The organism is Bacillus sp. I-2, assembly GCF_001974945.1.
Lineage (GTDB): Bacteria > Bacillota > Bacilli > Bacillales > Bacillaceae > Bacillus > Bacillus safensis.
Window position 1 is genome coordinate 403,700 of record NZ_LZRW01000022.1, and the last position, 115,343, is coordinate 519,042.

General features: G+C 41.5%; 109 protein-coding genes (2 of these 109 running past the window's edge). 38 read left to right on the forward strand and 71 right to left on the reverse strand.

Going from position 1 to position 115,343, the window contains the following annotated elements:
• From BAE31_RS08390 to degS, 16 genes are all read right to left on the reverse strand, one after another.
• Nucleotides 1–1,444, reverse strand: partial view of a flagellar hook-associated protein 2 gene (locus tag BAE31_RS08390; protein WP_076840154.1) — the 5' portion only. Its footprint begins 86 nt before the window's first position; the window shows 1,444 of its 1,530 coding nt (coding positions 1–1,444); the start codon lies at nucleotides 1,442–1,444; its stop codon lies beyond the left edge, outside the window.
• A gap of 20 nt (nucleotides 1,445–1,464) precedes the next feature.
• On the reverse strand, nucleotides 1,465–1,806 hold the full coding sequence (flaG, locus tag BAE31_RS08395) for a flagellar protein FlaG (RefSeq protein WP_034281093.1): 342 nt from the start codon (nucleotides 1,804–1,806) through the stop codon (nucleotides 1,465–1,467).
• Between the two features lie 161 nt (nucleotides 1,807–1,967).
• Nucleotides 1,968–2,192 (reverse strand): carbon storage regulator CsrA, encoded by a 225-nt coding sequence (gene csrA / locus BAE31_RS08400; protein WP_008360181.1) that lies wholly within the window; start codon nucleotides 2,190–2,192, stop codon nucleotides 1,968–1,970.
• Nucleotides 2,186–2,620 (reverse strand): flagellar assembly protein FliW, encoded by a 435-nt coding sequence (fliW, locus tag BAE31_RS08405; protein WP_076840156.1) that lies wholly within the window; start codon nucleotides 2,618–2,620, stop codon nucleotides 2,186–2,188. Before fliW ends, csrA begins: the two co-directional genes overlap by 7 nt.
• 28 nt (nucleotides 2,621–2,648) lie before the next feature.
• Nucleotides 2,649–3,227, reverse strand: coding sequence for a DUF6470 family protein (locus BAE31_RS08410; protein ID WP_024423616.1), 579 nt, complete (start codon nucleotides 3,225–3,227; stop codon nucleotides 2,649–2,651).
• 46 nt (nucleotides 3,228–3,273) lie between these two features.
• Nucleotides 3,274–4,182, reverse strand: a complete 909-nt coding sequence (gene flgL, locus BAE31_RS08415) for a flagellar hook-associated protein FlgL (RefSeq protein ID WP_076840158.1) — start codon at nucleotides 4,180–4,182, stop codon at nucleotides 3,274–3,276.
• Between the two features lie 9 nt (nucleotides 4,183–4,191).
• Nucleotides 4,192–5,712, reverse strand: coding sequence for a flagellar hook-associated protein FlgK (gene flgK, locus BAE31_RS08420; RefSeq protein ID WP_076840159.1), 1,521 nt, complete (start codon nucleotides 5,710–5,712; stop codon nucleotides 4,192–4,194).
• Nucleotides 5,713–5,727: 15 nt separating this feature from the next.
• On the reverse strand, nucleotides 5,728–6,210 hold the full coding sequence (locus tag BAE31_RS08425; protein ID WP_024423619.1) for a flagellar protein FlgN: 483 nt from the start codon (nucleotides 6,208–6,210) through the stop codon (nucleotides 5,728–5,730).
• 18 nt (nucleotides 6,211–6,228) lie between these two features.
• Nucleotides 6,229–6,492 (reverse strand): flagellar biosynthesis anti-sigma factor FlgM, encoded by a 264-nt coding sequence (flgM, locus tag BAE31_RS08430; RefSeq protein ID WP_024423620.1) that lies wholly within the window; start codon nucleotides 6,490–6,492, stop codon nucleotides 6,229–6,231.
• Nucleotides 6,493–6,571: 79 nt separating this feature from the next.
• Nucleotides 6,572–6,991: a TIGR03826 family flagellar region protein gene (locus tag BAE31_RS08435; RefSeq protein WP_076840161.1), complete on the reverse strand. Its 420-nt coding sequence runs from the start codon at nucleotides 6,989–6,991 to the stop codon at nucleotides 6,572–6,574.
• Between the two features lie 56 nt (nucleotides 6,992–7,047).
• A complete protein-coding gene (locus BAE31_RS19625) occupies nucleotides 7,048–7,704 on the reverse strand; it encodes a ComF family protein (RefSeq protein WP_249895851.1) in 657 nt (218 codons plus the stop codon).
• 26 nt (nucleotides 7,705–7,730) lie between these two features.
• Nucleotides 7,731–8,024 (reverse strand): late competence protein ComFB, encoded by a 294-nt coding sequence (gene comFB, locus BAE31_RS08445; protein ID WP_076840164.1) that lies wholly within the window; start codon nucleotides 8,022–8,024, stop codon nucleotides 7,731–7,733.
• 48 nt (nucleotides 8,025–8,072) lie between these two features.
• Nucleotides 8,073–9,473 (reverse strand): ATP-dependent helicase ComFA, encoded by a 1,401-nt coding sequence (locus tag BAE31_RS08450; protein WP_076840166.1) that lies wholly within the window; start codon nucleotides 9,471–9,473, stop codon nucleotides 8,073–8,075.
• Between the two features lie 117 nt (nucleotides 9,474–9,590).
• Nucleotides 9,591–10,433, reverse strand: coding sequence for a DegV family protein (locus BAE31_RS08455; RefSeq protein ID WP_041108019.1), 843 nt, complete (start codon nucleotides 10,431–10,433; stop codon nucleotides 9,591–9,593).
• 214 nt (nucleotides 10,434–10,647) lie between these two features.
• A complete protein-coding gene (gene degU, locus BAE31_RS08460) occupies nucleotides 10,648–11,337 on the reverse strand; it encodes a two-component system response regulator DegU (protein WP_008348273.1) in 690 nt (229 codons plus the stop codon).
• Between the two features lie 64 nt (nucleotides 11,338–11,401).
• Nucleotides 11,402–12,577 (reverse strand): two-component sensor histidine kinase DegS, encoded by a 1,176-nt coding sequence (gene degS, locus BAE31_RS08465; protein ID WP_003213166.1) that lies wholly within the window; start codon nucleotides 12,575–12,577, stop codon nucleotides 11,402–11,404.
• A 221-nt stretch (nucleotides 12,578–12,798) separates the two neighbouring features.
• Here degS and BAE31_RS08470 point away from each other — a divergent pair, with 221 nt between their 5' ends.
• A complete protein-coding gene (locus BAE31_RS08470; RefSeq protein ID WP_012011434.1) occupies nucleotides 12,799–13,467 on the forward strand; it encodes a YigZ family protein in 669 nt (222 codons plus the stop codon).
• Entirely contained in the window at nucleotides 13,452–14,543 is a 1,092-nt protein-coding gene (locus BAE31_RS08475) for an LCP family protein (RefSeq protein ID WP_076840168.1), read from the forward strand. Before BAE31_RS08470 ends, BAE31_RS08475 begins: the two co-directional genes overlap by 16 nt.
• 35 nt (nucleotides 14,544–14,578) lie before the next feature.
• Here BAE31_RS08475 and BAE31_RS08480 read toward each other — a convergent pair whose 3' ends face one another.
• The 15 genes from BAE31_RS08480 to BAE31_RS08550 all read right to left on the reverse strand — a co-directional run bounded on the left by BAE31_RS08480 (nucleotide 14,579) and on the right by BAE31_RS08550 (nucleotide 32,203).
• Nucleotides 14,579–15,646 carry a glycosyltransferase family 4 protein gene (locus BAE31_RS08480; protein ID WP_024423627.1) on the reverse strand — a complete coding sequence of 356 codons (1,068 nt, stop codon included), beginning with the start codon at nucleotides 15,644–15,646 and terminating at the stop codon, nucleotides 14,579–14,581.
• Between the two features lie 134 nt (nucleotides 15,647–15,780).
• Nucleotides 15,781–16,977, reverse strand: a complete 1,197-nt coding sequence (gene tuaH, locus BAE31_RS08485) for a teichuronic acid biosynthesis protein TuaH (protein WP_056766837.1) — start codon at nucleotides 16,975–16,977, stop codon at nucleotides 15,781–15,783.
• A 19-nt stretch (nucleotides 16,978–16,996) separates the two neighbouring features.
• Nucleotides 16,997–17,752 (reverse strand): teichuronic acid biosynthesis protein TuaG, encoded by a 756-nt coding sequence (tuaG, locus tag BAE31_RS08490; RefSeq protein WP_056765661.1) that lies wholly within the window; start codon nucleotides 17,750–17,752, stop codon nucleotides 16,997–16,999.
• 24 nt (nucleotides 17,753–17,776) lie between these two features.
• Nucleotides 17,777–18,451, reverse strand: a complete 675-nt coding sequence (gene tuaF, locus BAE31_RS08495; RefSeq protein ID WP_056765659.1) for a teichuronic acid biosynthesis protein TuaF — start codon at nucleotides 18,449–18,451, stop codon at nucleotides 17,777–17,779.
• Between the two features lie 61 nt (nucleotides 18,452–18,512).
• Nucleotides 18,513–19,973, reverse strand: a complete 1,461-nt coding sequence (gene tuaE, locus BAE31_RS08500) for a teichuronic acid biosynthesis protein TuaE (RefSeq protein WP_056765657.1) — start codon at nucleotides 19,971–19,973, stop codon at nucleotides 18,513–18,515.
• A gap of 39 nt (nucleotides 19,974–20,012) precedes the next feature.
• Entirely contained in the window at nucleotides 20,013–20,942 is a 930-nt protein-coding gene (locus BAE31_RS08505) for an NAD-dependent epimerase/dehydratase family protein (RefSeq protein ID WP_041108029.1), read from the reverse strand.
• 14 nt (nucleotides 20,943–20,956) lie between these two features.
• Complete coding sequence (gene tuaD / locus BAE31_RS08510; RefSeq protein ID WP_056765655.1) at nucleotides 20,957–22,294, reverse strand: UDP-glucose 6-dehydrogenase TuaD; 1,338 nt, start codon at nucleotides 22,292–22,294, stop codon at nucleotides 20,957–20,959.
• 79 nt (nucleotides 22,295–22,373) lie between these two features.
• Nucleotides 22,374–23,558 (reverse strand): teichuronic acid biosynthesis protein TuaC, encoded by a 1,185-nt coding sequence (tuaC, locus tag BAE31_RS08515; protein ID WP_076840170.1) that lies wholly within the window; start codon nucleotides 23,556–23,558, stop codon nucleotides 22,374–22,376.
• Complete coding sequence (tuaB, locus tag BAE31_RS08520; RefSeq protein WP_076840172.1) at nucleotides 23,555–25,006, reverse strand: teichuronic acid biosynthesis protein TuaB; 1,452 nt, start codon at nucleotides 25,004–25,006, stop codon at nucleotides 23,555–23,557. Before tuaB ends, tuaC begins: the two co-directional genes overlap by 4 nt.
• An 18-nt stretch (nucleotides 25,007–25,024) precedes the next feature.
• On the reverse strand, nucleotides 25,025–25,684 hold the full coding sequence (locus tag BAE31_RS08525; RefSeq protein WP_024423636.1) for a sugar transferase: 660 nt from the start codon (nucleotides 25,682–25,684) through the stop codon (nucleotides 25,025–25,027).
• Nucleotides 25,685–25,883: 199 nt separating this feature from the next.
• A complete protein-coding gene (locus tag BAE31_RS08530; protein WP_076840173.1) occupies nucleotides 25,884–26,471 on the reverse strand; it encodes a prolipoprotein diacylglyceryl transferase in 588 nt (195 codons plus the stop codon).
• A gap of 137 nt (nucleotides 26,472–26,608) precedes the next feature.
• Entirely contained in the window at nucleotides 26,609–28,105 is a 1,497-nt protein-coding gene (locus BAE31_RS08535; RefSeq protein WP_076840175.1) for an N-acetylmuramoyl-L-alanine amidase, read from the reverse strand.
• Between the two features lie 127 nt (nucleotides 28,106–28,232).
• Nucleotides 28,233–29,723, reverse strand: coding sequence for an N-acetylmuramoyl-L-alanine amidase (locus BAE31_RS08540; protein ID WP_076840177.1), 1,491 nt, complete (start codon nucleotides 29,721–29,723; stop codon nucleotides 28,233–28,235).
• Between the two features lie 23 nt (nucleotides 29,724–29,746).
• On the reverse strand, nucleotides 29,747–31,855 hold the full coding sequence (locus BAE31_RS08545) for a SpoIID/LytB domain-containing protein (RefSeq protein ID WP_076840178.1): 2,109 nt from the start codon (nucleotides 31,853–31,855) through the stop codon (nucleotides 29,747–29,749).
• 24 nt (nucleotides 31,856–31,879) lie between these two features.
• Nucleotides 31,880–32,203, reverse strand: a complete 324-nt coding sequence (locus BAE31_RS08550; RefSeq protein ID WP_024423640.1) for a hypothetical protein — start codon at nucleotides 32,201–32,203, stop codon at nucleotides 31,880–31,882.
• Nucleotides 32,204–32,385: 182 nt separating this feature from the next.
• On the opposite strand from BAE31_RS08550, the gene tagU reads away from it, so the two are divergent.
• Nucleotides 32,386–33,306 (forward strand): polyisoprenyl-teichoic acid--peptidoglycan teichoic acid transferase TagU, encoded by a 921-nt coding sequence (gene tagU, locus BAE31_RS08555; protein WP_041108045.1) that lies wholly within the window; start codon nucleotides 32,386–32,388, stop codon nucleotides 33,304–33,306.
• Nucleotides 33,307–33,339: 33 nt separating this feature from the next.
• On the opposite strand, the gene wecB is transcribed toward tagU, so the two are convergent.
• Nucleotides 33,340–34,479 carry a non-hydrolyzing UDP-N-acetylglucosamine 2-epimerase gene (wecB, locus tag BAE31_RS08560; RefSeq protein ID WP_041108047.1) on the reverse strand — a complete coding sequence of 380 codons (1,140 nt, stop codon included), beginning with the start codon at nucleotides 34,477–34,479 and terminating at the stop codon, nucleotides 33,340–33,342.
• A 269-nt stretch (nucleotides 34,480–34,748) separates the two neighbouring features.
• Here wecB and galU point away from each other — a divergent pair, with 269 nt between their 5' ends.
• Complete coding sequence (gene galU / locus BAE31_RS08565) at nucleotides 34,749–35,630, forward strand: UTP--glucose-1-phosphate uridylyltransferase GalU (RefSeq protein ID WP_008343198.1); 882 nt, start codon at nucleotides 34,749–34,751, stop codon at nucleotides 35,628–35,630.
• A gap of 225 nt (nucleotides 35,631–35,855) precedes the next feature.
• Here galU and tagH read toward each other — a convergent pair whose 3' ends face one another.
• From tagH to tagD, 6 genes are all read right to left on the reverse strand, one after another.
• Nucleotides 35,856–37,457, reverse strand: a complete 1,602-nt coding sequence (tagH, locus tag BAE31_RS08570; protein WP_041108049.1) for a teichoic acids export ABC transporter ATP-binding subunit TagH — start codon at nucleotides 37,455–37,457, stop codon at nucleotides 35,856–35,858.
• Nucleotides 37,458–37,476: 19 nt separating this feature from the next.
• Entirely contained in the window at nucleotides 37,477–38,304 is an 828-nt protein-coding gene (locus tag BAE31_RS08575) for an ABC transporter permease (protein ID WP_041108051.1), read from the reverse strand.
• Between the two features lie 171 nt (nucleotides 38,305–38,475).
• Entirely contained in the window at nucleotides 38,476–40,842 is a 2,367-nt protein-coding gene (locus BAE31_RS08580; protein ID WP_076840180.1) for a CDP-glycerol glycerophosphotransferase family protein, read from the reverse strand.
• Nucleotides 40,843–41,025: 183 nt separating this feature from the next.
• The gene (locus BAE31_RS08585) at nucleotides 41,026–43,296 is read right to left on the reverse strand and encodes a CDP-glycerol glycerophosphotransferase family protein (RefSeq protein ID WP_076840181.1); all 2,271 of its coding nucleotides are present in this window, start codon (nucleotides 43,294–43,296) and stop codon (nucleotides 41,026–41,028) included.
• A 48-nt stretch (nucleotides 43,297–43,344) separates the two neighbouring features.
• Nucleotides 43,345–44,811 (reverse strand): alpha-glucosyltransferase N-terminal domain-containing protein, encoded by a 1,467-nt coding sequence (locus BAE31_RS08590; protein ID WP_076840183.1) that lies wholly within the window; start codon nucleotides 44,809–44,811, stop codon nucleotides 43,345–43,347.
• 97 nt (nucleotides 44,812–44,908) lie between these two features.
• On the reverse strand, nucleotides 44,909–45,298 hold the full coding sequence (gene tagD / locus BAE31_RS08595; protein ID WP_008343212.1) for a glycerol-3-phosphate cytidylyltransferase: 390 nt from the start codon (nucleotides 45,296–45,298) through the stop codon (nucleotides 44,909–44,911).
• 359 nt (nucleotides 45,299–45,657) lie between these two features.
• On the opposite strand from tagD, the gene BAE31_RS08600 reads away from it, so the two are divergent.
• A complete protein-coding gene (locus BAE31_RS08600; RefSeq protein WP_024426277.1) occupies nucleotides 45,658–46,428 on the forward strand; it encodes a WecB/TagA/CpsF family glycosyltransferase in 771 nt (256 codons plus the stop codon).
• Between the two features lie 11 nt (nucleotides 46,429–46,439).
• Complete coding sequence (locus BAE31_RS08605) at nucleotides 46,440–47,630, forward strand: CDP-glycerol glycerophosphotransferase family protein (RefSeq protein WP_083703986.1); 1,191 nt, start codon at nucleotides 46,440–46,442, stop codon at nucleotides 47,628–47,630.
• Between the two features lie 17 nt (nucleotides 47,631–47,647).
• Here the strand turns inward: BAE31_RS08605 and BAE31_RS08610 are convergent, their stop codons facing one another.
• The 12 genes from BAE31_RS08610 to BAE31_RS08665 all read right to left on the reverse strand — a co-directional run bounded on the left by BAE31_RS08610 (nucleotide 47,648) and on the right by BAE31_RS08665 (nucleotide 61,898).
• Nucleotides 47,648–50,278 carry an N-acetylglucosaminidase gene (locus BAE31_RS08610; RefSeq protein ID WP_076840185.1) on the reverse strand — a complete coding sequence of 877 codons (2,631 nt, stop codon included), beginning with the start codon at nucleotides 50,276–50,278 and terminating at the stop codon, nucleotides 47,648–47,650.
• A gap of 124 nt (nucleotides 50,279–50,402) precedes the next feature.
• Nucleotides 50,403–51,353: a mannose-6-phosphate isomerase, class I gene (manA, locus tag BAE31_RS08615; RefSeq protein ID WP_041108061.1), complete on the reverse strand. Its 951-nt coding sequence runs from the start codon at nucleotides 51,351–51,353 to the stop codon at nucleotides 50,403–50,405.
• A gap of 147 nt (nucleotides 51,354–51,500) precedes the next feature.
• On the reverse strand, nucleotides 51,501–52,322 hold the full coding sequence (locus BAE31_RS08620) for a carbohydrate ABC transporter permease (RefSeq protein ID WP_024426281.1): 822 nt from the start codon (nucleotides 52,320–52,322) through the stop codon (nucleotides 51,501–51,503).
• Entirely contained in the window at nucleotides 52,319–53,290 is a 972-nt protein-coding gene (locus tag BAE31_RS08625; RefSeq protein WP_034624582.1) for a carbohydrate ABC transporter permease, read from the reverse strand. Before BAE31_RS08625 ends, BAE31_RS08620 begins: the two co-directional genes overlap by 4 nt.
• Before the next feature lie 56 nt (nucleotides 53,291–53,346).
• Complete coding sequence (locus BAE31_RS08630) at nucleotides 53,347–54,612, reverse strand: ABC transporter substrate-binding protein (RefSeq protein WP_041108066.1); 1,266 nt, start codon at nucleotides 54,610–54,612, stop codon at nucleotides 53,347–53,349.
• Nucleotides 54,613–54,715: 103 nt separating this feature from the next.
• A complete protein-coding gene (locus tag BAE31_RS08635; protein ID WP_041108068.1) occupies nucleotides 54,716–56,134 on the reverse strand; it encodes a response regulator in 1,419 nt (472 codons plus the stop codon).
• Nucleotides 56,128–57,570, reverse strand: a complete 1,443-nt coding sequence (locus tag BAE31_RS08640; RefSeq protein WP_076840187.1) for a sensor histidine kinase — start codon at nucleotides 57,568–57,570, stop codon at nucleotides 56,128–56,130. The genes BAE31_RS08635 and BAE31_RS08640 overlap by 7 nt, the downstream gene beginning before the upstream one ends.
• Nucleotides 57,567–58,568 carry a sugar-binding protein gene (locus BAE31_RS08645; RefSeq protein WP_076840189.1) on the reverse strand — a complete coding sequence of 334 codons (1,002 nt, stop codon included), beginning with the start codon at nucleotides 58,566–58,568 and terminating at the stop codon, nucleotides 57,567–57,569. Before BAE31_RS08645 ends, BAE31_RS08640 begins: the two co-directional genes overlap by 4 nt.
• Before the next feature lie 69 nt (nucleotides 58,569–58,637).
• Nucleotides 58,638–59,093: a GNAT family N-acetyltransferase gene (locus BAE31_RS08650; protein WP_024423655.1), complete on the reverse strand. Its 456-nt coding sequence runs from the start codon at nucleotides 59,091–59,093 to the stop codon at nucleotides 58,638–58,640.
• 120 nt (nucleotides 59,094–59,213) lie between these two features.
• On the reverse strand, nucleotides 59,214–59,813 hold the full coding sequence (locus BAE31_RS08655; RefSeq protein WP_076840191.1) for a bifunctional 4-hydroxy-2-oxoglutarate aldolase/2-dehydro-3-deoxy-phosphogluconate aldolase: 600 nt from the start codon (nucleotides 59,811–59,813) through the stop codon (nucleotides 59,214–59,216).
• On the reverse strand, nucleotides 59,785–60,801 hold the full coding sequence (locus tag BAE31_RS08660; protein ID WP_076840193.1) for a sugar kinase: 1,017 nt from the start codon (nucleotides 60,799–60,801) through the stop codon (nucleotides 59,785–59,787). Before BAE31_RS08660 ends, BAE31_RS08655 begins: the two co-directional genes overlap by 29 nt.
• A gap of 86 nt (nucleotides 60,802–60,887) precedes the next feature.
• A complete protein-coding gene (locus BAE31_RS08665; RefSeq protein ID WP_076840194.1) occupies nucleotides 60,888–61,898 on the reverse strand; it encodes a LacI family DNA-binding transcriptional regulator in 1,011 nt (336 codons plus the stop codon).
• 255 nt (nucleotides 61,899–62,153) lie between these two features.
• On the opposite strand from BAE31_RS08665, the gene kduI reads away from it, so the two are divergent.
• The 5 genes from kduI to BAE31_RS08690 all read left to right on the forward strand — a co-directional run bounded on the left by kduI (nucleotide 62,154) and on the right by BAE31_RS08690 (nucleotide 67,576).
• Nucleotides 62,154–62,981, forward strand: a complete 828-nt coding sequence (gene kduI, locus BAE31_RS08670; protein WP_041087959.1) for a 5-dehydro-4-deoxy-D-glucuronate isomerase — start codon at nucleotides 62,154–62,156, stop codon at nucleotides 62,979–62,981.
• Nucleotides 62,982–62,989: 8 nt separating this feature from the next.
• Nucleotides 62,990–63,760, forward strand: coding sequence for a 2-dehydro-3-deoxy-D-gluconate 5-dehydrogenase KduD (gene kduD / locus BAE31_RS08675; protein ID WP_041087957.1), 771 nt, complete (start codon nucleotides 62,990–62,992; stop codon nucleotides 63,758–63,760).
• A 103-nt stretch (nucleotides 63,761–63,863) separates the two neighbouring features.
• Entirely contained in the window at nucleotides 63,864–65,330 is a 1,467-nt protein-coding gene (locus BAE31_RS08680) for a spore germination protein (protein WP_041087955.1), read from the forward strand.
• Nucleotides 65,331–65,333: 3 nt separating this feature from the next.
• The gene (locus BAE31_RS08685; RefSeq protein WP_076840196.1) at nucleotides 65,334–66,434 is read left to right on the forward strand and encodes a GerAB/ArcD/ProY family transporter; all 1,101 of its coding nucleotides are present in this window, start codon (nucleotides 65,334–65,336) and stop codon (nucleotides 66,432–66,434) included.
• Nucleotides 66,431–67,576, forward strand: a complete 1,146-nt coding sequence (locus BAE31_RS08690; RefSeq protein ID WP_076840198.1) for a Ger(x)C family spore germination protein — start codon at nucleotides 66,431–66,433, stop codon at nucleotides 67,574–67,576. The genes BAE31_RS08685 and BAE31_RS08690 overlap by 4 nt, the downstream gene beginning before the upstream one ends.
• 13 nt (nucleotides 67,577–67,589) lie before the next feature.
• Here the strand turns inward: BAE31_RS08690 and BAE31_RS08695 are convergent, their stop codons facing one another.
• Together BAE31_RS08695 and BAE31_RS08700 are read right to left on the reverse strand one after the other, a co-directional pair.
• Nucleotides 67,590–68,987 (reverse strand): bifunctional glycosyltransferase family 2 protein/class I SAM-dependent methyltransferase, encoded by a 1,398-nt coding sequence (locus BAE31_RS08695; protein ID WP_076840200.1) that lies wholly within the window; start codon nucleotides 68,985–68,987, stop codon nucleotides 67,590–67,592.
• 136 nt (nucleotides 68,988–69,123) lie between these two features.
• Nucleotides 69,124–70,488 carry a sugar porter family MFS transporter gene (locus tag BAE31_RS08700; RefSeq protein WP_076840201.1) on the reverse strand — a complete coding sequence of 455 codons (1,365 nt, stop codon included), beginning with the start codon at nucleotides 70,486–70,488 and terminating at the stop codon, nucleotides 69,124–69,126.
• Between the two features lie 258 nt (nucleotides 70,489–70,746).
• Here BAE31_RS08700 and BAE31_RS08705 point away from each other — a divergent pair, with 258 nt between their 5' ends.
• Complete coding sequence (locus BAE31_RS08705; protein WP_076840203.1) at nucleotides 70,747–71,712, forward strand: LCP family protein; 966 nt, start codon at nucleotides 70,747–70,749, stop codon at nucleotides 71,710–71,712.
• 361 nt (nucleotides 71,713–72,073) lie between these two features.
• Nucleotides 72,074–72,955 (forward strand): Cof-type HAD-IIB family hydrolase, encoded by an 882-nt coding sequence (locus tag BAE31_RS08715; RefSeq protein WP_170871282.1) that lies wholly within the window; start codon nucleotides 72,074–72,076, stop codon nucleotides 72,953–72,955.
• A gap of 56 nt (nucleotides 72,956–73,011) precedes the next feature.
• On the opposite strand, the gene BAE31_RS08720 is transcribed toward BAE31_RS08715, so the two are convergent.
• The 5 genes from BAE31_RS08720 to pgsB form a co-directional block, all read right to left on the reverse strand.
• On the reverse strand, nucleotides 73,012–74,235 hold the full coding sequence (locus tag BAE31_RS08720; protein ID WP_076840208.1) for a C40 family peptidase: 1,224 nt from the start codon (nucleotides 74,233–74,235) through the stop codon (nucleotides 73,012–73,014).
• 108 nt (nucleotides 74,236–74,343) lie between these two features.
• Nucleotides 74,344–74,514, reverse strand: a complete 171-nt coding sequence (gene edmS / locus BAE31_RS19630; protein ID WP_087976066.1) for an extrachromosomal elements maintenance protein EdmS — start codon at nucleotides 74,512–74,514, stop codon at nucleotides 74,344–74,346.
• Complete coding sequence (locus BAE31_RS08725; protein ID WP_024423669.1) at nucleotides 74,511–75,677, reverse strand: CapA family protein; 1,167 nt, start codon at nucleotides 75,675–75,677, stop codon at nucleotides 74,511–74,513. The genes edmS and BAE31_RS08725 overlap by 4 nt, the downstream gene beginning before the upstream one ends.
• 18 nt (nucleotides 75,678–75,695) lie before the next feature.
• Entirely contained in the window at nucleotides 75,696–76,145 is a 450-nt protein-coding gene (pgsC, locus tag BAE31_RS08730; protein ID WP_007497520.1) for a poly-gamma-glutamate biosynthesis protein PgsC, read from the reverse strand.
• A gap of 15 nt (nucleotides 76,146–76,160) precedes the next feature.
• Complete coding sequence (gene pgsB / locus BAE31_RS08735) at nucleotides 76,161–77,342, reverse strand: poly-gamma-glutamate synthase PgsB (RefSeq protein ID WP_024423670.1); 1,182 nt, start codon at nucleotides 77,340–77,342, stop codon at nucleotides 76,161–76,163.
• A 746-nt stretch (nucleotides 77,343–78,088) separates the two neighbouring features.
• On the opposite strand from pgsB, the gene BAE31_RS08740 reads away from it, so the two are divergent.
• The 9 genes from BAE31_RS08740 to rbsB all read left to right on the forward strand — a co-directional run bounded on the left by BAE31_RS08740 (nucleotide 78,089) and on the right by rbsB (nucleotide 87,540).
• A complete protein-coding gene (locus BAE31_RS08740; RefSeq protein WP_076840210.1) occupies nucleotides 78,089–79,570 on the forward strand; it encodes a spore germination protein in 1,482 nt (493 codons plus the stop codon).
• A complete protein-coding gene (locus BAE31_RS08745) occupies nucleotides 79,560–80,657 on the forward strand; it encodes a GerAB/ArcD/ProY family transporter (RefSeq protein ID WP_076840212.1) in 1,098 nt (365 codons plus the stop codon). Before BAE31_RS08740 ends, BAE31_RS08745 begins: the two co-directional genes overlap by 11 nt.
• A complete protein-coding gene (locus BAE31_RS08750; RefSeq protein ID WP_076840213.1) occupies nucleotides 80,647–81,789 on the forward strand; it encodes a Ger(x)C family spore germination protein in 1,143 nt (380 codons plus the stop codon). The genes BAE31_RS08745 and BAE31_RS08750 overlap by 11 nt, the downstream gene beginning before the upstream one ends.
• Nucleotides 81,790–81,906: 117 nt before the next feature.
• The gene (locus BAE31_RS08755; RefSeq protein WP_076840214.1) at nucleotides 81,907–82,893 is read left to right on the forward strand and encodes a LacI family DNA-binding transcriptional regulator; all 987 of its coding nucleotides are present in this window, start codon (nucleotides 81,907–81,909) and stop codon (nucleotides 82,891–82,893) included.
• Nucleotides 82,890–83,768, forward strand: coding sequence for a ribokinase (gene rbsK, locus BAE31_RS08760; protein ID WP_076840215.1), 879 nt, complete (start codon nucleotides 82,890–82,892; stop codon nucleotides 83,766–83,768). Before BAE31_RS08755 ends, rbsK begins: the two co-directional genes overlap by 4 nt.
• Nucleotides 83,765–84,157 carry a D-ribose pyranase gene (rbsD, locus tag BAE31_RS08765; protein ID WP_076840217.1) on the forward strand — a complete coding sequence of 131 codons (393 nt, stop codon included), beginning with the start codon at nucleotides 83,765–83,767 and terminating at the stop codon, nucleotides 84,155–84,157. Before rbsK ends, rbsD begins: the two co-directional genes overlap by 4 nt.
• A 15-nt stretch (nucleotides 84,158–84,172) precedes the next feature.
• The gene (locus BAE31_RS08770) at nucleotides 84,173–85,654 is read left to right on the forward strand and encodes a sugar ABC transporter ATP-binding protein (protein WP_076840219.1); all 1,482 of its coding nucleotides are present in this window, start codon (nucleotides 84,173–84,175) and stop codon (nucleotides 85,652–85,654) included.
• 1 nt (nucleotide 85,655) lies between these two features.
• Nucleotides 85,656–86,609, forward strand: coding sequence for a ribose ABC transporter permease RbsC (rbsC, locus tag BAE31_RS08775; protein WP_024423678.1), 954 nt, complete (start codon nucleotides 85,656–85,658; stop codon nucleotides 86,607–86,609).
• A 13-nt stretch (nucleotides 86,610–86,622) separates the two neighbouring features.
• The gene (gene rbsB, locus BAE31_RS08780) at nucleotides 86,623–87,540 is read left to right on the forward strand and encodes a ribose ABC transporter substrate-binding protein RbsB (RefSeq protein WP_076840220.1); all 918 of its coding nucleotides are present in this window, start codon (nucleotides 86,623–86,625) and stop codon (nucleotides 87,538–87,540) included.
• A 36-nt stretch (nucleotides 87,541–87,576) separates the two neighbouring features.
• Here the strand turns inward: rbsB and BAE31_RS08785 are convergent, their stop codons facing one another.
• Nucleotides 87,577–88,194 (reverse strand): flavin reductase family protein, encoded by a 618-nt coding sequence (locus BAE31_RS08785; RefSeq protein WP_041108105.1) that lies wholly within the window; start codon nucleotides 88,192–88,194, stop codon nucleotides 87,577–87,579.
• A 59-nt stretch (nucleotides 88,195–88,253) separates the two neighbouring features.
• Entirely contained in the window at nucleotides 88,254–89,141 is an 888-nt protein-coding gene (gene alsR / locus BAE31_RS08790; RefSeq protein WP_041108107.1) for an acetoin biosynthesis transcriptional regulator AlsR, read from the reverse strand.
• 150 nt (nucleotides 89,142–89,291) lie between these two features.
• Between alsR and alsS the strand changes: the two genes are divergently transcribed.
• From alsS to chrA, 5 genes are all read left to right on the forward strand, one after another.
• Nucleotides 89,292–90,992: an acetolactate synthase AlsS gene (gene alsS, locus BAE31_RS08795; RefSeq protein ID WP_041108109.1), complete on the forward strand. Its 1,701-nt coding sequence runs from the start codon at nucleotides 89,292–89,294 to the stop codon at nucleotides 90,990–90,992.
• Between the two features lie 35 nt (nucleotides 90,993–91,027).
• Nucleotides 91,028–91,798, forward strand: coding sequence for an acetolactate decarboxylase (gene budA / locus BAE31_RS08800; RefSeq protein WP_024423683.1), 771 nt, complete (start codon nucleotides 91,028–91,030; stop codon nucleotides 91,796–91,798).
• Between the two features lie 152 nt (nucleotides 91,799–91,950).
• The gene (gene chrS, locus BAE31_RS08805) at nucleotides 91,951–92,427 is read left to right on the forward strand and encodes a chromate efflux transcriptional regulator ChrS (protein WP_024426311.1); all 477 of its coding nucleotides are present in this window, start codon (nucleotides 91,951–91,953) and stop codon (nucleotides 92,425–92,427) included.
• A 16-nt stretch (nucleotides 92,428–92,443) separates the two neighbouring features.
• The gene (chrB, locus tag BAE31_RS08810; RefSeq protein ID WP_081385828.1) at nucleotides 92,444–93,025 is read left to right on the forward strand and encodes a chromate efflux transporter ChrB; all 582 of its coding nucleotides are present in this window, start codon (nucleotides 92,444–92,446) and stop codon (nucleotides 93,023–93,025) included.
• Complete coding sequence (gene chrA, locus BAE31_RS08815) at nucleotides 93,022–93,561, forward strand: chromate efflux transporter ChrA (RefSeq protein ID WP_237727557.1); 540 nt, start codon at nucleotides 93,022–93,024, stop codon at nucleotides 93,559–93,561. The genes chrB and chrA overlap by 4 nt, the downstream gene beginning before the upstream one ends.
• Before the next feature lie 33 nt (nucleotides 93,562–93,594).
• Here the strand turns inward: chrA and BAE31_RS08820 are convergent, their stop codons facing one another.
• Together BAE31_RS08820 and BAE31_RS19635 are read right to left on the reverse strand one after the other, a co-directional pair.
• Nucleotides 93,595–94,914 (reverse strand): UDP-glucose dehydrogenase family protein, encoded by a 1,320-nt coding sequence (locus BAE31_RS08820; RefSeq protein ID WP_076840222.1) that lies wholly within the window; start codon nucleotides 94,912–94,914, stop codon nucleotides 93,595–93,597.
• A 116-nt stretch (nucleotides 94,915–95,030) separates the two neighbouring features.
• Nucleotides 95,031–95,174, reverse strand: a complete 144-nt coding sequence (locus BAE31_RS19635) for a YwzD family small protein (protein WP_003214884.1) — start codon at nucleotides 95,172–95,174, stop codon at nucleotides 95,031–95,033.
• Between the two features lie 186 nt (nucleotides 95,175–95,360).
• Here BAE31_RS19635 and BAE31_RS08825 point away from each other — a divergent pair, with 186 nt between their 5' ends.
• Together BAE31_RS08825 and BAE31_RS08830 are read left to right on the forward strand one after the other, a co-directional pair.
• Nucleotides 95,361–96,968, forward strand: coding sequence for an SWIM zinc finger family protein (locus BAE31_RS08825; protein ID WP_041108115.1), 1,608 nt, complete (start codon nucleotides 95,361–95,363; stop codon nucleotides 96,966–96,968).
• Nucleotides 96,955–99,732 (forward strand): DEAD/DEAH box helicase, encoded by a 2,778-nt coding sequence (locus BAE31_RS08830; RefSeq protein WP_056765594.1) that lies wholly within the window; start codon nucleotides 96,955–96,957, stop codon nucleotides 99,730–99,732. The genes BAE31_RS08825 and BAE31_RS08830 overlap by 14 nt, the downstream gene beginning before the upstream one ends.
• A 68-nt stretch (nucleotides 99,733–99,800) precedes the next feature.
• On the opposite strand, the gene ytvA is transcribed toward BAE31_RS08830, so the two are convergent.
• The 3 genes from ytvA to BAE31_RS08845 form a co-directional block, all read right to left on the reverse strand.
• Nucleotides 99,801–100,589, reverse strand: a complete 789-nt coding sequence (ytvA, locus tag BAE31_RS08835; RefSeq protein ID WP_029706346.1) for a YtvA family blue-light photoreceptor — start codon at nucleotides 100,587–100,589, stop codon at nucleotides 99,801–99,803.
• Nucleotides 100,590–100,742: 153 nt separating this feature from the next.
• On the reverse strand, nucleotides 100,743–101,603 hold the full coding sequence (locus BAE31_RS08840) for a Cof-type HAD-IIB family hydrolase (RefSeq protein ID WP_212667500.1): 861 nt from the start codon (nucleotides 101,601–101,603) through the stop codon (nucleotides 100,743–100,745).
• A gap of 403 nt (nucleotides 101,604–102,006) precedes the next feature.
• Complete coding sequence (locus BAE31_RS08845) at nucleotides 102,007–102,366, reverse strand: hypothetical protein (RefSeq protein ID WP_056765590.1); 360 nt, start codon at nucleotides 102,364–102,366, stop codon at nucleotides 102,007–102,009.
• Nucleotides 102,367–102,483: 117 nt separating this feature from the next.
• Here BAE31_RS08845 and BAE31_RS08850 point away from each other — a divergent pair, with 117 nt between their 5' ends.
• Entirely contained in the window at nucleotides 102,484–102,894 is a 411-nt protein-coding gene (locus BAE31_RS08850; protein ID WP_024423692.1) for a YwpF-like family protein, read from the forward strand.
• A gap of 27 nt (nucleotides 102,895–102,921) precedes the next feature.
• Here BAE31_RS08850 and mscL read toward each other — a convergent pair whose 3' ends face one another.
• The gene (gene mscL, locus BAE31_RS08855) at nucleotides 102,922–103,317 is read right to left on the reverse strand and encodes a large conductance mechanosensitive channel protein MscL (RefSeq protein ID WP_024423693.1); all 396 of its coding nucleotides are present in this window, start codon (nucleotides 103,315–103,317) and stop codon (nucleotides 102,922–102,924) included.
• 127 nt (nucleotides 103,318–103,444) lie between these two features.
• Nucleotides 103,445–103,879, reverse strand: a complete 435-nt coding sequence (gene fabZ, locus BAE31_RS08860; RefSeq protein ID WP_075621595.1) for a 3-hydroxyacyl-ACP dehydratase FabZ — start codon at nucleotides 103,877–103,879, stop codon at nucleotides 103,445–103,447.
• Between the two features lie 219 nt (nucleotides 103,880–104,098).
• Between fabZ and BAE31_RS08865 the strand changes: the two genes are divergently transcribed.
• Nucleotides 104,099–105,154 (forward strand): tetratricopeptide repeat protein, encoded by a 1,056-nt coding sequence (locus tag BAE31_RS08865; RefSeq protein WP_076840226.1) that lies wholly within the window; start codon nucleotides 104,099–104,101, stop codon nucleotides 105,152–105,154.
• A 14-nt stretch (nucleotides 105,155–105,168) separates the two neighbouring features.
• On the opposite strand, the gene BAE31_RS08870 is transcribed toward BAE31_RS08865, so the two are convergent.
• From BAE31_RS08870 to spoIIID, 4 genes are all read right to left on the reverse strand, one after another.
• A complete protein-coding gene (locus tag BAE31_RS08870) occupies nucleotides 105,169–105,987 on the reverse strand; it encodes a flagellar hook-basal body protein (RefSeq protein WP_034281197.1) in 819 nt (272 codons plus the stop codon).
• A 30-nt stretch (nucleotides 105,988–106,017) separates the two neighbouring features.
• Complete coding sequence (locus tag BAE31_RS08875) at nucleotides 106,018–106,857, reverse strand: flagellar hook-basal body protein (RefSeq protein WP_061110178.1); 840 nt, start codon at nucleotides 106,855–106,857, stop codon at nucleotides 106,018–106,020.
• A 124-nt stretch (nucleotides 106,858–106,981) separates the two neighbouring features.
• On the reverse strand, nucleotides 106,982–107,983 hold the full coding sequence (gene mbl / locus BAE31_RS08880) for a cell shape-determining protein Mbl (RefSeq protein WP_007497573.1): 1,002 nt from the start codon (nucleotides 107,981–107,983) through the stop codon (nucleotides 106,982–106,984).
• Between the two features lie 184 nt (nucleotides 107,984–108,167).
• Complete coding sequence (gene spoIIID / locus BAE31_RS08885; protein ID WP_008343327.1) at nucleotides 108,168–108,446, reverse strand: sporulation transcriptional regulator SpoIIID; 279 nt, start codon at nucleotides 108,444–108,446, stop codon at nucleotides 108,168–108,170.
• Nucleotides 108,447–108,793: 347 nt separating this feature from the next.
• Between spoIIID and BAE31_RS08890 the strand changes: the two genes are divergently transcribed.
• The 3 genes from BAE31_RS08890 (at nucleotide 108,794) to BAE31_RS08900 (ending at nucleotide 111,124) form a co-directional block, all read left to right on the forward strand.
• Nucleotides 108,794–109,207 carry a MarR family winged helix-turn-helix transcriptional regulator gene (locus BAE31_RS08890; RefSeq protein WP_024423697.1) on the forward strand — a complete coding sequence of 138 codons (414 nt, stop codon included), beginning with the start codon at nucleotides 108,794–108,796 and terminating at the stop codon, nucleotides 109,205–109,207.
• A 15-nt stretch (nucleotides 109,208–109,222) separates the two neighbouring features.
• Nucleotides 109,223–110,410: an MFS transporter gene (locus tag BAE31_RS08895; RefSeq protein WP_076840227.1), complete on the forward strand. Its 1,188-nt coding sequence runs from the start codon at nucleotides 109,223–109,225 to the stop codon at nucleotides 110,408–110,410.
• 114 nt (nucleotides 110,411–110,524) lie between these two features.
• A complete protein-coding gene (locus BAE31_RS08900) occupies nucleotides 110,525–111,124 on the forward strand; it encodes an undecaprenyl-diphosphatase (protein WP_024423699.1) in 600 nt (199 codons plus the stop codon).
• 38 nt (nucleotides 111,125–111,162) lie between these two features.
• Here BAE31_RS08900 and BAE31_RS08905 read toward each other — a convergent pair whose 3' ends face one another.
• Complete coding sequence (locus BAE31_RS08905) at nucleotides 111,163–112,551, reverse strand: MFS transporter (RefSeq protein WP_076840229.1); 1,389 nt, start codon at nucleotides 112,549–112,551, stop codon at nucleotides 111,163–111,165.
• Nucleotides 112,552–112,750: 199 nt separating this feature from the next.
• Here BAE31_RS08905 and BAE31_RS08910 point away from each other — a divergent pair, with 199 nt between their 5' ends.
• The 4 genes from BAE31_RS08910 to BAE31_RS08925 all read left to right on the forward strand — a co-directional run.
• A complete protein-coding gene (locus BAE31_RS08910) occupies nucleotides 112,751–113,596 on the forward strand; it encodes a transporter substrate-binding domain-containing protein (protein WP_225315515.1) in 846 nt (281 codons plus the stop codon).
• Between the two features lie 42 nt (nucleotides 113,597–113,638).
• The gene (locus BAE31_RS08915) at nucleotides 113,639–114,316 is read left to right on the forward strand and encodes an amino acid ABC transporter permease (protein ID WP_080652918.1); all 678 of its coding nucleotides are present in this window, start codon (nucleotides 113,639–113,641) and stop codon (nucleotides 114,314–114,316) included.
• 10 nt (nucleotides 114,317–114,326) lie between these two features.
• Nucleotides 114,327–115,067 (forward strand): amino acid ABC transporter ATP-binding protein, encoded by a 741-nt coding sequence (locus BAE31_RS08920; protein ID WP_076840231.1) that lies wholly within the window; start codon nucleotides 114,327–114,329, stop codon nucleotides 115,065–115,067.
• Nucleotides 115,068–115,259: 192 nt separating this feature from the next.
• Nucleotides 115,260–115,343 carry the start of an ammonium transporter gene (locus tag BAE31_RS08925; RefSeq protein WP_024426325.1) on the forward strand. Its footprint extends 1,125 nt past the window's final position, so 84 of the gene's 1,209 nt are visible here — the first part of the coding sequence; the start codon lies at nucleotides 115,260–115,262; its stop codon lies off the right edge, out of view.

Here is a 115,343-nt window from a genome sequence, read left to right on the forward strand (position 1 = left end):
AACGGGCTTCAACCATTTTTAAACGATCTTGGAATGTACTCATTCGTTTTGTCAAAGAATCAAGGTCCTTACCAAGTCCGTATTCCTTTGATTCCATTGTTATGCTGCCAGCCTTTTTTTGAATGCTCTTCGAAAAGTCTGATAAGGAATTTTTGATACGATAGATGATTCCTTGTTCTTGATATTGCTGCTGCGCTTTGTCTTTATCCTTTGAATCCACATTTAAACTACCCGAGATGAACATTTGTCTGACCTTCTCCGGGTCTTCTTCAATGGCTTTTTTTAATTTCTCTACTCCATCACTATCCTTAATAAATTCAAGCTTCCCACCATCTTTATAGCTGGATGATGTCGAAATACCGATTTGTGTGAGTTGGATTTTATTCGCGTCACTTGTCGTAATATTAGCATACAAATCACTTCTTATTTTAGAGGCACCAGATCGTAAAATGGAATCACTTCTCAGCAAGCCAGACTTCGCGGTCGTTTCCCATAGCTCTATTTCTTTTTCAGACATCGCTTTTTTCTCTTCAGCCGTTAATGGATGATAGTCTCTGTTTTTCTTTTCATTGACTTTTCCATTAATCTGCTCAACGAGTTCATTATATTTATCAACAAATTGTTTAATTTTATCATATATTGCATCCACATCTGTTGAAACGTTTAAGCTGACGGGCTTATCTGTGGTTGCTTTAAGCTCGTACGTAATATCAGCCTGTGTGAATGTATTGTTGTTATTCTCCATTTTCAGACCATTAATCTCGTATTGCGCCTTCTGTCCTTGAGTGGTTGCAACTAATTTGTTATTTCCATCTACTTGGAAGCCTAGTTGCGTTAAAAATGAAGCTGAATTGCCATCAGCTGCTTTAATACTGACGCCTTCACCCGTTGTCCGAGAAGTAAGAGCGATGGTATCCACGTAGTTCGTTCCATCAGAGATTTGGCCTTTGTAAGCCGTCACACCTAATTGCGCGCTGTTCAGCTTTTTCACGATGTCATCAATTGTATCGGTATCAGAAGTATTGATTGTCACCGTTTTTGGTTCTGTCGAATCTGGTGTCGTCACTTCAAACGTAAACGTTCCGTTTGTTGGTGTAAATCCAGATGTACCAGAGGATTTGAAGACGGAAGCTGTCGCTAGCTGAGTGACATGAATAGAGCCAGAGGTCGCATTTGTTGATCCAGTTGCTGTGACAGCAGATTCATTAGAGCTTGTCACCTTTTTGGCGCCATATGTACTTGGACGCGTTAAGTTTAAACTGTTGATCAAATCATCTAATTCTTTAATTTTCGAGTTAACCTCGCGATAGCTGTCTCTTTGCCATTCAAGTGTTTGTTTCTGGCGCGTCATTGTATCAAGTGGTGCTTGCTCCGTTTTCATCAGCTTTGAAACGATTTCATCAATATCGAACACATTTGAAAATCCAGTAATACGATTGACCATTGTTTATGTTCTCCCTTCATTTACATTCTTTTATCTACAAATAGACCGACAATTTCTGTCATTGCCGCATAGAAATCAAGCCATTCCTTGGACGGAATTTCTCTAATGACTTCATCTGTTTGGTTATCTACGACTTTGACATAATATTCGTTGAGTTTTTCATGTAATTCAAATTGAAGATGAAATTGAGTAGGTTCAATCAGCTTGTTTGCGCCTTGAAGCGTTTTTTCAATTTCTTCTTTTGAAACAGCCCTGCCATTTGCTTGTGAGTCAGAGTTTACATTGTCATTCTGGTTATTAGAAACACGGGTTTGAAATGCATCGATAATTGGCTCTAATGATGTCAACTTACCAACAGACATAGTTATTCAGCTCCTGTGCTTTAATCTATCTTTTATATCGGCTTTGAATTTGCAAATTAAATATAGATGGACCGATTTGTTAAAGTTTCCTATAGATCATGAACATCTGTATCGAAACGCTTTCACACGGAGAAGGACAGCTGAATGCGATAAAAAAATCCTCACTTTTTTTGTGAGGATAATTGAGAGAGGAGATCTAAGGATAAACTCGCTGCACGATTGTTTTCTTCTTGAATAGACAGGTACACTTCTTTCCTGTGAATATCGATGTGCTTAGGAGCCTCAATCCCGACTTTCACTTGATCGCCTTCGATTGAAATAATCTTGACTTCAATATCATCGCCTATTTGAATCGACTGGTTTAATTTACGAGACAGCACTAACATGAGGATGCCACCTCTAACAAATGTTTTGTATGATAGGCTGAATCATGCAAAATCACCTGCTTGGCTTTCATGTTTTTCCGGTTCACAATAATAGGCGCTCTTAAATTGGCTGTTGTTTTTTCAATAGATGATTCCATTGTTAAAATAACCATTACTTCCACATCATTGGCATCTTCTACTTCCAGAATGTCTACAACCGTTTCGTCTAAATCAAATTCGTATTGATTGAAGAATAAAAACGGGCTGCTGACGATAAAGCCTAATGCCGAGTTTTTCAATGATTGAAGAACTAAAAATGGAGACTCTTCTGATAAAGGCAAAATGACAAACTGTTTTTGATCCAGAAATCCTGGTATCCCGTTAGAGAAGTGAATGATTTGCTCCTCTTTGATTGTCACTTCACCATGATATTTTGTTTGAATGATCATAATTCACGACCTTTTTCGTTATTCTTAACTATACCTTATCACCATTTTGGCCCGTTTCGTCAACTTCTATTTTTAATTCTGGGTATTGTAACATATCAATATTGACCTTACCTGGCTGGTAGTTAACGATTGGTTTATGAGGTGTGGCCTCTATGATAGCTTTTTGCGGCTCCACATCAATTTGAAGCTCAGAAGGCTGATAGTGAATTTTCACACTAAAGAATGAAGGTATCACACCAATGGTGAATTGTTTTGCTGGGGGACTGCCATTGATTTTGGCAAACTCAGCAATCGCATTCCCACCATTCTCGATCTTGATAAGTTCACTTCCTTCTTCCGCTCTTCGACCCATTCCTTCTCCAACAGCACGCTTCCCCTCAGCTGCCCATTCCTCAGAACGCCTAAAAATCGACTTGATGTCCATATCGGCAAATGCCTCGGTTTGATCAATGGTTAATTTCGACGGTGTCCTTTTGATATTCATGACAGCTCGTGGCTGCTGAATCTCAAGGTCCGCTCGTGGCTGCTCTACTTCTTGCCGGGAAGGAGTTGTCGACATTTGAAGCTTTGCATAGGTTTGCTGCATTAACAATCTAGGGATTTGCATATGTTCACCTCCATGATGCAAAAAAGCACCCATCGGATGCTTTTTATTATCTTAAGAAATCTACAAGGGATGGCTGAATGACTTTAGCTGTTGTCGCTAAAGCAGCTCTATTCACCGTCTCTTGTTGAAGAAGATCAAGAATTGCCTTTTCACTTTCAACATCTTCATTATCTGATTTAGCATTTTTCAGTACTTGAAATTGTGAAGTCAAACGACTTCCTACTAAGTCAACACGATTCGAACGCGCTCCTAGGTCAGATCGCTCAGCACTCATCACTTCTTTAAACTGATCGATACTTCCTAATGCATCATCAGAATTCGCAAACGTTCCATTTTTCAGTGAGTTTTCTAAATCAGTCAGCATTTCAATGACATTTTGACCGTTAGCCTGTCCGCCAAACGCTGAGATTGGATTTGAGTTTACATTTAAAGTGATACCATCAGAAATGTTCGCTTGAACAGCATTTGCATCTGTATAATTTTCGAAGTTAAATGTATACGTTCCGTCTGCATTCTCGACAACTGGTTTAACATTTGTATTTGTCCCATTAAATACGAACTTACCTAGCATTTGAGTGTTCATTGCATCAATGATTTGTTTCTTCATCTGGCCAATTTCCACTCCGATAGCTGCTAAATCTTCGGGCTGCTTTGTTCCGTTCGCCGCATCAAGCACTTTATCTCGTATATTAGACATAATATCAATGATTTCTGTGACACTTGTTTCAGATGTATCAATCCAGTTTTGCGCTTCATTTAAGTTATTTTTATATTGTTCATTTCGAAACAAGGCAGTACTATATTGAAGGCTTTTCACTGCTGCAACAGGATCATCAGACGTTTTCGTGAAACGTTTGCCTGTTTGTGCCTGCTCATTAATTTTAGAAAGTTTTTCATAACTTTTACTAATATTTCGAAGTGAGTTTTGAGAAATCATACCTTGTGTGACTCGCATCCGTTATCCCTACCTTCCTACGACACCCATGCCGTTTATGACCTTATCCAATACTTCATCTTGTAATGTCATAATTCTCGCAGCCGCATTATATGCATGCTGAAATTGGATCATATTCGTCATTTCTTCATCAATGGAGACAGCGCTAGTCGACATTCTACGTTCATTGGCTGAATTGACAAGAGCAGCTGAACTGCTTTCAAGCGTCATGTTCTTTTTCCCTTGTACCCCCATCTCAGCAATAACATTTTGGTAATAATCCTGAATTGTCGTTGTATTTCCGCCGATTGGTAACTTTAAGTCTTGTATATTAGCTAATTTCGTAGCATTCGAACCGTCACCTTGTGTTTGATTGAGAGATGCAGCAATATTATCTGTTGATGCTAAAATGACATCGCTCACTTTAATACGAGCTGCCAAACCTTTATTCAACTCATTGTTATTTTCGATATCAAAAAAGTCTTGTCCACTTGCACCATTTAACGTGTACCCCTGCTTATGTACATCGTTAAATGTATCCATGAATACTTTTGCTACTTCATCCAGCTCTGCAAGCATATCTGGGTACATGCCTTTTTCTAAACCATTTGACATGTAGCCGTAAGCTTCAACAAGTGCTTTTACTTTACCGTTCACTTGTAATTGATCCGCTGCAATGGTTGTTGTTCCGAATTGAAGTGAATTAACAAGTCCCGTTGTATTATCGTAAGAGATTTGCAGTTCAGACTTTTCGTTCGTAATACCATTCAAAATGTTTCCTGCGGATTGTCCATTTGCACCGATAATGTCGATGTTGACAGTTCCTTCAGCAATTTTGAGCGCATTACCGCCAGGTGGATTGTAGCTGACCTTAATATCAACAAGTGAGGATAATTGGTCGACCAAAGTATCACGTGTATCATAAAGATCATTTGGAAGATACCCATTTGGTTCAACTGCTGCAATCTGTTTGTTCACTTCATCTATTTGAGATAAAAGAGTGTTTACATCTTTGGCTGTTGAATCGAGTTCCGTTTTTAAATTCTTTTGTATCGTTGTTAAAGAAGAATTGAGCAGACGAAATTGGTCAACTAAAGCCTGTGCACTTGTTTTAACAACTGTACGTGCAGAAGCCGTATCAGCATTTTTTGATTCCGATAAGACCTGTAATGATTTCCATAGATTATCAAAAGCTCTGTTCAAGCCTTCATCCGTCAAGTCATTCATAACCCCTTCCATCTGTGAAAGGGCATCTGACTTCGTTGAGTAGTAAGATAAGTTATTATTATGATCTCTGTATTGTAGATCTAAAAAGCTGTCTCGAATTCTTTCAACCGTTCCAACTTGTACGCCTGTCCCCATTTGGCCATACGTCTTGCCGTCATAAACAGAAATGACTGGATAAGGATTTTCTGCTTTAAAGGTCACTCTTTGTCTTGAGTAGCCCTCCGTATTTGCATTGGAGACGTTGTTTGATGTGACATAAAGCCCTGCACGCTGGGCTGTGATTCCTCTTTTTGCCGTTTCTAGTCCCATGAATGTAGAACCCATTGGTATCCTCCTTGTTTACGCCTTTGAATCAAACAAAGCCCTTTGCTGTTTAGGCTTTGAACTCTCAAGACCATTTTGTCCGTAATTCATATTTTCTTTATTAGGGTTAACGAGATCGAATGTCAGTGAAATAAATTGAAGTGACTGCTGAATAAGCTGCTTGTTCAGTTCATTTACATCTTTTAGTTCCACCATGATGTCATTTAGTTTCTCATATAATGAAATGAGCTCTTCTTGATCTGTACCTTCAGCCTTTTCGATACATGCAGTGATGGTTGGTGATTGATCACTTTGTAAAAATTGAACGGTCGCTTCAATTCGTTTTTCTTCTAATTGAGAAATGGCCTGAATATACTTTTGCTCTAAATTCAGGACCTCTGAAAGAGCATCGATCTCATTGCTTTTCAGCATTTCTGTTTTATCCTTAGACAACTTTAAAAGCTGTTCATGCAATCCATAGAGACGATGCAGTTCTTCAATAATTATTTTAACTGACATTCACGCTGCTCCCTTTTGTTATTGTTGTTTATAAAAATTCAGCATTTTATCTGCAATGCCTTTTGTATCTACTTGATATGTTCCGGCTTCAATGCTTTTTTTAATTTGGTCAATTTTATCTTGGCGTTCTCTCATAATATTCGGCACCTTTTGCATTTCGATTGCCTTTTTAGAAATTTCGACTTTATCAGTTGATTTAGCTTGATTCGATTGCAACGTTTGTTTCTCATATGTTTTCTTGTAAGGATTTACTGGTTGTGTTCCATATCGATTAATTTTCACGGGATTCCTCTCGCTTTCCGTTACAGTCTGTCTTGATTCTATCCATTTTATCGACCAAACTGCAACTTAGTTTAGGGAATCAGTCGTTTTTAGGATTAATGGCATAATAGGTGTCTTTTTTCCTAGATTCAATCTCCCTTTTACGCTCCTCTTCTTGGTTCATTTGGCTGATTTGCGAATGAATATCCTGTTCACATTGGCTGCATAGCTTGTTTTTCCTGATCGCTTTGCCACATCTTTCACAAGGATAATTAATATTTGGAAATTGACTAATTTGCAGTCTTTTCAAACGAATAAATTTCAAGATTAATTCTTCATCAACTTCTGTTGCTTCTACTATTTCAGCGATGGTTGATTGTCTATTACTTTGTTTTCTCAAGAATTTATATACCATATCAAAAGAACGTTCTTCTTCTTCAAAGCATTTGTTACAAACCGTTTGGATGGTGGTTTTTAAAAATAGCTGATTACATTGTGGACAGTTTGCCAATTGATTCATAACCAAAACCCCTTACGTTATTTTCTTTTCTTATTATCGGTTAATTATCATGATTTTTAACTACGTATCAACGTAAAAGAAGAAACACTTTTAGCACCTGCGTCTTTCAAAATTCTTGCCGCATCATAGATGGTTGCTCCCGTTGTATAGATATCATCAACTAATATAATATCCCTTTGAACAATCGCATCTGTTTGCTTGATTTGAAACAATCCTTTTTGATCTAGGCGTTCATTTTTCTTTTTTTTAGACTGCTTACTTTGATGTATTTTCACGAGTGGTTGCAATATTGGCTTATCTAGCAAAGAAGCGATTATCACGGACTGATTAAATCCTCTTTCTTTTAGTCTTTCATGACTTAAAGGAATCGGTATCAGCAATGGGTCTTTTATGCAGAAGGAATGTTTAAATGCTGCTTGTACATCTTTTTTAAACAGCTCAGCTAAAGCCGTATCACCCCGAAATTTAAAGCGGGCAAGGACTTCTTTCATCAACTCGTTGTAAGTATAAACTGACCTATTTTTTACAAGGATTTTAGTAGAATCAGAGCGTTCATTCCATCTGTTACAGTCCTGGCACAATTGGTCATTTGACTGCGCCCTTCCGCATGTTGGACAAATAGGACGCTCAATCTTTACTAAGTGATCCTTACATGCTACACAAAGGCGATCATCATTTAATAGTAGGAATGATTTCCATGTAAAAGCAGGCACAAAATGTCCCTCGCAAATTTGGCAAATCAATTGGTTTCCTTGTTCAGCAGCAGACGATTTTCACACCTTGGAAATGCAGAGACCTTGGAAGCTACTTCTGTCAGAATGACCAGCATCGCAGTATTCTTCTGTTTATCCACCATCTCAGATTTACTGTAAGATATTTTATCGATATCTGTTATATATTGTGGTTTCACTTGATTCAGTGAAATCGCTAATACATCTTCCATACACTTTTCACAATGACAAATCATGTTTAATTGGTTGAGATATTGATTGAGAATTTCCTTGAGTAGTATTTCTTTTGCATTGAGTAGCATATTTGTCTCTCCTGCCATTTGTGTATTGTGAATATAATGTACCATGATTTAGTTGAACCCACACTGTTTTTCAGAAAACTCTTTTGCAGCCGTCTCATTCATTTTTGCGATATGCTTCTTTGCTTGTTTCATACTTCTCGTTAAACCAAAATGAAAAAGGAAAACATCTCCTGTACAATAATCCGGGTGTCTGCCTACCCGCCCAGAAATCTGAACAAGTGCACTCTCTGTAAAAATAGTAGATTCCGAACCAAGTACCCCCACTTGAACATTTGGAATCGTTACGCCTCTTTCTAAAATAGTGGTTGTAACTAGTACATTGTATACGTAATCTCTAAAGTGCTGAACCTTTTGTTTCCTATCCGGATCATCGGCAGATACTCCCTCCACGTTTAAGGATTGTTCTCGAAGAATCTTCGTTACCTTCTTCATGACAGCAATTGAAGGAACAAAAAGTAATATTCTTCTCTTATTTGCAATATGTCTCTGCATCCAATTCATCACTTTAGGGGGCAGCTGCTTCTTTTTTAATTTCTTTTTCCAATGTCCGATCCAATGAAAGGTCGGTACGGGTAATGGTTGCTCGTGAAAACGCAAAGGAATTTTTATCGCTTCCAGTTTTCCACGAGAAACCTCTCTCGTCATTTTTTTAGAGGGTGTCGCACTTAAATAAATCCTAACCCCTCTGTTATTTCTCATCGCCTTTAGAACAGCAAATTGGAGACGCTCATCCATTGAATAAGGGAAGGCATCGACTTCATCTACAATGAGCACATCAAAAGCATTTTTGTATCTCATCAGCTGGTGGGTTGTGGTGATCACAAGCGGTGTTATTTGAAACCTTTGAGAACTGCCTCCATAAAGTACGGTAATTGTCACCCCTTGAAATGCTTTTCTAAGCCGTGGTTCGAGTTCAAGCACAACATCTGTTCTAGGTGTCGCAATACAGACACTCATTCCTTGATTTAACGCATATTCGATTCCATGAAAAAGCACTTCCGTTTTCCCTGCTCCGCAAACCGCCCAAACAAGTAGATCAAATTTGTTTTTAATAGCTTCAATTATCCTTTCTGACGCTCTTTTTTGCCCTTTGGAAAGCTCTCCCTGCCATGTTAATTCGGCTCGACATGTTTCTTCCATTTGTGGACCTGTCCATTCATAAAGAAACCCACATTCTGCTGCTTTTCCCATCATGATGCATGATCTACAGTACACACAATCCTTTTGACACACTTCACAAGGAGAATGAGCAAAGTACCGCTTGTTTGATACACCGCACCGGCAGCATGTAAAACCATTTGCTTTCCTCTCAATGGCAGGAGACCGATTGACTAATCCTTTCTCCTCCAGCCAATCTAAATTGAACTGTGTGCACTTTGTTTCATCGGTGAGCAGATGGCGTGAATGCAGCTGCCGCATTAGTTCCATTGCTTTGTCCATATTCAACATTACCAAACACCTTTCAATTGATGTTTGGCTATTATGCGCAAAGACATGACCTTTCGTCCAACAGGTAAAATAGAAAAACAAAACCCCTTTTCCATAAGAAAAGAGGTTTTTTAGGAATTATCTAATCACCCAGCCAAGAGCTAAAGAACCTTCACCTAGATGGGTGCCGATTACGGCACCAAAGTAGCTTTTATAAAATTCAACATGAGGATATTTTTCTGATAAGTGCGCAATTAATTCTTCTGCTTCTTCTTCTCTATTACCATGTATCAGTGTTGCTCTCATCGGAACACCACGTGATGCATCTTCATCAAATAATTCAAAAATACGTGAAATGGCTTTTTTACGTGTGCGAATCTTCTCAAAAGGAACAATTAGCTTGTTGTCAAAATGCAAAATAGGCTTTACCTTTAAGAGGCTTCCAATAAAAGCCTGAGCACCATTTAATCTGCCGCCTCTTTGCAAATGAGTTAAATCGTCTACCATAAAATACGCCCGCTGACTTTCTTTCAGGTAATTTAGATGTGCTAACACATCTTCTAAAGAAGCACCTTCTTGGATTTTTTCAGCAGCTTCTAACACATAAAAACCTTGTGCCATACAGCTTGTTTCTGTATCAAACGGGTAAATATCAATCCCGTCAACTAGATCATTCGCTGAGACAGCACTGTTATACGTTCCACTAATTCCACTTGAAAGGTGGATACTAATCACGGCGTCGTATGTTTCACTTAGTTTTTCATATAAGGCTATTAATTCACCGAAAGCAGGCTGAGAGGTTGTTGGAAGATCTTTGTGTTTTTTGATTTCTTCATAATATGTCTTCCAGTCCATTTCTATTTCTTCACGGTATGATTCACTGCCAAAGATGACGTTAAGGGGGATCATATGAATATTATGTTTATCACGCAGCTCTTGTGGTAAATAAGCAGTACTGTCTGTTACAACGGCTATTTTCATTCTTAAATACCTTCCTTATTCGTTAAGTTACTCTTTTTTATTTTAAAAGAATGATCATTTTTCATTAGATTTATAATAGTAATCAAAAAAGCCTGCCTAATCAATAGGCAAGCCCGCTATATCCGAAAAAGACTCCTTACCCTGTCTATCATTTCCCTCCACCTAAAATGTGAGAGAATAAAAACAGGCGAAAAAGGAGTACTTGTCCGGAACATTATCTCATTTCTACCCAGCCGTTTTTAATAGCTACAACAACAGCTTGTGTACGGTCGTTTACATTCATTTTTTGCAAAATGTTACTCACGTGGTTTTTAACTGTTTTCTCACTAATAAAGAGCGATTCACCGATTCCTCTGTTGCTCTTTCCGTCAGCTAACATTTGAAGAACTTCACATTCACGTCTAGTTAAGATATGAAGTGGTCTGCGAATTTCAGGATATACCTCATGCTGTGGATGTGCTGAAACGCCGCTAGTTGCTAAGCGTCGGAATTCATTTACTAAATTATGAGTGACTTTCGGATGTAAATAAGAGCCTCCGTCAGCTACAACTTTCACTGCTTCGATGAGTGTGTCTGCATCCATTTCTTTTAGCAGGTAGCCTCTCGCCCCTGTTTTCAATGCATGTGTTACATAGTTTTCATCGTCATGAATAGATAGAATAATGACTTTTGATTCGGGATAAAGCTCAACAAGCTGCTTTGTAGCCTCAACACCATTTACATTCGGCATATTAATGTCCATAATGACAACATCCGGATGATAGTGTTCTACGATACGTGCAGCTTCGTCACCGTCGTCTCCTTCTGCAACTACTTCAAAAGTAGGTTCAAAATCTAAAATCCGTTTGACACCTTCACGGAATAATTGGTGGTCATCAATAATTACAATATTTACTTTAGTCACAAGCTACGCCTCCCCATGTTTATTGTTCTACACCTGAACTTTATGGTCAATATGTCTTTTGACTCTATTTTACAATTTTATTTTGCAATGTTAGTGGCACGCGAATCATGATGAATGTCCCTAGACCTATTTTTGAGTCTATGGTCATTTTACCTTCCAGTAGGTCTACGCGTTCTTTCATGCCAAGTAAACCGAAGGATTTGTTTTTGTTTGTTTTCACATCTTTCATATCAAAGCCTTTTCCATCGTCTTTAATAATTAAGGTCACAAAGTCTTTCGTTACTTCTACTTTGACAGAGATTTCTTCAGCTTCAGAATGCTTTAATGAATTTGTGACAGCTTCTTGGGCTAGTCTAAACAGTGCTACTTCAAATTGAGAAGCAATTCTTTCACTTTCTGTATCACCTAGGCATTGGAACGTAATTTTGGTTTTCCCATCATATTCTTCAATTGTGTTTAAGTATTTTCTCAGTGTCGGAATCAGACCCAAATCATCTAAAGCCATCGGTCTTAAATCATAAATGATTCTTCTCACTTCGTACAGTGCATTTCGCACATTCTGTCTGAGACTTCTAATTTCTTTAAAACCTTCTTCTGTACCGCGGTCTCTAAAAATCCGTTCAATTAATTCGGAACGCATCATCACGTTTGCCAGCATTTGAGCAGGGCCGTCATGAATTTCCCGAGACACTCTTTTGCGTTCTTCTTCTTGGGCTTCAATAATTCTTAGCCCAAAATCTTGTTTTGCCTGAGCATCTTCAAGTAAAACGCCAACCTGGCGTAAATCCTGGTTGAGATAGTTGAGAACAACTGTAATCTGACTCACAAGCGTTTCAGAGCGTTCAATGACGTCTTGTAAGCTTAATAATCGTCTTTCCAGATCGTCTCTTCTTTCTCTCAGCTGCTTCTCGCGCTGCTGAATCATGGTGAGTTCCACTTGCAGGTTATGTGCTTTTTCGTAGGCCTCACGTATTTCTTCTTCGCTGAATTTGTTGAAGTTTCTGCTGACCTCAGATAAGCGGTTTCTAGCATGTCTTGTATGGACTTCCAGCTTATCCCCAAAATCAATTACTTCGTTTACTTGCTGCTTGATTTGCTTGAGCTCTTCTACTAGGCTTTCATATTGTTGACGGGACTGTTCGCCTATTCTAAATACTTCGTCCTTGCTGCCATCAACTGTACTTAGCATTTTCATGATGATTGAATCCAATAATTTCGGATCCATTTTGGGTGTTGTCATGGCTTTTCCCTCCCGTAACAGTGATGTCATCTTTTTTTATTATAAATGTCATTGATCTGCATTTTATGTCGAATTATAATGAAAGAATGCGTATAAATTATGAAGTTTTTATGACGACCCTTTTTCCGCTCCTATCATCATAACAAAATACGCTGTAAAATTCTAAAACCAATGCAAATTTTCACTAGTCTTACAATTTGCTTGTCAGGAGGGTATGTCTTTTGCTGAATCGCTATCTTACAGTAAAAAGTCGTGGCGAGCATGAGATCGTCATTGAAAAATCACGTTTTATTTGTCATATACAGCGTGCTGTCTCAGAAGAAGAAGCACAAGCATTTATACAATCCATTAAAAAACAACATTGGAATGCCACACATAATTGTTCAGCCTATCTCATTGGTGAACATGACCTGATTCAAAAAGCGAATGATGATGGTGAACCAAGCGGTACAGCAGGTGTGCCAATGCTTGAAGTGCTAAAAAAACGGAAGCTGAAAGATACAGTCGTTGTGGTCACTCGTTATTTCGGCGGTATCAAGCTAGGTGCCGGTGGATTGATTCGTGCCTACGGAAAATCTGTATCAGAAGCTATCAACCATGTTGGAATGGTAGAGCGCTGTTTAATGCGTACAATGCACACAACAATAGATTATACATGGCTTGGAAAGGTAGAGAATGAGCTTAGAGCCTCATCTTTTCAGCTAAAAGAAATCCATTATGCAGAAGATGTTATTTTTGAGACATATGTCGAAGAAACACAAACAGAGCAGTTCATTGAGTGGATGACTGAGCTGACAAATGGAAAGAGTGTTACAAAAGAAGGCGAACTGATTTATTTAGAAAAGGACATTGGTCCGATAAAGGAGACAGATGAATGGCACAACGAGTAAAAGTGCGTGTACGAAAGAAAAAGAGTAAGAAGAAGAGAATGATCAAACGTATTCTGGTCTTATTTTTGCTTCTTATCATCTGCATGGGCGGATTTGCAGTATATAAAATCGTCAATACTCTTCAAGCTGCTGACAAAACATATGATGAACTAAACCGTGGAGAGAAATCGAATCTTCGTGATGCTGTCATTGATATTAAGAAAAAACCTTTCTCTGTATTATTTGTCGGAATTGAGGATTATGCCACAAAGGGTGATCATGGCCGTTCAGATTCACTCATTGTCGCAACGATTAACCCTCAAGACAAAACAATGAAAATGGTTAGTATCCCTCGTGACACACGCGTACAGCTTGCAAGTGATACAACAGGAAGTAAAGAAAAGATCAATGCAGCATTTGCTAAAGGTGGTAAAGATGAAACGATTGAAACTGTCGAACAATTCTTGCATATTCCGATTGATAAGTATGCAACCGTTGATTTTGACGGATTCAAGGATGTCATTGATGAAGTCGGCGGAATTGATATCGATGTTCCATTTGACTTCAATGAAAAAAGTGATGTTAAAAAATCGAAAAAGATTTACTTCAAAAAAGGCAATATGCATTTAAACGGGGAAGAAGCTCTTGCTTACGCACGGATGAGAAAACAAGATCCACGCGGTGATTTCGGACGTAACGATCGTCAGAAACAAATTTTACGCGCAATGATTGATCAAATGGCGAAGCCTAATAACATTGCGAACGTCGATAACATTGCTAAAGAAGTCAGTGATCACATTAAGACCAATTTCCGTATCACAGAAGGTCTCGCGCTTCAGCAAATCTACAGCGGATTTAAAGGAGACGACACAGAAACACTCTCTATTAAAGGAACAGACCTTTACTTAGGGCCAAATCGGACGTATTACTTTGAGCCAGATACAACCAATCTAGCTAACGTCCAAAATGAATTACGGACGCATTTAAAGCTGCCTGCTGAGTCTTCAACAGAAACAGATTCACAAACCAATCCGTCCTCTGGTGAAACAGGGACAAATGATACACCTAACTCTTCGACCAGCACACCTGGACAATAATAAAAACAGCCCAGTTCCTAGGAACGGGCTGTTTTTTATTGTCTTTTGACCATTCGTTTATAAAATTTCGTAAATGGTTTAAACTCTTCATTCACCAAGCCTGTGACTTCCGCAATCACTTGCATGAACATGACCAGTAAAAAGATAATAATCAGTGATAACCATATGGTGGCACTTGTCAGCAAAATGGCACTTAAGCTAAAGACTAAGCCAATCATATAAATCACGATGACAGCCATGCGATGGGACAAGCCAAAGGCCATCAGTCTATGATGAATATGAGATTTGTCAGGTGCTGAAATCGGCTGTTTGTTTAATATTCGTCTAATGATGGCAAAGGTGGTATCGAAAATAGGGACACCTAAGATGATCACTGGGACAACAACACTAAACAAAGTGACACTTTTGTACAGCCCTAATAGTGACAGTACCGAAATCATATAGCCTAAAAAAAGCGAACCGGTGTCACCCATAAAAATCTTCGCCGGATGAAAGTTGTAAAAGAGAAAGCCGATGGTACTGCCAATAACAACAAGAGATAAAGAAAGAATCAAAATTTTATCAGCTGAAAATGCCATCACGGCAATGGTTGATAAACCGATGACAGAAATTCCAGCAGCCAGTCCATCAAGGCCGTCAATTAAATTAATGGCATTTGTGATTCCGACAATCCATAACACGGTTAGGGGATATGCCATCCAGCCTAACTCAATTCGATCTGTTAAGAAAGGAACAGAGAAAAAGTCCATTTTTAAGCCTGTGCTGACAATCAGACAAGCAACAAGAACTTGTACGAGAAATTTAAATCTTGCACTTAAATTATATTTATCATCAAATATACCTAGAATGACGATAAGTACGGCACCAACTGAAATTGCTGTAATTTTATTATGTAGAAACAGCCCGCCTGCTAATGCTCCAGCCGCTACCCCAATAAAAATTGCCAAACCGCCCATTCGAGGCATTACTTTATCATGAACTTTTCGTTTATTCGGCTGGTCCACTGCACCAATCTTAATTGCAAACTTTTTGACGATTGGTGTCACAATTAAAACTGTAGCCAGAGAGACAAAAAACGCTAATAAGGCGCGTTCGTAATCCATAGGTCAGTCTCCTTCTAAATTGAAATCTGTATTTTGTATATTGGCCGCTCTTTCCATTATACAATTGAATAGAGGATGATCACAAGCTCCCCCTGTGAAGAAGAAACAAATAAAAACGCACAATCCCTGATGAATTATGCGTTTTCTTTAATATTCGTTAGTTCCACCATATTTGTGAACAGCGCGTGCCAATCTTTTTTCTTCGCACGGCTTTGTCTTAGATGTCTATAGGTCATGTCGTCTTTTTTGCTGATCACTTTTTGGCAGGCTTCTACGAAGAGTGCAGGATCTTCGCCTTCTAAATATTCATACACATCATTCTCTTTTAGCCTTTCCGTTGACGGAAGATTTAAACCGACAACCGGTATTCCTGCGGCTAAAAATTCATATAGCTTGAGCGGAAACACGGCTTGATTGTAAGGAGATTGTTTGTATGGCATCATTCCTACATCAATCAGCTTCATATACGCAGGCACTTCTTCTGGTGCAACAGCACCTGTCCAAATCACATTCGGCAGTTTAAGTGCATGCTGAAAAGATGGATCACCATTTGTTCCATCCGGACCGACAAATAAAAATGTCCAATCAGGCTTCACGCGGGCAGCTTCTGCTATCATGTCAAAATCCAGCTTCGGCTTGATGCCTCCAATAAAACCAAGAACAGTTCCTTCTCTTCCTTGCAGCACATCCTCCTTACATGGAAGATTGCTTTTTGCAAACACATCGTACTCGACGCCATTTTCAACTGTAAACACATCTTTTGGTTCGCCCATAAGACGCTTTTTGATTTGATCGTGTAAGTATTGAGAAGAGCATGTAATGCTGTGTGCGTATTTGATGATTCGATTTTCTGCTTTCACAATGACACGCTGTCTCATATAAGAAAGCAAATTATTTTTGCCGCTTATCGGCTCTCCCCACAGGTCACTGCAGTCATAGACAATATGTTTCCATTCAAATAAAGAAGATAAGAGCGGAAAACCCGGAAACGTATACCATAAGCAAACAGCGATTCCCTTTTTTTCTTCCTGCCGCAAATGCTCAAGAAGAGGGGACAATTTATGAATATAGAACATGTCTTGATATCGGCCAAAGCGAAAAAATTTGCTCTTGAGCACATCAGGAATGGTCAATTGCTTCATTCGATCGGTTATGGGTTGAAAGGGAGCTGTATGACGGGATGCAGATGGGCATACCCAGATGACCTCTTTCGTTTCTGGATCAGATGCTAGAAATTCCGCCAGTCGATGCCGTCTGTACCTCAAGCCGTCCTGTCCCCATTCTCCCGTCGCTACGATAACATGTATGATCGAGTCTGCTTTCACCTTTATCACCTTTTTTCCCTTCTGTTTATAAGCGCTTCTTCACAGCATTTGTCGCATAGTGCATAAAACACCAAGATGCTTTGACAAAATGAAGCTGCTCAATTTCTCTGTAGACGAACCACGTTTTTTTCGCTGCTTTCCACTTGTTACTAGAGATCGAGTTTCCAACGATGCGGTATTCACTGAGCGGTTTACTCATTCCATAGGCTGTAAATCCTCTTTTTAATATGGACAGCCATGTAGCTAAATCCTGTCTTGTGCGGATGTTCGGCATTTCTATATGTCCTATCTTCTGTACATCAAGCATCACCGTTAAACAGCCGATAATGGTATTTTTCAAAGCTTCATCATAAGTTAATCTTGCTGGTGCAGTGACGGTTTTTTCTAACGGTTCTCCATTTTCTGCAATGATGTCATATGCCGTGAATGTAAAGGCATAATCGTTTGTCAGCATGAAGTCTACCTGCTGTTCAAGCTTCGTCTCTTTCCACTTATCATCGCTGTCTAAAAAAGCAATAAAGCGGCCTTTTGCCTGTTTGATGGCTGCGTTTCTAGCGATGGCGGCTCCCCCATTTTGCTCTAAATAAATGACGTTGATTCTGTCGTCTGCTTCACTTAAGTCCCCAAGCAGCTTCCTTGTTCCATCTGTTGAACAATCATCTGCGATGATCAGTTCCCAATTAGAATAGGTTTGGGCAAGGACGGAATGAACTGTATCCGTTAAATAACGTTCCGCATTATAGGCCGGTGTAATGATTGATACTAACGGTTGATTGTTCACCTAAGACTCATCTCCAGTTCATCATTAAGATTCTTTGAACACTTCGGGTAAGACCACAAACATGAGCGAGATACTAAAGCCAATGACAAGTCCAAGCAGTGCCCGCTTTTTCGCTGACATGCCTTTATTGCCTTCATCAAGAACTTGAGCAGGATCAACAATCTTCGCCTGCTTCATTCCAAGCTTTGTAGACTCCAATTCATATAAAAATCGCTCTTTATCTACTTTGGAATCGTTGCTGACAGATTCGTCTTCTAGAGCAGATAATCTACTTTCAATCACCTGCTGCCTTTTTGTAAATAATGCTTTGTCTTGCTTCAGAAATGTATCCGACACCTGCTTCACGACAGCTAAAGCATGATCCTTATCAGCATCTGTGAAGGACAGCTGTAATTGTGTATCTGATTGATTGGTGAGGATGAGGCGGCTTTTCACATCCTGCCTTTCTTCTTTCACATCACTGAGCGCTTCGTTCAAAAATGCATCGCTTTTTAATAGAGATGTCACTTCTGCGATATTGTTATACACTCCGTCATCATATTTACCAAGTGTAAGCGTAACGGCAGCTGTGTAACTAGACTGCTGCACTGTTCCTTTGGCAAAAAAGAATCCAAAAGCGCCTAATACGACAGGCAGCAGCACAAGCCATACAATATACTTTTTGATTCGCTTCCCTATTCTAGATATGAAACTAGACATGTTCATTCTCCCAACATTGACGTATTTGCTTTTTCATTAGTGTAGCCATACCAGCGCAGCATCACACATGGTTTACCAAGCGCTGTTTGTTTTTCAACATATTCACCGCTGCGATCACGAGTCCTAAAAAGACCCAGTGGAAATATAAATTCGAGACAGAACTAGGACTGATACTTGAAACGAGAAAGCTCAGCATGGCAGCAAACAAACCTTCAATGATCATTTTTGCTGTTCTTGTGTCAGCCCATTGGTATTGTTTATACAGCGTGAACATGAGATAAGCGTAGACGGAGATATAGCCCAGCATGACCGCAAATCCAAAGTTCGTCATCACTTCCAGCAGCCAATTGTGCACTTCAACGACTTGATCTGTATCAAAGATCGAAAAGTGGGCTAAGTAGTAAGACACATTCCCCGCTCCGACACCAAACCCGTATGAATCCGTAAAGAAATGCCATGCATTTTTGATCAAATTCGCTCTCGCAATGTTGGATGGGAGTGGTTCACTAAAAGAATGCGCCACCTGAGAAGCGAGAAACAAGTCATAAAAGACTGAATAAATCTTGGCTGAAAAAACAGCGATACAGATGACACCAAGTCCACCTGCTGTGATGAGTGACCACTTTTTGAGAAAGCGCGGCATGAGAAGCCACACATAGATGGACGCTCCTGCAAATATGCCAAGCAGGCTGGCGCGGGATTCTGTTAACAAAATGAGATACAGTGCTGCGATGGCGCCAAATAATCCAAATGCTTTGATATAACCATTTTTCATTTGCCGCATACACGCTAAATACAAGAAAAAGCTAATCGATAAAAACGTCGCAAAGTCATTTTGGTTAAAAAAGACAGCTGTAGGATAGTGCTGTTTATACGCCGGCCCAAGATACAATGAAGTATTCGGTAAATGGTTCAAAGTAAAGTGATTATAAAACCCTATCCCCATGACAAATACAGTCATGACGAGCCAAATGCTATAAAAGGTGACCACTTGATCGATTCGCTGAATGTACATAACCACAAGAAAGACAAATCCCATCCCCATAGCAAGCAGGGACATATATTTGAGACCGTCTGTGACCGAATGAGCCCACAGCAGTGAGATGAGCCCGTAAAGAAACCATGCAGCGAAAAAACCAAGAATCCCTTTGACACGAATCTGCTGCCACTGCGATATGTACGTCCCCTTATCTCTCATCCGCCATATGAATAAAGCAAAGGCGGCAATGAGCATGATACGGTAGAGAAAAAGACTAAAGAACCCGGCACTAATTGAAAAGAAAGCGTTATTGAGAAAGGTCAATGCAATTAAAAGATATATGGCTGACATGAACACTTGCTCACCGTTCATGTATAGCTTCATTAACACGAGAAAAGCCGTCAGGACTAAAAGCAGGACCGGAATGGCGACAATCTTTTTTAACCCGGCGGGCTGCGCAGACGCCAATTGTACAAGTCCTAGCCCTGCTGCAAATAATATACAACCAATCATGATTTGCCATGCTGTTTGTTTCACACTCATACCCATTTTCCTCCTAAGCAACCCATCCGATTTGAGGGATTAAGCCTTGACTTCCTGTTTATAGTAGGAAATGGTACGAGCCAAACCTTCCTGTAAACTCACAACAGGCTCCCATGCTAAGACTTTTTTCGTTTCCTCATTTGCCAATGTACTATGCACGATATCTCCTGCACGCTGCGGCTTGTAAATCGGTTCAAGCTGTGATCTCGTTACCCGTTTCATCGTTTGAAACAGTTCATTCACAGTGATGGAATCACCACACGAAATATTTAAACAAACGTTTGATTGGGCTGTTAAAGCCGCAACATTCGCTGCTGCTAGATCACCCACATAGATAAAGTCTCTTGTTTGTTCTCCATCTCCAAAGATAAAAGGAGCCTCATCCTTTGCAAACTTATCAGAGAAAATAGAGACAACACCGCCTTCGCCAAGTGCATCTTGGCGCGGACCATATACATTGCTGTACCTGAGAATACAATAGTCCACATCATAGAGTGATTTTGCCATTTCTAAATACCGCTCTACTGTCAGTTTTGCTAAGCCATAAGGTGAACCAGGCTTTAGCCGGTGAGCGGTGTCTACTGGCAAATACACCGGGTCTCCATAGACAGCTGCTGATGAGGCAAAGATGACTTTTTCCACTCCTGCTTCAGCCGCAGCTTTCATGACGTGCAGAGATCCTTTTATATTGACCTCTTCGTCATATACGAAATCCTGAACGGAAACGGCTACACTTACTTGTGCTGCAAGATGAATGATATAATCCGGTGCGATTTGTTTGATCAAATCAATCGTCGCTGGCTTTGTGACATCTGCCTCCATGCATTGCACGGAAAGATGAGCAATATTTTCTCGAGATCCAGTTGAAAAGTTATCAAGAACGATGGGCTCATAGCCTTTTTCTAGTAAAGCCTCTACCGTATGTGATCCAATAAATCCGCTTCCCCCAGTAACCAATACTTTCTTCATCCAAGCTCCCCCTGTTATTGTGCCTTCGATACCAATTCTGCTTCCCATACACTTGGGCGGCCGATCGATTGGTAAATAAATCCTCTCTCTTTCATTTCTGCTGGATCAAACAAATTCCTTCCATCAATTACAATCGGCGAACGAAGCAGCTGCTTGATTTGGTCTTTATCCATCTTCTGTACGTCATCCCATTCTGTTAGGATGAGACAGGCATCCGTATCTTTTACTGTTTCATACAGGTCGTTGCTGAAAACCGCCTGTGGGCCAAGCTCACGTTCAGCTTCTACATAAGCAATCGGATCATAGGCTTTCACAAAAGCCCCCAGCTCTCTCAGCATTGGGATAATATCTAATGCAGGCGCTGAACGCATATCATTTGTATTCGGTTTAAAGGCGAGCCCTAAGACAGAAATGGTTTTTCCTTTAATATCACCGAACACACTCATCAATTTGCTGACCAGGTGGGCTCTTTGGTTGTTGTTCGTTTCAATGACAGATTCGATCAGCTTGAACCGGTACCCGGATGTTTCGGCAATTTTGAGAAGAGCCATCGTGTCTTTCGGGAAACAAGAACCTCCAAATCCAATGCCTGCTTTTAAAAATTTATGCCCGATGCGGCTGTCTAATCCAACTCCTTCACTGACTTTTTCAACGTCAGCGCCTACACGCTCGCAAATATTTGCAATGTCATTAATAAATGAGATTTTTGTGGCAAGCATGGCATTTGCAGCATACTTAATCATTTCAGCACTTTCTAAGTTGGTCTCTACAACCTCTGTTTGAAACGGATCATGCAGCCTTTTGATGATGCTAGAGGCATGAGTGCTAGTCGCCCCAATGACCGCCCGCTCCATATTCATCGTATCTTGAATCGCTGAGCCTTCTCGGAGAAACTCTGGATTGGATACGACATCAAAAGGATATTTGCTGCGCGATGCCTTTTCCACAATGGCTTGAACGAGACGGCCTGTTCCAACGGGCACTGTGCTTTTATTGACGATGATTTTATAGCCATTCATGTGTTCACCGATCGTTTGAGCGACAGCCTTCACATACGTTAAATCTGCTTCCCCCTGTGGTGTCATCGGTGTCCCTACGGCAATATAGATAATCTCTGATTCCCTAATAGCAGCAGGAATATTCGTTGTAAAAAACAGTCTTCCTTCTTCTGTATTCTTTTCAATCAATTCCTTTAAACCTGGTTCATAAATGGGAACGACACCACTTTTTAAGCTGTTGATTTTTGATTCATCGATGTCACAGCAGATGACACGATTTCCGATATCAGCAAAACAAGTACCCGATACTAACCCGACATAACCTGTTCCAATCACAGCAATTTTCTTCAACATTTTTCATCCTCTCAATAAAAGCATATTGTCCGTTCCAAGCTGTTTATCTATCTATCATTCTTTGCACATTTCATCTTGTTTAAACGATGGATGTTGATTGATTGAACACCTTCTCATATTGCTGAATGAGATGTTTCGCATTATGTTCTGATGAATATTCTGTATGAACCATTTCATGAAGATCGTTCTTCACTTCTTCATTCCATCTGTTTTCATAAAGGCAGGCGTGAATCGCCTCTTTCAGCTGACGCGCCGAACGCGGTTCAACGAGCAGGTGTTGATAGGTTGAAAATAAGGATGGGAGACCACCAACCCGTGTTGCAATGACAGGTACTTTTAAAGCGAGCGCTTCTAGAACGACGGTTGGCATTCCTTCACTGTAGGAAGGAAGTGCAAACAGATCAGCTGCCATTAAGTAGTCTCTCACCTGCTCATTCGGCACCTGCCCTGGGAGTATAATAGATGCTCCCGCCCGTTCCTTGAGTTCCTTTGCAAGGGGGCCTTTTCCAACAAAAACTGCTTTCACTCCATCCATGCTGCTGACAGCATCAGCTAATTCAAGCAAACCCTTCTCTTTCACTAAACGCCCGACGAAAACAACGAGCTTATCTTGAAGGGGTAAACCTAAGTGCTTTCTGATGCCTTCTTGACCTTCTTCCGTTCTGGAAAATGATTGGAGCGGAATACCAAGCGGGAGACATTTTGCTTCTACCTTCGTCATCTCATTTGTCTTTTTAGCCAGCTCCTCACTCACTGTCAGAACAGCAGATGCCTGCCTCACCGCCGTTTCAAAGGCTGCCTTCGCCCCTTTGCTATAGTTCGGATATACATTCACATCACTGCCGTGCAAGGTCAGAAGATAAGGGATTTTCGTTTCTTTCTGAATAACAGCCGCCGCTCCGCCAGACGGCATGGCAAAGTGCGCATGGATAAAATCTGGTGACAGCTGATGACGCTGCATTGCTCTGAGAACGGAAGCCGCTATTCGTTTACTCGGCTGCGCCCATTTCAGCTGTCCAGGGAGCGCTGGATAAGGCGGTCTGTAAACCTTCACTCCGCTTCTCACTTCCTGTTCAGGCAGATCCCTTTTCTGCCGATAGGATGCCTTGAGCATCCGTAAAACCGGCGGATTCACTGGATTAGGACAAATGACAGTCACTTCTATTCCTTGTTTGAGCAGCTCCTGTACTTGCGTTTCATGAAATACGCCCTCACTCGGATGTTTTTCACTAGGATATACACTTGTCAGCCATAGTACCTTCATGACGAACGACCTCTTCTCAATAATTTGCCTGCAGCCTGCGGATACATTTTGATGAGCAGCAAGCCATACAATGCAGCACTGACACAAACAGTCAGTAGTAATTGAAGTGAAATATCTGCTGTCGTTAGCTTCATCCCTTGATGTAAAGCTACCGCACAGACCGCCATGAGCAGCGTCATGACAGCAGGCTTTCCAAGTGATTTTAAATACACCTTCATATCAAGCTGAATGACATATGCCATGAGCCATCTGCCGACAATAAAGTTGAGCAGGCTGACACCTGAGTAGATCCAAGCTACTGTGAGCAGACTGCCTGTAGTGACACCTGCATATAATGCGCAGCCATACACGATAAGCATCCCCGTATCCCAATAAAAGGCTAAGTCCGCTCTCCCTTTTGCAAGAAGTATTGAACCGTTTGGATTCATCAGCACACGCAGCAGGCCGACAATGCACAATATATTTAGAACCGGAACCGCTACTAGCCATTTCTCTCCAAACACGACTTCTATAAAGCTGTCTGATACGGCAGCAAGGCCGATTAATAATGGAAAACTAACCAATGCGAGCATATTCGTCATACTTAGGAAGCCCTCTCGCAGCATTGAGTGATCCCGCTGACTTTTTGCGAAAACTGGGAAAGCCACTCTCGTCACAATCGGATTTATCTTCAGCACGGGTATTGTCACAATTTGATACGCCAAGCTGTAAATACCTAACGCTTCCGCTCCAAGAAACCGGCCGATTAAAATCATGTCGATGTTCGATCCTGCTCGGTTGACCAGTCTGGATGCGAGCTGGAATGCACCGAAGGAGAAAAATTCCTTCACTTCTCCTAATGCAAAAACAGGTGCTGGACGCCACTTCTTCCAATAAGCTGCTGCATACATGAGACCTTTTCCTGATTGCAGCAGCACTTGAGAAATGACATAGGCGACAATCGGATTCATGAAGAAGGCGAAAACGAGTAAAACGAGCAGCGATATGATGGTCGCAATGGCTTCAATGGTGCTTAATGTTTTAAAGGCTAAGTCTTTTTGCATCATATACTGGTACTGCTGGCCAATCGGTGCGATCAGAAACATGATCGATAATAGCTTGAGCAGACCTTCTAGCTCTGGCCGGTTATAAAAAGCGGCTATCATTGGGCTTAGCAGGATAAGCAGACAAAACAAGATAATCCCCGTGAGCAAGTTGATCCAATATAATGTAGATAATTGACGTTCTGTCGTTTGTTCCTTTTGAATGATCGCTGCCCCAATTCCTAGATCAAGCAAAATCTGCGTAAATATTGTGACAGTTGTGATCATGCCAACGAGTCCAAACTCCTTGAGTGACATCACGTTCCCTAAAAAGGCGAACTGTGCAATTTGGATGATGGTGATGATCAATGCGGACAAGCTTGTCCATTTTGCCCCGCCTAGCATGCGTTTTTTCATACTTGCCATTTCTCTTCCCTACTTTACTTATCTGGCTCCGTCACCAGTCATGATGACTTTTAACGTTTTTACCATAATCTTCGTGTCGAGAGAAAATGTCAAGTTTTGAATATACTGTAAGTCGTGTGTTAATTTTTCACTTGGACTCATTTCATATCCGCCATTTACTTGAGCAAGACCTGTCAGCCCCGGCTTTACCGCCAACCTTTTTGTGAAGCCTGGAATCGTCCGATTAAATTCTGCGGTAAACATCGGTCTTTCTGGACGAGGACCTACGATACTCATTTCTCCTTTTAACACGTTGATAAATTGCGGAAGTTCATCAATTCTTGTTTTACGGATGAATGCCCCCACTTTGGTGATACGCGGGTCATTTTTTTGCGCCCATTTCGCTCCTCCGCTTTCTGCGTCAATTCTCATCGATCTGAGCTTCCATAATTTAAAGTAAACACCGTCTTTCCCAACCCTTTCCTGCATATAAAAGGCTGGCCCTGGTGTTTCCAGCTTAATCAAAAGAGCAAACAGCAAAATGATTGGCGTACTCAACATCAATCCGATGAACGAGAACATTAAATCTATGAAACGTTTTGCAAATAAATAACGAACCATATGTTCTGTTAAGGCAAAAGAGTGATTTCGTCTCACTTCATATTCTCTGTAAAGATTCATCGCTTTCTCTGCACTCACTGACCTGCACCTCACCATTCAAAGTAGTTGTTGTGTAAAGAGATGTTCTATGAAAGTCAGTTTAGCAGAGCAACATTAAGCAAATGTAAATGCGCTGTTAAGTCTTGTAAAACTGTGTTAAGAATGTGCACTTATATCAAGTTATGCCCTTTTGAACGTAAAAAAGACCCGCAATTCTGCGGGTCTCCAGGTCTTTTCTTTATTTTGCTTTTACAGATTCGATCGTTTTTAATCGAAGTGTTCCGTTTGCATCTTTTGTATAGGTTACTTTCACTTTTGATTCTTCTTTTAAGCTGTTCACTTGTTTAGAAAATGTATTTCCGAATTGAATAGCTACTTCTTTTCCGTCAATGTTGACAGCAATTGTATGTCCATCAGCCAAACCGACATATGTGCCTTCTTTGGTGACTTCATTTTTCTTACTAGTCGTTGATTCTTTCTTTGTTTTAGTGTCACCTTTTGAGTCAGCTTTTGATTGGTCTTTAGCAGGTTCTTCTTTTGTTATTTCTTTGCTTGAGCTGTCTTTTGCCTCTTCATCAGATTGACTTGCTGGCTCTTCTGTTTGAGCAGCTGTTTCTTTGCTTTGATCATCTGATTTTTCATTTTTTGATGATTGATCTTCTGATTTATCGTCCGCAGCCTTATCTTTGTTTTGATCGGCTGCTTCAGTTGTTTCTTTTTTGCTGTCATCCTTTTTGTTATCGCTTGATTGATTTGTTGTGCCGCACGCTGTGAGCAATACTCCTAGAAGCAATACTAGAAACGGCATTGTGATTAATTTTTTCAAGATCGTCACCTCTTCATGATTTGTCGGTTTGCTGTCGTTTGAAGATTTATGCGTAAACCATTCACCTTCTATGTTTCAATTATAACAAACATAACCAAAAATGAAATGTATTTTTAACTTGACACATCATTCATGATTCATTTTACGTCAAAGTAGTTGGACACACCCGTTGCAATTCCAGAAGCTAGCCGATCCTTTGCAGCGGTAGATTTTAAAATACTCGCATCGATTGGACTTGTTACAAAGCCGGTTTCTAGCAAAATACTCGGCATTCTAGAATATTTGATGACGTAGAACCCTGCTGTTTTCACTCCGCGATCCCTTGTTCCAAGGGCACTGACCATTCGGGGCTGCACCTGTTGTGCCAGCTTGACACTATGAGCAGCCACATATGTCGTATCATAATACGTCTCTGTTCCATTCGCACCGCTGTTATCATTTGCGTTGGCGTGGATACTGATAAATATATCAGCACTTGCCTGGGCTCCTTTACTGACACGTGTCTGCAAGGAGTCAAATGTATCAGAAGTTCTCGACATGACAGTAAGCGCACCCGCTTGGTGAAGTCTCGACCGTAGCTTTAATGCTACTTCTAAATTGATGTTCTTTTCAAGCAGCCCATTCCCTATCGCTCCAGCATCCTGCGCACCATGACCTGGATCAATAAAAATTGTTTCGCCTAACACCGCATTTTTCAACTGCGTGATGACATTCGTTTGAACGGTTGATGTTCCGCCTACCACAGAAAAAGCTGACATCTGTTTGGCTCCAATGACTTTTCTGATAGCATCCGGCACCGTTTGAGCATCTGTGAGAAGAAGGGTTTGGCCCTGTTTCGCTGCTATACTTGCCGCAGCGGCTGCATCTGCATAGGCATACCCATAACTCATAAATGTTTGGCTTGTCTTCATTGGATACGTTTTAGCAATTTGGGCAGCCACCTCATACCGATTGGCTCCGCTTATTCTGACTGGTGATGGAAGCTTTTGAAAAACAGTTTTATTGACACTTGCTTCCCCACCGATCACTATGGTCCGCTTGACTGCTTTGTTTTTTAATAGATTGGCTGTTTCCTCGCGCAATCCTTTCGCATCTGTTAATAAAATGGGATAGCCTTGTTTGGCAGCGTATGGAGCAATCGCGACAGCATCAGCATAAGCAGAACCATTCACGACGACTGCCGCACTAGCACTCTTCATGTGCTTAGCCACATTTACCGCCAATTCATAGCGGTTCTTTCCTTGAATACGGGAAACGGATAGATTCATTGCTTTTAGCTGCTTCACGATGTTTTCAGAAATACTCGCAGTCCCCCCAAGAATCGTTACCCGCTTCGTTTTCAGCTGCTGCAACCCTGTCTTTACAGCACCTGAAAGGCTGCCAGCATTCGTTAACAGGACTGGGGCCCTTTGCTGGTAAGCATAAGGCACAGCACTCAGGGCATCTGCATAAGCATCACCGCCCACAAGAACAACGGCAGGCGCTTCCTGCCAGCCCCTTTTCGCGGCATTTACAGCCACCTCATATCGATTGCTTCCTTCTATCCTCGATACAGTGTGCTGAGCAAAAACGGATGGTGTATATAAACATAGTGAAATAGCAATCAGTAACATACATTTGATATCAAAACGCATGAAGTCAACCTCCTTGGTTTGAACCCTTCACCAAAGATGCTTCATGGACTTTTGAAAAAAGGCTGCCGAGTACGTTCTCGAGCAGCCTAAGAGGAGTATCTGAGGCACCCCTCAGGTTTGTGTTTTCTTATCTAAAATAACCTGACACACCGCTTGAAATGCCTGACGCTAATCGATCTTTATACGTAGCAGATTTCAAGATGTTTGAATCAACTGGACTGGAAACAAAACCAGTTTCCAAAAGAACGCTCGGCATCTTAGAATATTTAATGACGTAGAAGCCAGCTGTTTTCACACCACGGTCTCTTGTACCTAGTGCGCTGACCATTTTAGGCTGGATGTTTTGCGCCAGCTTCAGGCTGTTTGCAGCCGCATAGGTTTTGTCATAATACGTTTCTGTTCCATTTGCACTGCTGTTATCATTTGAGTTCGCATGGACACTGATAAAGATATCTGCATTTGCTGACGCACCTTTGCTCACTCGTGTTTGAAGACTATCAAATGTGTCTGATGTTCTTGACATGGTCACAAGTGCACCAGCGTTGTTTAATTTCGTGTTTAAACGCTTTGCTACATCTAAATTCAAATTCTTTTCATATAATCCGTATCCTACAGCTCCTGAATCATGCGCACCATGACCTGGATCAATGAATACTTTTTTCCCAACAGCCGGGTTTTTCAGCTGGTTCACAACAGTTGGTGTCACTGTATTTGTACTGCCTACGACAGTAAATTTGGTGATTTTCTTACTGCTCACTGTTGCTCTCGTTACTTTTGGCAGTGTCTTTTCATTCGTTAGAAGCAATGCTTTGTTTTGCTTCGCTGCAATGCCTGCAGCAGAAGATGAAGTGGCATAACCAAATCCTCTACCTACATAGGTATTATCGACACTCATATTGTACTTTTTCACAATATTTGCCGCGACATCATAACGAGTCGAGCCTTTGATCCGTGTTGGTGATTTCAATTGATTATAAGCTGCTTTTGTGACGTAATTCTCTCCGCCGACTACAATGGTTTGTTTCACATTGCTTGCTTTTGCAACAGAAGCGATTTCAGAACGAAGTCCCTTTTTATCTGTGTATAGAATTGGGAATCCTTTTTGAGCTGCTACAGGTGCAATCGCAATCCCATGTGCATAGAAAGAACCCTCAACGACAACGACGCCTGCTGGCTTTTTCATTTTTTTCGCGATATTGGCAGATAGCTCATATCGGTTTTTTCCCGAAATACGCTGTGTGGAGATGCCCATTTTCTTCACTTGGTTGACCACGTTGTTTGACACACTTGATGTGCTGCCTAAAACGATCACCGTCTTTGTTTTTAATGAAGTTAAGGCTTTCTTTGTATCACCCGAAAGGCTTTTACTGTTTGTGTAAAGAACTGGTCCATTTTTTTGATATGCAAGTGGAATTCCTGCTGTTGCATCTGCATACGCAGTTTTCCCTACTAAAACGACTGTACTTGCAGTTCCCCATCCTTTTTTCGCTACGTTTGCCGCTACAGCATATCTGCTCCCGCCATCAATTCTTGAGACTGAATTGTCTGCCAATGCTGTTGGAACGATAACGAAAATGGCGATGAGGCTGAGGATGGCTGTTTTCATCATTGAGCGCATCTTCTATGTCCTCCTTTTACCCTTTAATAGTTTGTTAGTTTTGTACCTGGATAGTAGAACGAGAGTATGGAAGAATATGAGTTTCCAGATTCAGCTCTCGCTTTGGCTCCGTATTGGCTCATACCAATGCCGTGACCATATCCTTTTCCTGAAATCGTGAAGTCATTTGTATTGTTTTTGACTGACGCAAACGTGCTTTTCACCTTTGTTGCGCCCATGACTGATCGAAACTCGGTCATCTTCATACTTGCCGTTGTGCTTTTGTTTACCGAATATGTGCCTGTTTTGTTTTTCAGATGGTATGTCAGTTTGATCGATACCGTCTTCGCACGCTGACCTTTTGTTTTCCCTGAGAACGTCAGGCTTGAGATCGATGCGATTTTCATATCAGATGCAACAGTTTCTTTGTTTTTGAGCAGCCATGATTTCAGGCCAGCAAGGTCAGCTGCATTTGTCTCTTTTGCTTTAGACCACTGAGATGCTGCTGTGCTAGCAGTCAATGTCGTGCCCAGTTGTTTCTTAGAGAGTTTCAGTGTCCATGGATTGACTGGATCTTTTGGATCCTTTTTGGCCACTAAGTATGGCAGTGCATTTCCCCACACTTCTTCACTTGCCTCTGTATAACCGCCATTGCTAGAGTAATAGGTTGCTGAAATGAGCTGATTGTTATATTTCAGAACCTTTCCTTTTGTGGCATCGACAGCTTTTGTCGAATTTGTGTACCAGTTATACCCTCCATATACTTGGAAGGCTGTTGTATCAGGGACGACTTTTCCAATACTTTTCACCGAATACGTTCTAGCGGCAACCGCCTGTGCTTTTAACGCTTCAACATTCCAGCTTGCAGGCATTTCATTTGGCACTACACCTTTTAAATAGTCTTCAAATGGAATATTTTCGAGAGTCGGCCTGATATACCCTGATTCAATTGCAAAGTTTACGCTGCCTAAATACGGCTTTCCTGCAATTTGAAGGACATTTTTTGTTGAATATTTCTCAGGAACAACTCTTACTGTGTTATACGTCTTTATGCCTTTTAATGAAATTTTTCCGTTAGAAATATTCAATTGGTAGTTTTGATTTTTTTTCAGATAGACTTGTTTGGCTAATGAATTTTTCAAGCTATCTTTAATTGCACTTGTGCTGCCAGCAAGATGATAAGCATATGTACCTTTTTCCTTCAGCAGTGCTTTTAAAGACGCTGTGACAGAATCGGGTTTCACATACACCACAGTACTGTTAGATTTTGCAGCCAATTGCGACAGCGGCATAGCATAAATATAGCTAGAGGCTTTTGCCAAATAAACTTTATCTGCATTAATATTTAATTTCTTTATAATATTCACAGATAATTCATAGCGATTGGCCCCGCTGATTCTTGTCACCTGTGAGGTTTTTTTGATTTGATTTTCAACTTTTTGTCCAGTACTTTTCGTACTGCCGATGATGATCACTTTACTTGGCATTCTATAAGACGGAATGGAATCTTTTTTTGTTAACAGGATAGGGTATCCCTTTCTCGATGCGTAGGATGCAATGGCAATCCCATTCATAAATGAGTTCCCGCCGACAACGACAGCTTGCTTATAGTTACCCATTTCTTTAGCGATTTTTTGGGAGATTTCAAACTTATCTTTTCCACTAATACGTCTGACTTTGCCATACTTTTTAATAGACTTCTCAGCAGCTGTTGAAATGCTTTTCGTATTTCCGACAATCAGAATGTTATCCGGCTTCATTTTCTTCAGCTGGTTTTCTGTTGTTTTCGTCAGTTTTTCAATATTCGTATACAAAATAGGTGCGCCCAGTTTGTATGCTAACGGTGATACAGAAATTGCATGATCAAATGCATCACGACTGACAATGACAACAGTTGATGGATTTTTCCAGCCAGCAGAAGCGATGCTGTTGGCTACTTCGTATCTATTTTTGCCGTCATATCTTTTTGTCACAGCAACATTTGATCCTGATAGCTTGTATTCCCCAGTTGTTGAGATATCCATACTTGTTTTGTTTCCGATATAATTAGACAATTTCACTGAAATTGCCGAGCTTGCCATGGCAGACTGAAAGGGTGCAACTAGTAGAGTCAGTATCATGAGAACGATTAGTGTAACGCCTGTTTTCTTCAATTTTGTTCATCCCGCCCATCTTTTTTACTTCTGTTTTTCAATCTTCTGGATTTCCTTTTGACCACTGTCATTAATAAAGTAAGAGATTTCTACTGTGTCTCCTGGTTTAAATTCATTTAACACATCTTTAAAATTATCCGTAAATTCATAGCTTAGGGTCGTATTCACTTTTTTCACTTCGACTGTATGTGCATCAGCCATTCCAATAAATTCAGCTTTCTCTTCCAGTACCTGAGGAGTTGAACTGCTTGTCTTGTTTTCTCCTGAGGACTGCTCGGCCGTTCCACATGCTGTGAGCACGATACCTAGTAGCAGTATTAAGAACGGTAAAACGACGATTTTCTTCATTTTTTTCACCTCATGTCTTTGTATCGTCTTATAAGTTATTATTTTAAGGTAAATTTAAGGTTTTTTGAAACCTTTTTTTTGTTACAACGTCTATATCTAGGTTCAGAGTAAAAAAATAACTTGTTTATCAAGATTCGTAAACCTATAATCATGGAAGAATCATAGAAAAGGTGAGGGACATTATGAGAGCTGAAAGAAAAAGAAAGAAGAAAAAGGTTCTTTGGATTGTTTTATCGATTATTGGCTTATTCGTATTAGCAACTGGCGGATACGCATATCATCTTTGGAACACAGCAGCATCGACTGTCGCAGGCATTCAGGAGAATTTAAAGAAGTCAGATAAGCGTGACAAAGATGTCGATTTAAGTAAGAAAGACCCGATTTCTATTTTAGTCATGGGTGTCGATGAACGAAAAAATGACCGAGGCCGTGCAGATACATTAATATACATGACTGTAAATCCGAAAACGAAAACGACCGAGATGGTGAGCATCCCGCGTGATACGTATACGAAGATTGTCGGAAAAGGCACAATGGATAAAATCAACCACTCCTATGCATTCGGCGGTACACAAATGGCAGCAGATACTGTAGAGGAACTGCTTGATGTACCTGTTGATTACTTTGTCAAAGTGAACATGGAAAGCTTCAAGGATATTGTTGATACACTTGGCGGTATTACAGTAAATAGCACGTTTGCATTTAGTTATGACGGCCATTCATTTGGTACAGGAGAAATTAACCTGAATGGGGATCAAGCCCTTGCCTACACAAGAATGAGAAAGCAAGATCCAAAGGGTGACTTCGGACGTCAGCAAAGACAGCGCCAGGTCATTGAAGGCATCATTGCAAAAGGTGCCAACATTTCATCTATTACGAAATTCGGCGATATGTTCAAAGTCGTGGAAAATAATATGAAGACAAACATGTCATTTGACGATATGTGGACGATGATGAATGATTATCGTGATGCAAGACAGCATGTGGAGCAGCACGAGCTGAAAGGATCAGGCACACGTATCAATAACATTTATTACTATCAGCTTGATGACAGCAGCCTTGCGAATGTGAAAAAGGAATTGAAGGAAAGTTTGGAGCAGTAAAAAAGAAGACTACAGAAATGTAGTCTTCTTTTTTTATGATTGAAATGGAACTGGTTTTTCTTCACTTAATCCAAAACGATGGAGAAGCTCTTCGACAATTCTTTTTGACGCTTGTCCATCACCATATGGATTAGACGCCTTCGACATGTTGTCGTACTCTTTCTGATCGACTAACAGCTGTTTTGCCATGTTGTAAATGGTCTCTTCATCTGTACCCGCGAGCTTAAGCGTGCCAGCTTTCACACCTTCAGGGCGTTCTGTTGTATCGCGCAGAACTAATACTGGCTTCCCAAGAGAAGGCGCCTCCTCTTGGACACCGCCAGAATCCGTTAATATAAAGTGTGAGGCAGCAGCGAAGTTATGGAAATCAACGACTTCAAGAGGCTCAATTAAGTGCACACGATCAAGATCACTGAATTCTGTTTGAGCCGCATCACGAACAGCAGGGTTTAAATGTACAGGATATACAACCTGAACATCTTCAAACTCTTCTACAATACGTCTAATCGCTCTAAACATGTTTTTCATCGGCTGGCCGAGATTTTCTCTGCGATGAGCCGTTAACAAGATCATTTTATCTGTGCCTATTTTCTTTAAAATAGGGTGTTGATACTGCTCTGTAACCGTTGTTTGCAACGCATCAATCGCAGTATTCCCCGTCACACAAATCGTCTCTTCTTTTTTATTTTCAATTAAAAGATTCTGCTTTGCCTCATTTGTAGGAGCAAAATGAATATCAGCAATAGTGCCTGTCATTTGTCGGTTCAATTCTTCAGGGAACGGCGAGTATTTATTGTGTGTTCTTAAACCCGCTTCAACGTGACCGACTGAAATTTGGTGGTAGAATGCGGCCAAGCTTCCTGCAAAGGTTGTTGTTGTATCTCCATGAACAAGGACAATATCAGGCTTTTCCTCTTGAAATAGTTGATCTAGTTTCAATAGTGCATTTGATGTGATTTCAGATAATGTCTGGCGTTGCTTCATGATGTTTAAATCATGATCAGGCGTAATAGAAAAAGCCTCAAGGACTTGATCAAGCATTTCTCTATGCTGAGCTGTTACAGTAACAATCGAATTTATCTGTGGATGTTTATTCAGTTCAAGGACAAGTGGTGCCATTTTAATTGCTTCAGGTCTAGTACCGAAAATAGTCATTACATTTAGTTTTTTCACTTGTTTATGCCTCTTTCCTAGTATAGTACTTTCAATTATACACAATTGGGAGGATAAAATTAATGATATAAAAAAAGAAATTTACATTGAATTAACGTTAAATTTCTCTTTCCTTTACATTTAACATATAAAATATGAATTATCTAAAAGTCATTTTAGTGAAATCATTTGTCTTTCCTATGATTTGTAAGTTACACTTTAAACAGACGACCAAGAACAAACATTGAAATATGAAATCGGTTATCTATGTAAGGAAGGTGCAAAGTTCATTGAAAAAAGTACGTAAAGCCATAATACCAGCTGCAGGTCTTGGGACACGTTTCCTCCCTGCAACAAAAGCAATGCCTAAAGAAATGCTCCCAATCGTTGATAAACCAACCATTCAATATATTATTGAAGAAGCTGTTGAATCAGGAATCGAAGACATTATTATTGTCACTGGAAAAGGAAAAAGAGCCATTGAGGATCATTTTGATTTTGCACCAGAGTTAGAGCGCAACCTTGAGGAAAAAGGAAAGAGCGAGCTTTTAGAAAAAGTAAGAAAGTCCTCTAACATTGCTGACATTCATTACATACGTCAAAAAGAGCCTAAAGGACTCGGACACGCCGTTTGGTGCGCACGCAACTTTATCGGTGATGAGCCTTTTGCTGTTTTATTAGGTGATGACATTGTTCAAGCCGAAACGCCTGGGCTTCGCCAGCTGATGGACGAATACGAAAAAACTCTTTCATCTGTCATCGGTGTTCAGCAAGTAGCAGACAGCGATACGCATCGCTACGGGATCATTGATCCTCTTACACAAGAAGGACGCCGCTACCAAGTCAAAAACTTTGTTGAAAAGCCGCCGCAAGGAACAGCACCATCGAACCTAGCCATCTTAGGGCGCTATATTTTCACGCCAGAGATCTTTATGTACCTCGATCAGCAAGAGATTGGTGCAGGCGGAGAAATTCAACTGACAGATGCCATTCAAAAGCTGAATGACATCCAGCGCGTCTTCGCCTATGATTTCGAAGGAAAACGATATGATGTCGGCGAGAAGCAAGGCTTCATTGAAACGACGCTCGAGTTTGCTCTTCAGGATGAAGAATTGAAAAAGAAACTCATTCCATTTATGAAACAGCTTCTCGAAAAAGAAGAAGTGAACTAAAAAAGCTGCCATCATCGGCAGCTTTCAGATTGTTGACAAAGGGCTAAAATGATCTTTATTTTAGCCCTTTGTCTTCTTTTCAGCGTGATAGAAAACCTTTGCAGTCTAGGAAGGGCGAGTACCGGAGCGGAGCGAATTGGACATTCGTGAGCACCGGAGCGCAGACCTGACACCGAATGCGAGGGTTTGTCTACACGCTGAAAGCTGCCATCATCGGCAGCTTTTTTATTTAATGACTGAAATAGTCAGTGTATGCTGTTCATTATCAATGACAAACAGGTTGTTTTCGCCCTTCACTGCGAATTTTGTTCGTTTCTCATTCATCCAGACATTTTGTTCTGTAAGCCCAAGTGTGGAAGGAGAGATTGGCATAATGTCGCGAAACACAATCGTGTTTGCCTGACCATTTTGAATGACATAGTCGGTTTTCTCTGTGGTCAATCGTTCAATCGCATCTCCTTGATCATTTTTCACTGAACTCAGCGTTTGCATTCTCTGTTTCAGCACAGATTCTTCTTTTCCAAGGAAAGAAAGTAAATACTCATACGAACCTGCCGATGCAGGCGATACAGAGGAATTAAACTGTCCTGGTCCAATGGATAATGACTTTAAATCCTCTGCATTTTGAAGCGCATTGGGTTTGACAAAATACGTTTCTGACGCTGTTTTAATTTGAACGGTTTGTTTATTTTCAGCCACAGCCTGTACTTCTTGTCCAAATGGCAAAGTGACATCGGCCTTTTTTTTCATGGCTTGGTCTTTGTAAACCGTAAGTGGATCTGCCGTGACTATCAGCTGTTGATCCACCTTTTTCATATCAGGCGCTCCTTTGGTCTGCGGGTTCTTCGACTGAGGCGCTTCTGTCTTATCTGATGGGATTGCACCAAATGTCGCCAATGTACGAAGCGGGCGATCTGAAAACATCGATAAGGCTAGCAATAGCGTTAAGACCGCTAAAACTGTCACTTGAAATGCGGGGCCAAACAATGAACGCCGTTTGCCGTTCTCTTGATAACGAGACACCTTTTCTGTCTTCTGTACGCCTTTGCGGCCTTCTTTATGTTTCAATTGATATTCTTTTTTCTCTTTCTTGGAAAGCTTGTTAAACCAGTCAACAAACTCCTTATATTCCTTCACGACCTTTTTCGTATCATCAAACATACGAAGTTCACCATAATGCATCCAAGCCACCCGATCACAGATTTTTTGGATTTGGCTAATGGAGTGACTGACAAAAAAGATCGTCTTTCCTTGTTCCTTGAATTCTGTAATGCGGTCCACACATTTTTGATAGAAGGTTTGGTCTCCAACAGACAGTGCTTCATCAATAATCAGGATATCTGGATCGATATGCGCTGAAATAGCAAAGCCAAGACGTGATTTCATTCCACTTGAATAGCTCTTAACCGGCTGGTCAATAAAGTCGCCAATATCCGCAAACTCTACGATTTTTTCATAAAGCTCGTCTATCTCTTTATTCGTCAGTCCCATCATTAAGCACTTTAAACGAATGTTGTCTTTTCCGCTTAACTGGTTGTTCAGCCCTGCTGCAATGGCAATTAACGATGGCTGGCCGTCCATATCAATTTCACCACTTGTCGGTGGAATGATTTTCGCTAGAAGGTTCGACATAGTCGATTTTCCAGATCCATTGATCCCTACAAAACCAATCGTCTCGCCTTCATATACATCAAAGGACACATCACGGACAGCAAAAAAACCTTTTTCATTTTTATTAGGAAAAAACAGCCCTTTGATCTTATCTGACTGCTTTTTATATAGGACGTATTGCTTGGATACGTTTCGAAACGAAACCTTTAGTTTCATCGTATAATCTCCTTACTTTTTAAAGAAAATCGACAAATTTATCCCTAAATTTCATATGAAGCAATGAACCAACTGTTAAAAGAAGAAGCGTGATCAGCCAAAAATAAAGTGTGTATTTGACATCATGGAAGAACCATTCTCCCTTTAACAAACTATTTCTAAAACCATCAATAATGTAGAAAAGAGGATTCAGTCTTAAAATATCTCCAATCCACGCCTTATCCCCAGTAAGTTTCTCTGAAATATTCCAAAAAATCGGCAACAAAAAGAAAAGTAATCGTGTCACGGATTGTAAAAGAAATTGATAGTCTCTCACGAGTACACTAATCGTGGAATTAAACAAACTAAACGAAAACATAAACGCGATCATACAAATAAGATAGTATATATATTGCAGCCAATGTGCGTCAGGATAGATGCCATAGGAAATCAGCACAATCAAATAGACGCCCATCATGACAAAGTAGCTGAACAAGTTGGACATAATCACCACAGACGGCAGCGCACTAATCGGAAAATTCATTTTCGATACCATATTAATGCGTTTAAACACACTGTTTGATCCATCAAGAATGGTCGGACTAATGAAGAACCACGGGATTAATCCGGCAAGCATCCAGATGATAAATGGAATCTCCACGCCGCCAATGACAATTGGCTGTCCTCCGCGAATGCCCATACCAAAAACAAACCAGTAAGCCAGCATTTGAATCAATGGATTTAAAAACTGCCATAAAACACCTAAATAATTCATCTGATATTTTGATTTTGTTTCATAAACAGCAAGTCGCATAATCAGCGGAAAAGAGCTGATTTGCTCCTTTAGTATCGTCAACATTGCGTTCATTCTAATCTTCCTTAGATATAAGTTTTTGGGATTACTTTTTTAAAAAGCACCGTTCATAATTGTAACAGATAACGATACACATTTCATCTTATAACAAAAGTCATGCACGTCAAACTAGAAGACAAAAAACCCCTGAATCCTTTCAATCATAGATTCAGGGGGCATAAGACATTAGATAATTTGATGCTCTTTTAAGAAATCTGTAATTCTTTTCGTATTTTGATTATCGTTAAAGCTGTTAATTTTCAAGTATTTTTCTTTATATTCATCTTCCACGACATACTCATTCTCAATCGCATGTTTGACAATACGAATAAGCTCTTGAGTATTATATGCAATTGGTCCCGGTGCATTTTCTTCGTTTACAGGAGGAATCGCTTTATACTGTCTAATTAAGTAATCTTTTTCTTCCCAATAAAAAATAGGGTATGCTCCTCTATATTGTGCATCATAAATAGCAGAAGAGTAATCAGTGATAAACACCTTTGATACTTTTAACGCTTCTGATGGATTATCAGAAATAATATGTTTATACTGAGGCAGGTTTTGATAAACGTACTGAGAAAATTTGTTATGCGGTACAATTAACAAACGATCAAGAAGACCTGCTTCTTCAAAGCTTTTAATGATTTTAATCAGAACTCTATAGTAAGATGTTTCTTCGATTCTATTTGTATATATTAGCCCCTCTTCCCAATAGCGGTAAGTTGGCATAAAGGCGATCTTATCTGCACCGTCTACTAATTGGGCATGATCAAAAGTTGCGAGGCCTGTCAAAATCAAATCCTCACGGTCATATTTCATTTTGTAGAATTCACCAGCCTCTAGTTCAGAACTGATGACTGATTTATAAATATTATATTGGTTCTTGTCTTTATGGAATCCAAAGGCCATTGGATTATCAACTGGTTTCGCAAACATTATTCCATGCTGCAAAAAGACAAGTGGTACGCTCATAATTCTCTCTCTAAGATGATCAATATATAATCTATCGTTTAGAACATGGTTAGATAACTCACTTGAAATAAAATAGCTGGCATTGAAGATACTTAAATAATGTCTCAGACTATATTTCGGAATGATTCCCTTTCCATACTTAGCTTTAAGTGCCGGATAAGCACTTGATTTCTTATTAAGAATAAAGTAATTTCTTGAGTCTGTTTGACAATTCTCTTGTACATAGTCATACACTCTAATAGCGGATTCATCTGCTTTATCACTCTTTTTCTCAAAAAACAAATTCACACGATAATTCTTGTCTTTATAGAATGATGATAAGATACTCGCTATTTTTATTTTTACTTTACTAAATAAAGAATATTCCTGTGAATAAGGAATAATGGTTGATGTCACATTTCCAAATAGATTTGTTCTTAGTACTTGAAGCTTGTCCCCATTCTTTTTCGTGATATATGTTTTCACCTTTTTATCTCTTTTTTTCAGCCTTAAACTATGGATAATTCGGTTATCATTGCCAACGAATAGGTTATTATGGATTCTGCTGTCTAAGTCAAGATCATTTAACGAAATTTTAAAGAAACCATACCTTTTTAAGAATTTGATCTTTCTAAATGGTCTTATAAATTTCGCCACTTGGTGATCAGAATTTCTAATGTACAGATATTCATACTTTTGGTCTGAATTATACGCGTAATGTGTCAGTCTTCCATAAACATAAAAGCTATTAAACAAACTAAAAATACGTAGTCTTGATGTATGTTTTGTAACAAGATAAGGGTTTCCTCTTACTAAGTAAACACCATTCGTTCTTACATATATGTAATACCTTTGTTTATTAATCACCAAAATATTGAGGATATTATCTTCTTTGAATTGCTCTAATGTATCTTTACCAAAAACTTTGAGCGGCTGATATCTAGGAACAAGTCTAAAGTTGACGATTTTCTTTTGCTCAGTCACCTTATTTAAAATTTTGATTTGATTACGATTATTCACAGTCACTTCAATATCTTTATGTTCCTGCATCACATCAAACAAAATTTTCCTTACATTTAGTTCTTTATTTTGGCAATCATAAGTAACAACAAAGTTGAAGGGACTATATTGGATAAAGGAGATGTCTACAAATCTTCTTTCTGCCCCGTGAATCTCCAAATCCATTTTATAATTCCGATTGATCTCATCAACGTTCAGCAGCCCTGAGAATAATAACAGTTCCTCTTCGCCTCTATATAAGCCATAGCGGTCTAACCCTAATTGTTTGACATATATATCTTCAAATTGATTGTTAATGTCAATAGGATGTATTTGATTTGATTGAAGGATGTCAGAGCTTTCTTTGACAATATACAAGTTCTGATCCTTAGAATAGAGATAGATCATTTCATTAGAATGATCTATTGAAGATTCAAAAATCATCTGATCCTTAACATTAATTTCACAAATCTTCTTTGATTCGTTTACAATTAGCTCTTTAAATTCAAAAGTACATAACTTCTCTATGTCATCAATATATAACACTAACTTTTGTTCATCTAAATTAAGAATTTCAATAAAATTATGATAAAGTTTGTACATTGAAGCACCTCTATATTATTTTCAGCATTTTTACAGTACCGGATAATCTTATCTAAATTTAGCATGTTTACTGTTAAATTTCTATGTTTTTTTATTTTTACCATTACATTTAAATATGTGTACAATGGAATAAAAAAAACAAAAAAGTACCGTTCTACTAAGCGAAGAACGGTACTTTTTAAACTATTTTTCAGAAAACACTACTTCAACGACCCGCTTCGAAGATTCTCCAGTCTCTAAGTAACAGAATTTCTCATAAAACGGTGCAAATGATTCTGGTAGAGTAAAGTCTGGCTGTTCTGTTTCTCTCACCCAGTCAATGACACTTGCTGTCTCTTTCACAAGTGGTCCAGGTGCTTCTTGTTCAAAGTCGAAGTAGAAGCCTCTGAGCTTGTCACGATATGTTTCAATGTCTGGCACATAGAACAGCATCGGACGTTTGAGGTTTGCATAATCAAAGAACACAGAGGAGTAATCTGTGATGAGCAGATCTGAAATCATATAAAGGTCTCTAATGTCTTCGTAATGAGAGAAGTCATAGGCAAAGCCTTCATACGGCCCTAAATCAAAGTTTTCAGCAACTAGATAGTGCATACGCAGAATGATGATATATTCATCTCCGATTGCAGCTCTGAGTTCATGCAGATCAAGGTCTAAATCAAATTTGTACTGCCCTTTTTTATAAAATTGATCGTCTCTCCATGTCGGTGCGTATAAGATCAATTTTTTATCGAGCGGCAGGTTCATTTTTTGTTTCAGAGCTCTCATCGTTTCTTCATTATTTTGATTGTGAAGGAAGTCATTTCTCGGATATCCTGACTCAATCATGGTCTTTTGGAATTGGAACGCACGTGTAAAGATTTCAGTCGAGTAGGCATTAGGAGAAATGAGATAATCCCAATTCGATGCTTCTTTTGCGAAATTCTTTTTGTATTTCTTCGTATTTGTTCCAGGCATATGCACCTCGTCCATGTCCATTGCCAGCCGTTTTAACGGCGTACCGTGCCAAGTCTGCAAGTATGTTGTGTGATCTGGCTTTGGAACCCATAGCGGCAAACGGCTGTTTACGACCCAATACTCGGCTCTTGCCATCGCAAAGATCCATTTCAATGACAGACGATTGATATAGTAGATGCCTTTTTCCTTAAACGGTGCTTCATGACCCTTTTTAACGCTCCAGATCAGCGTATATTCAGGGTGATGTTCTTTCATATACTCATAAATCCCACGCGGGTTACAACTGAATTGTTTTCCGTTAAAACTTTCAAAAACAACCGTTTTCTTTTTCACAGACAGCTTACTCGCCAGTTTAAAGGTCGTTTTAAACGTTCTTGTCACAAGACGGTTACGGACTTTTTTGATTTTACTGATCTTCTTTTTAAATTTCTTCCACTTGCTTTTGACGTAATACTTGGCACGTGTTTTCATTGTGTAATCATTAATACGGATGCCAAGCGTTTGTCTTTTTTTCTTTCGGTACACTTCATATCGAATCGGTACATCGTTTCGTTTATGAATTTGAACAAGTCCTTTGAGTTTGTTCGAGCGGTCTCCAAGCACTAAAGAAGTGGTTGTTAATGTTTCCTCTACTCCGTTTACATCGCAGATAAATTCAAGATAGAAGCGATATACAAAGCGTTTGTTTAATGAATAGGCCAATTCCTCTAAAGGGACTTCTGCTAAAAATTGATAAAGCTGTGGTACATGTTGATCATCACGGTATTCGATCACTTCGTCTTTTATATGGGTGATATTAACCGGAAAGCGATGTTCAATTGGTTCTTCACCATTTTTCTTCAATAGAAGCTTTGCTTCTTTGATCTCATACGGATGTTCTGCACTTAATACACCTGCATACCCGGATAAAGATAACATACACCCTTTGTTGAGCTCGATATGATTGAATTTCACAACCTTTAGCTCACGTTTGATTTTCAAAGAAGCATTCCCTTTGTCTGTACGGTATGGAATGATACACAGCATGGCGTCTTTATTTTCTAAAAAGCTCAGCTCAGGCTTTTCTATTTCCATTTTTAAACGGCGTTTATAGTTTGACGTTTTCTCTTCAGATTCAATATCTGTATTGATATCCGCTTCTTTTACTTCTTCTTCCTCTTCTTCGGAATCAGAATCATAAGCTGAGTCCTCAAGCTCGTCCTCATCCTCTTCTTTGTTTGTGCTCAAATAGTCCGTGACATACAAGTTATATGTCTGGCCTTGCTCTAACGCAAGCGGCAGCGATGCTTCATTCAATACCAATTTGAATAGATTCTCTTCTTGATGAACAAGCGGAAGGAAAAGCTCTTGTTTTGATACTCTCTCCCTCATGAACAAATAAAATTCTCTATCTGTTAATGGCATGTCATCGTTGATGCGAATCAGCATTTCTAGTTTCTCATGGTGATTCTTTAACCCTTCAACGACACTCTTCTTATGAATTCCCTCTTCAATCATTAATCGTTAATCTCCTCTGTTCAGAAATCTTACCGTTATGTTATATCACTATTTCACTTTCCAAGAATAGTTGCCTTGTTTCGTTTGATATGACCATCCATCGATGGACGATGGTTTATTCGTAAGCAGCTCACCTTCTATTTCTAGACGCTGCAAAACCTCTTGAAGTTCTTCTGTTTTAAAACGAATGTAAAAATCCACAAATTTCGTTTGGTTGATTTCAATGTTTTTCTTTGTTTGAAAATGGCCGATTGGGAAGCTGACTTGATGGTTCTCATCGATTGTTTGAGAGATGATTTCAGCTCCATTCACTCGATCATATCCTGCGAAATCAATTTGCACATGATCCGCATGACTCATTTCATCTTTTAACTCGAGTTGAAGGTGAAGAACATGATGCTCAGAGCTTAGATCACGCAAGACCCATTTCATGCTGTCAACGATCCCTCTCAGTTCATCTTTATGTTCACGATTTTCGAGCATATGATGAATCGCCGTATTCCAAACAGTCTCTTCGTCAGAAGGAACAAGATAAAAGTAGGCTTGTTCTCCCAATAGTTTTTCGACATCTTCTTTATGTTTAGTATCCCCAAAAAAGACAGCATCCACTTGCTGTTTTCTTATTTGTTTAAATAATTCTCCATATTGAGAATTGACTTGATGCAGATCTTCTTCATAATGTGCGTGATGCACAAATGCAGCGTAATAGGTTGTTTCAGGCTGATCAATTTTAAACAGGTGGCGGTCTTGATCACGGTCCTCTGTGATCATCAGTTTCAAACGGTCATTTTGTGATTGAATGCCGGATAGCCATAATTGTTTAACATCCGTCTTCTTTGTAAATGTTTGAATTCCTGTTTTTTTATACCAATTAATATGCCGAACTGGATTCTTTTTTGCATCTCCAGGATAAATGATCTCCATATAGATGCTGCCATCGTCATTGATCAATTCCTCTAAGTATAGTGCACCTGTATGGGGAACAAAGCTTTGTACTCTGCATAAAACGCCCTGCCAATTGTATTCTTCCCTCTTCACTAATTGCTGCTTTTCATTATATTGATCAATATAACAAATCGGAGAAGAAGGCAATTCATATCTCGTCACTTGAATTGTGGACGCATCTTCTGGAAAAATAGTTTCATTGATCTGATGCGATGATTCACCAGCGATAAATTCTGAGTAACGTCTTTTACTTCCGCTTTCCGGTAAGATATAGTGTTCAAATACATTCAAGATGTCGACTTGGCTAGGAAATGTCTCCTCCAAGCTGCGAATACGTTCCTTCACATTTGCATCGTAATTTAAAGTTAAAATTGCAGTACGTTTATGTTGATCAGCCAAAGGCTTAATCCTTGTCCTTAAAGACTTCGTTAAGCTCTCATCCTGCTTTGGCACATCACCCATAATAAAGTAATAGTCCATATCAGGCACGTCCATTGATGCCATTGTTTCATGTTGTTCAGATTGATCCAATGTGTCTTCAACTTTTTTCTTCATCCAATTTTGAAACAAAGGAAGCTCTCCTTAAAAATAATGATGACTTGCTCATTGTATTTTACATGAAAAAGTACTTCTCACCAAAAGATAAGAAGTACTTTTTTTCGATCTATTAAAGTCCCGCAATTTCTTCCTTAATTTGTGTTGTCGAGATGCCTTCTGTTCTCTTCAAGTATACGACTTCGCAATGTTCTTTTAAGAAATCGAATTTACCTTCCCAGTCATCTCCCATGACAAACACATCGATATCGTGCTCTTGCACGTCACGGACTTTTTGATCCCAGCTGTTTTCTGGAATGACTTCGTCTACATAACGAATGGTTTCAAGAATCAGCTTTCTATGCTCGTAGCTGTGATAAGCTTTTTTTGATTTTTGTAAATTAAACTCGTCTGTAGAGATGGCCACCACTAAGTAATCTCCGAGCTGCTTTGCACGTTCTAGCAGCTTAATGTGCCCCCAGTGTAATAAATCAAATGTACCGTAAGTAATAACTTTCTTCATTGCAAACATAAACTCCTTTCTTCAATCCTTATTCGACTGCATTCGTGCAGTAATTTATCCGTAATTCTGTGATATTCGATTCGCTCTTCGGAACCTCATTATATCACAGCGCCCACCAAACGTTAAGCGGATGTAAGGACAAACTATTTCCAATTTATTGGGCGCAGGAGGAAAAGTCCGAAGAATCAATGTTTCACAACGGGTCGTCCAGATGAAATGATGAAAATGTCATGAAATTTAAAGGTTTGTAAAGTTATTGTTAATATTTCATGGAGCATCTGTGATAAAATGATGAGTAGGCGAAGAATGAATTTACAATGAACGTTCATAGATAACAAGTTAAAAAGGAGGTCTAAACAATGCAAACAGAAGTGGTCTCTAACCTTTCTTATGTAAACGGCGACTTAGATGAATTTATCAGCTATATGAATCAGCACCATATTTCTCAGAGAAGAGGCGCCATGATTGCGACTGTCAATCCAGAGATAGGCTATGCCGTCATGAAGGATCATGCGTACCATCAAGTCGTCTCATCTGCGGATTATGTACTGCCGGATGGCGTAGGCGTCGTATTGATGTCTCGCATGACCCAAAGTCCGCTTAAGTCTAGAATTGCCGGCTTTGATGTCTTCATGTCTATGCTTGACCTAGCAAACAAGCAGTCTAAAAGAATCTTTTTATATGGTGCGAAAAAAGAAGTGCTTGAGGCTGTGAAACAGCGAATTGATACGGAATATCCAAATGTTGTCCTTGCCGGAAGCTGTGATGGTTATCAAGCAGATAAACGTTTCGTAGCGAAGCAAATCGCGCGCTCGAAACCTGATATGGTGTTCGTTGCTTTAGGTTATCCAAACCAAGAGAACTTTATTTATGAATACCGCCATTTATTCCCGCAGGCTGTTTGCATCGGTTTAGGCGGAAGCTTTGATGTATTTAGCGGAACGGTGAAGCGTGCACCACGCTGGATGATTAAGACAAATACAGAATGGCTGTACAGATTGATTGTGAATCCATGGAGATGGAAACGAATGCTGAATATTCCTAAGTACGCTTTTGCCGTCTTAAAGGAAAGCAAAGGAAAAAAACGTTACTATCCTGAGCAGGTAAAGGATCAGACGAAGCAGCTGTGAGAGACTGATAAATGATGAATATACGCTCAATGATGATTTCATGTTACGCAGCTTTTATTTCTTTCATTGGATGGCTGATGAGCGGCGTGAAGCCTCGTGAAAACCAGGTGACGCTGCTTGTTTCGTTCCAAGAGAATGCGGCTGCTCTCATTCATACTTATCAACAACAGGCGAACATGACAATGAAGCTCACTGTCCTCTATACGAAGCATGCTTCTGCGATAGAAAAGGACGGGCCTCATCTGTCATTTCGCTATTTTCATGAAAAAAATCCTCTCCATCTCATTCAATGTATGTATACGATGTTTAAAAGCAAGGTTGTCGTGATGGATAATTACTTTCTCATGACGAGTGTGCTCAGAAAACGACCTTCTACCACCTGTATTCAAGTTTGGCATGCCAATGGGGCTTTGAAAAAGTTCGGGCTTGAAGATGCTTCAAATTCTGGCCGGAGTCCACGTGACATCGAACGCTTCAAACGCGTCTATGCGTCTTTCGATTACATTGTGACAGGCTCAGATCACATGTGTGAGATTTTCAAGACCTCGTTTGGGGTCAATGATGAACGCTTTTTACCAACTGGTGTACCACTGACGGATGTGTACTATGAACAGCATCAGCCTTCCTTGAAGCTGGATGATATCCCAAAAGGGAAAAAGATCCTGCTCTATACACCAACTTATCGAGACTTTGCAATGGACGGTCTTGTCCTGCCTTTTTCAAAAGAGCAATTGCAAACTGAGCTGAATGGCGATTACATTCTCCTCGTCAAGCTTCATCCTGCGGTCAAACATTTAGCGAAAGCAGAAACAGACGGTGAATGGATATTTGATGTGTCCGATCAGCCGCTCTATCCATTGCTTTATGCTTGTGATGTCCTGGTGACAGATTATTCGTCCATTGTGTTTGAATATGCACTGCTCGAAAAGCCTGTGTTGTTCTTCACTTATGACTTAGACACTTATCGAGAGAAACGCGGCCTAGTCGACCGGTATGAAGACATCATTCCTGGTAAGGCTTGCGTCACTCAAGACATGCTCTTGCAGGAGCTTTTGCACCTAAACGAGTCAACCAATAAAGAACGAATCAAAACCTTTGCTGAGGAATGGAACCAATATTCAAAGGGACAATCCAGTCAGCAGCTCCTTTCATTTATTGAACAGCAGCTGCTCTTACACAAAAAACGTCCGGCTTCTCATTAGGAAGCACGGACGTTTTTTTATTTATTATACACCGGGATATCGTAATACAGCGTATAGTCATCGAGCAGGTTATACAAACTATACATACGAGTGACTTGCTTAGAAGCCCAGCCAATATCTGTTGCATATTGATGAGTCGCTGCAGCCGACCAGCGCATTTTATAAATTGTATCTTGCTTGTATGTGGCATTATTGATATAGCTGTTGCCAATGAATTTTGCTCCGCCAATAATGGCAGCCTCTGGCGTAAACCATTGCTGTTCATACGCATACTTTGCACCAAGATAATTCGGATTGCTGTCATATGCGCCAATGCCATACATGTTATAAACTTTCTTTCCATTATACATTGTACCATTCGCTAAAATGGAACTTCCGTTACCCGTTTCAAGCAACGCATGAGAAATAAGATAAATTTCGTTGATATGATACGTTTTTGCTGCTGTAATAAAGGCTTGTCCTTTACCCGCAAGAATCCCTTTTCCTGCTAAAATCTTTGAATTGACCTCTGCTGGATTGAGATTCGCAGCTTCAGAGAGTTTCAGAAATTGAAAATAAGATTGCGTGCCTTCGGCAATATTAGCTGGATCTACATATTTTTGCACCTCTGCTGCACTTGCATTTCTCCAGCCGAGGTTGATCCTGATCCAGTTCCCTTCTTTCCCAAGCTGTTTCACTTTTGCTCCTTTATTGAGCTGTGCCACAATGTTGCTTGCAGAGCTAGAATCAGGTGTAGAACGGACATTTAAGCCATCCGTATTCACTGTCGATGTGGCTTGGTCTACATATGCTGCATAGACATAGGCCGCACCATCTGTCTGTGGAGACACCTTCATTTGTTTGTTGACCATCTCATTGACAGTAAGGTTGTAGTTCGTTTGCATGACCATTGGGCCATTTTTAATTTTTACGGCTGTGGCGGTCCAGCCATATTGGCTTTTCACAAAAGCAATGGCTTCATTTACAGTTGGTAATCCTGTAAATTGCTGCGTAATGTTGATTTTGTAAGTTGGTTTCGTTGTTGTTGTATACGCAGCGGTTTCATTCCGTTTTTTGAAAAATGCCAAGCCTTGGTCACGCAGTGCAGCGGTTGAGACGGCACCTGTTTTGATCTGATATTGAGCATAATCGGCTGCGCCTGTTTTTTGAGCAGCGGCCTTCATTTTTTGTTTCGTCAAATAGCTGAGTGCTTGATTCAGTTTTGTCTGATTCACTGTCGGCTCTGTCGTGATACGGTATTGCTTGACCGCTTCTGTCAGCGTTTTTGTACTGCTGGCAACGCCATTTTTCTTGATAATCTCTTGAGCCTGCTTCACTTTACTTTGTTCATATACAGGTGTTGTCTTGAGACTATACGTTTTGCTGACAGCCTGTCCCTTACTTGCCTTGATGCTGCTTGTCAGCTTCTGCGTTTTTAAGTAGGCGGCCCCTTTATTCACTTTCGCTTGGTCCACTGCTTGATTGACGACGAGTCGATACGTGCTGTCTGATACCTTGCCAGTTTTTTTCGTTGTCGCAGATACTTTTTTCTTTTGGAAGAAAGCCGCTGCTTTTTTCGCTTGGTTATCTCCTAAAAGATTTCCCGTCACGACTTGATATGGCTGTGTAGAAGAAGTCTTTTTGGACGTGTAGCGCCATTTCTTTTTCTTGAAAAAAGCCACCGTTTTGGCGTAAGCTGTATCGTTCAATTGATTGAGCTTCACGATATAATTTTTTGTTTTTCCCACGCGTTGCACAGTACCTGCAGCACCGATTTGTTTCTTAATCTGAGCTGCAGCTGAAGCTGCTTGTTTGTTGTCTTTGAAATAGCCTGATTCCAAGCTGTAGACATTTTTTAAGGCACCTGTCTTTTGAAGCTTCCCGCTGATCTTTGCTTCTTTTTGAAGCTGGGTAAGGAGCGTCTGTGCTTTCGACTGGTTCGCTTGTGCAGCGGAAGTGACGATGTAATACGGCTTACCCGCTGTCACCGTTTGAAGCACTGCTGTTAAGCCGGATGCCTTTTGAAAACCTTGCAGAATGGTATTCGCCTTACTTTGTCCAACAATACCGCTTGAAGTCAGCTGATACACAGTGCCAGCTTTCGTTTCGGTTTGGTATGTACTGGTGACGCCTGCCTGCTTTTGCAGCTCAGTTTGAATATTTTTCACTTTCGTTTCAGAATCAATGGTTCCTGATATGACCTGATAAGAAGGTTTGCTTTGATTGATGACTTCATAGGAGCTATTGAGCCCTGATGTTTTTGTTAGTTCAAGTGAAAGCTTTTTCGCCTGACTTTCATCATTGACTGGGTCAGATACGACCTTTTGTAAAGGAAGGCGGTCACCTACTGGAGACACCGTACCGCTCATGCCCACTTCTTTTTTTAATGCAGCTGCACTTGCATTCGCTGCTGCTTGCGACTCATATCCTGAAGCAGTGAGCTGATAGGTCGACGTATTTCCTGAGGTTTGATAAGTGGCTGTCCACTTTTTGTCTTTCTTTAGTGTTTCCACTGCTTTTTTCACTTCTGCTTCTGTTGTAAATACCTTTGAGGTGTTCATCGTATAAATGGATTGATCGACATAGGAGGCTGCTTGCGCTTCTTTACCCGTGTGTAATGTCATACCAAAGGCAGCTGCGAGTAACATAATCTTGATGGTTTTTTTCACGTTCCCTGTCCCTCTCTTAACTTTGCATAATAGTCTACTAATCTCTTTATCGACAAAAACAAGTACTCTTTCAAGTCATTTATGCAATAGAAAAATAGAGGACCCCCTCGAAGTCCTCTTTTCCTTATATATGCGACACAATCAGTTCACAAGATCCTTCAATTGAGAAGTTTCCTGTTTCAGCCGGCAGAATAAAATGAGTACCTTTTGGCAGTGGATATGTGTTTCCGTCATGCTCTAAAGACCCTTCTCCATGAATCACACTGCATAGCAAAAACGGATAATCCTGCGAAAGCTCGGCTTTTTGATCAATTTCCCATTTATACACAGAGAAATATTCTGCTTCGACAAATGTACGAATGGTCACTCCCCGGCGTGTTTCAACTGATTCATCTGCATACCCGTCTACATGAGGAACTGTTGTGACATCAATCGCTTGCGCAAAATGAAGTTCACGTTCGTTGCCATCTTGGTCTTTTCGTTCATAATCATATACGCGATAGGTTGTATCTGAGCTTTGCTGCGTTTCAAGGACAAGTGTTCCTTCGCAAAGCGCATGAATGGTACCGCTTGGCACATAATAAAAATCACCAGGCTTAATCTTCACCCGCCGCAAAAGACCTTCCCAATCTCCGCTATTCATCATGGTTACAAGCTCAGTTCTTGTTCTTGCATTGTGCCCATAGATCATTTCTGCTCCTTCTTTGCAGTCAATGATATACCAGCACTCTGTTTTTCCAAGCTCGCCATTTTCATGTCTTTCCGCATAATCATCATCTGGATGTACTTGCACGGACAAGTCTTGGTTTGCATCTAATATTTTGGTTAAGAGCGGGAAGCGGTCGCCTTCTATCCCCCCGAACAATTCTCTATGATTGTCCCAAAGTTCGATCAGCGTTTTCCCTTTATATGGACCGTCTTTCACGACACTTGGCCCGTTTGGATGAGCAGAAATTGCCCAGCATTCTCCCGTTTGATCAGAAGGAATATCATAGCCAAATTGATCCCTTAAGGCTGTACCTCCCCATATTCTCTCCTTCAATTCAGGCAGTAAAAAAATTGGTGACTGCTTCATTCAGGATGACTCCTCCCTTTGCTACCCTTTGATAATCCTTACCTAGCTTGATGAAAACTAGTAAGTCTCAACTTTTATTATGACGCTATCTAAAGAGAAGTCAATCCTTTCAGTACACCGAATGAAAACGATAACATAAAAAATATTTTACCCTTTGACAGAGCCTGCAAGAAGCCCTTTGACAAAGTATTTTCCAAGAAGAATATAGACGAGTAGTGTCGGCAGCGCAGCCAATATCGCCCCTGCCATTTGGACGTTCCATTGTACAATTTGACTGCCTGATAGATTTTGTAAGGCTACCATTACCGGCTGATGCTCCGCAGTGGTCATCGTGACTGCAAATAAAAATTCATTCCACACATTTGTGAACTGCCAAATGGCCACCACAACAAATCCTGTGATCGAAAGCGGCAGAATCATATGTCTGAAAATCCCGATAAACCCTGCGCCATCCATTTTCGCCGATTCAATCATTTCATCTGGGATGCTCACATAGAAATTTCGGAACATGAGTGTTGTGATCGGAAGTCCGTATACGACATGGACAAGCACAAGCCCTGGAATTGAATTATACAATCCGACTTCACGCAAAAATTGAATGAGCGGGATCAGGATACTTTGATATGGAATAAACATCCCAAACAGCATCAGCGTAAAGACGACTTCTGATCCTTTGAAACGCCATTTTGATAATACATAGCCATTCATTGCACCTAAAACAGCTGACAATAAAGTAGCAGGAATGACAAGATAAAGAGAATTCATTAAATTGGGCGCCAGCTTTTCAAACGCGATTTGATAGCTTGAAAAATCGATAGTAGATGGCAGCGACCACATTCGCTCAAGGGTGACTTCACCTAATGGCTTCAAGCTTGTGACGAGCATGACATAAACAGGCATTAGAAAAAAGAGACTGCACAAAATTAATAAAGCATAAAGGACTGGACGGACAAACCATCTGGCTGTCATGATGAAGCCCCCTTCCGGCTCGACAGGAGATATGGCACGATAAAGACCGCAACAGAGATCAGCATGACAACCGCAATGGCGGCACCGCCTGCATAATGGTTTCCTCTAAAGGTCATTTCAAACATATACACGCCCGGAACATCCGTGACAAAGTTCGCACCCGGCCCTGTCATCGAGTAAATCAAATCGAAGATCTTTAAAGAAATATGAGCCATGATGATAACAACACTTGCAGTAATCGGTTTTAAAAGAGGAAAAATGATTTTCCAGTAAATCTGCCACTCCGTTGCGCCATCCATTCTAGCAGCCTCTCTTACTTCCTCTGGAATTCCTCTTAGACCCGCCAAATACATCGCCAGAGAGAAGCCTGTCATTTGCCAAACAGCTGCAATCACAACAGCGATCATGGCCGCAGGTACACCAAACTCAATTTTCCCCCAGACAAATCCGGCCAATATGTTCGTATCCGTATACCACTTTGGCTGGATACCGAGCGTTTTCAAAAATAAATTCACCCCAGTTGACGGGTTTAAAATCCATTGCCATACGACTCCTGTGACAACGAAGGACAGGGCCATCGGAAAGAAGAATAAATTCCGAAAAAGAGATTCCCCCTTGATCTTCTGGTCTAGTAAAATCGCAAGTGCGAGACCAGAGACAATGACCGCTCCAATAAAAAATAAAGTGAAAAAGACCGTGTTTCGAAGATCTGATTGAAAGCGGAAATCTTGAAACAGCATGACATAATTGCGAAGACCTGCGAAAGAGAAATCAGGAACAAGCGTGGTCCAGTTTGATAATGATACATATCCTGTCCAGCCAATAAAACCGTAAACAAAGATGAATAATAAAACCGCTGACGGGGCTAAAAAGAGCAGCGCCAGCAGCTGGTCTCCATTCCATTTTTTCCGCATACGTTTAACTTTGGGCACAGGTGTTTTTGTCATCGGCGATGTGTCTATGCGCATGAAGCTACACTCCTTTTTAAAAAAGAGGCGGTGCCTAGCCGCCGCCTCCTTCGTCTTTATTTCATTGCCTCTTTTAAAGATGAAACAAACTGACTACTGTCTTTTTGTGTCACGAAGATATTGACGGCTTGATTCGCTTTTGTCACAAACCCTTCTTCAGCAGCTGAGCCATGAGCAAGAGACGGCGCCAGTTTTGATTCTTTAAATGCCTTCATCGCCGATTTTCCGTATTCATCATATTTTGATACATCTGCATCCACACGTGCTGGAATCGATCCTTTTAGCGGATTAAACGCATCCTGTCCTTCAACAGATCCTAAAACAGATAAGAATTTCTTCACGTTTTCTGGCTGTTTCACACCCTTTGGCAGTCCGAATGTATCGGTGATCACCATAAAGCTTCCTTCCGTTCCCGGAGTCGCCGTGTATCCAAAGTCTTGATTCACCTTCAAATCAAGATCATTCACAAAGTACCCCTTCGCCCAGTCGCCCATGACATTCATTGCCGCTTCTCCTTTTGCCACGAGCTGTGAGGCATCCTGCCAGTTACGTGAGCTGTGATCGTCATTGACGTATTCGAGCATACGTCCAAAGATGTCTGCCGCTTCCTTCACTTTCGGGTCATCCATTTTCATGTCGCCAGCCCAAAGTTTTTGATAACCATCTGCACCTAATACACCCAGCAAAACACTTTCAAACAAATGAGTCGCTGCCCAAGGCTCCTTATCTCCAAGTGCAAGTGGTGTGATTCCTTTTTTCTTTAATGCATCTGCTGTTTTGAAAAATTCATCAAATGTCGTTGGCGGCTCTAAGCCTGCATCATCAAATACTTTCTTGTTATACCAAAGCACATTGCCCCTGTGAATATTTACTGGCACGGAATAGATTTTCCCATCTTTGCTGACAAGGTCAATCAGTGATTCTGGAAATTTGTCTTTCCAGCCTTCTTTTTCATATAAATCATCCAGAGGCTCCATTTTGCCTGCCGCGACCCAGCTCTCATTCAGCTCCGCCCCGCCATGCACTTGAAACGTAGCAGGCGGATCATTTCCCTGCATACGGCTAGTCAGGACAGCCTTTGCATTCGTACCAGCACCACCTGCGACGGCTGCATTTTCAATTGGAATGTCTTTATTCTCCTCTTCAAACAATTGAATGAGTGCCTTCAGCCCGTCTTCCTCACCTGCTCCTGTCCACCAAGAGAAAATTTCGAGCTTTTCCGCTCCGCCTTCTTTTTTTGCCTCTGAGTTCGTCGATGAGCTGCAGGCAGTGACGATAAGCATACAGAGTGCCAGCAGTGTAAAGCCTAATTTGAACTTCATAATTGATCCCCCTATCCCCATTTTGTAAGCGTTATCAAAATAAGTATAATGGCAGATCCTTGCTTTTGTTCAGGCAAACTTCTTCACTTTTTTATGAAATTCTTCATTTTTTTACGGCCTGTTTTCGATATTCCTTCGGTGAACAGCCGACCATCTTCTTAAACACACGGCTGACGTAATTAGGATCTGTATATCCTGCCTGAAAGGTAATTTCTTTTAAGCTAAGCGTGCTGTCTATGAGGAGCTTTTTGATTTTATCCAGCCGGCAGGCTGTCACATACTCTTTAAATGTCAGACCCGTCTCGTCTTTAAATCGTTTTGTGAAATAGGTGGGACTTAAATCAACATAAGCGGCCGTTTGCTCAAGCGTGATCTGTTCACAATAATGCGTTTTGATGTAACGTTTTGCCCGCTCGATGTCATTGATGGTCTGGGTTCTCGCTTCATACACATCAAATAGGTGTTCACAGCACTGGCGGCATTCCGCTGCGGTGCTGATTGTCAATATCGATAGGTCTGTACGGAGGCGTGATTTGAAGAGAATCAGCAGTTCTTTTACTTGTGAAATCGTCGCCCCCTCTAATTGAAAGGCATCAAATAAAGCCAGTGCATTCTCTCTTCTCCCTTCTTCCAGCGCCTGCATCATACTGTCTGCAAGCTCCGGCAGATGAATCAATGGACCGGACTTCACCTCTGTTTGGTAAAAGCCATAACGAACAACGCCCCCACTCTTTTTTCGCTGATAATAGGAAAGCTTCGCCTCTGCTGCACTTTTCTGAAGATGAAGCGGGTTTGAGACTGGATGCCCTATGCCAACGACAGGTGAAGGCTGACCGTTTGTCATGGCAGCTCGAATGGCTTGCAGAATCTCTGCCTTTAGCTGACCTGGTCCTTGCTGACTATAAATGAGGCATGTAAACAGTTCTCCCCCCATCTGAATCGGCACCGTATGAAATCGTGCAGATTTCTGTAAATCGATCAACAGCTGATCTCCTTCTGTCCGCTGCACAGCGATGATAAGACCTGCTTCATATTTGGAGAATAGTTGTTGAAACTCCATGGATGTATAAGATTGACCGTTCATGACATGCGCTTCAAGCCACTTTGACTGCTGATCGGCCGCTGCCGACTGCCGCAGAGACGCCTCCTGCTGAATCTCTGCTGCTACAAATCGAATGGCTGCAATGGTTTCATCTTTGTCAGCTGGTTTGACGAGGTATTGTTTCACCCCCTCCTGCATCGCTTGCTTGGCATAATCGAATGTATCGTAGGCTGTCAGCATAATGAATTTTGTATGAGGACTGATTGCTTTGATCTGTTTGATCGCTGTCAGTCCATCCATGCCAGGCATCTGAATATCCATGAGCACAAGATGAATGGACTCAGATCGCACGAATTCAACCGCCTTCTTTCCATTTTCCGCTTCTCCTGCTATATGACACTCTGGAACCCATTCGGTTAAGAATTTCCGCATCGCTAGCCGTTCTATTTTTTCGTCATCGACAATTAGCACGTTCAGCATGTCGGTCCCTCCTTCATCGGAATAGCCAATTGTATGGTGGTGCCTTCGTTTGGCTTTGAATCAATTTGAAGGGCATCTTGCACCCCGTAAAACAAACGCAGTCTTGACATTACATTTCGAAGACCGATTCCTGTCGAGTGGCCTTTACTCAGTATGTTCGGATCTTCCTCTTCTTTTTCTGATAGCAATCTTCTTTTCTCCTGTTCATTGATCCCCATCCCATTGTCCCGAATCCGAATCATCACATAGCCGCCTTCTTCATAGATCGAGAGCTCGACAAGTCCCTCTTCCTCCTTTGGCTCGACGCCATGAATAAAGGCATTTTCGACAAGCGGCTGTAAGGTGAGACTTGGGATATGCACAGATAAACATGATTCATCGATGGACGTTTTGCACGTAATACGATCGGCAAATCTCGTTTCTTGTATATGAAAATATTCTTTCACCACTTTCACTTCTTGTTCCAATGTAACGGATGTACTAAGAGCAGACAGCGAATACCGCATCAGCGTGGAAACGGATTGAATCAACCTCGATGTGGCTTCCGCTGATTCTAAGTAAGCCATACGTGAAACGATGTTTAATGTGTTAAATAAAAAATGCGGGTTCATTTGGTTTTGCAGCGTTTTTAGCTTCATATCTTTGATTTTTTGATCCAATGCTGCCTTTTGTTTGATCTCTTCAATCATCATTTTCATCTCTTGCCGCATTCGCTGAAAGGCTTCATTTAAAACAGAGATTTCATCCTTTGAGGTAACATGCAAATTCGCTCCATCAAAATTTCCTTCTGATACTTCTTTTACGCTTCGGGACAGATGAACGATAGGTCTTGATATCCCGCCAGCAATCATATACGCCATCCATAAGGCGATCCCGATTGATAACGTAAACAGGCATAAGGTAAAGAGCGCATAGGTTTGATGCCTTTTTTGAAGAGATTGATAGAGTACCTGATACTCAGATAATTCATCATCAAGCAGGGTCATCGTCTGCTCTTGTATATAGGAGGAGACGGTTCTCACTTCCTTCACACTTGCAGCATATTCTTCGATTTTCCCTTCTTTCACATGTGTCATGGTCGCATCACTTTCATTGATAAGCGTCCGCATCATATATTGATATTTTTCAATAGAAGGAATCGCCGCATGAAGACCGGCATCCTTTCGCAGCGCTTGATCGTAGGATTTCATTTTCTGTTTTGACGTAAGATACTCTTTGGCAAACTTCCGATCCTTTTCAATGGCATAGGCATTGACCTTTTCATACATCGTTTTCGCCTCTGTCGATATATCATTGAGCAGGAGAAAAGAACGGAAGCTCCGGCTATATTCTGATGTGATTTTTGAACTGCTCCAGTAGACAAAAAAAGCGGCTATGTTGCCAAGAAGCACAAGGATTAAAAATGCTAATAACAGCTTACTTCGAATCTTTCTCATGGCTGCATTCCCTGCTTTCTGTCTGTTTGCTGAAGAGGCAGATCCCCGCGCCGGATCACACTCGTTCCCGTGTACTGAAGCGGTTCTTCTTTTTCACCTTTCTGCAAACGAACAAGTGATTCAACCGCTTGATAGCCCATTTCATAAGGATGCTGTACGACCACGGCATCAATTGTTCCATCATCAAGCGCCTGAATCGTATCAGGCAATGTGTCAAATGCAAGCACATAAAAATCAGTGGATGATCGATACTGTGCGTTTGCTTGAATGATGCCTGCACCATCTAATGCACTTGTACCATAAAATGCGGTGAGCTTCGCATGATCGTTTAATAGTTTATAAGCGGCACCTGAGGCACCTGACTTCGTAATGGCTGATTCTTCAATTCCAGCAATATGAATGCGTTTTTCAGCAGCAACGGCATCTCGAAAGCCCTTGACGCGCAGCTTTTGATGAATGGCATCCAGCCTGCCTGTGACAATTCCTACATACTGTTCACCTTTTGTATCTGCGATGAGTGCCTGTCCTGCGATAAAGCCTGAATAGTAATTGTCCGTCCCTACATACACTTGACGCTTGCTCCCCTCTGCATCTGTATCGACGGTGACAACATCAATTCCTTTTTCCCTCGCCTTCTGAAAAAGCGGTTTGTATTTTTTCGCATCAAGTCCCTGTGTCATAATGCCATCAACATGCCCAGCGATCGCCATATCAATGGTTTTCAGATGATCGTCTACATCTGCTTGCTTTGGGCCCAAATATTCTAGATACACGCGATGAACGTCTGCCGCATCCGCAGCTCCCTTTTGTACAAGTTGCCAATATTCGTTATCAAGTTCCTCCGGTACAAGAACAAAATGATATTGATACGTTGACTCCGCTTTATCGGAAGCGCTTTCAATTTTAAATAAATCTTGACCTAATAACGTTAAGAAGATGACAGATACCACACAAAATGTGAGAAATGCGCTCATTCCGATCCACTTAGATAATTTCACCGTGTCCTCCTCCTTTCCACTATTTCCGCATAAAAAAAAGAGCTGCTTATAAGCATACTCTCTCGACCTCTATAATTCCTTTGTCATAAATAAACTGTTTGGATCTTCTTGATATGTACCAAAAGGCGGACAATACTGAAATCCAGCGCTCTCATATAGTTTTCTTGCTGGTTCAAAGAAAGCCATTGCCCCTGTCTCTAAGCTGACACGTGTATAGCCGCGCCGTTTTGCTTCTTGGAGAAGATGATTCAGCATATACCTCGCTACACCTTTTCGCATATGGAGGGCTGCGGTTCTCATCGATTTGATTTCCCCATGTTCACTTGACAGCTCCTTTAATGCTCCGCAGCCAAGAAGCTCTTCTCCATCCCGCACACTCCACACGGTAACATCCTGTTTTTTTAAATCAGTTAATGGAAGGGCATGAATGCTTTCTGGCGGCGAATGCTCCTTCATCTCTTCTATATGTGCAGTAATCAGCTGGTCAATTCGTCCATCCGTGAGTTCATCTTGTAGAATGTACATTTCCATCACTCCTTCACGATCATTGTACGTGAAGAGTTGAATGTTTACCTGCTGTTATGTCAGATAACCGAACAAACAACCGGCATCAACAAGCCAGTTGTTTGTTCGGTTGACAAGTATTTATGAAGAAAGAACTGCTTGTAATTCCTCTGCTGTACTGCTTTCAAGCTGACTTCCGACACCAACAGCCACCGCGCCTGCTTTGAGCCACTTTGGAACATCAGCTGGATGAATGCCGCCCGTAGGAATAAATTCAATCTCTGGAAATGGACCTTTCAGGTTTTTCATATAGGATAAACCAAAGGAGCCGCTTGGAAAAAGTTTGAGCAAGCAATAGCCATCTGCTTTCGCCTTCATGATTTCACTCGGGGTGAGAACCCCTGGTACATAGAGTGTGTCGTAAAATGAAAGATGTTCTCCAATCATAGGAAGGTATCCTGGACTAACGATAAACTGTGAGCCTGCCTCAATGGCTGATTGCGCCTGCTCCAGCGTCGTAATTGTTCCCGCTCCTACTATGAGGTCCTGCTCCTCCTGGAAGGATGCGATGATGCGTTCAGCATTTGGCGTGGTATACGTCACTTCAATGGCACGAACTCCTTTTTTCTTTAAACGCTCAATCATTTCAATACCTTCTGCTTCACTATCCGCTCTCACAACTGCGATCAATTTACAAGACGCGAGCTGCTTTTTAACGCTCAAACTTGCTGACTTTCCCATATCTCTCATCCCCTTTCATGTACTCCCGCTTTTGATATCGCTTGGCTTCTTTCATAAAAGCCTGAAGCTCCTCCCTGGTAGGCAGTCCGTCCTTATCGCCAGGTGACATCACTGCAAGTGCCCCGACCGCATTGCCTCTTGTCACGGATTTTTCATCTGATAAGCCGTCAAGCAAGCCGCTGATGACCCCCACTGCAAATCCATCACCAGCTCCGACTGTGTCTACGACATCCTGCACATAAAACCCATTCACAATCCCCTGACCGGCTGCACTTTTATAAAAGGCACCTTCTGCCCCTAGCTTAATGACCACTAGCTTGACACCTTTTTGTAAATAGACATCTGCAATCTCTTCTGGCTCGTGACAACCCGTGAGCCTTTGCCCTTCTGCAAGCCCTGGAAAAAACCAATCCGCTTGCGAGGCGATATGATTCACCGTCTGAATCATATCTTCTTCCTCTTCCCATAGCTGAAGCCGAAGGTTTGGATCAAATGAAATGGTTTTGCCCGCTGCTTTCATTTCTTGAAGGGCACGAAAAGAAAACGCTCTCATTTCACTGGATAGAGCAGGCGGAATACCAGTCATATGAAGGTGGCCTGCCTGTTTGAAATAGGTGGCGGGAAAGTCGCTTGGACTCATTGTGCTCGCAGCAGAGCCTTTCCGATAATACGTGACGTCAGGGTCTCCATCGATCACTTTTGATTTAAGCAAGATCCCCGTTTGAGACCCATCATTTGAACGGAGCACTGCACTTGTATCGACCCCTTCTTTTTGAAGCTCTTCTAAAATAAATGTGCCAAGTGAATCTGCTCCGACTTTGCTCATCCAGCCCACATGAAAGCCCAGCCTCGCCAAACCGACAGCCACGTTACTTTCTGCACCAGCAAGCGCCTTTTGGAATGTATGCACTTGATGAAGCTCCCCAATTTCCTTTGCATAAAACATCGCCATTGATTCCCCAAATGTGACCGCATCCAATGCTTTCACTCATTTCTCCCCTTTCTCGGTACCGGTTTCAAATCAGTTGAAAAAGAGAGAGCATGCACGTATGTATACTCTTCTCTGTCTATCATTTATAAAGATTTCCTTACAACGATTTCACCATCAAGCTGAATCGTTTGGGGCGCACTTTCATCCCCTTCCAGCCGTGTCTTGATTTTTTGCATGGCTGCTTTTCCCATTTCATGAGATGGCTGGGCAACCGTCGTGATTCCAGGGCCAATCAGCTTATACCATTCTGTATCATCAAATCCTGCAATACCTATCTCATCAGGAATCTTCATTCCAAGCTCTACAAGTTCACTAATCAGCTTCAGCATGAGTAATCCATTGCCTGCTAAAATCGCTTTTTTCTGTTCGTTTGATTGTAAAAAACGGACAATCTCTTCGCGCATTTGTTCCTTTTGCTTTAAATCAATTTCTGCAATGACCGGCTTCTTATGTTTACTCAAAGCTGTCTGTTCATATGCTTCCTTTCGTTCTTCACGAGGACTGATTCCATCGACGGGCTCAGTAAAGAATGCGATGTGATCATAGCCTTTCTCATACATTTGTTGGAGTAGGCGGATTGTGATATCACGGTTGTTCGTGGTCACTGTGTCGACTTTTAGTTCAGGCAATTTCCGGTCCACAAGAACAATCGGCACACCGTTTTTCTTAAAATCCTCCAGAATGTCATTGTTCTGTCCTGTCGTATTGATGATGAGCCCTTCAATATAATGTGCATTCAGCTTAAGGAGCATTTCCCGTTCTTTTTCTGGACGATTATCTGTGTTGCATACCATGATGCTGTATCCATATTCATCACAAATCTCTTCGACCCCGCGAAGTGTTGCCACAGAGAATGGATTCGTAATGTCGGCTACAATAAACCCAATGACCTTACTTTTTCTGACTTTTAGTCCTTGAGCAAGCTGACTCGGACGATAATGGAGTTCCTCAATGGCCTTCTTGATTTTTTTTACCTTTTCAGAAGAAATTTCATTTGTTCTGCCATTGATATATCTGGATACAGTTGATTTTGAGACCCCTGCATAAGCTGCTACTTCGTTAATGGTCACTTTCGTTTGCTTTTTCTCTTTCATTCAAAAAACTCCCACAATTGATCTTCTCATTTGGTTCGAAACCGATTTCAAATAAACTTAAAAAGAGCATATCATAATTGATGGCATTTCAGAAGATTTTTTTGCATGTTGTTGGCAAAAATTTGTCTAATTAGAGAAAAAGAAAGCGATTTCAAATTAACGGTTGACGGCACTCTCTTTTTCCTCTAGAATTTTCCTTGAAACCGATACCAAATAAATATCAATATTTGTATCAGATGAGGGAGGCTTATCCAAATGGAAAATCGTTATGCTGTACATCCTGAGCAGGTCAAACGTTTTACAACAGAGGAACTTCGTCGTCATTTTCATATTCCTACGCTATTTGTCAGTGGTGAATTAAAGCTCTATTACTCACATGAGGACCGCGTGGTGATCGGCGGAGCCATGCCGGCAGCAGAGCCGATCACACTAGATGCTGGGGACTTTTTACGTACGGAGTATTTTCTTGAAAGACGAGAAATCGGGATTGTGAATGTCGGCGGACAAGGTACGGTCACTGTTGATGGTGAGGCCTTTGTGCTGGAGCATAAAGATTTCTTATATATTGGTCTTGGTCACGAAGATGTACAGTTTGCTAGTTCATCAGGCGACGAGGCCAAGTTCTATCTAGTTTCAGCCACGGCTCATAGAGCGTACCCTACGCAAAAAGCAGCCATCGCTGAATTAACACCAAACCACTTAGGGGAAGCAGCTGCCTCCAATGTACGAAACCTGTATCAAGTCATCCATGCAGACGGCATCCAAAGCTGTCAGCTCATGATGGGAATCACTCAGCTTGAAACCAATAACACGTGGAACACGATGCCCGCTCATATTCACGACCGCCGGATGGAAGTCTACTTATATCTTGATATTGAAGAGGATGCACGAGTCTTTCATTTTATGGGGGAGCCATCTGAAACAAGACATCTTGTTGTGGCAAATGAGGAAGCAGTCATTTCACCTGCCTGGTCCATTCATTCAGGCTCAGGTACAGCAAATTATTCATTTATTTGGGCAATGGCGGGCGAAAACTATACGTTCAAAGATATGGACTTTGTCCCAATGGATCAGCTGAGGTAACGAGGGTGATGACAACATCATATGCAGCGTCCCTCTTTTCCCTTGAAGGAAAAACAGCCCTTGTGACAGGCCCTGGAACTGGCATTGGGCAAGGCATTGCCGTGGCGCTTGCCAAATCAGGTGCAGATATCATCGGCACATATCATCATACACCGCTTGAAGAAACAAAGGCGCTTGTCGAACAGGCAGGCCGAACATTTCATGCGATTCAGGTTGACTTTTCCGATCCTCAAACTGCAAAGCAGGATGTCGACGCCATATTAAAGAAGCATACGATTGATATTTTAATCAATAATGCTGGAACCATCAAAAGAGAGCAGGCGGTTCACTATTCAGAGGAAGATTGGCATACAGTCATGGATGTGAATATCAACAGTCTCTTTTTCCTCACGCAAAAGGTTGGACAGCAGATGCTGAAAAACGGGCAAGGGAAAATCGTCAATATCGCCTCCCTTCTATCGTTTCAAGGCGGCGTTTTTGTCCCTGCTTATACAGCAAGCAAGCATGCAGTCGCAGGGCTGACGAAGGCTTTTGCAAACGAATGGGCGAGCCAGCATATTCAAGTGAATGCGATTGCTCCTGGGTATATTGCGACCAATAACACACAAGCCATTCGGGACGATGAAAATCGAAATGAAGAGATTCTCAAACGAATCCCCGCCGGACGCTGGGGAAAGCCTGAGGATCTAGCCGGTGCTGCTGTTTTCCTTAGCTCACCAGCTTCTGATTATATGAACGGCCACATTTTAGCAGTTGATGGGGGCTGGCTTGCGAGATAAATATACGAGAGAATTCCTATTCGGGGATTCTCTTTTTTCTATTTGCATAATTCTCCACCTTCCGAGTCACTCTATAAAAAACATGTGATGAGGGTGAGGTATTATGAAAAGTCGTATTGAACAAGATATAGCGTCCGTCATTAAGCGTGTCAAAAGCTTTGCCGGAAGAAGTGATGATATCGTGTTCCACTCTTTTTCATTTGGTCCTTCCACTATTTCTGCATGTCTCGTGTACGTTGAAGGACTCACAGAATTTGAGTTGCTTTCTAAGCAAATCATTTCACCAATGCAAAAGGAACTGGACATCACTGAGGTAGGTTCTGCTACTCTTTCCTCCCTTTCAAAAACGTTCTTTGGCATTCAAAGTGATGTGCTGGATGATATGAACCTTGCCATCGAGCAGTTATATAGCGGCAAGGCTATTTTATTTGTAGATGGAGCGGCTCAAGCACTTGCACTCCATACAAATCTTTTTCAATTTAGGGAAGTAGAAGAGCCGCAATCTGAAGTTCTTGTAAGAGGACCGCGGATCGGATTTATTGAGAATCTTGAAAAAAACACGGCTTTACTCCGTGAACGGGCAAACGACCCTAATCTTGTGATTCAAAAAGTAAGTATAGGTACTCGCAATAAAAAATCCGCTGCTCTTGTATATGTTCGTGATATTGCTGATCCTAAACTAGTAGAAGATGTTCTATCACGCATGGCCGAAATCAAAATGGATGACATCCCCGAAACCGGCTATATTGAACAGTTGATTGAGGACAGTCACATCTCCATTTTTCCACAGATTCAAAACACAGAACGTCCTGACCGGGTGATTGCATCTGTGCTTGAAGGCAAAGTCTCGATTTTGCTCGATGGGACTCCTTTTGCCCTCATTTTACCTATGACACTTACAGCTTTAATGCAATCACCGGAGGATTATTATCAGAGGTGGACAAGCGCGACTCTTTTGCGTTTACTTCGTTATATTGCCGTTCTGCTCACGATTTTTTTACCCGGGCTTTATATTGCTCTCGTCTCTTATCATCCCGGTTTATTACCGACAAGAATGGCACTCACCATCGCAGGTAGCCGGCAGAATGTTCCCTTCCCTCCTGTTGTCGAAGCCATTCTCATGTCTTTTACAATAGAGCTTCTGCGGGAAGCTGGACTACGGCTTCCAAGAGCCATTGGACAGACAATTGGACTCATTGGCGGCGTTATTATTGGTCAGGCAGCTGTCCAAGCCAATATCGTCAGTGCCTTAATGGTGATTATTGTGTCGCTGACCGCACTGGCTGACTTCACGGCACCGTCATATGATTTTAGTTTCCCACTGCGTATTTTGCGGTTTATGGCCATTTTTAGTTCAGCATTGTTTGGATTATACGGTTTAATCATGTGTTATTTATTTGTGCTTTGTCACTTGATGCAGTTAAAGACTTTTGGTTTTGACTATTTCACACCAGTGTTGTCTTCACCGTTTTCAGATTTAAAGGATACGTACGTTCGTTTACCAATCGGGCTATTTAAATCTAGACCAAAAACAGCAAAAATAAAAAATCTCAAAAGACAAGGAGATTAAACGATGTACAGACCTGAAAAGCTATCATTGTTACAAGTCACCATTCTGTGCAGCTCTACAATGATAGGCGCTGGAATTTTAACCATTCCACGCAGTTCTGCCAATTCAGGATTCCCTGATGGCTGGATCATTGTATTAATACAGGGAGTCATCTTTGCTTTCGTTGCTTTTTTGTTGGGGTGGATTGCCGAAAAGAATGCACCAGACACCATCTTTGAGTCAAATACAAAAGGAGCAGGGGCATTCTTTGGCACGATCTTTAATTTAATGCTGATCGCCTATTTACTTGGCATTGTCGGCTTTGAAGCACGTGTCCTTGGGGAAGTGGTTCAGTTTTTCCTACTACAATCGACTCCCATGACCGTGATTGTGATGATATTTTTACTTGTGGCGATCTATCATTTAAAAAGCGGTATCCTTCCAGTCGTCAAAATGGTGACCTATATTTATCCGATCACAATGGTCATTTACATAGCGCTCATGCTGTTTTGTTTAAAAATATTTGATTTTGATTATTTGCGCCCTGTGATGGCGCATGGTTTTAAAGATTTTAGTAACCTGTTCTCTCAAACCTTTATTCAATTTACAGGGTTTGAAGTGATTTTGTTTGTCGTGCCACTCATTTATAAAGACAAGTGGTCGAAGGCGAAATGGGCTGCTGCCATTGGAGTTGGCATTACAACCCTCGTTTACTCACTTACACTTTTTATTGTAATCGGCTCCATGACAGTAGGAGAAACAAAATCTCTCACTTGGCCGACGGTTTCCCTCATTCAAGCGCTTGAACTTGAAGGGGTGTTTATCGAACGATTTGATATATTCTTACTGACAATTTGGACGTGCCAGCAGTTCATTTGTATGCTGGGCTTTTTCCAGTTTGCGATTAAAGGCTGCTTCACCGTTTTTAAAACAACCAATATAACGAGACTGCTATGGCTGCTATTTTTAATAACATCGGCACTCTCACTTTTTCCTAGAAATATCAATGAAGTCTTTTACTACTCTACTTTACTCGGCTACGCATTGTTCGCGGTATTAGCCATTCCTTTTATTACAGCTATCCTGCTGATGATACGCAAAAAATGGGGAGGTCGTTCTGCATGAGAGGCAGGCGTATACTGTTATTCTTTTTTTCCTGCTGCCTTTTTCTTCTATCAGCAGGCTGCTGGGACTTAAAGGATATTGAAAAACTATCGTTTGTACGCGGTGTTGGCATTGATGAACAAGATGAGAATGGAGTTAAGCTGACCTATCAAAACCTTGTACCGAAAACAGGCGGAACACAAGAAGCCGATTCTCCCGGCTATGTGAATGTCGTCTCGAAGGGAAAAAATGTGCTGGAGGCTGTCAGTAATGTCGCCTTGAAGGACCCGCCGATCTATAGTGATCACCTGAAAATCTTCTTGTTTGGCAGAAATCAAGCGGAGCATCACGATATTCAAGGAACACTTAATCATTTTATTCGAGATGATGAGGTTCGGCGCAGCAGCTATCTCCTCGTGTCACGAGGAGATGCGTCAAAAGTCATCAACCAAAAATTGAAATCACAGCAAAAGGTTCCGGTTGAACATATCTTCGAAACATCCAAAAACCGAAGCTTTAACGGAAAGATCGCACTGCCAACACGTATTGGCCGGGCATCTGATTATTTTCAAATGGGCGTTAGCTTCCTTGTACAAAGTGTAGATGCGGTAGACGGTGAAATTATTTATGATGGGGCAGGTATCATTCACGGAAAAACAAGAAAGCTGATCGGTTTCATCTCTGCGCAGGATGTACAATATTTAAACTGGGTGATGGACCGTATCGCAGGCGGTGTTGTACCCGCCACCTACAAAGGCTTTCCGATTACGTATGAAATTAAAAAAGCCAAAACCAAGATTGAACCCTACCTGAAAGACGGAAAGATTTCCTTTCACATTAGCGTACAAACAAATGGAAAATTGTCAGAGGATCAATATCCCCCTGAAAACTCATACGATGAACAGTACATCAAACGATTTGAGAAGGTTTTTTCTCGTAAAATTAAAGAGCGCATACAAAAAACGGTCAGTCATATGCAACATGAAGTAGGTGTCGATCCTATTTTTTTAAGCCGGCAGTTTCGTATTAAGTATCCTGAATATTGGGATCAGCATCGAGATGAATGGGACAAACTATTTCAAGAAGCAGACATAACGTATGACATCAAAGTGAGCATTTTGAACTTTGGTGCAGAAGGTGCAACGAAAAGCTTCAAATGGTAATACAAAAAGGCGGTTATCCCAAAGGAGAGCCGCCTTTTTTACGTACGACAATGAGAAGCTGATACAAAGTCACTTGATCAGACAACGCTTTTGTTTGAAAGCCGAGTGACGATCCTATTCTTGCCACCTCGTCAAAAAACAATTGAACGTTTTGATCAATCTGTACATTGATCCGCTGCTCGATCACGCGTTCAAATAATTGGTCTGGGAAAAGCGCACGCATGGTGTTTGGTGTGAAGAACCGTATATGGGTTCGGTCTAAGATTCCTACATCTTGATACGTAAAATCACCTGTCATCAAAGGAAGAAGCACCTCTGCATGCATCATGTTAGGCAGGCAGCAAATGATGACACCGCCTGGCTTTAAAGAGGCGTGCGCTTGCTCAATGATGTGCCAAGGATCTGACACATGCTCTAAAACATCCGAAAAAATGACCGCATCAAAAAAGGCCTCTTTCTCTGACCATGGGTATTCATCTGCATTTGCCTCGATGACTTCTTCATAATACGCCTTTGCGACCGCTGCTTTTAACGTATCCGCCTCTACCCCGTACATGTGTACAGACTGACGATTCATTAGTTCAAGCCCAGTAGCCCCTGCGCCGCATCCAACATCCAGCACGTGTGCAGCGTCCTCAGGGAGTAATTCCACAAAATACGGATGAGGAGTGATCAAATTTAGATCTATGCCCCACTTATCTAAAAATCGAAGTCTATTCTCAGTAAACAGTGTAGAGATGTTTGTTTCTTGATTGGCATTAAAGGTAGCATGACCATGATGATGCACAAAGGAATCATGCACAATTTGCAGCTGATATCCTTTTAGTAATGAACGCAAACATAGATCGTCATCCTCAAATGATCCATATACAAACCGCTCATCAAATAATCCCACATCCTCGATCAGCTTTCTTTTCACGAGCAAGCAAAACCCTACAAGCCGGTGCACATAAGTTCTCTGACCTTTTCTATTAGACGTATACTCCTTAGCAAAGGCTGGGAGTTCCTTCACATCTGTATACGATGGCTGGACCATCTGAGGGCCGCTCACATAATTAGAGACGGGTCCCACCATCCCAATTCGTTCTGAAGCGAATAGCGCCTCTTTTAATGGAGAAAGCCAATTTTCCGTCACGATCGTGTCATTATTTAAAAAGAGAATGCTGTCTCCTGAAGCTTTTTTTGCCCCTTGATTACATCCCTTTGCAAAACCTTCATTCTCTTCATTATCAATGAAAATCACATCATCCAGCTCTCTTACATATTCCTTCGTGCCATCAGTTGACGCATTATCGACGATGATGAGTTCATATTGGTCACTATTCGTATGCTGTTTAATGCTATCGATACATGTTTTCGTCAAATGCAGTTCATTGTACGTCAGCATGACAATGCTTGTTTTCCCTTTCATCTCATTTCCACCTTTCTCCCGCCTGTTCCATATGTATGTGATAGGCAGCACGTTCAGAAGATGAGGGAATGTCCTTTCTTGATTAAACGTTTGTTTAACATAGAAAAACCAGCTGCACACGGCAGCTGGCCATTGTTCATACCGTTTTTCCTTCGCCACTTGCGACGGCACGATTTCTCTTTTTTAAATCTTCTTCAATTTCTTCAAGACTTTTCCCCTTCGTTTCGGTCACCAAGTATTTCACAAATAAGAAGGCGCCTACGCCAATGACCGCATATATGAGGAAAAGATTACTGATACCAATCGCGCTTAATAAAGCTGGGAATGTCAGCGAGATGATTAAATTTCCTGTATGAAGAAGGAAGGTCGAGACGCCTGTACCGATTCCCCGGACGTGTACTGGGAACAGCTCTGGGAGCATCACCCAAACGACTGGACCCCAGCTGACAGCAAAGATGACGATAAAGAGACCTAAACAAATAACGGTTGTCCATCCTGCAGCTGTTGATCCTTCAAAAAATCGGTTGACCACTGACAGAACAATTAAACTAAGGACCATTCCTGCATTCCCAAATAGAAGCAGCGCTTTACGCCCTACACGGTCAATGATTTTAATGGCAACAAACGTCATGATGACATTCACTGCACCAATTCCGACAGTTCCTAAAATCGCTGCTGAATTCCCAAAGCCAACACTTGTGAATGTTTTTGGTGCATAGTAAATGATCGTATTTGTACCGATAAACTGCTGCAGAAAGGCAAGGCCGACACCGGCAATCAATGCTGGGCGTACCCATGGCTCAAATAATTCCTTAAAACCGCCTTTCTCTTCACTTTCCGCCTTTTGAATATCTGAAATTTCTTCTTCCACTTCTTGCTGACTTTTTCTGAGTTTAGATAATATCTCCTTCGCACGGTCAGCCTGTCCGTGGACAAACAGCCAGCGGGGACTTTCCGGCATAAACAAAATCCCGAATAATAAAAGAACAGAAGGAACCACCGCAATTCCAAGCATCAAGCGCCATGCCTCTGCATCTGCTAAAGCGTAGTTCACAATATAGGCAAGAAGAATGCCAAATGTGATCATGAGCTGGTTTAAAGAGGAGAGTGCCCCTCGTGATTCCTTTGGCGCAAGTTCAGATAAATATAATGGAACAATCGTTGTCGAGCACCCGACAGCGAGCCCTAGCACAATTCGGAATAAGACCATCACTTCTGTATTCGGTGCAAAAGCTGTACCAAATCCGCCGATAATAAACAAAATAGCTGCGGCGATGATGGCTTTTTTCCGCCCAAATTGGTCTGTCAGCTTTCCAGAAAGAGAGGAACCGAGCATCGCCCCGATTAAAATCGAGCTGACGACAAGCCCCTCCGTAAACGCGTTTAAACCTAAATCCTCTTTCATAAATAAGATGGCGCCAGAGATGACACCTGTATCATAGCCATATAAAGCACCGCCAAGGGCGCCGAAGAAATAAAGCCATCCATTCCGATTTTTCATTTACATAACCCCACTTTTATCTCTGTACTCTTATGAAAAGTCATTTTCCTCACTTCCTGTCATTTCAAACATTTCGATGTTTTATGACAAATATATTTCATTTGTGTATCTTTGAAACTTTTTACGAGAAGAAAACGTCAATTAAGCGTTAGTGAAAAAAATGTCGCACTATATCCCGTTTTAAGGTATATTTGTTTTAGTTTGTAAGCAGAAAGAAGGACATCTTTACTATAAAATCATAGCGAGGGTTTAAAATATATGGATCAATTACGAAGTAAACGCAAAGGAAAAAAGCGTTTAAAACCATGGGTGAAAGTCACTCTTTTTATCATTAGTATTCTTTTACTGACAACTGCTTCAGTTACAGGCTATGCCTACTATAAAATAACAAATGCTGCCAAAAAGGCTCAAGTATCTCTTGATCGCGGCGCACAATCTGTGAAACGAATTGAAGCATTCGATCCAGGAAAAGACAGCTTTTCTGTCTTGCTGCTTGGAATTGACAGCAGACCGGGCGAAACAGTGAAACAAGCACGAAGTGACGCAATGGTTTTGGCAACCATTAACCGCACAAATAAAACCGTTAAATTATTAAGCATTCCTAGGGATTCATACGTTAATATTCCAGGCCACGGTTTTGATAAAATTACTCACGCACACGCATTTGGCGGTGCAGATCTAACAGTGAGCACAGTTGAAGATTTACTAGATATTCCGGTCGATTTTGTCATCCAAAGTAATTTCGTAGCGTTTAAAGAAATCGTCAACGAATTAAACGGTGTTCCTATTAACATCAAGGATGAGTACCTTGTGAAACAGATTAAAAAGGATACAAAAGGCAAGGTTGTGCTTCAAACTGGAACTCATACACTAGATGGTGATCAAGCGCTCGCATATGTGAGAACGAGAAAAGCAGATAGTGACTTAATGCGTGGCCAGCGACAAATGGAAGTGTTAAAAGCCATTTTTGATAAATCAAAATCATTAACATCTATTCCGTCATACGACAATATCATTGATACACTCGGTGATAATGTGTCAACCACCCTTTCTATGAAGGAGTTAGTTGGTCTTTTCCCGCTTCTGACCTCATTGAAATCGGTTGATACCATTCAGCTTAAAGGATCTGATTACCAGCCAAACGGCGTTTATTATTTCCAATTGGATCAAAACCAGCTGAACGAAGTAAAAACAGAATTGAAGAAGCAGCTTGAATTATCATAAATAAAAGCGTCCCTTTGGGGCGCTTTTAGATTGTTGACAAAGGGCTAAAATGATCTTGATTTTAGCCCTTTGTCTTCTTTTCAGCGTGATAGAAAACCTTTGCAATCTAGGAAGGGCGAGCACCGGAACAGAGCGAATTTGAGATTCGTGAGTACCGGAGCGCAGACCTGACACGGAGTGCGAGGGTTTGTCTACACGCTGGAAGCGTCCCTAAGGGGCGCTTTTTCTTATTTCCTTGATCATTCACTCATTTTTGTTTAGCCTTGATAGAGAGGAATCAACCTTCCTTTTTTATGAGAATGAAGGAAATCGTACATACTTTGAAGAGGCTATTGCATGAATGAAGGAGGATTTGACAGCGATGAAAAAAATGATTGCAATTGATTTAGACGGTACACTCTTAAATACAAAAAGTGAAATATCCGCTCAAAACCGAGAGGCATTGATTCGTGCGAAGAATGCTGGATATATTGTGACCATCTGTACAGGGCGGGCAACTTTTGATGTAAAGGAGCTGCTTGGCGATTTGGACATCCCCATTATTGCGGCAAACGGCGGGACTGTCCATACAGAAGGATACGAGCTCTTCAGCCGTATCACATTGGACCAAGAAGCGGGCAAGCGGGCTGCAAAGGCACTAGTGGAACGAAACATTTACTTTGAAGTCTATACAGATGATGCTCTCCTCTCTCCTTTTGATGGAAAAGAGAAGCTGAAAGCAGAATTTGATCTGATCAAAAGCGCAAACCCAAATGAGGATCACGCTGATCTATGGGAAGGAGCCATGACGCAATTTAAACAATTTGGCATCAAACCAGTGGATGATATCCGTGAGATTTTTGAGTCGAACGAACCGACCTATAAATTACTCTGCTTCTCGTTTGATATGAACAAACTGAACGAAGCACGAAATCTTCTTTCAGACATGCCCGAGCTTTCATTGACCTCGTCTGGTAAACATATTATTGAGGTGCTGCCAAAAGAGTCTGGAAAAGGACATGCCCTGAAAAAGCTCGCAGCCCATTATGGTGTAGACCGCTCACATATTTATGCAATTGGTGACAGCCCAAACGACCTTTCTATGTTTGAAGAAGCAGGCCACCGCATTGCAATGGGGAATGCTGTTGATGTCATTAAAGAAAAGAGCACCTTCATCACAAAAGGAAATCATGAAGACGGTGTCGCTTATTTTATTGATCTTCTTTTACAAAATCAATTCCATGAAAAAAAGACGCTTGTCTGATCAGCGCCTAGAGAGAAGTCCAGAAGTCCGATACAAGTATTGATCGGGCTTTTTCTTTATTTTTTGATTCTAACAGCCGTTTCATATTTGTCCTTCCAGTACGTACTTGTTTTCATATTGGTTAAAACAACACCGTTTGAGACCGTCACATGAATGACTTGATTTGATCCTGCATATATCGCCGGCATCAATGATGTACCGCTGAAGAAGACAAGATCTCCCGGCTTAAGCTCAGAACGTTTCACAGGTGTACCTGCTTTAACTTGACCTGATGCATAGCGAGGCAGCTCAATGCCAAGCACTTTTTGATACACGTACTGCGTGAACCCTGCTGTATCAAATCCTTCCTTTGGGTTCGTACCGCCTTTGACATAAGGGACTTCACCAATATACGTAGCGGCTTTTGATACGATAGGATCCTCTTTCGCAAGCTCCAGATCTGTTAATCGTTTCGCACCTGTCCATTTCTCGCGCCAATACGATTCAGATAAATAAGAAATTGTCACACTTTCAGAACGGCTCGCATGAATAAAGCGGTCGCCTCCAATATACATACCTACATGAGAAATTCCGGGCTTATATGTGTTGCTAAAAAAGACAAAATCCCCAGGGCGGATATCGCCTAATGCCACTTTTTCTCCAACGATCCACTGCTGTTCAGCACTTCGAGGTAAATAAATCCCAAGCGATTTTTCAAATAAATACTGTAAAAATCCTGAGCAATCGAATCCATTCTTTGGATCTGCTCCTCCAAACACATAAGGAATTCCTAAATAGGTCAGCGCATCTTTCACAAGAGGGTCATCAGAAATTTCTTGCGTACCGGGCAGTCGTTTGACCGCATAAAATCGATCAGTCCAATATTTGCTTTTACTGACATCTGTTTTCACCACACCTTGACTAAGCGTGATGTGGATCACCTGATTGTTCCCAGCGTACAACGCCACATGTGTTGGGATATCCTTCGTTTCTTCAAGGCTTCGGAAATACACAAGGTCACCGGGCTGCGCTTTATCCCATGATACCTTTTTTCCAATCTGATATTGGTCGATTACCTTCCGCGGCAAATCAAATGTTTCGGATGTCTTGTACACATATTGAATCAACCCAGATGCATCAAAGCCCGTTTTTGGATCGGTTCCTCCTTTATGATAAGGTGTTCCAATGAGCTTTTCCGCTTGCTCCAAAAGAGATGGTGTTTGAGCAGAAACCACTGTTTGGGACATGAACATCAGCCCTACGAGCGCACACCCTCCAATCAACATTCCTTTCCATTTCATGATCCTTTCCCTCCTTTCTTCTATAGTTTCGTCATGACACCTTTCATTTTACACCGTATTTCGACAAAAAAAGAGCACGCGATGTGCGTGCCCTTTATCCTTTTTAGGTTATTTACCTGCTTCCGCTTTTGACTGCTTTTGCTGTTCAATTTTCTGCATTTCAACCGAAATCTTTTGTTTTTCGTGATCTGTCAGACTGTCACTAAATTTAAAAGCAGACATAAAGACAAAGACTAAAATTAACGCAACAAACGGCCAGCTTGCTTTTAGGAATTTCATTTCTTCTCTTTCCCTCCGTTTTCTTTTAAGTTTTTAACTTTATCAGCGTGATCTACTTCAAAGAAAATGTGTCCGTCTTTTTCTTTCCAATCCGCATTCGTTCCATTGGTCAGCATACGGATAATGGCTTTTGATTCTAGAGATCCTGCTTTTACTGGAGCAGGTGTTGCTTCTTTGATGTACATTGGGACAACTTCAAATGTCGCTTTTCCATCTTCATTCAGATGATACTGAACAAGTGCAGAATCACGTGTTCTTGACCAGCCTTGGTCAAAAATAAAGTTTCCTAGGCTATAGAAAATCGCCGTTCCGTTATAGACTTCCATTGGTTCAAGGACGTGCGGATGAGCACCGATAATGATATCGGCTCCGGCCTTAGACATCGCTCTTGCCAATTCTCTTTGTCTGTCGTTTACTTCATTGTTGTACTCCTGTCCCCAGTGAGCATGAACAACGACGAGATCTGCCTTTTCAGCAGCCTGCGAAATCATCGGAATAAAGATAGATGGATCGGCTGGCAGAATACCCGCCTGGCGATTCGTTGCTTTGAAATCTTTCCCATACACATCTGTAAAACCAAGTGTAGCAATTTTGACACCATTTACTTCTTTGTACGAAATGTTCTGCTTCGCATCTTGGAGGTTACGACCTGCACCTGTATAATCCATGCCATTTTGTTCAAAGGCATTGATCGTGTTGTTCAGTCCTTTTTCACCATAGTCTGCCGCATGGTTATTCGCAAAGTTTAAGACAGAGAAATTTAAATCCTTCAACGCTTGGACAGAATCTTCATCAGTTTTTAAATGAATATTCTTTTGCGCTGCCTGTTCTTTATCTGATGCGACAGGATGTTCAAAGTTACCTGTCACATAATCTGACACATCAAAATATGGCTTGGCATAACGAAAGAGATGCTCTTTTCCATAGCGGTCTGTTACTTTCTCTACGTTTCTTCCAAACATAATGTCACCGACAAACGAAGCGGTCAGGATGTTTTCTGGATTCTTTTGTACAGTTGGCACTTGTGCTTTCCCGATAAACGTAAATAGAAATGTACAAGCAATGACGATCGGTAAAGCAATTAGTACGTGTTTATTCGTCTTTTTCTTTTGATTCTTTGTGATTTTCAGCAGCTTTTCCTGAAAGCTCAATTTTTTATTCATCATTGGACACACCTTATCTTAAAATAGATAGTAAACATACATGATGGCAAATGTTGCACCACTTAGAAGTAACGTGCTTCCAAGGGTAATTGTAAGACCTTGCTTTTGAATCGTATTCGCAATCAATCCAGGGACGATGATTCCGATTCCGCGGAATTCTGCTATTTCAAATGGGACCACTGGATAGAAGAAATCAAATATCAGCTTTAAGGCAATCCCTGTAATCAGCATCGCAGCAAACTTTCTGCGTCCATATAAAATCATGAATTTTGATAAGCCAAAGCGAACGATCACATACGTAAGCAAGCTGACAGATAAGACGACTAAAATGAAGACTGGCTGGTTAAATACGAGCGCCAGATAACCCGGAACAACAAGTCCAGCTGGTACGATTCCTGTTTTTTCTGCAAAGATTAAACTAAGTAGAACACCTAAAATTAACGAGATATAAAGATCTGATCCGAACATTTTCTATATTTCCTCCTAGCTGACAAGCTGCTTAATTTTGTATTCTTGAATTTTTTCGATTAACGGTTCAGCGGCACCATGGATATTGCCGACTCCATAAACCACTCGATTATGAAGCTTTTTCTCAAGCATATTCATAATTTCTTCTGTAGATTGATATTCAAGGTTGTGTAAGTGGTCAGCCGGAATTTTCCCTTCCTCATATGCCTTCACAATTGGATCAGTTGTTTCACCAATTAAGACAAGGTCACTTGCTTCAATATATGGAAGTACATCCTCCGCAAACTGGATCGTTCTATCTACCCGATCTGCACGGCAGTTCATAATAATAATCGGTTCATCTGTTGGATATCCAATTTCTTTCACACGCTTCCAAATGTTCAATGTAGATGCTGCGTCATTTGCCGCAAATCCATTAACAAAGTGTCCAGGTGTTTTCGCGTCCATTAATGGAAGAATTCTCATCGCTCCTGGATCAGGCGGCGCATTTAACATTCCTCTGAATGCCGTATCTTCATCAATCCCTAATGCTTGGGCAACACCAAGTGCCAGTGAAGCATTATCTGGGAAAACCATGTACTCAAATTTCCGCAAAAACTCATCGGAAATCTTGGAATTATCTGCAACAATGACTTCTGTGTTGCGTTTTTTCGCAATCTCTTTAAAGAAATCTGTATATTCACTATCCGTAATAACCAAGTGTCCATTGTAAGGAATTGTCGCTGTAAAGGCTTCTGCTATTTCATCAAGTGTCGGCCCCATGACGTCCATATGGTCTTCAAGAACGTTTACGATCACGCCAATATTTGCTTGAAGCAGCTCTTCCTGAAAGATAATTTGGTAATCTGGATTTACCGCCATACATTCACTGACGATGGCATTTGCTCCTCTTTCAACTGTTTCTCTCATAACTTCTTTCTGCTCTCCGATATTCGGTCCTTGCGGTTTCCTTTTAATCGGTTTCTCCTCTGGCGTATCCCAATAAATCATTCTTGCATCCGTTCCCGTTGTTTTACCGACAGTTTTATAACCTGCCTCCATTAAGATACCGGTTGTCAATCTTGTGACGGTAGACTTTCCGCGAATACCATTAATATTGACGCGCACCGGCAGGGCATCGATATTTTTCTGATGACGCTTCTTTTCAATAAAGCCAATCCCTAACATGATGACACAGGCTATAACGATTAACCACATCGCTATCTACATCTCCTTTTTTTATGAGTGTGATATGTAAATTCAATCAACAGTATATCTGTTCAGCATAAAATCACAATCGGTATTATGTAACATAATCTTTCACTTCCTCGTATGCCAAATTCCTCTAATCAGAAGGCTTTTTTGCCTATCCATCCTTTAAATGAAAAGGTCAAAAGGCGGACAAAAATCAGTCTGAATTTCTGCTGAATTCATGAGAAAGCGTTACCATCAATGATCCAAAAATCTTTTGTCCTTTTCTCCCTAAATTTTTTGACAATTATTAAGATGTATTTTGAATCAATGTTTTAAAGCCCGCTCTTCTCTATAACAACAGTCATATCAGTGCTTTAAATGAATAGTGCGTGTTTTGGAATGTTTTATATTTTTGAATGAACAGGTTAGAAAGTCATTCTCATTGGTCAGATTGCTGCGCGTTGACCTATGACAAAGGTCACATCTAAAAAAATCAAGTCATCTGCTTATTTTCAGGTCACAAAAAATTGGGATAAGATGTAAAATATTGATCGTTTCGGTGTACCTTCTCTTTACGAGATTCGCACCTTATGACCTAAACAATGAAACATTATTCATTTGTTTTTATCAAGATTCATCATTTCTTAACATTTTTAATATGAATTTAGTTGAAAATTGTCAGCTCATGTCATGCTTTCCCCAAAGGTGACGAATAAAATTCGCTTCTCCGCTTACACTATGGATAAAAAATCTGTGAGAGGAGGCTAAAGATGCCAAACAATAATGAGCAAACACGCCTGCACTTTTTATCAGGAAGCTTTGAGGAAAAAATCCGTATCCTAAAAAAAACATTTCAGCAAAGCGGCGATTTTGAATACCGAGAGTTGATGGTGAATGAAACGAAATCTGCGCTGTTTTTTATTAAAACAAGAATAGATGAAGGAAAGCTAAATGATTTCATTATCGGAAACTTGTTAGGCCCTCCTGGAAAGCAGGATTATACAAAATCTCTTAGCACACTTGAAACAGGCGACTTGACGCTGATCACAGACAGTATTATTGCAGGAAGTATTGCCTTTCTTGATGAAAACTCCTCGCAAATCAAGCTATTTGCTGTCGGACAGCCGCCGCTGCGCTCTATTTCGGAGCCATCTTCTGAAAGTATTATCGCCGGCGCACATGATGGGTTTGTTGAAAGTATTGATACCAATATCTACTTACTGCGTTCGCATTTAAATGATCGGAAGCTCGCCATTCAATATCATAAGGTCGGTACAAAATCGGAAACAAAGCTTGCGACGGTGTATATATCTGATATTGCCAATCCAGAAAAGGTCGAAGAGGTCAACAGACGGATTTCTTCTATTAAAGTAGACACACTGATAAGTCCTGGCTCTATCGTTGAGGCAATTGAGGAAGATTCATTTTCTATTTTCCCGCAGCTGATTGACACAGAACGTCCAGACAAGGTGAGATCTGCGATCCTTGAAGGCAGGATAGTCGTACTCATGAATGGCAGTCCAATGGCCATCATTCTGCCTATCACGTTTTTTAGTTTCTTTCAGTCACCAGATGATTATAACAGCCGCTGGATTCCTGCTACGTTTATTCGTATTCTTCGTTATCTTGCTTGCATCATCGCAGTTATATTGCCATCTTTTTATATTGCTGTTATTGCGTTTCATTATGAGGTTGTCCCAGATGAACTCGCTATTACGATGAAGAACTCTATTATTGGCATTCCTTTTCCTCCATTGATAGAGGCTATGCTGATGGAGATCACGATTGAACTTATACGGGAGGCTGGGGTACGTCTGCCTAAACCAATCGGGCAGACCATTGGAATCGTAGGTGGTTTGGTCATTGGGGATGCGGTTGTACAAGCAGGACTTATTTCGAATGTCCAAGTGATTGTAGTCGCTGTGACGGCTGTCGCTTCATTTGTACTTCCATCGTTTGAAATGACGTCCACCATCAGGATGCTTCGTTTCCCGCTCATGTTTATGGCATCAATGTTTGGTTTTATTGGCATTTCATTTGGGCTCGCCATTATTCTCATGAATTTATGCCGCTTAGAATCACTAGGGGTACCATATTTATCATCTGTTACTCCTTTTAACTGGCAGGATTTAAAAGATACTGTAGTTCGACTCCCAATGTGGATGTACAAAAACCGCCCTGTTTATTTAAATCCGCAGAAGAAAAAACAAATTGAAGAACTGAGAGGGTGGGAAAAGAAAAATGAAAAATAAAATATCTCCACCTCAAGCTGTTTTTTTTATCATCCAGTCTCAAATTGGTGTTGGTATTTTAGCGCTCCCCCATTTGCTGATGAAAGACATGGGACACGATGGCTGGATGGCAATTATTTTAGCTTGTTTTTTCATCCAGATCATCAATACCATTTTTCTTTATATCATCTACAAATATCCAGAAACGTCATTCTTTCAAACGCTGATTGAGGTCTTTGGAAAATGGATTGGACGCACCTTGGTCGTGCTTTATACGGTATACTTTGCTTCGGTTTGCATTGTGGTCCTTTCTATATTCACAAGGATTCTTGGCATATGGGTGCTCCCGCTCACACCAAACTGGGTGATTAACCTATTACTGATGATATGCATTGTCTATATCGCAAAGGAGCAAATTACAGCCATTGTCAGGTTTAATTTTATCTTAACTCCTTTTTTGCTCATGCTCTCTCTATTGATGTTCTATTCATTGAAAGGAACCAATATTGATTACCTCCTGCCTTTTTTCCAAACGGATATCTCTCAATTTCAGCTTGGATTGAAGGACGTGGTACTGTCAATGAATGGATTCGAGATGATTTTGATCATCTCTCCACTGATGAAGGGCACCATTAAGCAACGATATAAAGTGATGACCATTTCAAATATATGCACGACGCTTTACTACCTATTTATTACATTAATTTGTTTTATGTTTTTCAGCCCGGCTGAGCTTGATGTCATCCCGAATCCTGTTTTGTATCTGTTAAAAACCATTACATTCGGTGTCATTGAGCGGACAGATTTAATTTTCCTAAGCTTTTGGGTCTTTGTCATTCTAGCCACACTAAGTAATTACCTGTACTTTTGTGCAAATGGTGTGTCGAGTATACTGAAGAAAAAAAAACACAAAAAATATGTCTATTATTTTGCCATTTTGATTTATGCTGCAAGCTGTTTTCTCTCAACTGATAACTTTAGAATACAGCGATTCAACGACTTCACTACCGCTGCACAATATTCATTTATTTACACACTTCCGATCATAATGGCCGTTATCATCTTGATCAAACACCGCAAAAAGAAGGTGAAATCATATGCATCATAAGTACATGTTGACGCTGCTTATGTGTGTTTCTCTCATTTTCATGCCTGGCTGCTGGGATCAAAACCTATTAAAAGACATCTCTCTTGTTTTAACTTCAGCCGTTGATCAAGGAGAAGATGACAATGCGAAATATTCAATTACCTATCGAAAGGTGCAGCAATCTCAAAGTATGCAGCAAGGGAATACTGGCAGTTATTTAACTACTGTTCTCACAACCGAGGCGCCTACTTTAAGAAAAGCAAGAAGCAACTTTAGCCGGAGTGTAGACCAAAAAATTGATTTGTCGAAAATGCGGGTGCTGCTAATCGGTGATGAATTTGCCCAAAACCGACTGCTCCCTTACTTAGATATGTTTTATCGCGATCCCAAAAGCCCTTTGCTCGCAAACTTGGCGGTGGTGCAAGGCGGGAGCTGTGTGGACTTAATCAATTCTCTGCTCAAGGAAAAACTGATTGTGAGCGACTATTTAAACAACCTGATCACTTCTGCATCACGCTCCTCACAAGTTGCACCTAAGAACATTCAAAACATCCGGTCCAAAATGCTGCAAACCGGCGAGGATTTCACACTGCCATTACTCTACTACGATAATTCAAAAAAGTTAACGAGTGTAAGGGGGGTCGCCTTATTTGATAATGAGAAAAAGAAAGGTGAACTTTATGCGCAGGATGCCATTCTGCTCACCATCATGGATGGAAAAATGGGCAGTTATGCAAACTTCACAAAAAAAGTAAGAAGTGATATGAAATCAAAGGAGAACAATTACATCAGCATTCAAGTTACCGATACAAAGAGAGACATTAAAATCGTCAATCCTGATCATCGAAACGTAACCTTCTCTCTTGAGTTTGAATTCAATACCTCTATTATTGAATATCCGAAAGATAATTTAGATACAGACAAGAAAATTAAAATGTTAAATAAAAAGCTGTCAGCTATTTTGACTAAAGACGCCGAAAGAGTCATTGCGGCCCTGCAAGAAGCAAATTCTGACGTCCTAAGCCTTGGCAGAAAATATAGGGTAAAACACTATGATGAATATATAAAAATGAACTGGGTCACCGATTATCCGAAGGTGAAAATCATTCCAAAAGTGAAAGTGAACATTACACAAACAGGTATTATTAGTTAAGAAAAGGAAGAAGCCTTCTTTCTTTTCTTTTTTTATTTTTTTTAGATTGTCATTTTGATGCTTTCGTGATAATCTATGTGTGTAAACGGTTACACATTTATGAAGGGAGGCTCTCCATTGGCTACAATTAAAGATGTTGCAAAAGCTGCACAAGTGTCTGTTGCCACTGTTTCACGCGTGCTCAATGATACTGGATATGTTCATTCAGATACGAAAACCCGCGTGACGCAAGCGATGCAGGAGTTGAACTACTTTCCCAATGAAGTGGCTAGATCCCTTTTCAAAAGAGAATCACGCTTAATCGGCTTAATCTTGCCTGATATCACAAACCCCTTCTTTCCTCAGCTTGCTAGAGGCGTTGAGGATGAGATTCATGCGCACGGTTTTCGGTTATTATTCGGAAACAGTGATGAAGATCGAGAGAAAGAAATGGCATACTTACAAACCTTTAAACAAAATCAAGTAGTCGGTGTCATCGCGGTCACAAATGAACCTGAGTCAGATATATACAATGATGATGATCTACCTGTTGTGTTTTTAGATCGAACGGTTCCACATGCACCTTCTGTTTTTGCAGATGCTGCAGCTGGCGGGAAAATGGCGGCAATGGAATTAATCAGACGCGGCAGCCGGCAGATCACACTGTTAAAAGGACCTGCCCATCTGCAAACAGCGCGGCAGCGATTCAAAGGCGCACTCGATGTTCTCACGAAAACAGGTGTCGACTTTCATGTGATGTCTAATGCTTCCTTTTCCTTTCAAGAAGCCCGAAAAAGTGCCAAGGCCCTTTTCCAGCTGTACCCTGAAACAGATGGAATCATTGCCAGCAATGATATCGTCGCAACAGCGGTCATCCATGAAGCGCTTCGAATCGGAAAAGCGATTCCAGGAGACGTTCAAATCATTGGATTTGATGATATTCCGCAAAGTGAGTTGCTCTTCCCTTCCTTATCGACCATAAGGCAGCCCGCCTATGAGATGGGAAAAGAAGCGGCACAGCTGTTAATCAAAGCGATTCAGAAACAACCGATAGATCAACCAGTTATTCAAATGCCCGTCTCTTTTATTGAACGAGAGACCACAAGAAAGGTGGATTCACAATGAGTCATATTGTTGTAGTAGGAAGCTGTTCAATGGATTTAGTCGTCACTTCAGATAAACGGCCAAATGCCGGTGAAACAGTTTTAGGCGAATCGTTTAAAACGGTCCCAGGCGGGAAAGGTGCCAATCAGGCAGTCGCAAGCGCCAGACTCGGTGCAGATGTATATATGGTCGGCCGAGTTGGTGATGACGCTTATGGCCATGATATTCTTAGCAATTTACAAGCACAAGGTGTCCGTACCTCATATATGAAACCGGTTACCGAAATGGAGAGCGGCACAGCTCATATCATTTTAGCAGAAGGTGATAACAGCATTGTTGTGGTCAAAGGGGCAAATGACGAGGTCACTCCTGACTATGTAAGTGATGCTCTTTCTACAATTGATGATATTGGGATGGTTCTCATCCAGCAGGAAATACCTGAAGAAACGGTCGAAGCGGTCTGCACCATTTGCAGTGAAAAAGAAATCCCTGTCATTTTAAACCCTGCACCAGCCCGTAAAGTATCGAAGCAGGTTTTAGATCAGGCTGCTTACATTACACCGAATGAACATGAAGCTGTTCTGATGTTTGATGGGCTGCCAACCAGAGATGCCTTGCGTCAATACCCTAACAAATTACTGATCACAGAAGGAAAAAATGGGGTTCGATATTTTGATGGAACGAAAGAAGTGTTGGTTCCAGGCGTTCCTGTCGAAGCAGTCGATACAACAGGAGCTGGTGATACCTTTAACGGAGCCTTGGCTGTCGCTCTAACAGAAGGCAAATCCCTCTATGACGCACTTGCCTTTGCCAATCTTGCCGCATCAATGTCCGTCACAAAGTTTGGCGCACAAGGCGGCATGCCAACAAGAGAAGAATTGGAGAAAAAGAAATGAAAAAAAACGGCATCCTAAACAGCCATATCGCCAAGGTGCTTGCTGACCTTGGCCACACAGATACAATCGTCATCGCAGACTGTGGTCTCCCTATCCCAGAAGGTCCAGTCAAAATCGACCTGGCGTTATCAATCGGCACACCATCCTTTCAGGAGGTCACCTCCCTCCTTCTTCAGGAAATGGCCGTTGAAAACATCACTGTAGCTAGTGAAATCAAAGAAGCCAATGAACGAGATCATTTATTTCTCAAGAAAGCGCTCTCAAATCCATTACATGAAGTAGACCACGAGACGTTCAAAGACATGACCAAACAGGCAAAAGCAGTCATTCGAACGGGTGAAGCCACCCCATACGCAAACTGCATTCTTCATGCCGGTGTCATCTTTTAAAAGGAGGAGCCAGATATGAACATAGAGATGCATAACATCCATAAGGCTTTTGGAAAAAACACCGTTCTCTCCGGGGTCTCCTTTGACCTCGTCACAGGTGAAGTCCACGCACTCATGGGTGAAAATGGTGCGGGAAAATCAACTTTAATGAATCTGCTTACAGGTCTTTATTCTTTAGATCAAGGAACGATACAAATCGACGGAAAAGAAACCGCTTTCAAAAATCCGAAGGAAGCGGAGCAGCACGGCATCGCCTTCATTCATCAGGAGCTCAACATATGGCCGGATATGACCGTCTTGGAGAACCTATTCATCGGGAAAGAAATCTATACGAAACTCGGACTGCTAGATACTAAGAAAATGAAGACCCTCGCCCAAACGCAGCTGGACCGTTTGTCTGTGAATCTCTCACTTGAACAAGAGGCAGGCAGCTGTTCTGTTGGACAAAAACAGATGATTGAGATTGCAAAAGCATTAATGACCGATGCGAAGGTCATCATCATGGATGAGCCGACAGCAGCTCTAACGGAACGGGAAATCGAGAAGCTCTTCCAGGTCATTGAATCTCTCAAAAAAGAAGGCGTTTCCATTGTCTATATTTCTCACCGTATGGAGGAAATCTTTGCAATCTGTGACCGGATTACGATCATGCGTGATGGGAAAACGGTCGATACGAAAGCCATACCTGAAACGAATTTCCATGAAGTCGTCAAAAAAATGGTCGGCCGTGAATTGACAGATCGATATCCTGAGCGAACGCCTTCTACAGGAGACATTGTCCTTGAGGTGAAACAAGCAACGAGAAAAGGACAATTTCAAGATATCAGCTTCTCAGTTAAGGCTGGAGAAATCGTCGGTGTTGCAGGCTTAATGGGTGCTGGCCGGACCGAAATGATGCGGTCACTGTTTGGCCTCGATCCTCTTGACCAAGGAGAAATCTGGGTTCATGGAAAAAAGGCTGTTATTAAAAAACCAAGTGATGCCGTCAAGCTCGGCATCGGCTTTATCACAGAGGATCGCAAGGATGAAGGATTGATGCTTGATGCATCCATCCGAGAAAACATCGGTCTGCCAAACTTAAAAAGCTTCTCTCCAAAGGGACTGATTGATAAGAAAACAGAACAGGATTTTGTCGACCTGCTCATTAAAAGACTGACGATTAAAACCGCTTCCTCTGACATCTCTGCCCGAAGCCTGTCTGGTGGAAATCAGCAAAAAGTCGTCATTGCCAAATGGATCGGCATACAGCCGAAGGTCTTGATTTTAGATGAACCGACACGAGGTGTCGACGTCGGAGCGAAACGAGAAATCTATCAGTTAATGAATGAACTGACCGATCGAGGCGTTGCCATTTTAATGGTCTCCTCTGAACTCCCAGAGATACTCGGGATGAGCGATCGAGTGCTCGTCATTCATGAAGGAGCCATCAGCGGAGAATTAGACAAAGCAGAAGCAACGCAGGAACGAATTATGACACTAGCTACAGGAGGGAAGTAACATGAAACCACTTACTTCAAATGGACGATTTGATCACATCATGCAAAAGCTTGGGCCATTCTTAGGACTCATCATCCTTGTCGCCATTGTTTCTATTTTAAACCCGGCCTTTTTAGAGCCATTAAACATCTTAAACTTACTGAGACAAATCTCCATTAATGCCCTCATTGCCTTTGGCATGACGTTTGTTATTTTAACTGGAGGTATTGATTTATCAGTCGGTGCTATTCTTGCACTGTCCAGTGCCCTGACTGCCGGCTTTATCGTTTCTGGCATGGATCCGATTTTAGCCATTATCGTCGGCTGTATCATCGGTGCCGTTCTTGGGATGATCAACGGTCTTTTAATCACAAAAGGCAAGATGGCTCCATTTATCGCAACGCTTGCCACGATGACAATTTTCAGAGGTTTGACACTCGTTTATACAGACGGAAACCCGATTACTGGGCTTGGCTCTAACTATGCATTTCAGTTATTCGGCCGCGGATATTTCTTAGGCATTCCTGTTCCAGCGATCACGATGCTTCTCACCTTTATCGTACTTTGGGTACTGCTTCATAAAACACCTTTCGGCAGAAGAACATATGCCATCGGCGGGAATGAAAAAGCGGCTCTCATCTCAGGAATCAAAGTACCGCGCGTGAAAATTATGATCTATTCATTAGCAGGCTTCATGTCTGCCTTAGCAGGTGCGATCTTAACATCTCGCCTAAATTCAGCGCAGCCAACAGCTGGTACATCCTATGAGCTTGATGCCATTGCTGCCGTCGTACTTGGCGGGACAAGCCTGTCCGGCGGAAGAGGTCGAATTGTCGGCACACTCATCGGGGTACTCATTATCGGTGTCCTGAACAATGGTATGAACTTACTTGGCGTTTCATCATTCTATCAATCTGTTGTGAAAGGGATTGTCATCTTGATTGCAGTCCTATTAGACAGAAAGAAATCTGCTTAAGGAGGCAGCCGCTATGAAAAAATATCTTATTCTCATCCTGACTCTCTCATTGTTCATGCTTTCTGCCTGCTCACTTGAACCGCCGGAGTGGGCCAAGTCATCAAAGGATGGCAAGAAAAAAGACATCAAAATTGGGCTGTCGATCTCGACGTTAAATAACCCATTCTTCGTTTCTCTGAAAAACGGTGTGACAAAAGAAGCGAAAAAGCTAGGCATTGAAGTCGTGATTGCAGATGCACAAAATGATTCAGCTAAACAAACAAGTGATGTAGAAGACCTTATTCAGCAAGGCGTCGACGCATTGCTCATCAACCCAGCGGATTCATCTGCCATATCAACCGCTGTCGAATCAGCAAACGCTTCAGATATACCTGTCATCACATTAGACCGCTCAGCCGAAAGTGGAAAGGTAGAAGCACTTGTCGCCTCAGATAACGTCAAAGGCGGAGAAATGGCAGCTAACTTTATCATTGACAAGGTTGGCAAAGGAGCAAAAGTCGCTGAATTAGAAGGCGTACCAGGCGCTTCCGCTACACGTGAGCGTGGAAAAGGATTCCATCAAATAGCGGATAAAGATTTAAAAGTGACAGCAAAACAAGCTGCTGACTTCGACCGGACAAAAGGACTGAATGTCATGGAAAACCTCCTTCAAGGAAACCCTGACATCAAAGCCGTTTTTGCCCACAATGATGAAATGGCACTTGGCGCACTAGAAGCGATTCAAAGCTCTGGGAAAAACATTCTTGTCGTTGGCTTTGACGGAAACGAAGATGCACTCAGCTCAATTAAAGCAGGAAAGCTCTCTGCAACGGTTGCGCAGCAGCCAGAGCTGATCGGTCAACTGGCAGTCGGTGCTGCAAACGATGTATTAAAAGGGAAAAAGGTACAAAAGAACATCGCAGCTCCACTCAAACTAGAACAGAAGAAATAAACAGAAAACCCCCGATTTCCCTCGGGGGTTTTCCTATTACTGTGGTCTTTTCAGCACAAATGACGTGCCTAAATGGGCATAATCATTACCTGCTAGGCGAGCGACTGGTTTCAGTTCATTAGTAGAAACATAGCCTTTTTCTGCATCATAAACAGCCTCATCTAAATGTGCACATACAACCCGGCCAATGATATGATCAACTGTGATCTCCCCTTCATCATTTTGAAAGGTCAGATGTTTTTCCAGCTGACATTCAAAACGAATGCGCGCTTCCTTGATTCCCGGCACTGAAATGACATGACTCTCTACTTGATGAAGTCCGGTGCGATCCAGCTCACTCTCTTCCCGAGGCAATGTAGCAGCTGTTTCATTAATATCTTCTATCATGTCTTCATCACTCACATGGACGACAAACTCTTTCTTGTCGATGATATGCTGCGCAGTATCTTTCATCTGACCATCACGTCGTCCGATAGAAACCGCAATGAGCGGCGGGTGTCCGCTGATGACATTAAAGAAACTAAATGGTGCGGCATTGACGATATTTTCTTTAGACAGACTTGTAATAAATGCAATCGGTCTTGGGACGATAGATCCAGATAATAGTTTATATGCCTCTTTTCGTGACAGCTGATCCATTTGCAATGTAATCAATTCAGGAACGCCTCCTTTTAATGTAACGACATCATACCATAACCCGTTCCCTATACCTCTTATTCCAGCTCGGTGCGATGCAGGATATGGTGGACAAGATGAAATAAAGCAGGATTATGATTTTCCCGTCTATAGGAAATCGTCCATTCCGCCAGAAGCTGTTCATCCTCAATGGCCCGATATACAACATCCAGATTAAATAAACGCCGGGCTGATTTTGGAATCACTGCAATACCGATTCCTGCTGTGACGAGGCCAATGATCATTTGATATTCCGCCGCTTCCTGCACGATATTTGGAGAAAACCCGTACTTTTCACATAGCAGGACAAAGTGCTGATAAAGAGACGGCCATGATTCCTGTGATAAAGAAATAATCGGTTCATGACGGATATCTTCAATCGTGACCGTCTCTTTTTGAGCCAATCGATGATTTTTTGGAATCGCAAAAATACATTCACTCTGCTTCATCAAACGACTAACTAGCTCTTCATGCGGCGATGTAGGATGTAAAAAACCGATATCAATCTCACCATTTAAAAGTGCTTCTAGCTGCTGCGGGACAGAAAGCTGCTGCAGCTCAATACTGACAGAGGGATACAGCTCCCTGAATTCACGTACAACGGGCGGCAGAATATCATATGTTGCCGTTCCAACAAAACCTATGATGATTTTCCCCAGCTCTCCTCTTGCTGTATGACGGGCATGATCAACCGCTTTATCAAGCTGCTGCAGCACTCCCCGAACCTCATGTAAAAAGACCTTTCCAGCTGCTGTTAGCTCCACCACCCGCTTCGACCGGTGAAATAAAGGAAAACCCAATTCTTCCTCAAACTGCTTAATTTGCTGACTAAGTGGAGGCTGTGTCATATTCAACCGCGCGGCTGCTCTGCCAAAATGCAGCTCCTCCGCTACTGTGACAAAATACTGCAAATGTCTCAGTTCCATCCTTTCACTCCTCACACACTTATTCGTGAAACATATCAAAACCACGTTAAACATATATTGGAAAATTTATTTTATGAAATGTATAGTAAATCATATCATGAAAATATATTTTCATAAAAAATTTTACTTGCCGAAAGGAGTGCGGGGTAAATGAAATCTCAAGCACAACCCCTAACAAGACGAGGAGCAGAATTGATTGTTGATACGCTGATTGCTCAAGGTGTGACCCATGTTTTTGCGATTCCAGGTGCAAAAATTGACGCTGTATTTGATGTATTAAAAGACAGAGGTCCAGAGCTTGTCCTATGCAGACACGAACAAAATGCAGCCTTTATGGCAGCTGCTGTCGGACGATTAACGGGCAAACCAGGTGTTTGTCTCGTCACATCAGGTCCTGGTGCATCTAATTTAGCAACAGGTCTATTAACAGCCAATACAGAAGGTGATCCTGTTGTCGCAATCGCTGGAAACGTCATTCGTGCAGATCGTCTGAAACGAACACATCAATCACTCGACAATGCGGCATTATTCAAACCAGTCACAAAATATAGCGTTGAAGTACAAGACGTTCATAATATACCAGAAGCATTAACAAATGCTTTTCGCGCGGCACAAAAAGGGCAGGCTGGAGCAGCATTTATCAGCTTTCCACAAGATGTCGTGACAGAACACACCACACAAACACCAGTGTCTGCTCACCCTTCTCCAGAATTAGGTCCTGCACCAGATGCTCTCATCAGTTCGGCTATCGCCAAAATTCAAAATGCACACTTACCTATTGCGATTGTGGGAATGAAAGCTAGTCGTCCAGCTGCTGCAAATGCCACAAGAGCATTATTAAAAACACTTGGTATCCCATTTGTTGAAACGTACCAAGGAGCCGGCGTTCTCTCAAGAGAGCTCGAGTCTCAATATGTAGGCAGAATCGGCTTATTCCGTAATCAGCCGGGTGATCTTCTCATTGAACATGCAGATGTCCTTTTGACCATTGGCTTTGATCCAATTGAATATGATCCGAAGCATTGGAACCTTCAGCCGCAGCAGCGTCAGATCATCCATGTTGATGACATGCAGGCAGATATTGACCATTTTTATGAGCCAGCGCTTGAGCTTGTAGGCAATATTTCTGAAACCGTCAAACATCTAGCGCATGACAGTGTTCCCCTTTCTCTAAGCAAAGAGAACATAGAATTAGTCACTGAATTACAGGAGCTATTAAGCAACATTGAAAAGACACCAGAAAGAGAAAGTCATCGATCTCACCCGCTGGATGTCATTCATACATTGAGACGTCTGATTCCTGATGACACGAAGGTCACGTGTGATATCGGATCTCACGCGATTTGGATGTCCCGTCACTTCCGCGTCTATGAACCGAACTCATTCCTGGTGAGTAACGGCATGCAAACATTAGGCGTCGCATTACCATGGGCAATTGCGGCTTCTATCATGAATCCAGATGAAAAGATTATCTCGGTCTCAGGTGATGGCGGTTTTCTCTTCTCCGCAATGGAGCTAGAAACAGCAGTCCGGAAGAAAACAAACCTCGTTCACCTTGTTTGGAACGACAGCACATACGACATGGTCGCGTTCCAGCAGGAAATGAAATATGACCGTACATCCTGCGTTGAATTCGGGCAGATCGATTTAGTGAAATATGCGGAAAGCTTTGGAGCGACTGGACTAAGGGTCAACTCACCTGAGGAGCTTTCAACCGTCCTTCAAAAGGGTATAAACATAGAAGGACCCGTGATTATTGATATTCCGATTGACTATCAAGACAACCCTGACCTCGCCAGTCAAAAATGGCCAGAAGTCTTTCGCAAGAAACATGCAATGAACGTCAGATAAGACTTCGATACATTACATTAAAGGAGTGAGCGGTTATGGGTATGATGCACCCAATGAATCAACAGAATGACACAAGACAGCATGACAAACAGCAAGAGGTCTATCAAGTATCGACAATGACCTCCCTGCTGGAAGCCGTATATGATGGAGATTTCTCCCTCGCACATATTCCTGAACACGGTGATTTTGGCATCGGTACGTTCAATCAATTAGATGGAGAGCTGATCGGCTTTGACGGCGCATTCTACCGGCTGCGCTCGGATGGAACAGCGACACCGGTCACCAATCAAGATTATTCACCATTCTGCTCTCTAGCATTCTTTGAAACAGATATCGTTCATCGAATTGATGCACCTATGACATCCAAAGAGCTGGAAGAAGAAATCGACCGCATCTTACCAAGTAAGAATATCTTTTATGCGGTCCGCATTGATGGATCTTTCAAAAAGGTTCAAACACGTACGGTTGAAAAACAGGAAAAACCTTACGTTCCAATGGTAGAAGCAGTCAAGTCACAGCCTATTTTCGACTTTGAGGATATTCAAGGTACGATCGCAGGCTTCCGTACACCGCAGTATGCACACGGCATTGCGGTGAGTGGATATCATCTTCATTTTATTGATGAAGATCGAAGTGTTGGCGGACACGTATTTGATTACACCGTTGATCAAGTCACCATCCGCATTTCTCAAAAACGCCATATGAATTTACATCTGCCAAATACGCAGGAATTCTTCCAAGCAGACATTGATCGAGCTGACCTTGCACAGCAAATTGCCAGTGCAGAAAGCAGTCCAGATCAATAAATGAAGTCACCCCGGTGAGCCCGGGGTGTTTTTTTATGCATAAAGACGATTTTCACCCCGTAATATTTTCCTTTCGATAGCAAATAACAAATTATACATTCTATTCGTAATAAAATATGATAGAATATCAACAGAAGAAAGGTGGTTATACGGTGTCAAAAGACTATAGCATTCCAAACCTAACATTAGACGAAAGAGATAAACAAATTTTATCCCTATTACACGAGGACGGGCGCATGTCTTATACAGATCTCGGCAAACAGGTCGGTCTGTCACGTGTTGCCGTACAAGCCCGCATTCAGCAGCTCATTGAAGCAGGGGTCATTGAACGATTCACCGCTGTAATTAACCCCGCGAAGGTCGGCATTCATGTCTCTGTCTTCTTTAATGTAGAGGTAGAGCCGAAATTTTTAGAAGCGGTTGCCCTTCAACTAGAAAAGGAAACGGCTGTCACAAGCCTTTATCACATGACAGGACCAAGCAAGCTGCATATGCATGGCATTTTTCAACATGAACAGGAAATGGAGACTTTCCTGACAAAAAAGCTATACCCGCTAGAAGGCGTCGTCAGTGTGGACTGCCAAATGCTCATTAAACGATACAAAAGCCGCATGGGCATGAAATTGTAGACAGGAGTTGAACCACTTGCAATCATATATCGAACTCATTATCGCTATGGTGCGAACCGGGATTCTCGGTTTTGGCGGAGGCCCTTCCGTCATACCGCTTATTCGCCATGAAGCGGTGGTGAAATATCAATGGATCAACGATGACGAATTCGGAGAAACACTCGCCATCGCCAATGCATTACCAGGCCCGATCGCAACAAAAATGTCAGCATACCTCGGCTATCGATTAAAGGGCGTATCTGGCGCAATTGTCGCAACAGCTGCTCATATTTTACCAACATGTCTCGCCATGGTAGCCCTTGTTACACTTGTCAGCGTTTTAAGCTCCTCACAAATCATTCAAAATATGATAGGTGCTGTGACCCCGGTCATTGCCGTGCTACTCGGCATCATGGCATATGAGTTTGGACAAAAAGCGCTGAAAGGCTTCGGCATGATCTTCGGGGTCGCTCTATTCCTTCTTGCCTTTATTGGACTGCAAGTGCTGTCCATTCATCCAGGAATCATCGTGATGATCTTTTTATTTTATGGCGCTTTTCATTTTAAACTGAAAAATCATTGGAATCGGTCAAATAAAGAGAAAGGAGTGTCTTCATGATCCTGATTCTCTTTTTATTCTGGGCATTCTTTTTATCCAATCTATTAGGATATGGCGGTGGTCCTGCATCTATCCCGCTCAATTATGAAGAAATCGTCAATCATTTTCATTGGATGACGAACGAAGGATTCTCCAATATGCTGGCTTTAGCCAATGCACTGCCGGGGCCAATCGCTACGAAGATTGCAGCATATGTCGGCTATGACGTCCTGGGCTGGCCAGGCTTTATCGTGGCACTGCTTGCCACTGTACTGCCGTCCGCTGTTGGGCTGATTTTATTGCTCAAGCTGATTGACCGCTTTCGTCAATCTCCCGTCGTTAAAGGCATGACCTTATCCGTTCAGCCTGTCATTGCGATGATGATGCTTTTATTAACATGGGAAATCGGCGGAGATGCAGTGAAAGCCATCGGCTGGACGCAATCGCTCGCCATTGCTGCGATCTCCTTTTTCTTGATGACCAAATTCAAGCTGCACCCTGCCTTTCTTATTGTGGCTGCTTTCTTATATGGTGGATTCATTCTGCCGCATTCGTAAAAACCGATAACATTCACTGTTATCGGTTTTCTTTTACATATAAATTGGAGAAACTGATCTGCGCCCAATCGAATGATACTCGACCCCTGCTTGTTCTGCCGCTTCAAGTGTATGACAGTTTCGTCCATCAAAAATAAGCGGCCGCTTCATCCATTTCTTGTAGGAAGCGAGTGGAAACGACTGAATATCCGCCCACTCTGTTAATAGACAGACCGCATCGGCATCCTTGATCGCTTCCTCAATCGTTTGAGCAAATAAAACTTGATCCGGCAGCTCGCGAGCTGCATGCCGGGCAGCAACAGGATCATACGCCACAAGCTCCGCACCTAATTGATGGAGCTCATGAGCGATCGGAATAGATGGTGCCTCCCTCATATCGTCTGTATTCGGTTTAAAGGACAGACCAAGAAGCGCAATTCGCTTCCCTTCAATAGCTGCCCCCAGCCGCTCCTGAATATTTCGAATAAAACCTGTCCGCTGCTCATTATTTACTTTAATCACAGCCTTTAACAGTTCAAAATCATGGGACACATGCCCTGCAATTTGGACAAGTGCATTTGTATCCTTTGGAAAACAAGAGCCTCCGTAGCCAATGCCCGCTCTGAGAAAGGAAGAACCAATCCGCTGATCAAGCCCCATTCCCTGCGCCACCCATTCAACATCAGCCCCTGTTTTTTCACAAATGGAGGCAATCTCATTCATAAAGCTGATTTTTGTCGCCAGAAATGCATTTGATGCATACTTGATCATTTCAGCACTTTTACGGTCTGTTTTGACCATTGGAAGGTGGAAATCAGCATACATGTCCTCCAGCTGATCTAATACGGCTTTTGTTTCAGCTCCAATCACAAGCCGATCCGCCCTCAATGTATCTGAAATGGCAGAGCCTTCCCGTAAAAATTCTGGGTTAGATGCAATCGCTAGTGGCTCCTTCCGTCCTAATTCTTGATGGATCAACTGATCGATTTGATCTCCCGTTCCGACAGGCACCGTACTTTTCACCACAAGAATCGCCCCTGACTTTGCTTTTAAGCCCATCTCTTTTGCAGCCTGAAACACATACTGTAAATCAGCTTGGCCATCTGCCTGCTGCGGGGTGCCGACTGCAATCATTAACACATCTGCCCGCGGGTAGACTTCCGCTCCATTTATGTGAAAATGAATTCGTCCCTGCTCAAGATTGCGTTTCAATAGCTCTTTTAACCCTGGCTCATACATTGGGGGAGTTCCCTGTTTCAGCTGCATGACCTTTCGGCGGTCAATATCAATACACGCCACATCATGTCCTGCCTCCGATAAACACACACCTGTCACAAGCCCCACATACCCACAGCCTGCAATCGCAATATTCATGACACCATCAGCTCCCCATACTCCTTATGCTTGTAATGACATCGTATGCCGGGAGCGTTCATTCCATTCTTAAAAGCATACAAAAACCCCCTGCCATCACTAGCAGGGGGTCACTTTTATGAAACAAGACCATTTCGAATATGAGCAATCAGATTTTCAAGCATTTCTTTTGTTGTGACATCATTTGAATTTTCACCAATATCATGAGCGTACATCAAAATCTTTAAAAATTCTTCTTGATTTAAACCCTTATTATCCATGTCTGTATCCTTTCGATTCCACTAATTTCATTATTATATGCTGTAAGGTTGGTTTATGCAATACTCTATTACATCATTCGACAGCTTTTGAAATTTATGACCATTTTCATGAAAAACTTTTTTATAAATCCCCATTGAGCTATAATAAAAGAATTGGAATCTTTTACTTGGTTAGGAGCGGATCAAATGCTTCAGCACAACATCAACGAAGAAGAAATCAAACAAACAGCCGAACAGATCAAAGAACTTCTTCCTGCAACAGATGAAAACAAACAACTCATCAAAAAAGCATTGATTACTTATAGACAGGACAGCGTATATCGGCTCAAGCAAGAGTCTGATACCGAATGGTCAGCTTATGTACATGACGTCGTGGCAGCAAAGGTCCACCTTCATGTGCTGTTTCCTGTGAGAAGCAGCTGCTCATGTCCAGCAGATGGACTTTGTAAACACATTCTTGCTGTCTTCTTTTCGCTATACGCTCAAGTAGAGAGTGTGACCGGATTTACAGAAAATTGGTCAGAAAAAGATGAATTACAGCGCAGCAAAGAACTGATTCGCCAGCACTTCCAAGTGAAGCGCCCAGACGAACAATCACTCCAAAGCTGGCTGACTTTTTTCCAAGAGGAATTTAACCTCTGGCTGAAACGGACACCGAAGCACCAGCAAACGCCGCAGCATTTATATTACGGCTATTTATCGATCCTAAAAAAACACGCACCTGCTTCACCTGAATTCAAGAGCTTGTATGCGATTCATACGTCGATCGATGTATGGCTTAGGCTTCATGAACTCGTCGACCTCGGCCGGCTTGATGCCGAAAAAGACTTTTATTCCATGAATCCCTATGTAGAACAGCTCATGAACACCATTTTCGATTCAGTGGATCATTTGAAGACATACGCCCTTTCCTTTTCCCTCGATCCGTTTCTTGAAAACACACCAACTGCCGTTCGCACACTTCTTCAAATCAGTGGACCTTTCCAGCATGAACGAGTAGCGGTCTTTATGGAGATTTGGGGCACCATATTAAATAGAGGGAAATGGGTCAAAAAAGAAACAGAATTACTAAAGAACGCCCAAAAGAAAGAACAAACGGTTGAACGTACTATCGGGCTGATGCACATGGATTATTTACTGAAAGAAGACGAAAGCCTCTTTCAGCAATTACAGCTGCTCAATGCGGATATGCTGCCAAATGTGCTCAATTGGCTAAAGGATCTCACAAACCGAAAGGACTGGAAGCGGCTCAAGCTCTGGTATCATGAAATCACCTATATATTAGAGGAATATTGCCAGCTCGACCTTTCCTATAGAGAACTGCGGGGAGCCGTCAGTGATTTCTTCTTTTATTTAGATGCATACTTTAAGCAGACGAAGGATCATCATTTATATGAACGCTACCTACAAATCTGTATGCCCTATGCGTTTACAGAATACAGTCAGCTCTTGTATGCACAGCAGCGTTATGCGGAATGGATTGAGATTCACAGCCTTGTAGGTTTCTCCATTAGTGAACTGGAGAAGGATTTGATCAAGCAGATTGCAAAAGAGGAGCCGGAAGCCCTCATTCCATCGTACCACCGCGAAATCTCATTGCTTCTCGATCAAAAGAATCGAAGTGCTTATCGAGAGTCTGTGAAAATGCTGAAGAAACTGCGCACGCTTTATCATAAAACGAAAAAAACCGCGATCTGGGAAAGGTATGTAAAGCAGCTGCAAGATTCAACAAAAAGGCTGCGTGCGTTCCAAGAGGAAATGAAGAAAGGAAAATTGATTGATGACACGCCATAAACAAATTGTCATTCATGCAGAACAAACTGAAGATTTCTCTTTCACCATTTCAGCGCAAGCAGAGGACGGACACCCTGTTCCGCTTAATGAAATGAAGAGGCAGCTTTTCCAATGGCACGAATCTTCTTTCTACGGAACATTCTTAGAAGATGTCAGCTTTATTGGCACACCTGCCTTTCTGTTAAGCCCTTGGATGACCGTTGAGTTGCTGGGAAAAAATTCATTTAATACGTTTAGTCATGTGACATTAACGGATGAAACGGAACCACTGATGAAAACAGCCTCCACCATTTACGAATTCATCGAGGACGAAGATTTCGTTCCCGATTACGAGGCGTGGACAAAAGGCGAGCTTCGTTTTAAAGATAAAGAAGGGCTATTAGATGGCTATACGGCTGATTGGTTCTCCTTTGCTGTACAGGATTACATTCAATATGATGATGCCTTGCAGCACAAATGGAACCGTATGACCGCACAATCGCCTGCGCTCTCATCCTTCCAAGGACATTTTCTAGATGAGCAGGATTTCCTGGAGACGATTGGCTGGATTGATGACGAAACGCCGTTCACTGTCGGCTTGCGCTTAAACGAGCCGGATTTTGACGGAGATGATTGGAAAATCGAATTGTTTTTGCGTGATAAGAAAAACAGCGACCTTCACTTTTTTGAAGGCATTCGTTCATTGAAAAGGTCTTGGCATCCGTATCAAGATAAAATTTCAAGAGAGCTGGAACGATTCAGTCAAATCGTCCCTTGGCTTTCTTTCACATCTGGCACCACACTTATGTCAGAAGAAGAAGCGTGGCTCTTCCTATCTGAAGCAAGTGAAACACTTGTCAATATGGGCATTGAGATTCTGCTCCCATCGTGGTGGCAAATTGTCAAAGACAGCACGATGATGTTAAAAGCAAGGATTTCTTCTACACCGCGAGGCGAATCGCATGTCGGAATGGACGCATTAATGGACTTTAATTGGCGCTTTGCCACAAACGGCATTGAGCTGACAGAAGATGAGTTCAACGAACTTGTCCAAAGCAAACGACGTCTTGTCAACATTCGAGGACAATGGATCAAAATAGACCCGACCTTCATCCAGCAAATGAAAAAGTGGATGGAGCGTGCCGAAAATGAAGGACTTCACATGTCTGATATTTTATCACGCGAACTGGCAGATCAAGAAGCTTCCTCTGAATCGATTCCAGAACTACTAGACAGTTCAGCATTTGCCCATATTCAATTTGAACTTTCATCGCAATTAAGAGGGCTTGTCCACCAATTAAATGATTCGCACGAGCTGCCTTCTTACGAAATGAGTGAGTCCTTCAAAGGCACACTGCGTCCGTATCAGCAGCATGGTGTGAATTGGCTGTTATTTTTAAGATCTCATGGATTTGGGGCTTGTTTAGCAGATGATATGGGCCTTGGAAAAACGATTCAAATGATCGCGTATTTCACGTATTTGAAGGAGCAGGAGCAAAATGCCGCTCCATCTCTCATCATTGCGCCGACTTCTGTTTTAGGAAACTGGCAGCGAGAGCTCGAAACGTTCGCACCACATTTGAAGGTTGCCCTGCATTATGGCCCATCGCGTCCCCAGGGAGAGGACTTCACAAAAGCATACGAGTCAACAGATATTGTTCTGACGTCTTATGGACTCTCACATTCTGATCGTGATGAATTAACGGCAGCAAAGTGGAATACCATTTGCTTAGACGAAGCCCAAAACATCAAGAACGCCCATACGAAACAATCGAGAGCGATTAGACAGCTCAAAGGACAGCATCACATAGCCCTCAGCGGGACACCAATGGAAAACCGTTTGACAGAGCTTTGGTCCATATTCGATTTCGTCAACAAAGGATATCTCGGCAGCCTGACCAGCTTCCATAAAAAGTTCGTCCTTCCGATTGAAAAAGACCGTGAAGAAAAAAGAATTGAACAGCTCCAGCAGCTGATCAAACCATTTTTATTAAGACGAACAAAACAAGATGAAGAGGTTGCCCTGAACTTGCCTGAAAAACTCGAAGAAAAAGAATTCATTCCGCTCTCCGCTGAGCAGGCATCTTTATATGAACAGCTCGTGAAGGATACCTTTGAACATATGGCATCATTAACAGGGATGCAGCGAAAAGCCATTATTTTAAGTATGCTTGGCAGACTCAAACAAATTTGCGATCACCCTGCGCTCTATTTAAAAGAGAGTGGAACAGATGTGAAACTGCTGAAACGTTCGTTAAAAATGGATAAACTCGCAGAGCTGTTAAAAGCGATACATGAGCAAGGAGAAAGCTGCCTCATCTTTACGCAGTATATTGAAATGGGTAACATGATCAAGCAGCTGGCAGAAAAGATGTTTGGAGAACCAGTCCAATTTTTAAATGGCAGTCTCTCAAAACAGGAGCGGGACAAAATGGTGGACCGCTTCCAGAAGAAAGAATTCAACATCTTAATTCTCTCTTTAAAAGCAGGAGGAACAGGACTCAACCTAACCGCCGCAAACCATGTCATTCACTACGATAGATGGTGGAATCCTGCTGTGGAAAACCAAGCGACAGACCGAGCTTATCGGATTGGACAAAAACGATTTGTTCACGTCCATAAGATGATCACAACGGGCACAATCGAGGAAAAAATCGATCAAATGCTCGAAACAAAACAAACATTAAATGATCAAATTATCCAAAGCGAAAGCTGGATTACAGAGCTATCGACAAACGAACTAGAAGACTTATTTACCTTAAGTGCCGCCGCTCAATCATCTTAATCACAGCAAAAAGAGGACTTTTCTCAAGCTTCATGAAAAGTCCTCTTTTTTATTTCATATAACGTATGCTAAATGTTCAGTTTTTTCAATGCAGATTTCACATTCATATACGTATTTAATTCACGGAAGTCCTCTCTCATTTCTCCCATCTTCATTGCAAGATTCGGTTTAATTCCTGTCACAATGAGTTCAGTACCCGTCATTAAAATCAAATCGTTCAGCTTAAAGATCGCATCTGCCACAAATGAATCCACTTCTAATAACCCGGACAGATCGACAATAAAATAATCATCCTTGGATTGAGAGATATAGGTGGAGACCGTTGAAATGATCTTATCAAATCTTGGCGCTGTTAACGTACCAATGATCGGTAACACAGAGATACCATCTTTCACCGGAACGATTGGAACAGAAATATTCAGCACTTCATCAATTGATTGCTCAAGAAGCTCCTGCTGTTCTTTCTCTTTCGTGACATCCTTTTGCAGACCAACAAAATAAAGACGTTTTCCTTCCTTTTCGTCAATCCAAAGAGGAGCGACACTTAACTCGTTCCAAAACATTTGTCCAGATTTTTTATAATTTTTCAGCTGAACAGTAACAGCCTCTTTGTTCTCAATGGCTGTTCTAATTTGCTTGAGAGCGATTTGTTCAGTTTCATCTCCCTGAAGGAAACGACAATTCCTCCCCAATACTTCAGTTTCTTGATAGCCTGTCATATCTAAAAAGCCCTTGTTCACATATATTAAAGGATTATCAGGTAAAGACGGGTCCGTCACCGTCAGGCCAACCTGAGTATAGTCCAAGGCTTCCTTGATTAAATGCAGATTTTCGGACTTATAAGATTCCAGCGCCATTCGTTTACTCTCCTTATTTTCCTTACAAGCGGGTTATATTCATAATTAAATTATATGATGTTCCACATCATGTGTAAATAGAAGTGGTTCTGAATTCCTCTTTTGTAGAATGCGCTTCATCCTATGTGATTTATACCACGACATCTGATTCATCTATTTCAAAAGGTGCCGGATCATATGCGCGACACCGTGTTCATCATTTGATAACGTCACGTGATCAGCGATTTCTTTTATATCCTGTCTCGCATTCCCCATCGCAACCCCAACACCAGCAGCTCGAAGCATTGATTCATCATTTAAACTGTCTCCTACAGCCGCTGCCCGGCTTAAAGGAATACCTAGTCTTTCTGCCAGCCTTGTTAAAGCCTGCCCTTTAGACGCGTATTTTGAACCAATTTCAAAGTTATGATCAGCCGAACTGACCAATGTTACATCTGAATCATCACCAAACATATCCCATCCGGCTTTCAATCTGTCTTGAAAAAAAGAAAAACCTAAGATATTGTAAAATGAAAGCTTTCGATCCTCACGAAACAATTCTTTATATGTATCAATATAAGAAAAACCCGACTGGCTGTATTGAACTTCTGCCGCTTGTTTTAAGACATTTTGATCCGTTTCTGGATTTGCACTTTTTAAACGGTCCATTTCAATCGCAAGAAGCTCTCTGCCGCGATTTGGCGTGAAAATGGCTTCGTTTGTAAAGACTTCATAATAATAATCACGTTCTTCAAGCCATGACAGTATGTGTTTAGCCTTTTCTTCTTGTAAAGCAGCTGAATGGTACACTTGTCCAGTTGGATCATGAATTACAGCTCCATTGGCACTAATCACCCATGTATTCATACCAAGCTGGTCAAAAATAGATCTCACATCAAAATACGCTCTCCCTGTTGACACGACAACCTCAATTCCATTCGCAGCTGCTTCCTTTAATGCCTGCTCGTTTTCCTGACTCACTTTGTGTTCACTGTTCAATAAAGTTCCATCTAAATCCGTTGCGATTAATTGAATGTTTGTCATCGTTCTCTCCTTTATGTCTTTATTTTCAACCGACATACCATTAACAAAATCCATCATCATTATGAAATGAGTATCCACTATTTGCAAGAGCTGATCGGTTAAACAGTGAATAAAAGGGTATCCGGCCACGCAAATATGACCGGATACACACAAAGGGGATTCACAAGGGGACACAGACCTATACAAAGAAGCATTGGTTCTATATTACGCAGTGTTCATATGAACAAGGCAGCATCTATCAGCTTTAGCTAGAGGGGGGGCTGTCAGATGATAGACGTTACCTTTTGATTCGGGACTTGCCTCCTTTCCTTTCAGCTACCCCTAGTCTACGGAGAAAGGCCGTATGTGACAAAACAGGAAAATAGCAAAATAGGCCTTCAAATTCTCTATATCCTCATTCATTTCTGTTTTTTACCGCTTGCGTATAAAACATCATCTTGTTTTGTTTGATGAAATACTTATTTTTCATAAATTGATAAAAAATATCTGAATGAATCCAATTACTAGAAGGCATGTGAATATAATCAGATCCGTCCCACGCAAACCAATAAAAACAAAGCCGGCCATCATGAACCGACAGCTGAAACTCAAAACAGTCCATTTGATCCTCGGTGACATATTGAAACGTGAGTGACTCTCCTTCTTCCATATACACATCACAAAATGAAAGAATGTCTCCCCACGAATAAACACGTATATCACTCTTTGCCTTGTCGTCGCCAATATGAATGTTTCTTAATTGATAGGACTCCATAAAACATCTCCTTTCACTCATGTGCAGCTAGTTCTAAGCAGGCAGCGGTTTCATTTATACAGATGTTGTATGCTATAATAATACTTACGAATAATGAACGCTTGTGAGGTGATAAATATGAAAACCTTTAGGCTGATTGATTTAAAAATTGAACTTGATCCACAGCAAGATAAAATGTCCAGCATTCCCCTTCGTGACGGTTTAATCATTAATAAAGAAGACGGTGAAAATCACTGGATGATCGAGGCACTCATTCCAAAGAAACATAGACAGGTGTTTGAGGTACTCTTTCAGCAGCACACAGAAGTGAAGATTCTTGTAACGATCACTAAAGAAAACAACCGCCCTGTTCATCTATCTGTCCAAGTCAAAAACATCGTTGCCTTAGAAGAAAACATTTCTGTGTTACTAGATGGTAAAATGATTACAAATCGTTACAGAACAGAAACTGAAGAAGTATTAAAAGACCTCGTCAAAGAGGGGCTGTCAGGAGAAAAACTACTGGATGCTTTTAAACAAAACACATAAAAAAGAGCGGGATCAGCCGCTCTTTTTCTATTGCACATCTTTAGACTGGCTTTGATTTTTCAATAAATCTCTGATTTCAGTTAGCAAAACTTCCGTTTGATCCGGCGTTTCCACAACCTCTTCTTCCTCAACCTTTTTCCGTTTTAACTTATTCAAATAACGAATAAAGATAAAAATGGAAAACGAGATAATTAAGAAATCAACCACTGTTTGAATGAAGTTCCCATATAAAATTTGAGCAGCTCCGATTTTAATGGATAAACCGCTAAAATCATGCCCTCCAATAATAATACCGACAAGCGGCATAATTAAATCATTCACAAGAGAAGTGACAATTTTGCCAAATGCTCCCCCAATGATGACACCTACAGCCAAGTCAATGACATTGCCCTTGACAGCAAACTCTCTAAATTCTTTCAGCATCCTTTATCACCTTCATCTTTTTTTGTCTAATATGACGTTTTTTTGTCAAAAATGCAAGTCCTGATCCGTTCAGACTGGTTGTTTTCATCTAAAAAAGCGATTCACCCTTGATGAATCGCCAAACAAATCATGATACTTTAGGACCAATAGAAAATGTAAGTTCTGCTTCACATGCCACTTCGCCATCTACAGTGGCTACGGCTTTTCCTTTTGCAACAGGACCGCGGAGGCGCGTCACTTCAACCTCTAAACGAAGCTGATCGCCAGGCTTGACCTGTCTTTTGAATCGGCAGCCGTCAATTCCAGCAAACAAACCAATTCTCCCTTGGTTCTCTTCTTTACCTAAAATGATGACCCCAAAAACCTGAGCAAGCGCTTCTACGATAAGCACACCCGGCATGACTGGATATCCTGGGAAATGACCGTTAAAAAATTCTTCATTTACTGTTACATTTTTGATTCCAACCGCTCTTTTGTCACCATCAACCTCTAAAATACGGTCGACCAATAAGAATGGGTAACGGTGTGGAATAATGTCTTGAATTTGCTGAGCATCAAGCATATCTTGATCTCTCCTTCTTTTCTATATCGCTGATCTTCATTTGATTCCTATAGAAGTATATTATGAATGCTGGCATTTTTCAATATTCGCCTTATGCATATGGTAAAAAATAGAATCTATCATTACCAATTGTCATCAAATATAATCCACACTACACTCATTGTTTTTTCACAAATATGGTAATATATATTACATCATTGATTGAATAAGAGGGTAAAAATGAATTTTATGAGCGATAAATCCATAAAAAAACTTCTCCATTCCTGGTATACAATGCTAAAGCATCGACATTTTTCGAAGGCTGAAGAAATCAAAAAAACACTGCTAAAATATAAACGCAAATTATCAAAAAAACAGGAACTCTATTTCCATTATCAGCTGATGCTTTTCCGTCATCAGCTCTGGATGAATCAGACAGAGGACTTAGAAAAACTCAAACATGAACTGCTGCCCCACAAAGATGATATGAACGAAGAACTGCAATATTATTTTTATTTCTTTCTCGGATTATATGAATCTTTAAAAAGTGATCAAAATGATGCGATTCATTATCTCGAACAGGCAGAGGAACGACTGCCATTACTTAACGATGAGCTGGAGGAAGCAGAGTTCCATTTCCGTACAAGCGGTGTTTATTATAACAACCGTTACTCGTTGTTATCGATTCGTCATATTCAAAAAGCCATGGATATTTTTGCAAAGCACGGAGATATCCATAGCATCTATCGGTGTAAAATTGTGCTCGCTCTTAACTATAGCGACCAAAAAAAATATAAGGAAGCGGAAGATATTTTCATTGAAATTATTGATTATGTGAAAAAAATTGATGATCAAGAGCTGCTCGGTATCGTTTATTATGATGCTGGCTTTATTCAGTCAAGACAAAACCGTCATAAGGAAGCGCTGGAATACTTCAAAAAAGCGCTTCGTCTTCCAGCATACCGAAAGTCAGCACACTCCTATGTATCGTGCCTATACGAAACTGTGCGTTCCTGTTTTAAAGAAAATTTAACCGATGAAGGGATGAAATATATTCAAAAAGGACTGAAAGAAGCCGTTGCTTCCCAGTTTGATATATTAAGAATGAAGTTTCAAATCTTATCTCTTCTCTACAGCCAAACGCCAAAGGCAGATGAGCAGATCGCCACTCTCGTCACATGTCTTGAACGAAAAGAAGCCTGGATTGATCTTGAGGATCTGCTTGCTGATGTCTCAGATTTTTATAAAAAAAAGGGCGACTTTGAGCGAGCCGCCTTTTTTATCATGAGAGGCTGATACCAGCCTGCTGATTATCGAATTGTATTAATTAATCCCAGCATTTGATCGCCCATCGTAATCGTTCTTGAATTCATCTGATAGGAACGCTGTGTTGTCATGAGGTCTGTTAATTCTTTCGACATGTCCACATTTGACGTTTCCAGTGCACCTTGCTGAAGCTGAATCGCCTCTCGGTTTGCTCCATTTAGTGCAGTTAATGCGCCTTGATAGGTTCCGTCGACCGAGAACAAATTATCTCCTTCAGAGACAAGTGCTGACGAATTATTGACTTGTACAACGCCTAGATTCACTTGCTGATTCGGTTGATTATCTCTTGAAATCGCCGTAAGCCGTCCATTTTTATCGATTGAAATATCACGGAAATTCGCATTTAAGACGATTGCATTCCCGTTTTCATCAAGAATCGGATAGCCTTCGCTCGTGACAAGCTGCACTTGGTTACGGTTATTGCCCGGCTGCAAGTAGAGTGAGCCATCTCTTGTATAACGGATATTACCGCCGGCGTTGACCTGCAAATACTGCGACGGCGCTCCGAAGGCAACATCAAGATCACGTCCTGTTTCTTTAATCGAGCCTTGCAGCGAGTTAATGGACGCATTGACCATTGTCCCCGTTCCAAGCCTTAACCCAGCAGGTGTCAGACGACTGTTTGCCACCTGCTCATTTTTTTCATCTACCTGATTAAACTGCTGTCTGATCAGCTCTGAGAAACGGGTATTTTTCGCACGGTACCCTGTTGTTTCACTGTTCGCGATGTTGTTGCTGATGATGTCAAGCTGCTTTTGCACTTCATTCATTGATACAGCTGCGTTTATCATCGTTCTAAGCATAATTATCCTCCTTTCTTTTTCATTTCTTGATTAGTACACTCTGCCAATTTCATTCACTGCTTTTTCTAAGCTTTTATCATACGCCTGAACCACTTTTTGATTTGTTTCAAATGCTCGGTAGGCCGTTGTCATATCTGTATATGATTTCGTCACATCCACGTTCGACAGCTCCGATACGCCTTGGCTTAACGTATAGGACATTTGACCGTTATTGACTGCACTTGGCAGTGGCTGGTTATCAGCTGTACGGTATAAATCATTTCCTTCACGCGCTAGGTTTCTTGTATCCATCGCAACACGTACATCGATTTGACCAAGATTTTGGCCATTTTCAGACACAGTACCATCTGCATTCACTTTGAAATTCTCACTCTGAACCGTAATCGGCTGACCTGTCACGGAAAGAAGGGCGCGTCCATTAATCGTCAGCTGATTTTGTGCGTTCAATGTAATGGAGCTACTTTTCGTATAACGAACGCCTTCTGGTGTGTTGACCGCATAAAATAGCGCTGATTTCTGATTGGTCTCCGGATTGATCGGCACATTATTTTCAACTAGTGCTACATCTGTTGTTTGATCTGTTGTTTTTAAAGTTCCCTGTGTAAATTGAGGGATTAATTCCTGCATATATGTCCCAGTATTGATTCCACCAATCGGCGATTGCAGTGGAACACTAAAGCCTTTGCCTGAAGATGTTTGGAAACGTCCTGATTCCATTCGGCTCAGCAGCATTTCTGGAAATGCACGCATTGCCCCTTCATCCGCTTTATAGCCTGGGGTATTCGCATTTGCGATATTATTTGAAAGCATTTCTGTCCGCCGCTCTTGAGCGATCATGGCAGATGTTGCGGTGTATAGTCCTTTTAACACGTGCTCACCTCATTCAAATTCTTTCACACGACCTAAACACAATCTTCTATGAAATATATCGGCTGATTAGCAGGGTTCTTTAATAAAAATCCCCCATTCTTTCTAAAAAGAATGAGGGAAATCATTAGCTGAGTTTACGCTTCGGCAGCTTGTCCATATTATCAAGCATCACGCCCGTACCAACTGCTACACAGTCCATTGGATTTTCAGCAACGAAAACTGGTACTTTCAGCTCTTCTGCAAGCAATTGATCAAGCCCGTTTAGAAGAGCTCCGCCACCTGTAATGATGACGCCGCGATCGATAATATCAGCTGATAATTCAGGCGGTGTTCTTTCAAGAACTTGTTTCGCAGCCTGAACAATCGCAGATACAGATTCACGCAATGCTTCTTCTACTTCTTTGCTTGTGACGGTAATCGTTCTTGGTAATCCTGTCACCATGTCTCGTCCACGAATCGAAATCTCTTCGTGACGTGCGTCTGGGAATACCGTTGCAACTTGGATCTTAATATCCTCAGCCGTGCGCTCACCGATCAACAGCTTGTACTCTTTTTTAATGTAGTTTAGAATTTCCAGATCAAATTTGTCTCCAGCCATTTTAATAGAAGAGGCGGTTACAATGTCACCCATTGAGATGACAGCGATATCTGTCGTTCCGCCTCCAATATCTACGACCATGTTTCCACTTGGCTGAAAAATATCCATACCAGCACCAATCGCTGCTACTTTTGGCTCTTCTTCAAGAAATACATGCTTACCACCACTTTTTTCAGCAGCTTCTTTGATCGCCTTCTGCTCAACAGATGTAATATTTGTCGGGCAGCAGATGAGCATACGCGGCTTAGAGAACAGCCCTTTCACATTTAATTTGTTAATAAAATGCTTGAGCATCGCTTCAGTTACTTCAAAATCAGCGATTACGCCGTCTTTTAATGGACGAATCGCAACAATATTCCCAGGCGTACGTCCAACCATACGTCTAGCCTCTTCTCCAACAGCCAAAACTTTCCCGCTGTTTTTGTCAAGAGCTACCACAGATGGTTCATTTAACACAATTCCTTTTCCTTTGACATGAATCAGTACATTTGCAGTACCAAGATCAATTCCAATATCCCTAGCAAACATCTATATATATCCTCCTTGAAAATCTGTTTCCATAGCAAATACCACATTCTGCCCTAATTATATATTCTATCATAATTTGCAGAAAAAAAGATATTTCTTTACAAAAGTCTTTACAAAATTTGTGGTTAGAAACTACCGATATGAGGAAGATATATATATCATGTTTATGAACAAAGAACTAAGCTTACTGTTTCACAGGCTCGCCTTCTAAAATTTCTTCTTTTTTATACTTTAACTTGGTGGCTTCTCCTCCTCGCAAGTGGCGGATTGATTTATGATAATCCAGTATCTCCTTTACTTCATTAGCCAGATCTGGATTAATTTCTGGCAGTCTTTCTGTTAGATCCTTGTGTACAGTACTTTTAGAGACTCCAAATTCTTTCGCAATAACACGAACGGTTTTCTTTGTCTCCACGATATACTTTCCTATCTTGATTGTTCGCTCTTTGATGTAATCGTGCACACCACTCGACCTCCCTAAAATGGATGTGAGAAGTGTGAAATGAGATCCGTATGAAGATTATCCATTTTCAGCGGCGCTTGTTCGTCGTAATTTCTCATCCATTAGGTAGTAAATGCCAAACACGATCCCTCACCTCAAACACTCTCTTTGTCAGGTTTGTAACAGTGTATTAGCATTGAATAGGGAATATGCTAAAAATGAAGATGGGACAAGGGATTTATCAGAAAAGGCAAAACAAAAAATCATTTCGGGGCGCGAAAATTTCTACTTTACAAGAAAGGGTTCAGCACGTAAAATAGAAAAAGTGAATTTATTTACCTAGCTAAATATTTAAAAAAGGTGAGCATATGGATACGTTAAATAGAGAGTGTTTACATCAAATACATCAAGGCGCACGGCTGCTGTCTAAAAAGGCGAACGAAGCGCTTGCTGCTTATGACTTGTACATGTCCCAGTGGACTGTGCTTTTTTGTTTGGATACATTCGGCCCAAAAACCCAAAAAGACATCTGGACATATTTGAACGTCGAAGCACCGACCATCACCAGAACCGTCACCCGCTTAGAAGCAAACGGCTGGGTGAAACGTGTACAAGGCAAAGACAAACGTGAGAATCTGATCGTGATGACAGATGATGCAAAAGCCCGATTTGAAGAAATCAAACGCACGATGGAACAATTTGAAGAAGAATGTCTTTCAGATTTTACCTACGAAGAAAAACAACTCCTCCATACACTTTTACACAAATTATCAACTGAATAGGAAGTGACATACATCATGAACGAACGCATATGGACAAAAGATTTTATCATGATTGTCCTGGTGAATTTATTTACGTTCACCTCTTTTTATGCCCTTTTGACATTACTGCCCATTTACACAATGGATGAACTAAATGGAACAGAATCACAGGGAGGTCTCCTTGTGACGGTCTTCTTATTATCTGCTATTGTGACAAGACCGTTTTCTGGCGCCATTATTGAGAAATTCGGCAAAAAACGGATGGCGATTTTCTCTTCTACAGCCTTTGCCTTACTCACTTATTTATATATTCCGATTGATCAATTCCAAACGCTCCTTGTGCTGCGTTTCGTACAAGGGATCTTTTTTAGTATTTTGACGACAGTTGCCAGTGCCATTGCGGCTGATATGATCCCGAAACATAAACGCGGGGAAGGACTCGGATACTTTGTGATGTCTATGAACCTCGCTGTCGTCATCGGTCCGTTTATCGCACTGAATCAAGTAGGAAAAATAGGATTTCATTCCTTATTTCTTCTCTTTTCCATTATCGTGACGATCGGAGCTGCTTTTACGATGCTGATTAGACAGCCAGAGCCTGAAAACGGTGGAAGCATTGTCTTCCGATTCACGTTTTCGCATCTGTTTGAAAAAGGCGCATTAAAAACAGCGGCCGTCGGCATTATTATTTCCTTCTGTTATTCGCCGATTATTTCATTTATTTCAGTTTATGCCAATTCACTTCATTTGATGGGTGCAAGCAGTTATTTCTTTATTGTATTTGCGGCTGCAATGCTTGGATCACGTCCATTTACAGGCAGACTTTTTGACCGGGTTGGAGCTCACGTTGTGATCTATCCTTCGATTGCCCTTTTTGCCATTGGTTTATGGATGCTGACAGCGACACATTCCGCTACAATGCTTCTTCTATCAGGCGCTGTGATTGGACTTGGCTACGGATCGCTCGTGCCATGTTTACAAACACTTGCGATTCAGCACTCACCAGCTCATCGTACGGGATATGCGACGGCTACTTTCTTCACCCTGTATGATACAGGTATTGCTGCCGGCTCATTTGTCTTTGGACTCCTTGTCAGCTTCACAGACTTTTCAAATGTGTACCTCATTGCGGGTATTGTGGTCTTACTGAGTATGGGCGTTTTTTATTGGAGCGAACGAAAACCCCAGGAAGCAAAAGCACAAAAGATCTCCCTTTCAGAATAAAAGGGTACTATTTTAAACTTCGCCGGAAACATGCTAAAATATAGGATATTCCAAATAGAGCATAAAGGCTTTGTTGAAAAATAGTTAGCATTAAGCGAAAGTATAGGTGATGTTTTGAATTACGAATTGTTTAAAGTCATACACGGGATGGCTCACCATTCTGAGTTTTTAGATCAGGCCATGATCTTTATTACGAAAAAGGCCATTCTTGTGTACGCCCTTGTCTTATTGATTTGCTGGTTTTTAGGGAATCACAAATTTAAGAAGCATGTCTTCTTTTCCGGTGTAACAGGCATTGCAGCACTTATCGTCAACTTTGCCATTACATTGTTTCATTATGAAGAGCGGCCGTTTGTGGCGCATAAAGTCGACACACTCATCCCGCACTCAGCAGACGCTTCCTTCCCAAGTGACCATACAACAGGTGCATTGGCTCTTTCACTAGCCATTCGATCTCGTAATAAAAAGCTCGGCAATATCTTGCTCGTCTTTGGATTACTTACAGGATTCTCCCGCATCTGGGTCGGTCATCATTATCCATTTGATGTTTTAGGCAGCTTGGTCGTATCGATTGTGGTTGTCTTTATCATGAATAAATTATGGAAGTTCTTTGACTCTCCTATTGATCGCATCGTAACATTTTACGAGACAATTGTAGGGAAAATTTTCAGAAGGAAGACAAAGGATCAGGGCTCAGACCTGTCCAACTCTTAAGCGGCCTTGCGATAACGTGATGAAGATTCTTCTCTCACTTATCGCGCCGCTTTTTTTATTGGCTGTCTCCCTCTAATCATACTTGAAAAATAAAGACTGACGCCAATGCCAATAAGAGAAATGATGATCAACGTCCAGCCTAATTGCGCAAAATGAGCACCAGCAATTTCATCCCCAAACAGCATACCAAGCACAGCAGACGACAGAATAGAACCAAGGTAGCGGCATGTTTGAAAAAGTCCAGAGGACGTGCCAATCATTTGCTGAGGACTTGCCTTGAGCATCGCAGCTTGAAGCGCAACATTCCCAATCCCATAACTGAGCCCGAGCAGCGCTAGAACCAATCCTTTTCCCCATAATGGCGCAGGAATAAAAAAGAAAGTCATGGCAGACGCTCCAGCCAGCATCAATACTGCACTCGCTAAAACTGGATGGCGTTCATCCCCGCGATCCACCCACTTTCCTGTCAGCGGCGACACAATAATGCTCACCCCTGACATACACAGCATAAAAAGACCCGTCATCTCCACACGCCAGCCTAACTCATCCTGAAAATAACTCGGCAAACCAAAAAAGAGACAATAGAAAAAGATATTTAAAATGATAAATTGCACATACACAAGTGACAGCCGCTGCTCTTCTCTGAACATCCGTATTTGAATAAACGGTTCATCCACCTGATACTCCCACCAGATAAAAGCGCCTGCACTCAGGAGACAAAGAATGCCTTGAACATATTGAATGCCATCACCCAGTGATAATAAAAATGAAAGCAGGAGAACAATGCAGACGGTAAAAAGAAGCATCCCTGGCAAATCGAGTGTTCGCACAGTTTCGCCTATGCGCAGCTTTCTCTTCTTCTGCTCCTTCGGAAACAACAATAGACCGAGAAAGAAACTAATCAAAATAAACGGCAGATTCACTAAGAAGATAGCCGGCCAGCCGCCAATGGTCATCAGAAATCCGCCAAGCGTCGGTCCAAGCGCCGTCATCGCTGAAGCAAAAATGGACAATACCGCTAACGCCGAAGCCTGTCTTTCTTGAATATGATCCCGAATGAGTCCGACCCCAGAAGGATAAATGGCACTGCTTCCAATCGCCTGTAACAAACGGATCACAATCAGCACCGCAAACGTTGGGGCAAACGGCGCGCAAATGGCTGAGAGTGCGACAAGAACCAGACCGAATAAAAATAAGGTTCTCCGGCTCATCACATGATCCCCAATCCGGCCGCTCACTGGCTGTGTTACTGCACTGGCTAAATAAAAAGAAGAAATAAGCCAAGATACGGTCGTAAACGACAAACCGAATTCATGCTGAATTTGATGCAAGGCCAAAGAAATCATTGATGAATTCAGCGGATTCAACATCGTTCCAAAGGCAATAGCGGTTAAAAAAACTTTTCGATTGTCTCTCCACTTGTTCATACACTGACCTCCTTTTTGCAACCCTTTCGTTATTATGAGATTCATTTCCCTTTTTTACCCTAATCAATTCAAGTTCTCTCTTAGAAAAGCAAGACATACATTCTAAAAAGGACGATTGTTGGAATAACACATATAAAATTGAGAATATGAGGAACAAATGGTAAGATGCTACACATATTGAAAAGCCTACTTTCTCCTTATATGGAGAACGGCTGAAAAGGAGGAGAAGCTTATTATTAAAAAAAGACGGTTTTGGGTCCCAGCCCTTTTCTCGGTTGCAGTATTACTTCTGTCTTCGTGTGGTTCAAATGAAACAAATGGGAACGGAGATAAACGTAATTCTACAGCGAAAGGGTCGCCAATTTTGGAGGATGGAAAATTTATTTTTGCAGCATCAGGTGAATTTCATCCGTTTAGTTACATGGATGGAAATCAGATGTCCGGCTTTGATATCGACGTAGGCAATGCGATTAGTGACAAACTAGGTCTTGAACCTATACAGAAAAAATATAAATTCGCAGGCATCGTCGAAGGCGTGAAAGCAGGTAAATTTGATGCGGCAGTTGCAAGTCATACCATCAATGAGGAACGAAAAAAACACGTCCTTTTTTCTAAGCCCTATTACTACTCTGGTCCGCAAATTTTCACAAGACCCGGATCAGACATTCAGCATGCTGATGACTTAAAAGACAAAGAAATTGCTGTATCCAAAGGATCGTCCTACGCTGATATTGCTAAGGAACATAGCGGGCAAGAACCAAAATATTATGATAGTGATGTCGTCGCCTTAGAAGCACTGGCCAACGGAAAACACGATGCAGTCGTAACAGATTTCGCCACAGGTGCAGAAGCGATGAAGAAAAAATTGAACATCACAGCGCAGGAAAGACTCGGACAAAGTGAGCAGGCAATTGCTGTATCAAAAGAAAATGAACAGCTCATAAAAGAGATCAACGATGCGATTGACGCACTAAAAAAAGACGGAACATTAAAACAAATTAGCGAAAAGTACTTTGATGAAGACATCACGGTCAAACAAGATTAAAACCACGATTGTGCGCCCTTTTTATAGGCGCACTTTCTTCAAATGGAGATGATTGTTTTGCCTACCCTATCACACTTTTTTCAGACACTGATTGATTCAAGAGGTATTTTCTTAGAAGGAATGCTGATCACCTTACAGCTCACAGTGATCAGCATCTTCATCGGTATGTTCATCGGGCTTTTCTTTGCTTTATTGAAAATATCCCGCATAGCCGTTTTCGGTTATATCGCCAATGCCTATATCTTTCTTGTACGCGGAACACCACTTATTGTTCAAATTTTCATCCTATACTTCGGCCTCACAGAATTGAATATACCCGACTTCTGGGCTGCTTCCATTGCGCTCGCCTTTCATAATGGGGCCTATATAGCCGAAATATTTAGAGGTGCTATCCAATCCATCGATCAGGGGCAAAAAGAGGCAGGACGCTCTCTTGGCATGGGTCGTTTTTTAACAATGAGGCGCATCATTCTCCCGCAAGCGATGCGGCGTGCCCTCCCACCTCTTGGCAACCAGTTCATTATCGGCTTAAAAGACTCATCACTCGCCGCCTTTATCAGTGTCAATGAACTATTTAATGTCGCCACCACGCAAGGCTCCAACAGCTTTGACAATATGACGTATTTACTTGTTGTAGCCGTCTATTACTTAGTTCTTGTCCTGCTGTTAACATTCGCTGTCCAAACCTTTGAGAAGAAACTATCAGCCAGTGACCAATAGGAGGAGAAGCATGACAGAATCAAAGGAAATCATTCGTGTTGAAAAACTCAATAAATATTTTGGAGAGCTTCATGTTTTAAAAGATATCAATCTCACCGTTTATGAAAATGATGTGGTCGTCTTAATTGGCGCAAGCGGTTCTGGAAAAAGCACCTTGCTCCGCTGTATGAACTTTTTAGAAATAAAAAATGATGGAGACATTATCATTGATGGCAGTCCTGTTCATCCAAAGCGCGATCAATTAAACGAAATGAGACAAAAAATAGGGATGGTGTTTCAGCATTTTAATCTTTTCCCACACAAAACTGTGCTTGATAATATCATCGAAGCGCCTGTTATGGTGAAAAAAACAAAGAAAGCGCAAGCCATCGCTGAAGCCAGCGCCTTGCTAGAAAAAGTCGGGCTTGCGGATAAAGCCAACGTATATCCTTCTAAACTATCAGGCGGCCAAAAACAGCGTGTAGCCATAGCAAGATCCCTCGCCATGAAGCCTGATGTCATGTTATTTGACGAACCTACGTCTGCCCTTGATCCAGAGCTTGTAGGCGAGGTGCTGCAAACGATGAAAAGCCTCGCAAAAGAAGGCATGACCATGGTCATCGTCACACATGAAATGGGCTTTGCGAAAGAAGTTGCCGATCGTGTCGTCTACATGCACGAAGGCCGCATCGTCGAAGAAGGCGTCCCTTCGGAATTGTTTGATTCTCCTAGGGAGGAACGTACAAAACTGTTTCTTAGCTCCATTTTATAGGTCAAACGCCCTTCATTTTTAGTGCTTAACTTACGTTTTTGCTCATTTTTCACGAACTTTTCATCCATTTATATTGATCTTAACCAAAAAACCATGTCAGATAAACTTACATGTATATGTTATATATGACTTTTCTCTCTATAATGAAGAATTAAGAAAACAATAATTCTGAATGATTCGGGGGAATGCAGCATGCAAATGGGTGATACAGTATTTATGTTCTTCTGCGCACTACTCGTGTGGTTAATGACACCGGGTTTAGCTTTATTCTACGGA

What these genes read in the sequence shown, in the direction of transcription:
- flaG (WP_034281093.1), bottom strand. Translation starts at nt 1,806, where the DNA reads ATGTCTGTTGGTAAGTTGACATCATTAGAGCCAATTATCGATGCATTT.
- csrA (WP_008360181.1), bottom strand. Translation starts at nt 2,192, where the DNA reads ATGTTAGTGCTGTCTCGTAAATTAAACCAGTCGATTCAAATAGGCGAT.
- fliW (WP_076840156.1), bottom strand. Translation starts at nt 2,620, where the DNA reads ATGATCATTCAAACAAAATATCATGGTGAAGTGACAATCAAAGAGGAG.
- BAE31_RS08410 (WP_024423616.1), bottom strand. Translation starts at nt 3,227, where the DNA reads ATGCAAATCCCTAGATTGTTAATGCAGCAAACCTATGCAAAGCTTCAA.
- flgL (WP_076840158.1), bottom strand. Translation starts at nt 4,182, where the DNA reads ATGCGAGTCACACAAGGTATGATTTCTCAAAACTCACTTCGAAATATT.
- flgK (WP_076840159.1), bottom strand. Translation starts at nt 5,712, where the DNA reads ATGGGTTCTACATTCATGGGACTAGAAACGGCAAAAAGAGGAATCACA.
- BAE31_RS08425 (WP_024423619.1), bottom strand. Translation starts at nt 6,210, where the DNA reads ATGTCAGTTAAAATAATTATTGAAGAACTGCATCGTCTCTATGGATTG.
- BAE31_RS08435 (WP_076840161.1), bottom strand. Translation starts at nt 6,991, where the DNA reads ATGAATCAATTGGCAAACTGTCCACAATGTAATCAGCTATTTTTAAAA.
- comFB (WP_076840164.1), bottom strand. Translation starts at nt 8,024, where the DNA reads ATGCTACTCAATGCAAAAGAAATACTACTCAAGGAAATTCTCAATCAA.
- BAE31_RS08450 (WP_076840166.1), bottom strand. Translation starts at nt 9,473, where the DNA reads ATGTTGAATATGGACAAAGCAATGGAACTAATGCGGCAGCTGCATTCA.
- BAE31_RS08455 (WP_041108019.1), bottom strand. Translation starts at nt 10,433, where the DNA reads ATGAAAATAGCCGTTGTAACAGACAGTACTGCTTATTTACCACAAGAG.
- degS (WP_003213166.1), bottom strand. Translation starts at nt 12,577, where the DNA reads ATGACAACACCCAAAATGGATCCGAAATTATTGGATTCAATCATCATG.
- BAE31_RS08475 (WP_076840168.1), top strand. Translation starts at nt 13,452, where the DNA reads ATGGCACAACGAGTAAAAGTGCGTGTACGAAAGAAAAAGAGTAAGAAG.
- BAE31_RS08480 (WP_024423627.1), bottom strand. Translation starts at nt 15,646, where the DNA reads ATGGATTACGAACGCGCCTTATTAGCGTTTTTTGTCTCTCTGGCTACA.
- tuaF (WP_056765659.1), bottom strand. Translation starts at nt 18,451, where the DNA reads ATGTCTAGTTTCATATCTAGAATAGGGAAGCGAATCAAAAAGTATATT.
- tuaE (WP_056765657.1), bottom strand. Translation starts at nt 19,973, where the DNA reads ATGAGTGTGAAACAAACAGCATGGCAAATCATGATTGGTTGTATATTA.
- BAE31_RS08505 (WP_041108029.1), bottom strand. Translation starts at nt 20,942, where the DNA reads ATGAAGAAAGTATTGGTTACTGGGGGAAGCGGATTTATTGGATCACAT.
- tuaD (WP_056765655.1), bottom strand. Translation starts at nt 22,294, where the DNA reads ATGTTGAAGAAAATTGCTGTGATTGGAACAGGTTATGTCGGGTTAGTA.
- tuaC (WP_076840170.1), bottom strand. Translation starts at nt 23,558, where the DNA reads ATGAAGGTACTATGGCTGACAAGTGTATATCCTAGTGAAAAACATCCG.
- tuaB (WP_076840172.1), bottom strand. Translation starts at nt 25,006, where the DNA reads ATGGCAAGTATGAAAAAACGCATGCTAGGCGGGGCAAAATGGACAAGC.
- BAE31_RS08535 (WP_076840175.1), bottom strand. Translation starts at nt 28,105, where the DNA reads ATGCGTTTTGATATCAAATGTATGTTACTGATTGCTATTTCACTATGT.
- BAE31_RS08540 (WP_076840177.1), bottom strand. Translation starts at nt 29,723, where the DNA reads ATGCGCTCAATGATGAAAACAGCCATCCTCAGCCTCATCGCCATTTTC.
- BAE31_RS08550 (WP_024423640.1), bottom strand. Translation starts at nt 32,203, where the DNA reads ATGAAGAAAATCGTCGTTTTACCGTTCTTAATACTGCTACTAGGTATC.
- tagU (WP_041108045.1), top strand. Translation starts at nt 32,386, where the DNA reads ATGAGAGCTGAAAGAAAAAGAAAGAAGAAAAAGGTTCTTTGGATTGTT.
- tagH (WP_041108049.1), bottom strand. Translation starts at nt 37,457, where the DNA reads ATGAAACTAAAGGTTTCGTTTCGAAACGTATCCAAGCAATACGTCCTA.
- BAE31_RS08575 (WP_041108051.1), bottom strand. Translation starts at nt 38,304, where the DNA reads ATGAACGCAATGTTGACGATACTAAAGGAGCAAATCAGCTCTTTTCCG.
- BAE31_RS08580 (WP_076840180.1), bottom strand. Translation starts at nt 40,842, where the DNA reads ATGTACAAACTTTATCATAATTTTATTGAAATTCTTAATTTAGATGAA.
- BAE31_RS08585 (WP_076840181.1), bottom strand. Translation starts at nt 43,296, where the DNA reads ATGATTGAAGAGGGAATTCATAAGAAGAGTGTCGTTGAAGGGTTAAAG.
- tagD (WP_008343212.1), bottom strand. Translation starts at nt 45,298, where the DNA reads ATGAAGAAAGTTATTACTTACGGTACATTTGATTTATTACACTGGGGG.
- BAE31_RS08600 (WP_024426277.1), top strand. Translation starts at nt 45,658, where the DNA reads ATGCAAACAGAAGTGGTCTCTAACCTTTCTTATGTAAACGGCGACTTA.
- BAE31_RS08605 (WP_083703986.1), top strand. Translation starts at nt 46,440, where the DNA reads ATGATGAATATACGCTCAATGATGATTTCATGTTACGCAGCTTTTATT.
- manA (WP_041108061.1), bottom strand. Translation starts at nt 51,353, where the DNA reads ATGAAGCAGTCACCAATTTTTTTACTGCCTGAATTGAAGGAGAGAATA.
- BAE31_RS08620 (WP_024426281.1), bottom strand. Translation starts at nt 52,322, where the DNA reads ATGACAGCCAGATGGTTTGTCCGTCCAGTCCTTTATGCTTTATTAATT.
- BAE31_RS08625 (WP_034624582.1), bottom strand. Translation starts at nt 53,290, where the DNA reads ATGCGCATAGACACATCGCCGATGACAAAAACACCTGTGCCCAAAGTT.
- BAE31_RS08630 (WP_041108066.1), bottom strand. Translation starts at nt 54,612, where the DNA reads ATGAAGTTCAAATTAGGCTTTACACTGCTGGCACTCTGTATGCTTATC.
- BAE31_RS08635 (WP_041108068.1), bottom strand. Translation starts at nt 56,134, where the DNA reads ATGCTGAACGTGCTAATTGTCGATGACGAAAAAATAGAACGGCTAGCG.
- BAE31_RS08640 (WP_076840187.1), bottom strand. Translation starts at nt 57,570, where the DNA reads ATGAGAAAGATTCGAAGTAAGCTGTTATTAGCATTTTTAATCCTTGTG.
- BAE31_RS08650 (WP_024423655.1), bottom strand. Translation starts at nt 59,093, where the DNA reads ATGTACATTCTACAAGATGAACTCACGGATGGACGAATTGACCAGCTG.
- BAE31_RS08655 (WP_076840191.1), bottom strand. Translation starts at nt 59,813, where the DNA reads ATGGGAAAGTCAGCAAGTTTGAGCGTTAAAAAGCAGCTCGCGTCTTGT.
- BAE31_RS08665 (WP_076840194.1), bottom strand. Translation starts at nt 61,898, where the DNA reads ATGAAAGAGAAAAAGCAAACGAAAGTGACCATTAACGAAGTAGCAGCT.
- kduI (WP_041087959.1), top strand. Translation starts at nt 62,154, where the DNA reads ATGGAAAATCGTTATGCTGTACATCCTGAGCAGGTCAAACGTTTTACA.
- kduD (WP_041087957.1), top strand. Translation starts at nt 62,990, where the DNA reads ATGACAACATCATATGCAGCGTCCCTCTTTTCCCTTGAAGGAAAAACA.
- BAE31_RS08680 (WP_041087955.1), top strand. Translation starts at nt 63,864, where the DNA reads ATGAAAAGTCGTATTGAACAAGATATAGCGTCCGTCATTAAGCGTGTC.
- BAE31_RS08685 (WP_076840196.1), top strand. Translation starts at nt 65,334, where the DNA reads ATGTACAGACCTGAAAAGCTATCATTGTTACAAGTCACCATTCTGTGC.
- BAE31_RS08690 (WP_076840198.1), top strand. Translation starts at nt 66,431, where the DNA reads ATGAGAGGCAGGCGTATACTGTTATTCTTTTTTTCCTGCTGCCTTTTT.
- BAE31_RS08695 (WP_076840200.1), bottom strand. Translation starts at nt 68,987, where the DNA reads ATGAAAGGGAAAACAAGCATTGTCATGCTGACGTACAATGAACTGCAT.
- BAE31_RS08700 (WP_076840201.1), bottom strand. Translation starts at nt 70,488, where the DNA reads ATGAAAAATCGGAATGGATGGCTTTATTTCTTCGGCGCCCTTGGCGGT.
- BAE31_RS08705 (WP_076840203.1), top strand. Translation starts at nt 70,747, where the DNA reads ATGGATCAATTACGAAGTAAACGCAAAGGAAAAAAGCGTTTAAAACCA.
- BAE31_RS08715 (WP_170871282.1), top strand. Translation starts at nt 72,074, where the DNA reads ATGAAAAAAATGATTGCAATTGATTTAGACGGTACACTCTTAAATACA.
- BAE31_RS08720 (WP_076840208.1), bottom strand. Translation starts at nt 74,235, where the DNA reads ATGAAATGGAAAGGAATGTTGATTGGAGGGTGTGCGCTCGTAGGGCTG.
- edmS (WP_087976066.1), bottom strand. Translation starts at nt 74,514, where the DNA reads ATGAAATTCCTAAAAGCAAGCTGGCCGTTTGTTGCGTTAATTTTAGTC.
- BAE31_RS08725 (WP_024423669.1), bottom strand. Translation starts at nt 75,677, where the DNA reads ATGAATAAAAAATTGAGCTTTCAGGAAAAGCTGCTGAAAATCACAAAG.
- pgsC (WP_007497520.1), bottom strand. Translation starts at nt 76,145, where the DNA reads ATGTTCGGATCAGATCTTTATATCTCGTTAATTTTAGGTGTTCTACTT.
- pgsB (WP_024423670.1), bottom strand. Translation starts at nt 77,342, where the DNA reads ATGTGGTTAATCGTTATAGCCTGTGTCATCATGTTAGGGATTGGCTTT.
- BAE31_RS08740 (WP_076840210.1), top strand. Translation starts at nt 78,089, where the DNA reads ATGCCAAACAATAATGAGCAAACACGCCTGCACTTTTTATCAGGAAGC.
- BAE31_RS08745 (WP_076840212.1), top strand. Translation starts at nt 79,560, where the DNA reads ATGAAAAATAAAATATCTCCACCTCAAGCTGTTTTTTTTATCATCCAG.
- BAE31_RS08750 (WP_076840213.1), top strand. Translation starts at nt 80,647, where the DNA reads ATGCATCATAAGTACATGTTGACGCTGCTTATGTGTGTTTCTCTCATT.
- rbsK (WP_076840215.1), top strand. Translation starts at nt 82,890, where the DNA reads ATGAGTCATATTGTTGTAGTAGGAAGCTGTTCAATGGATTTAGTCGTC.
- rbsD (WP_076840217.1), top strand. Translation starts at nt 83,765, where the DNA reads ATGAAAAAAAACGGCATCCTAAACAGCCATATCGCCAAGGTGCTTGCT.
- BAE31_RS08770 (WP_076840219.1), top strand. Translation starts at nt 84,173, where the DNA reads ATGAACATAGAGATGCATAACATCCATAAGGCTTTTGGAAAAAACACC.
- rbsC (WP_024423678.1), top strand. Translation starts at nt 85,656, where the DNA reads ATGAAACCACTTACTTCAAATGGACGATTTGATCACATCATGCAAAAG.
- rbsB (WP_076840220.1), top strand. Translation starts at nt 86,623, where the DNA reads ATGAAAAAATATCTTATTCTCATCCTGACTCTCTCATTGTTCATGCTT.
- alsR (WP_041108107.1), bottom strand. Translation starts at nt 89,141, where the DNA reads ATGGAACTGAGACATTTGCAGTATTTTGTCACAGTAGCGGAGGAGCTG.
- alsS (WP_041108109.1), top strand. Translation starts at nt 89,292, where the DNA reads ATGAAATCTCAAGCACAACCCCTAACAAGACGAGGAGCAGAATTGATT.
- budA (WP_024423683.1), top strand. Translation starts at nt 91,028, where the DNA reads ATGGGTATGATGCACCCAATGAATCAACAGAATGACACAAGACAGCAT.
- chrA (WP_237727557.1), top strand. Translation starts at nt 93,022, where the DNA reads ATGATCCTGATTCTCTTTTTATTCTGGGCATTCTTTTTATCCAATCTA.
- BAE31_RS08820 (WP_076840222.1), bottom strand. Translation starts at nt 94,914, where the DNA reads ATGAATATTGCGATTGCAGGCTGTGGGTATGTGGGGCTTGTGACAGGT.
- BAE31_RS19635 (WP_003214884.1), bottom strand. Translation starts at nt 95,174, where the DNA reads ATGGATAATAAGGGTTTAAATCAAGAAGAATTTTTAAAGATTTTGATG.
- BAE31_RS08825 (WP_041108115.1), top strand. Translation starts at nt 95,361, where the DNA reads ATGCTTCAGCACAACATCAACGAAGAAGAAATCAAACAAACAGCCGAA.
- BAE31_RS08830 (WP_056765594.1), top strand. Translation starts at nt 96,955, where the DNA reads ATGACACGCCATAAACAAATTGTCATTCATGCAGAACAAACTGAAGAT.
- ytvA (WP_029706346.1), bottom strand. Translation starts at nt 100,589, where the DNA reads ATGGCGCTGGAATCTTATAAGTCCGAAAATCTGCATTTAATCAAGGAA.
- BAE31_RS08845 (WP_056765590.1), bottom strand. Translation starts at nt 102,366, where the DNA reads ATGGAGTCCTATCAATTAAGAAACATTCATATTGGCGACGACAAGGCA.
- BAE31_RS08850 (WP_024423692.1), top strand. Translation starts at nt 102,484, where the DNA reads ATGAAAACCTTTAGGCTGATTGATTTAAAAATTGAACTTGATCCACAG.
- mscL (WP_024423693.1), bottom strand. Translation starts at nt 103,317, where the DNA reads ATGCTGAAAGAATTTAGAGAGTTTGCTGTCAAGGGCAATGTCATTGAC.
- fabZ (WP_075621595.1), bottom strand. Translation starts at nt 103,879, where the DNA reads ATGCTTGATGCTCAGCAAATTCAAGACATTATTCCACACCGTTACCCA.
- BAE31_RS08865 (WP_076840226.1), top strand. Translation starts at nt 104,099, where the DNA reads ATGAATTTTATGAGCGATAAATCCATAAAAAAACTTCTCCATTCCTGG.
- BAE31_RS08870 (WP_034281197.1), bottom strand. Translation starts at nt 105,987, where the DNA reads ATGCTTAGAACGATGATAAACGCAGCTGTATCAATGAATGAAGTGCAA.
- mbl (WP_007497573.1), bottom strand. Translation starts at nt 107,983, where the DNA reads ATGTTTGCTAGGGATATTGGAATTGATCTTGGTACTGCAAATGTACTG.
- BAE31_RS08890 (WP_024423697.1), top strand. Translation starts at nt 108,794, where the DNA reads ATGGATACGTTAAATAGAGAGTGTTTACATCAAATACATCAAGGCGCA.
- BAE31_RS08895 (WP_076840227.1), top strand. Translation starts at nt 109,223, where the DNA reads ATGAACGAACGCATATGGACAAAAGATTTTATCATGATTGTCCTGGTG.
- BAE31_RS08905 (WP_076840229.1), bottom strand. Translation starts at nt 112,551, where the DNA reads ATGAACAAGTGGAGAGACAATCGAAAAGTTTTTTTAACCGCTATTGCC.
- BAE31_RS08915 (WP_080652918.1), top strand. Translation starts at nt 113,639, where the DNA reads ATGGAGATGATTGTTTTGCCTACCCTATCACACTTTTTTCAGACACTG.
- BAE31_RS08920 (WP_076840231.1), top strand. Translation starts at nt 114,327, where the DNA reads ATGACAGAATCAAAGGAAATCATTCGTGTTGAAAAACTCAATAAATAT.